At 61.7% G+C, this 111,318-nt stretch carries 119 protein-coding genes, 1 tRNA gene and 1 pseudogene (1 of these 121 only partly in view); 72 read left to right on the forward strand and 49 right to left on the reverse strand.

All coding sequences use genetic code 11. The features are described 5' to 3' along the window. The 5 genes and pseudogenes from EOA13_RS13720 to EOA13_RS13740 form a co-directional block, all read right to left on the reverse strand. Positions 1-1,250 (reverse strand): annotated as a pseudogene (locus tag EOA13_RS13720) (hypothetical protein); the annotation flags it as partial. Between the two features lie 294 nt (positions 1,251-1,544). Then, entirely contained in the window at positions 1,545-1,904 is a 360-nt protein-coding gene (locus tag EOA13_RS13725) for a DUF6074 family protein (RefSeq protein WP_245490371.1), read from the reverse strand. A 124-nt stretch (positions 1,905-2,028) separates the two neighbouring features. Further along, positions 2,029-2,325 (reverse strand): DUF982 domain-containing protein, encoded by a 297-nt coding sequence (locus EOA13_RS13730; protein WP_127293264.1) that lies wholly within the window; start codon positions 2,323-2,325, stop codon positions 2,029-2,031. 145 nt (positions 2,326-2,470) lie between these two features. Beyond that, positions 2,471-2,710: a hypothetical protein gene (locus EOA13_RS13735; RefSeq protein WP_127293266.1), complete on the reverse strand. Its 240-nt coding sequence runs from the start codon at positions 2,708-2,710 to the stop codon at positions 2,471-2,473. Between the two features lie 113 nt (positions 2,711-2,823). Beyond that, positions 2,824-3,246 carry a hypothetical protein gene (locus EOA13_RS13740; RefSeq protein WP_127293268.1) on the reverse strand — a complete coding sequence of 141 codons (423 nt, stop codon included), beginning with the start codon at positions 3,244-3,246 and terminating at the stop codon, positions 2,824-2,826. Between the two features lie 201 nt (positions 3,247-3,447). Here EOA13_RS13740 and map point away from each other — a divergent pair, with 201 nt between their 5' ends. Continuing rightward, complete coding sequence (gene map / locus EOA13_RS13745; RefSeq protein ID WP_013532002.1) at positions 3,448-4,275, forward strand: type I methionyl aminopeptidase; 828 nt, start codon at positions 3,448-3,450, stop codon at positions 4,273-4,275. 26 nt (positions 4,276-4,301) lie between these two features. On the opposite strand, the gene EOA13_RS13750 is transcribed toward map, so the two are convergent. From EOA13_RS13750 to EOA13_RS13760, 3 genes are read right to left on the reverse strand one after another with little or no spacing between them, the layout of a single operon-like run. Continuing rightward, the gene (locus tag EOA13_RS13750; RefSeq protein ID WP_127293269.1) at positions 4,302-5,627 is read right to left on the reverse strand and encodes a HAMP domain-containing sensor histidine kinase; all 1,326 of its coding nucleotides are present in this window, start codon (positions 5,625-5,627) and stop codon (positions 4,302-4,304) included. Then, positions 5,624-6,385 (reverse strand): response regulator transcription factor, encoded by a 762-nt coding sequence (locus EOA13_RS13755; RefSeq protein WP_032900681.1) that lies wholly within the window; start codon positions 6,383-6,385, stop codon positions 5,624-5,626. Before EOA13_RS13755 ends, EOA13_RS13750 begins: the two co-directional genes overlap by 4 nt. Positions 6,386-6,425: 40 nt before the next feature. Then, positions 6,426-7,283, reverse strand: coding sequence for a MipA/OmpV family protein (locus EOA13_RS13760; RefSeq protein WP_127293271.1), 858 nt, complete (start codon positions 7,281-7,283; stop codon positions 6,426-6,428). 251 nt (positions 7,284-7,534) lie between these two features. On the opposite strand from EOA13_RS13760, the gene radC reads away from it, so the two are divergent. The 8 genes from radC (at position 7,535) to EOA13_RS13800 (ending at position 15,668) form a co-directional block, all read left to right on the forward strand. Further along, complete coding sequence (gene radC / locus EOA13_RS13765; protein WP_127293273.1) at positions 7,535-8,296, forward strand: DNA repair protein RadC; 762 nt, start codon at positions 7,535-7,537, stop codon at positions 8,294-8,296. 255 nt (positions 8,297-8,551) lie between these two features. Further along, positions 8,552-9,733 (forward strand): PfkB family carbohydrate kinase, encoded by a 1,182-nt coding sequence (locus tag EOA13_RS13770; RefSeq protein WP_127293275.1) that lies wholly within the window; start codon positions 8,552-8,554, stop codon positions 9,731-9,733. 72 nt (positions 9,734-9,805) lie between these two features. Further along, positions 9,806-10,582, forward strand: a complete 777-nt coding sequence (locus EOA13_RS13775) for a glutamine amidotransferase (RefSeq protein ID WP_127259659.1) — start codon at positions 9,806-9,808, stop codon at positions 10,580-10,582. A 28-nt stretch (positions 10,583-10,610) separates the two neighbouring features. Then, entirely contained in the window at positions 10,611-11,381 is a 771-nt protein-coding gene (locus EOA13_RS13780) for an ATP-binding cassette domain-containing protein (protein WP_127293277.1), read from the forward strand. Positions 11,382-11,414: 33 nt separating this feature from the next. Then, the gene (locus EOA13_RS13785) at positions 11,415-12,401 is read left to right on the forward strand and encodes an autoinducer 2 ABC transporter substrate-binding protein (RefSeq protein WP_127293279.1); all 987 of its coding nucleotides are present in this window, start codon (positions 11,415-11,417) and stop codon (positions 12,399-12,401) included. Positions 12,402-12,448: 47 nt separating this feature from the next. After that, positions 12,449-13,396, forward strand: a complete 948-nt coding sequence (locus EOA13_RS13790) for an ABC transporter permease (RefSeq protein WP_127293281.1) — start codon at positions 12,449-12,451, stop codon at positions 13,394-13,396. Beyond that, the gene (locus EOA13_RS13795) at positions 13,393-14,352 is read left to right on the forward strand and encodes an ABC transporter permease (RefSeq protein ID WP_127293283.1); all 960 of its coding nucleotides are present in this window, start codon (positions 13,393-13,395) and stop codon (positions 14,350-14,352) included. The genes EOA13_RS13790 and EOA13_RS13795 overlap by 4 nt, the downstream gene beginning before the upstream one ends. After that, positions 14,352-15,668, forward strand: coding sequence for an ArgE/DapE family deacylase (locus tag EOA13_RS13800; RefSeq protein WP_127293285.1), 1,317 nt, complete (start codon positions 14,352-14,354; stop codon positions 15,666-15,668). The genes EOA13_RS13795 and EOA13_RS13800 overlap by 1 nt, the downstream gene beginning before the upstream one ends. A gap of 116 nt (positions 15,669-15,784) precedes the next feature. Here the strand turns inward: EOA13_RS13800 and EOA13_RS13805 are convergent, their stop codons facing one another. Together EOA13_RS13805 and tig are read right to left on the reverse strand one after the other, a co-directional pair. Beyond that, positions 15,785-16,309, reverse strand: a complete 525-nt coding sequence (locus tag EOA13_RS13805) for a hypothetical protein (protein WP_127293287.1) — start codon at positions 16,307-16,309, stop codon at positions 15,785-15,787. A 160-nt stretch (positions 16,310-16,469) separates the two neighbouring features. Further along, positions 16,470-17,936: a trigger factor gene (tig, locus tag EOA13_RS13810; protein ID WP_127293289.1), complete on the reverse strand. Its 1,467-nt coding sequence runs from the start codon at positions 17,934-17,936 to the stop codon at positions 16,470-16,472. A gap of 375 nt (positions 17,937-18,311) precedes the next feature. On the opposite strand from tig, the gene EOA13_RS13815 reads away from it, so the two are divergent. Further along, a tRNA-Leu gene (locus EOA13_RS13815) sits at positions 18,312-18,396 on the forward strand. A 44-nt stretch (positions 18,397-18,440) separates the two neighbouring features. On the opposite strand, the gene EOA13_RS13820 is transcribed toward EOA13_RS13815, so the two are convergent. Beyond that, positions 18,441-19,019 (reverse strand): NUDIX domain-containing protein, encoded by a 579-nt coding sequence (locus EOA13_RS13820; protein WP_127293291.1) that lies wholly within the window; start codon positions 19,017-19,019, stop codon positions 18,441-18,443. Between the two features lie 226 nt (positions 19,020-19,245). On the opposite strand from EOA13_RS13820, the gene EOA13_RS13825 reads away from it, so the two are divergent. The 3 genes from EOA13_RS13825 to EOA13_RS13835 all read left to right on the forward strand — a co-directional run bounded on the left by EOA13_RS13825 (position 19,246) and on the right by EOA13_RS13835 (position 21,145). Continuing rightward, positions 19,246-20,349 (forward strand): NADH:flavin oxidoreductase/NADH oxidase, encoded by a 1,104-nt coding sequence (locus tag EOA13_RS13825; RefSeq protein WP_127293293.1) that lies wholly within the window; start codon positions 19,246-19,248, stop codon positions 20,347-20,349. 247 nt (positions 20,350-20,596) lie between these two features. Beyond that, positions 20,597-20,875: a DUF982 domain-containing protein gene (locus EOA13_RS13830; protein ID WP_013532012.1), complete on the forward strand. Its 279-nt coding sequence runs from the start codon at positions 20,597-20,599 to the stop codon at positions 20,873-20,875. A 30-nt stretch (positions 20,876-20,905) separates the two neighbouring features. Continuing rightward, positions 20,906-21,145 (forward strand): DUF2188 domain-containing protein, encoded by a 240-nt coding sequence (locus tag EOA13_RS13835; protein ID WP_013532013.1) that lies wholly within the window; start codon positions 20,906-20,908, stop codon positions 21,143-21,145. Positions 21,146-21,304: 159 nt separating this feature from the next. Here EOA13_RS13835 and EOA13_RS13840 read toward each other — a convergent pair whose 3' ends face one another. Then, positions 21,305-21,586 (reverse strand): hypothetical protein, encoded by a 282-nt coding sequence (locus EOA13_RS13840; protein ID WP_084016230.1) that lies wholly within the window; start codon positions 21,584-21,586, stop codon positions 21,305-21,307. Positions 21,587-21,907: 321 nt separating this feature from the next. Here EOA13_RS13840 and EOA13_RS13845 point away from each other — a divergent pair, with 321 nt between their 5' ends. From EOA13_RS13845 to EOA13_RS13880, 8 genes are all read left to right on the forward strand, one after another. Next, positions 21,908-22,651 (forward strand): competence/damage-inducible protein A, encoded by a 744-nt coding sequence (locus EOA13_RS13845; RefSeq protein ID WP_127293295.1) that lies wholly within the window; start codon positions 21,908-21,910, stop codon positions 22,649-22,651. 81 nt (positions 22,652-22,732) lie between these two features. Next, positions 22,733-23,566, forward strand: a complete 834-nt coding sequence (locus tag EOA13_RS13850; RefSeq protein ID WP_127293297.1) for a universal stress protein — start codon at positions 22,733-22,735, stop codon at positions 23,564-23,566. Between the two features lie 133 nt (positions 23,567-23,699). Further along, positions 23,700-24,200 (forward strand): xanthine phosphoribosyltransferase, encoded by a 501-nt coding sequence (gene gpt / locus EOA13_RS13855; RefSeq protein ID WP_127293299.1) that lies wholly within the window; start codon positions 23,700-23,702, stop codon positions 24,198-24,200. Between the two features lie 212 nt (positions 24,201-24,412). Next, complete coding sequence (locus EOA13_RS13860; RefSeq protein WP_023810435.1) at positions 24,413-24,901, forward strand: NUDIX hydrolase; 489 nt, start codon at positions 24,413-24,415, stop codon at positions 24,899-24,901. Positions 24,902-25,033: 132 nt separating this feature from the next. Beyond that, positions 25,034-25,345: a PilZ domain-containing protein gene (locus EOA13_RS13865; protein WP_127293301.1), complete on the forward strand. Its 312-nt coding sequence runs from the start codon at positions 25,034-25,036 to the stop codon at positions 25,343-25,345. A gap of 595 nt (positions 25,346-25,940) precedes the next feature. Beyond that, positions 25,941-29,717 (forward strand): vitamin B12-dependent ribonucleotide reductase, encoded by a 3,777-nt coding sequence (locus EOA13_RS13870; protein WP_127293303.1) that lies wholly within the window; start codon positions 25,941-25,943, stop codon positions 29,715-29,717. A gap of 696 nt (positions 29,718-30,413) precedes the next feature. After that, complete coding sequence (locus EOA13_RS13875) at positions 30,414-31,034, forward strand: ImmA/IrrE family metallo-endopeptidase (RefSeq protein ID WP_127293305.1); 621 nt, start codon at positions 30,414-30,416, stop codon at positions 31,032-31,034. 31 nt (positions 31,035-31,065) lie between these two features. Then, positions 31,066-31,272: a type II toxin-antitoxin system HicB family antitoxin gene (locus tag EOA13_RS13880; RefSeq protein ID WP_127293307.1), complete on the forward strand. Its 207-nt coding sequence runs from the start codon at positions 31,066-31,068 to the stop codon at positions 31,270-31,272. Positions 31,273-31,316: 44 nt separating this feature from the next. Here the strand turns inward: EOA13_RS13880 and EOA13_RS13885 are convergent, their stop codons facing one another. The 7 genes from EOA13_RS13885 to EOA13_RS13915 form a co-directional block, all read right to left on the reverse strand. Further along, complete coding sequence (locus tag EOA13_RS13885) at positions 31,317-31,601, reverse strand: hypothetical protein (protein WP_245490372.1); 285 nt, start codon at positions 31,599-31,601, stop codon at positions 31,317-31,319. Continuing rightward, the gene (fghA, locus tag EOA13_RS13890) at positions 31,598-32,428 is read right to left on the reverse strand and encodes an S-formylglutathione hydrolase (RefSeq protein WP_127293497.1); all 831 of its coding nucleotides are present in this window, start codon (positions 32,426-32,428) and stop codon (positions 31,598-31,600) included. The genes EOA13_RS13885 and fghA overlap by 4 nt, the downstream gene beginning before the upstream one ends. Before the next feature lie 99 nt (positions 32,429-32,527). Continuing rightward, positions 32,528-33,337 (reverse strand): formylmethanofuran dehydrogenase subunit C, encoded by an 810-nt coding sequence (locus tag EOA13_RS13895; RefSeq protein WP_127293309.1) that lies wholly within the window; start codon positions 33,335-33,337, stop codon positions 32,528-32,530. Further along, positions 33,334-34,242 carry a formylmethanofuran--tetrahydromethanopterin N-formyltransferase gene (gene fhcD / locus EOA13_RS13900; RefSeq protein WP_127293311.1) on the reverse strand — a complete coding sequence of 303 codons (909 nt, stop codon included), beginning with the start codon at positions 34,240-34,242 and terminating at the stop codon, positions 33,334-33,336. The genes EOA13_RS13895 and fhcD overlap by 4 nt, the downstream gene beginning before the upstream one ends. After that, on the reverse strand, positions 34,230-35,861 hold the full coding sequence (locus tag EOA13_RS13905) for a formylmethanofuran dehydrogenase subunit A (RefSeq protein WP_127293313.1): 1,632 nt from the start codon (positions 35,859-35,861) through the stop codon (positions 34,230-34,232). The genes fhcD and EOA13_RS13905 overlap by 13 nt, the downstream gene beginning before the upstream one ends. Further along, positions 35,855-36,943 (reverse strand): tungsten formylmethanofuran dehydrogenase, encoded by a 1,089-nt coding sequence (locus tag EOA13_RS13910; RefSeq protein WP_127293315.1) that lies wholly within the window; start codon positions 36,941-36,943, stop codon positions 35,855-35,857. Before EOA13_RS13910 ends, EOA13_RS13905 begins: the two co-directional genes overlap by 7 nt. A gap of 117 nt (positions 36,944-37,060) precedes the next feature. Continuing rightward, the gene (locus EOA13_RS13915; RefSeq protein WP_013532029.1) at positions 37,061-37,441 is read right to left on the reverse strand and encodes a 4a-hydroxytetrahydrobiopterin dehydratase; all 381 of its coding nucleotides are present in this window, start codon (positions 37,439-37,441) and stop codon (positions 37,061-37,063) included. 155 nt (positions 37,442-37,596) lie between these two features. Between EOA13_RS13915 and EOA13_RS13920 the strand changes: the two genes are divergently transcribed. The 7 genes from EOA13_RS13920 (at position 37,597) to fae (ending at position 44,162) form a co-directional block, all read left to right on the forward strand. Next, positions 37,597-38,568, forward strand: a complete 972-nt coding sequence (locus EOA13_RS13920) for a beta-ribofuranosylaminobenzene 5'-phosphate synthase family protein (RefSeq protein WP_127293317.1) — start codon at positions 37,597-37,599, stop codon at positions 38,566-38,568. A 29-nt stretch (positions 38,569-38,597) separates the two neighbouring features. Next, positions 38,598-39,491, forward strand: a complete 894-nt coding sequence (locus tag EOA13_RS13925; RefSeq protein WP_023810423.1) for an NAD(P)-dependent methylenetetrahydromethanopterin dehydrogenase — start codon at positions 38,598-38,600, stop codon at positions 39,489-39,491. 13 nt (positions 39,492-39,504) lie between these two features. Then, positions 39,505-40,599 (forward strand): ATP-grasp domain-containing protein, encoded by a 1,095-nt coding sequence (locus EOA13_RS13930; protein WP_127293319.1) that lies wholly within the window; start codon positions 39,505-39,507, stop codon positions 40,597-40,599. Then, positions 40,596-41,552, forward strand: a complete 957-nt coding sequence (gene mch, locus EOA13_RS13935) for a methenyltetrahydromethanopterin cyclohydrolase (protein ID WP_127293321.1) — start codon at positions 40,596-40,598, stop codon at positions 41,550-41,552. Before EOA13_RS13930 ends, mch begins: the two co-directional genes overlap by 4 nt. A 134-nt stretch (positions 41,553-41,686) precedes the next feature. Continuing rightward, the gene (locus EOA13_RS13940) at positions 41,687-42,634 is read left to right on the forward strand and encodes a RimK family alpha-L-glutamate ligase (protein ID WP_127293323.1); all 948 of its coding nucleotides are present in this window, start codon (positions 41,687-41,689) and stop codon (positions 42,632-42,634) included. An 11-nt stretch (positions 42,635-42,645) separates the two neighbouring features. Continuing rightward, a complete protein-coding gene (locus EOA13_RS13945) occupies positions 42,646-43,506 on the forward strand; it encodes a triphosphoribosyl-dephospho-CoA synthase (protein ID WP_127293325.1) in 861 nt (286 codons plus the stop codon). A gap of 149 nt (positions 43,507-43,655) precedes the next feature. Then, positions 43,656-44,162, forward strand: a complete 507-nt coding sequence (fae, locus tag EOA13_RS13950; RefSeq protein ID WP_013532036.1) for a formaldehyde-activating enzyme — start codon at positions 43,656-43,658, stop codon at positions 44,160-44,162. Between the two features lie 137 nt (positions 44,163-44,299). On the opposite strand, the gene EOA13_RS13955 is transcribed toward fae, so the two are convergent. Continuing rightward, positions 44,300-45,010, reverse strand: coding sequence for a HisA/HisF-related TIM barrel protein (locus tag EOA13_RS13955; protein ID WP_127293327.1), 711 nt, complete (start codon positions 45,008-45,010; stop codon positions 44,300-44,302). A gap of 33 nt (positions 45,011-45,043) precedes the next feature. Here EOA13_RS13955 and EOA13_RS13960 point away from each other — a divergent pair, with 33 nt between their 5' ends. After that, positions 45,044-46,081 (forward strand): hydantoinase/oxoprolinase family protein, encoded by a 1,038-nt coding sequence (locus EOA13_RS13960; protein ID WP_127293329.1) that lies wholly within the window; start codon positions 45,044-45,046, stop codon positions 46,079-46,081. 20 nt (positions 46,082-46,101) lie between these two features. Here EOA13_RS13960 and EOA13_RS13965 read toward each other — a convergent pair whose 3' ends face one another. The 4 genes from EOA13_RS13965 to EOA13_RS38715 are packed head-to-tail and all read right to left on the reverse strand — an operon-like array spanning position 46,102 to position 50,468. Beyond that, positions 46,102-46,692: a DUF447 domain-containing protein gene (locus EOA13_RS13965; RefSeq protein WP_127293331.1), complete on the reverse strand. Its 591-nt coding sequence runs from the start codon at positions 46,690-46,692 to the stop codon at positions 46,102-46,104. A 4-nt stretch (positions 46,693-46,696) separates the two neighbouring features. Continuing rightward, on the reverse strand, positions 46,697-48,091 hold the full coding sequence (locus tag EOA13_RS13970; protein ID WP_127293333.1) for a DUF6513 domain-containing protein: 1,395 nt from the start codon (positions 48,089-48,091) through the stop codon (positions 46,697-46,699). Next, complete coding sequence (locus EOA13_RS13975; protein ID WP_023810415.1) at positions 48,084-48,635, reverse strand: flavoprotein; 552 nt, start codon at positions 48,633-48,635, stop codon at positions 48,084-48,086. The genes EOA13_RS13970 and EOA13_RS13975 overlap by 8 nt, the downstream gene beginning before the upstream one ends. Positions 48,636-48,638: 3 nt before the next feature. Beyond that, complete coding sequence (locus EOA13_RS38715; protein ID WP_127293335.1) at positions 48,639-50,468, reverse strand: (5-formylfuran-3-yl)methyl phosphate synthase; 1,830 nt, start codon at positions 50,466-50,468, stop codon at positions 48,639-48,641. Positions 50,469-50,718: 250 nt separating this feature from the next. Here EOA13_RS38715 and EOA13_RS13990 point away from each other — a divergent pair, with 250 nt between their 5' ends. From EOA13_RS13990 to EOA13_RS14015, 6 genes are read left to right on the forward strand one after another with little or no spacing between them, the layout of a single operon-like run. Beyond that, positions 50,719-51,948, forward strand: a complete 1,230-nt coding sequence (locus EOA13_RS13990) for an ABC transporter substrate-binding protein (RefSeq protein ID WP_127293337.1) — start codon at positions 50,719-50,721, stop codon at positions 51,946-51,948. 21 nt (positions 51,949-51,969) lie between these two features. After that, positions 51,970-52,941 carry a YVTN family beta-propeller repeat protein gene (locus EOA13_RS13995; protein ID WP_023810412.1) on the forward strand — a complete coding sequence of 324 codons (972 nt, stop codon included), beginning with the start codon at positions 51,970-51,972 and terminating at the stop codon, positions 52,939-52,941. A gap of 29 nt (positions 52,942-52,970) precedes the next feature. Next, a complete protein-coding gene (locus EOA13_RS14000; protein ID WP_127259695.1) occupies positions 52,971-53,414 on the forward strand; it encodes a hypothetical protein in 444 nt (147 codons plus the stop codon). A gap of 56 nt (positions 53,415-53,470) precedes the next feature. After that, complete coding sequence (locus EOA13_RS14005; RefSeq protein WP_127293339.1) at positions 53,471-54,259, forward strand: ATP-binding cassette domain-containing protein; 789 nt, start codon at positions 53,471-53,473, stop codon at positions 54,257-54,259. A 35-nt stretch (positions 54,260-54,294) separates the two neighbouring features. Then, positions 54,295-55,131: an ABC transporter permease gene (locus EOA13_RS14010; RefSeq protein ID WP_164780069.1), complete on the forward strand. Its 837-nt coding sequence runs from the start codon at positions 54,295-54,297 to the stop codon at positions 55,129-55,131. Next, the gene (locus EOA13_RS14015; RefSeq protein ID WP_127293343.1) at positions 55,131-55,760 is read left to right on the forward strand and encodes a hypothetical protein; all 630 of its coding nucleotides are present in this window, start codon (positions 55,131-55,133) and stop codon (positions 55,758-55,760) included. The genes EOA13_RS14010 and EOA13_RS14015 overlap by 1 nt, the downstream gene beginning before the upstream one ends. A 401-nt stretch (positions 55,761-56,161) precedes the next feature. On the opposite strand, the gene EOA13_RS14025 is transcribed toward EOA13_RS14015, so the two are convergent. Beyond that, a complete protein-coding gene (locus tag EOA13_RS14025) occupies positions 56,162-57,100 on the reverse strand; it encodes a LysR family transcriptional regulator (RefSeq protein ID WP_127293347.1) in 939 nt (312 codons plus the stop codon). Between the two features lie 124 nt (positions 57,101-57,224). On the opposite strand from EOA13_RS14025, the gene EOA13_RS14030 reads away from it, so the two are divergent. Genes EOA13_RS14030 through gph form a run of 10 tightly spaced genes read left to right on the forward strand, consistent with a single transcriptional unit; the run spans position 57,225 to position 67,204 of the window. Beyond that, positions 57,225-58,271 carry a class 1 fructose-bisphosphatase gene (locus EOA13_RS14030; protein WP_127293349.1) on the forward strand — a complete coding sequence of 349 codons (1,047 nt, stop codon included), beginning with the start codon at positions 57,225-57,227 and terminating at the stop codon, positions 58,269-58,271. Between the two features lie 8 nt (positions 58,272-58,279). Beyond that, a complete protein-coding gene (locus tag EOA13_RS14035) occupies positions 58,280-59,152 on the forward strand; it encodes a phosphoribulokinase (protein ID WP_127293351.1) in 873 nt (290 codons plus the stop codon). 10 nt (positions 59,153-59,162) lie between these two features. Beyond that, positions 59,163-61,175, forward strand: coding sequence for a transketolase (gene tkt, locus EOA13_RS14040; RefSeq protein WP_127293352.1), 2,013 nt, complete (start codon positions 59,163-59,165; stop codon positions 61,173-61,175). A gap of 11 nt (positions 61,176-61,186) precedes the next feature. Then, positions 61,187-62,266, forward strand: a complete 1,080-nt coding sequence (fba, locus tag EOA13_RS14045) for a class II fructose-bisphosphate aldolase (RefSeq protein WP_127259704.1) — start codon at positions 61,187-61,189, stop codon at positions 62,264-62,266. Between the two features lie 21 nt (positions 62,267-62,287). Then, positions 62,288-63,781: a ribulose-bisphosphate carboxylase large subunit gene (locus EOA13_RS14050; protein ID WP_013532056.1), complete on the forward strand. Its 1,494-nt coding sequence runs from the start codon at positions 62,288-62,290 to the stop codon at positions 63,779-63,781. An 18-nt stretch (positions 63,782-63,799) separates the two neighbouring features. Continuing rightward, the gene (locus EOA13_RS14055; protein ID WP_013532057.1) at positions 63,800-64,234 is read left to right on the forward strand and encodes a ribulose bisphosphate carboxylase small subunit; all 435 of its coding nucleotides are present in this window, start codon (positions 63,800-63,802) and stop codon (positions 64,232-64,234) included. Positions 64,235-64,241: 7 nt separating this feature from the next. After that, complete coding sequence (gene cbbX, locus EOA13_RS14060; protein WP_127293354.1) at positions 64,242-65,180, forward strand: CbbX protein; 939 nt, start codon at positions 64,242-64,244, stop codon at positions 65,178-65,180. Positions 65,181-65,240: 60 nt separating this feature from the next. After that, the gene (rpe, locus tag EOA13_RS14065) at positions 65,241-65,927 is read left to right on the forward strand and encodes a ribulose-phosphate 3-epimerase (protein WP_127293356.1); all 687 of its coding nucleotides are present in this window, start codon (positions 65,241-65,243) and stop codon (positions 65,925-65,927) included. Positions 65,928-65,948: 21 nt separating this feature from the next. Further along, positions 65,949-66,506 carry a thioredoxin family protein gene (locus EOA13_RS14070; protein ID WP_127293358.1) on the forward strand — a complete coding sequence of 186 codons (558 nt, stop codon included), beginning with the start codon at positions 65,949-65,951 and terminating at the stop codon, positions 66,504-66,506. After that, positions 66,503-67,204, forward strand: coding sequence for a phosphoglycolate phosphatase (gene gph, locus EOA13_RS14075; RefSeq protein ID WP_127293360.1), 702 nt, complete (start codon positions 66,503-66,505; stop codon positions 67,202-67,204). The genes EOA13_RS14070 and gph overlap by 4 nt, the downstream gene beginning before the upstream one ends. A gap of 47 nt (positions 67,205-67,251) precedes the next feature. Here the strand turns inward: gph and EOA13_RS14080 are convergent, their stop codons facing one another. Beyond that, the gene (locus EOA13_RS14080) at positions 67,252-67,632 is read right to left on the reverse strand and encodes a cytochrome c family protein (protein WP_024504374.1); all 381 of its coding nucleotides are present in this window, start codon (positions 67,630-67,632) and stop codon (positions 67,252-67,254) included. 358 nt (positions 67,633-67,990) lie between these two features. Here EOA13_RS14080 and EOA13_RS14085 point away from each other — a divergent pair, with 358 nt between their 5' ends. The 6 genes from EOA13_RS14085 to EOA13_RS14110 all read left to right on the forward strand — a co-directional run bounded on the left by EOA13_RS14085 (position 67,991) and on the right by EOA13_RS14110 (position 72,737). Continuing rightward, the gene (locus EOA13_RS14085; protein WP_127293363.1) at positions 67,991-68,200 is read left to right on the forward strand and encodes a hypothetical protein; all 210 of its coding nucleotides are present in this window, start codon (positions 67,991-67,993) and stop codon (positions 68,198-68,200) included. A gap of 33 nt (positions 68,201-68,233) precedes the next feature. Then, positions 68,234-69,220, forward strand: coding sequence for an ABC transporter substrate-binding protein (locus EOA13_RS14090; RefSeq protein ID WP_127293365.1), 987 nt, complete (start codon positions 68,234-68,236; stop codon positions 69,218-69,220). Further along, the gene (locus EOA13_RS14095) at positions 69,217-70,041 is read left to right on the forward strand and encodes an ABC transporter permease (protein WP_127293367.1); all 825 of its coding nucleotides are present in this window, start codon (positions 69,217-69,219) and stop codon (positions 70,039-70,041) included. The genes EOA13_RS14090 and EOA13_RS14095 overlap by 4 nt, the downstream gene beginning before the upstream one ends. Continuing rightward, on the forward strand, positions 70,010-70,750 hold the full coding sequence (locus tag EOA13_RS14100; RefSeq protein WP_127293499.1) for an ATP-binding cassette domain-containing protein: 741 nt from the start codon (positions 70,010-70,012) through the stop codon (positions 70,748-70,750). The genes EOA13_RS14095 and EOA13_RS14100 overlap by 32 nt, the downstream gene beginning before the upstream one ends. Positions 70,751-70,784: 34 nt before the next feature. Next, positions 70,785-71,756 (forward strand): quinoprotein relay system zinc metallohydrolase 2, encoded by a 972-nt coding sequence (locus EOA13_RS14105; RefSeq protein WP_127293369.1) that lies wholly within the window; start codon positions 70,785-70,787, stop codon positions 71,754-71,756. Positions 71,757-71,873: 117 nt separating this feature from the next. After that, positions 71,874-72,737: a quinoprotein dehydrogenase-associated SoxYZ-like carrier gene (locus EOA13_RS14110; RefSeq protein WP_127293371.1), complete on the forward strand. Its 864-nt coding sequence runs from the start codon at positions 71,874-71,876 to the stop codon at positions 72,735-72,737. Between the two features lie 127 nt (positions 72,738-72,864). Here the strand turns inward: EOA13_RS14110 and EOA13_RS14115 are convergent, their stop codons facing one another. After that, positions 72,865-73,218: a hypothetical protein gene (locus tag EOA13_RS14115; RefSeq protein WP_023810388.1), complete on the reverse strand. Its 354-nt coding sequence runs from the start codon at positions 73,216-73,218 to the stop codon at positions 72,865-72,867. Positions 73,219-73,904: 686 nt separating this feature from the next. Between EOA13_RS14115 and EOA13_RS14120 the strand changes: the two genes are divergently transcribed. The 8 genes from EOA13_RS14120 to pqqE all read left to right on the forward strand — a co-directional run bounded on the left by EOA13_RS14120 (position 73,905) and on the right by pqqE (position 81,452). Beyond that, positions 73,905-75,806 (forward strand): methanol/ethanol family PQQ-dependent dehydrogenase, encoded by a 1,902-nt coding sequence (locus tag EOA13_RS14120; RefSeq protein WP_127293373.1) that lies wholly within the window; start codon positions 73,905-73,907, stop codon positions 75,804-75,806. Positions 75,807-75,985: 179 nt separating this feature from the next. Continuing rightward, entirely contained in the window at positions 75,986-76,510 is a 525-nt protein-coding gene (locus tag EOA13_RS14125; RefSeq protein WP_127293375.1) for a c-type cytochrome, methanol metabolism-related, read from the forward strand. After that, entirely contained in the window at positions 76,482-77,375 is an 894-nt protein-coding gene (locus tag EOA13_RS14130; protein WP_127293377.1) for a quinoprotein dehydrogenase-associated putative ABC transporter substrate-binding protein, read from the forward strand. The genes EOA13_RS14125 and EOA13_RS14130 overlap by 29 nt, the downstream gene beginning before the upstream one ends. Next, the gene (locus EOA13_RS14135) at positions 77,372-77,932 is read left to right on the forward strand and encodes a PQQ-dependent catabolism-associated CXXCW motif protein (protein WP_127293379.1); all 561 of its coding nucleotides are present in this window, start codon (positions 77,372-77,374) and stop codon (positions 77,930-77,932) included. Before EOA13_RS14130 ends, EOA13_RS14135 begins: the two co-directional genes overlap by 4 nt. Positions 77,933-78,347: 415 nt before the next feature. Then, positions 78,348-79,286 (forward strand): pyrroloquinoline quinone biosynthesis protein PqqB, encoded by a 939-nt coding sequence (gene pqqB / locus EOA13_RS14145; RefSeq protein ID WP_127293381.1) that lies wholly within the window; start codon positions 78,348-78,350, stop codon positions 79,284-79,286. Further along, a complete protein-coding gene (gene pqqC / locus EOA13_RS14150; protein WP_013532076.1) occupies positions 79,283-80,041 on the forward strand; it encodes a pyrroloquinoline-quinone synthase PqqC in 759 nt (252 codons plus the stop codon). Before pqqB ends, pqqC begins: the two co-directional genes overlap by 4 nt. Further along, entirely contained in the window at positions 80,038-80,334 is a 297-nt protein-coding gene (gene pqqD, locus EOA13_RS14155; RefSeq protein ID WP_127293383.1) for a pyrroloquinoline quinone biosynthesis peptide chaperone PqqD, read from the forward strand. The genes pqqC and pqqD overlap by 4 nt, the downstream gene beginning before the upstream one ends. Next, a complete protein-coding gene (gene pqqE / locus EOA13_RS14160; protein ID WP_127293385.1) occupies positions 80,331-81,452 on the forward strand; it encodes a pyrroloquinoline quinone biosynthesis protein PqqE in 1,122 nt (373 codons plus the stop codon). The genes pqqD and pqqE overlap by 4 nt, the downstream gene beginning before the upstream one ends. Positions 81,453-81,458: 6 nt before the next feature. Here the strand turns inward: pqqE and EOA13_RS14165 are convergent, their stop codons facing one another. The 3 genes from EOA13_RS14165 to EOA13_RS14175 all read right to left on the reverse strand — a co-directional run bounded on the left by EOA13_RS14165 (position 81,459) and on the right by EOA13_RS14175 (position 84,196). Beyond that, the gene (locus EOA13_RS14165) at positions 81,459-82,424 is read right to left on the reverse strand and encodes a DUF3592 domain-containing protein (RefSeq protein ID WP_245490374.1); all 966 of its coding nucleotides are present in this window, start codon (positions 82,422-82,424) and stop codon (positions 81,459-81,461) included. Positions 82,425-82,543: 119 nt separating this feature from the next. Then, positions 82,544-83,152: a class I SAM-dependent methyltransferase gene (locus EOA13_RS14170; protein ID WP_127293387.1), complete on the reverse strand. Its 609-nt coding sequence runs from the start codon at positions 83,150-83,152 to the stop codon at positions 82,544-82,546. A gap of 153 nt (positions 83,153-83,305) precedes the next feature. Continuing rightward, positions 83,306-84,196: a glycoside hydrolase family 25 protein gene (locus EOA13_RS14175; protein WP_245490375.1), complete on the reverse strand. Its 891-nt coding sequence runs from the start codon at positions 84,194-84,196 to the stop codon at positions 83,306-83,308. On the opposite strand from EOA13_RS14175, the gene EOA13_RS38720 reads away from it, so the two are divergent. Beyond that, positions 84,195-84,470 (forward strand): hypothetical protein, encoded by a 276-nt coding sequence (locus EOA13_RS38720; protein WP_245490376.1) that lies wholly within the window; start codon positions 84,195-84,197, stop codon positions 84,468-84,470. The genes EOA13_RS14175 and EOA13_RS38720 overlap by 2 nt on opposite strands. A gap of 72 nt (positions 84,471-84,542) precedes the next feature. Here EOA13_RS38720 and EOA13_RS14180 read toward each other — a convergent pair whose 3' ends face one another. The 7 genes from EOA13_RS14180 to EOA13_RS14210 all read right to left on the reverse strand — a co-directional run bounded on the left by EOA13_RS14180 (position 84,543) and on the right by EOA13_RS14210 (position 89,306). Beyond that, positions 84,543-85,331: a phosphodiester glycosidase family protein gene (locus EOA13_RS14180; RefSeq protein ID WP_127293391.1), complete on the reverse strand. Its 789-nt coding sequence runs from the start codon at positions 85,329-85,331 to the stop codon at positions 84,543-84,545. A 71-nt stretch (positions 85,332-85,402) separates the two neighbouring features. Next, complete coding sequence (locus EOA13_RS14185) at positions 85,403-86,275, reverse strand: undecaprenyl-diphosphate phosphatase (protein ID WP_023810374.1); 873 nt, start codon at positions 86,273-86,275, stop codon at positions 85,403-85,405. A 189-nt stretch (positions 86,276-86,464) separates the two neighbouring features. After that, on the reverse strand, positions 86,465-86,662 hold the full coding sequence (locus tag EOA13_RS14190) for a hypothetical protein (protein WP_013532087.1): 198 nt from the start codon (positions 86,660-86,662) through the stop codon (positions 86,465-86,467). 185 nt (positions 86,663-86,847) lie between these two features. Then, positions 86,848-87,246 carry a GFA family protein gene (locus tag EOA13_RS14195; protein WP_127293393.1) on the reverse strand — a complete coding sequence of 133 codons (399 nt, stop codon included), beginning with the start codon at positions 87,244-87,246 and terminating at the stop codon, positions 86,848-86,850. A 197-nt stretch (positions 87,247-87,443) separates the two neighbouring features. Continuing rightward, on the reverse strand, positions 87,444-88,400 hold the full coding sequence (locus EOA13_RS14200; protein ID WP_127293395.1) for an alpha/beta hydrolase: 957 nt from the start codon (positions 88,398-88,400) through the stop codon (positions 87,444-87,446). A 43-nt stretch (positions 88,401-88,443) separates the two neighbouring features. Further along, positions 88,444-88,929, reverse strand: coding sequence for an SRPBCC family protein (locus EOA13_RS14205; RefSeq protein ID WP_127293397.1), 486 nt, complete (start codon positions 88,927-88,929; stop codon positions 88,444-88,446). 128 nt (positions 88,930-89,057) lie between these two features. Continuing rightward, positions 89,058-89,306, reverse strand: a complete 249-nt coding sequence (locus EOA13_RS14210; RefSeq protein ID WP_013532091.1) for a ParB N-terminal domain-containing protein — start codon at positions 89,304-89,306, stop codon at positions 89,058-89,060. A 197-nt stretch (positions 89,307-89,503) separates the two neighbouring features. Between EOA13_RS14210 and EOA13_RS14215 the strand changes: the two genes are divergently transcribed. Beyond that, complete coding sequence (locus EOA13_RS14215) at positions 89,504-89,941, forward strand: acyl-CoA thioesterase (protein WP_127293399.1); 438 nt, start codon at positions 89,504-89,506, stop codon at positions 89,939-89,941. Here the strand turns inward: EOA13_RS14215 and EOA13_RS14220 are convergent. Next, the gene (locus EOA13_RS14220; protein ID WP_127293401.1) at positions 89,929-90,888 is read right to left on the reverse strand and encodes a LysR family transcriptional regulator; all 960 of its coding nucleotides are present in this window, start codon (positions 90,886-90,888) and stop codon (positions 89,929-89,931) included. The two genes, EOA13_RS14215 and EOA13_RS14220, sit on opposite strands and share 13 nt — an antisense overlap. Before the next feature lie 136 nt (positions 90,889-91,024). On the opposite strand from EOA13_RS14220, the gene EOA13_RS14225 reads away from it, so the two are divergent. The 9 genes from EOA13_RS14225 to EOA13_RS14270 all read left to right on the forward strand — a co-directional run bounded on the left by EOA13_RS14225 (position 91,025) and on the right by EOA13_RS14270 (position 99,687). After that, positions 91,025-91,807 carry an ABC transporter substrate-binding protein gene (locus EOA13_RS14225; RefSeq protein WP_127293403.1) on the forward strand — a complete coding sequence of 261 codons (783 nt, stop codon included), beginning with the start codon at positions 91,025-91,027 and terminating at the stop codon, positions 91,805-91,807. 62 nt (positions 91,808-91,869) lie between these two features. Beyond that, positions 91,870-92,517, forward strand: a complete 648-nt coding sequence (locus EOA13_RS14230) for an amino acid ABC transporter permease (protein WP_127293405.1) — start codon at positions 91,870-91,872, stop codon at positions 92,515-92,517. A gap of 12 nt (positions 92,518-92,529) precedes the next feature. Beyond that, positions 92,530-93,189 carry an amino acid ABC transporter permease gene (locus EOA13_RS14235; protein WP_127293407.1) on the forward strand — a complete coding sequence of 220 codons (660 nt, stop codon included), beginning with the start codon at positions 92,530-92,532 and terminating at the stop codon, positions 93,187-93,189. Continuing rightward, positions 93,186-93,950, forward strand: a complete 765-nt coding sequence (locus EOA13_RS14240; RefSeq protein ID WP_127293409.1) for an amino acid ABC transporter ATP-binding protein — start codon at positions 93,186-93,188, stop codon at positions 93,948-93,950. The genes EOA13_RS14235 and EOA13_RS14240 overlap by 4 nt, the downstream gene beginning before the upstream one ends. An 8-nt stretch (positions 93,951-93,958) precedes the next feature. After that, the gene (locus EOA13_RS14245; RefSeq protein WP_127293411.1) at positions 93,959-95,602 is read left to right on the forward strand and encodes a N,N-dimethylformamidase beta subunit family domain-containing protein; all 1,644 of its coding nucleotides are present in this window, start codon (positions 93,959-93,961) and stop codon (positions 95,600-95,602) included. Position 95,603: 1 nt separating this feature from the next. Continuing rightward, positions 95,604-96,983: an aspartate aminotransferase family protein gene (locus EOA13_RS14250; protein ID WP_127293413.1), complete on the forward strand. Its 1,380-nt coding sequence runs from the start codon at positions 95,604-95,606 to the stop codon at positions 96,981-96,983. Positions 96,984-96,993: 10 nt separating this feature from the next. Further along, a complete protein-coding gene (locus EOA13_RS14255; protein WP_127293415.1) occupies positions 96,994-97,923 on the forward strand; it encodes a 3-keto-5-aminohexanoate cleavage protein in 930 nt (309 codons plus the stop codon). Between the two features lie 226 nt (positions 97,924-98,149). Then, on the forward strand, positions 98,150-98,662 hold the full coding sequence (locus EOA13_RS14265) for a GNAT family N-acetyltransferase (RefSeq protein WP_127293419.1): 513 nt from the start codon (positions 98,150-98,152) through the stop codon (positions 98,660-98,662). Beyond that, positions 98,659-99,687: a histone deacetylase family protein gene (locus EOA13_RS14270; RefSeq protein WP_127293421.1), complete on the forward strand. Its 1,029-nt coding sequence runs from the start codon at positions 98,659-98,661 to the stop codon at positions 99,685-99,687. The genes EOA13_RS14265 and EOA13_RS14270 overlap by 4 nt, the downstream gene beginning before the upstream one ends. A gap of 15 nt (positions 99,688-99,702) precedes the next feature. On the opposite strand, the gene EOA13_RS14275 is transcribed toward EOA13_RS14270, so the two are convergent. From EOA13_RS14275 to EOA13_RS14285, 3 genes are all read right to left on the reverse strand, one after another. Continuing rightward, complete coding sequence (locus tag EOA13_RS14275; protein ID WP_127293423.1) at positions 99,703-100,968, reverse strand: cysteine desulfurase-like protein; 1,266 nt, start codon at positions 100,966-100,968, stop codon at positions 99,703-99,705. Positions 100,969-101,021: 53 nt separating this feature from the next. Then, positions 101,022-102,089 (reverse strand): aldo/keto reductase, encoded by a 1,068-nt coding sequence (locus EOA13_RS14280; RefSeq protein ID WP_127293425.1) that lies wholly within the window; start codon positions 102,087-102,089, stop codon positions 101,022-101,024. A 115-nt stretch (positions 102,090-102,204) separates the two neighbouring features. Next, entirely contained in the window at positions 102,205-102,660 is a 456-nt protein-coding gene (locus tag EOA13_RS14285; protein WP_127293427.1) for a hypothetical protein, read from the reverse strand. A 398-nt stretch (positions 102,661-103,058) separates the two neighbouring features. On the opposite strand from EOA13_RS14285, the gene EOA13_RS14290 reads away from it, so the two are divergent. Then, positions 103,059-103,223 (forward strand): hypothetical protein, encoded by a 165-nt coding sequence (locus tag EOA13_RS14290; protein WP_023706483.1) that lies wholly within the window; start codon positions 103,059-103,061, stop codon positions 103,221-103,223. A 61-nt stretch (positions 103,224-103,284) separates the two neighbouring features. Here EOA13_RS14290 and EOA13_RS14295 read toward each other — a convergent pair whose 3' ends face one another. After that, positions 103,285-103,791: a DUF1993 family protein gene (locus EOA13_RS14295; protein WP_127293429.1), complete on the reverse strand. Its 507-nt coding sequence runs from the start codon at positions 103,789-103,791 to the stop codon at positions 103,285-103,287. 138 nt (positions 103,792-103,929) lie between these two features. Here EOA13_RS14295 and EOA13_RS14300 point away from each other — a divergent pair, with 138 nt between their 5' ends. Then, positions 103,930-104,982, forward strand: coding sequence for a DUF1176 domain-containing protein (locus EOA13_RS14300; RefSeq protein WP_127293431.1), 1,053 nt, complete (start codon positions 103,930-103,932; stop codon positions 104,980-104,982). 29 nt (positions 104,983-105,011) lie between these two features. Here EOA13_RS14300 and EOA13_RS14305 read toward each other — a convergent pair whose 3' ends face one another. From EOA13_RS14305 to EOA13_RS14340, 7 genes are all read right to left on the reverse strand, one after another. Further along, positions 105,012-105,863, reverse strand: coding sequence for an alpha/beta hydrolase (locus EOA13_RS14305; protein ID WP_127293433.1), 852 nt, complete (start codon positions 105,861-105,863; stop codon positions 105,012-105,014). Positions 105,864-106,102: 239 nt separating this feature from the next. After that, complete coding sequence (locus tag EOA13_RS14315) at positions 106,103-107,713, reverse strand: molybdopterin-binding/glycosyltransferase family 2 protein (protein WP_127293435.1); 1,611 nt, start codon at positions 107,711-107,713, stop codon at positions 106,103-106,105. A 66-nt stretch (positions 107,714-107,779) separates the two neighbouring features. Beyond that, positions 107,780-108,517: an XdhC family protein gene (locus tag EOA13_RS14320; RefSeq protein ID WP_127293437.1), complete on the reverse strand. Its 738-nt coding sequence runs from the start codon at positions 108,515-108,517 to the stop codon at positions 107,780-107,782. 65 nt (positions 108,518-108,582) lie between these two features. Further along, on the reverse strand, positions 108,583-108,921 hold the full coding sequence (locus tag EOA13_RS14325) for an XdhC family protein (protein ID WP_127293439.1): 339 nt from the start codon (positions 108,919-108,921) through the stop codon (positions 108,583-108,585). A gap of 61 nt (positions 108,922-108,982) precedes the next feature. Continuing rightward, positions 108,983-110,227 carry a VWA domain-containing protein gene (locus tag EOA13_RS14330; protein ID WP_127293441.1) on the reverse strand — a complete coding sequence of 415 codons (1,245 nt, stop codon included), beginning with the start codon at positions 110,225-110,227 and terminating at the stop codon, positions 108,983-108,985. 3 nt (positions 110,228-110,230) lie between these two features. Further along, positions 110,231-111,160, reverse strand: coding sequence for a MoxR family ATPase (locus tag EOA13_RS14335; RefSeq protein ID WP_023810354.1), 930 nt, complete (start codon positions 111,158-111,160; stop codon positions 110,231-110,233). Then, positions 111,157-111,318, reverse strand: the 3' portion of a protein-coding gene (locus EOA13_RS14340) for a flavin reductase (RefSeq protein ID WP_127293443.1). It continues 366 nt past the right edge of the window; only the last 162 of its 528 coding nucleotides appear in the window; the start codon falls outside the window, past its right edge; the stop codon is at positions 111,157-111,159. The genes EOA13_RS14335 and EOA13_RS14340 overlap by 4 nt, the downstream gene beginning before the upstream one ends.

A 111,318-nucleotide genomic window follows, 5' to 3' on the forward strand; every position in this document is an offset into this window, starting at 1 on the left:
GTCACAACTTGGGCGGGACCGCCATTGCCGCCGAGACTACCGCTGCCGCCCGAGGCGAACAGGCCGAAGTTCGAACCGCCGTCACCACCGCCGCCACCGATGGTCTGTGCCAGGATGCCTTGCGAATTGTTGCCCCAGGTGGTGATCGCGGCATTGTTGGTGACCTGGACGATGCCGCCATTGCCACCATTGCCGCCGCTGCCGCCGGAGGAGGAGAACAAGCCGAAACCACCGGCGCTGCCGCCGCCGCCGCCGCCGATCGACTGGGCGGCGATGCCATGCGAATAGATGCCATACGTGGTGATCGTGGTGCCGGCGCCTGTGAAGACATTGGCGTTGCCGCCGCTGCCGGCCGGGCTGCCGCCGCCCGGGTTGAAGACCAAGCCGCCGCCGCCGCCGCCATTGCCGCCATGGCCGCCCTGGCTGATGGCAGCGATGCCTGCTGAGTAATTACCCAGCGTCTCCACGCTTCCGCTGTTGAAATTGACAGTGGCGCTGCCGCCGACACCGCCCAGCCCGCCATTGCCGGCATTGCCGGAGATGCCCTTGGCGTCGCCGCCATCGCCGCCATCGCCGCCGACGCTGCTCGCGACGATGCCAGCGTTCGGGCAACCCGTCGGCAGCACGCAGTTGTTGCTTGTCTTGACGGCCCCATCCACATCGACCGTGACGGCGCCACCATCAGCGCCGTTATGACCGTCGCCACCGTTGGAAAAGACATAGCCGTTGCTGCCATTGCCGCCGCGGCTGCCATTCGAGGCACCCAGCACGCCGATGGTGCCGGTCGCGATCACCGCGCCGCTGCCGGACACATTGGTGTCGGCTCCCGGCTGGTTGTAGTTGACCGTCAGTGTCGGGCCCGAATTGCCTGAGGGTCCACCGGCTGCCTTGGCCGGCGGTGCGATACAAGCCGTTCCAGTACACGATTCGGGCACGGCCGGATTTCCCCCGCTGGCAGGTACCGCCGGGTGGATCGTGCACAGCGCGGGGTCATTGCTGCTGCAGGTATAGTGCTGCACTCCATCCGCTGGCAAAGCAGGCGCCGAGCCGGTGCCGGTCAAGGATATCCGGCTGGGATCGATCGTCAGCGTGTTGACGTTGAGCGTCGTGACTCCAGGCGCTGTGAAACTGATGTCGGATTGCGTTCCGGCGCCCGTGCAGTTCTCGACATTTCCACTGGGGCCGACGCAAGTCGCTTTGGCAGGACCGGTCGAGCCGACGAACAGCATCGCCGCCATGACCATGGTCACGGCAGCCCCTGAAATGCCGAAAAATCTCTGTCTCAACCACCTTGAAACAACGCGAGACTCGACTGCTCTCGATCGAACACGAGTCATCATCACCCCCCAGACCCGCGCCGCATCGGCGCGAATCACCCCTTGCTAATGCAACCTATCAGATTGCAGCAGCAACGGGGGCTCCCAAGAATTGAGGCGATGTAATTTAGGTGCGCTGTTGCCGCTTTGGCACAGAAATCACAGAAATGACCGGTATTTTCACACTATTGGAGAAAATATTCGAGGCCGGATGCGCGAACATTTGCTTTAAGCGGAGAGAATTGGCATCGACTCCGCGGCCGTACCAGCCAACATCTCTCGCTGCACGGCCAGGAAAAACCTGCGCACTTCATCGCTGGCTGCTGTTCTGTCCCTGCCGGATCCGACCACAAGATCGAGCAACTCCGACGCCTTGGCTCTCCAGAACGAGGTGGCGGTCTCGCCATGCAGGTTGCCGAGCTTGGCAGCAACCTCCCTGACCAAGAATACCTGACGGTCGATCGGGAATGCACGGACTTTTTCTGGGGACATCTTCCAAACCATGAGACTGACGCAACGAATCAACCATTGCCAACAAGCAAAGGCGTAGCCGGGAAGGTGGAAACGGAAGCTTAACGGCGCTGACATGGGTGCAGCGTGCTGCGGTCGTCGGGGACGAAAAGGGCGCAGCCCTACGCTCACGACATCGCCGCGTGCGTTCAAACGCGATCGTTGACGTAGGAATCGGGGCAGGCGAAACGGGCGACGGCCCTCAGGCCTGGAGCGCCCTCGCCTCACCGCCGCGCTTGCGCGGCGTCATCATGTCCCTGGCCATCAGTCCACTGGCGCGGCAAAACGCCATGAACGCCCGGCAGGCATCCTCGGTCTTGACCACGTCCACCGTGGCGCCAAAGCAGGCGTTGAACGCTTTCTGATAGATCGGGCCCTGACGGCGCGCAGGCCAGTCCTGGAGAAAATCGAGCGCCTGTTCGACGCCATAGATTTCCTCGACTGGCAGACCGGGTCCAGGCGATATGCGCACCGGCACCTCGAATTGCAGTCTATCCATGTCCTGTCTCCCGAACGGGGTCGCCGAGGCAACGCCGTTCGTCGTCAAAAGTTGCTTTCACCGGCTTTTGGCTCAGAAATGTGTCGTCACTTGGGTCGCGGGCCGCCACATCGCGCCAAAGAAATCTGTCCTGGGTGCCATATGCTCACTGGTTCGCCGAATCCGTCTCCGCGTCGAAGGCCATGCGAATGGCGGTGATCAGTACAAATACCGTCGGCACGGCGAAGATGCCGCCGAGAACAAGGGCCGCCATCGCCGACAGGCCGAGCGTCTCGGCAACCGCCCAATAGACGGTTCCGATGCAGATGAGCGCCTGGACGCAGAGGAACGCGGCAGCCGAAGCCGCACGCGACAGGGTTTTGAATGTCTTGATGCGTTGTTGCATTGAAATGATCCGGAAAATGACGCGCCGCGCGACCGCTGCGCGGCCGACAGCCGCCGCACGATCACGACGCAAACAGGAATAACGATGAGGTAAAGGGTACGGTTCTGGACCGCTCAGGCCGTGATGGTCGGCGGTGCGCGCGGCTGGTTGGTGCTCGCCCCGGGAACCGGAGCGGCCCCATATCCCGAAACCATCGCTCTTTGCGATGTCCGTTCGGCCCAAAGAAAAACAGCGTCGGGGACCGGAAGCGCGGGATGGCCGCCGGCGAACTTGACCAGAAGCGGACGGCCGGCACGAACTTCCAGCGCTTGCGCCTTGCCGGTGACACGCAGCAGCGCCGCCACTTCGCCCGACCGCTCGACACCGACGCTGGCACCACTCGGCGCAGAGCCCGCAAAGCCTGGCGCCGCCGGCAGGCCGAAGCACAGCATCGCCAGCAGCACCATGCCCATCAGGCATGAGCACGCTGCCGTCAGCGGCGCTTCAGGCCATCCGGTTTGCCTGGCCGCCGGGAAGGGACGCGATTTCGAAAACATCACCCGCCCTAACGCACCATGGCCAGAAAGGGAAGCAAACCGGGCAAAAACCGGCAAGACATCGCCCATGCGAGGCAAATATCCGGAAGCGCGCGGCTACATCAGACAGTTCTTCCTTGAACCTTTTGCCCTCAAGTGCCAAATCTGGGGAGATTTTTCACGTCGGCTCTCCTGCAGGGCCCTACCCGCTACACGGACAACATGGTCACCTATCTCGACGCCGCCACGGCCCCGCTCAGAAATACCGGCCAGATCCGCCTCTATGGCGAGGACGGCTTTGCCGGCATGCGCAAGGCATGCGATCTCACCGCGCGCTGCCTCGACGAGTTGGTGCCGATGGTCCAGCCCGGCGTCACCACCGAAGCAATAGACCGCTTCGTCTTCGAATTCGGCATGGACCACGGCGCGCTGCCGGCGACGCTCAACTATCGCGGCTACACGAAATCGTCCTGCACCTCGATCAACCATGTCGTCTGCCATGGCATTCCCGACAACAAGCCGCTGAAGGATGGCGACATCGTCAACATCGACGTCACCTATATCCTCGACGGCTGGCACGGCGATTCCTCGCGCATGTATCCGGTCGGCACGATCAAGCGCGCCGCCGAGCGCCTGCTCGAAGTCACGCATGAATGCCTGATGCGCGGCATTGCGGCGGTCAGGCCGGGCGCCCGCACCGGCGCCATCGGCGCCGCCATCCAGACCTTTGCCGAAGGCGAGCGCTGCTCGGTGGTGCGCGACTTCTGCGGCCACGGCGTCGGCCAGCTGTTCCATGACGCGCCGAACATCCTGCATTACGGCAGCGCCAATGAAGGCGTCGAGATGCGGCCAGGCATGATCTTCACCATCGAGCCGATGATCAATCTGGGCAGGCCGCATGTGAAGGTTCTGTCGGACGGCTGGACCGCGGTGACGCGCGACCGCTCGCTGTCGGCGCAGTACGAGCACACGATCGGCGTGACCGACACAGGGTGCGAGATTTTCACGCTGTCGCCCAAAAAGCTCGATCGCCCCGGCCTGCCGGCTTAGAGCGCATCTACCCGGCAGGAGGCCGTCTATGCCGACTGCAAATCCGCGGCATTCGGCAGGTCGATGGTAACGACCAGTCCGCTGGGCTGGTTGTCCTCCAATTCGATCCTACCGCCGTGACCCTGGACGATGTCGGCAACGATCGACAGGCCCAGACCGAAGCCATGCTTCGATGCAATACCGCGCGACGCATCTTCCTTGAAGAATGGTTCGAAAACACGGGCGCGTGCCGTCATCGGAATACCCGGCCCGTCATCCCCAACCGTGATGCGCGCCGCCGTGCCGGTCGCCGTCAATGCGACCGTGACGTTGCCGGCGAATTTGACCCCGTTGTCGCAGAGATTGGCGATCGCACGCGCCAATGCATTGGGCTTGCACCAGCCCAGGAGCCGGTCCGGCCCGGAATATGAGACAGGAAATCCGACATCGGAGAATTCGGCGCAGACGGTTTGCAGAACGCTGGCAATGTCGGCGCGCTGCAGCTTCTCCGTCGAAACATCGTTGCGCAGATAGGTCAGGGTCTCGTCGATCAAGATTTCGATGTGCTGGACATCGGACAGGATTGCGGTTCGGATTGGGCCATCATCCATACGCTCGGCGCGAAGCCGCAGCCGCGTCAACGGCGTGCGCAGATCATGACTGACGCTGCGCAACATGCGCGTGCGATTTTCGATCATCGTGCGGATGCGCGTCCTCATCCTGTTCAGGGCGCGCGCCAAGCCCACCATTTCAATGGAGCCGTGTTCGACGAAGAGCTGTTCGCCATTCTCGATCTCGGCCGAACCGACTGCTGCCGAGATGCGCTTCAATGGATCCGTCACGGCCCAAACCGCAAACAGCCAGATCAGCACGGGCAAGGCGACGAAAGCCATGAACCTGTAGAACGAGGCACGGACGAGGCCCGATGTCAGCCAGGAATCGGGCATGCCGAAATGGGCCAGGACGTCCTGCTGGTCCAAATCGATGACAAATGCGTATCGGCCGCCGATCCTTAGCCAGCGTCCATCAACCGTCCCCCTGTCGATACGCAAAAGCCATTCGACACTTCGCCATTGCAGATAGGACTGGGGAATGCCGCGTATCTGGTCCTTGGGCAATATCTCGAAATCAAAGCCGGCCCGCTTTGCTGTCGCCAGAATTGCCCCACGCGCCTCCGCCGGCGTTTCTTGCAACAAGGCAGCCACAACGGCCGCACGCCTTGCGTTATCTTCCGCGGCGGGAAGGTCGACGTTCTCTATGAAAATCTCGACGACCGAACCGACGAACATGATCACGATCACCGCGATGAAAATGATTGCCACAAACTGCCCACGCACGGACTGCGGTAGGAAACGGCGGATGAAACCACTCATGCTTCCTCCACCGTCGCGGTGAAGATGTAGCCACCCAACCGAACGGTCCTCAAAAGCACCGGATCGCGCGCATCCTTTTCGATCTTCCTGCGGATTCGACTGATATGGACATCGACGCTACGCTCGATCGGCCCCGCGAGCCCGGCATGGGTTACGCCCAGAAGTTCCTCGCGCGAGAGAACCCGGCCTGCATTGCGACAAAACGCAAGCAACAGGTCGAATTCATGCGTCGTGGTCGTAACCCGCGCATTGTTGGGGTCATGCAATTGCCGTCGTATGGGATCGAGGCGCCAGCCGTTGAAACGAAGCACCTTCGACCAGTCCCGCTCGTCTGGAGCATAGGCTGTACGGCGCAGCAGCGCCCGTATCCTGGCAGTCAGTTCGCGTGCGCTGAACGGTTTCGTCACATAGTCGTCCGCGCCGATTTCCAGCCCGAAGATGCGGTCGATTTCCTCACCGAGCGCGGTCAGCATCAGGATCGGAATGTTGGTTCCGGCGCGAAGACGGCGGCAGATGTTGAGACCGTTTTCGCCCGGCAGCATGACATCGAGCACGATGAGATCGAATTTCTGGTTGCGAAGCGCGGCATTCATCTGGACGCCGCTCTCGGCAATTTCCACGATCATGCCGTTGTCGGTGAGCGTCTCGCCCAGCATGCGTGCGATCTCAAGATCGTCTTCGACAATGAGGATGCGCGAACCTTGCCTTGCCGACCTGGATTCGGCGCTCAAATCGCTTTGGTGCCGTTGCTGTGCCATTCCGGAGTTTGTCTAGCCTGCATTTGGTGCCTGGTAGGCGTCAGAACCGATATCCGACGAGAAGCATCCCTGAAGGCTGGATCTTTTCGACGACAACAGGGCTGTCGGCAGCGTCACCCAAGAGAACACCGACCCCCGCTTCGCCGCGCACCATCCAGTTCTCGTCGAGCATATATGTGGCGGAAATCGAAAAATCGGCGCGCTTCAAACCGGCGCCGGCATCATAGCTCGCGAGCCCCGAGCGAGCCGATTGTTCGGGCGTGACACCAAAATAGGCCTGCATGTAATTTTCGTCGGCGAAGACGGCGGACGCGCTGGCGCCGATCATCAACGATTGAGACAGAGGCCGGGTCACCTCGATCCCCACCCTGCCCTCCAGGCCATCGCTGCCGCCGATGGTCTTGTCCAGTTGCGCGAATATTTCGGCCGGACCGAACTTCGCCGCCGCCTTCACGCCGACCGTCGCGCCCATGTCGACGTCCCCCAAGCCGCGCAGATGGTCGGAGTCGTCTTCCTTGCGGCCCATCTCATAGCCAAGCCGAGCGCTGAATGCGAACGGTCCTTGTTCATAGACGGCGATGTTGGCACCTGTCGGGTCGATCGTCACCGTGTCGAGGAATGTCGCCGTGACGAAAGGCACCGGCATGATCTTGAACTCATCGCTGCCCTCGTATTTGGGAACGATGATGGCGCCGCCGCCGAGCACGACATGCCAGTCGGACAGTTTCTGTTCGAAGCGCGCGAAGCGGGAAGGCTCGGGCGGCAGGGTAAAATCATCGGAATTCACGGCAATGGCGTCTGCCGCCAGCGCGCCCTCCGAATGCGTCGAAAGCAGGATTGCCATGGCCGCGAGAGATGCCCGGCCGGCAAATAGTCCAGAGTCAATTTTGGCGAACATGCGCGCTCCAGTATAGCGAGGCCACGAGCCTCCGATGGCGCCAACATGTCAGGTGAAAGTGGCCGCATGCGTTAAGTGATGTTAAGTTTTGTTGCGCAATCGTGGTTTCATCTTGCCGTATAGGGAAGCCATAGACTGACAGCGGGAGCTGCCACGATCTGCCGTGGATCGTCTCGCGATCGGGGAACAGAACTGTTTCAATCCCGGCCAGAACAGTTCTAATGTCTGCGCTGGAGCAATGTGGGCGGTGTATGGGGAACACAAACGACGACGACGAGCGGAGTTTCTTCTCCGAAGCGCCGATGCGGCCTGCGGCGAAAGCCAAGGCGACGCTCGACGAAAAGCCGCATTACCTCGGCCATCGCGACCGACTGCGCGAGCGTTTTGCCCTGGCGGGCCCGGACGCCCTGCCCGATTACGAACTTCTGGAACTTCTGCTTTTTCGCCTGATCCCTCGTGCCGACACCAAACCGGCGGCCAAGGCGCTGCTGGCACGCTTCGGCACGCTGGCCGAAGTGCTCGGGGCGCCGGTTGGCCTCCTGCAGGAAGTCAAGGGCATTGGCCCTGCGGTGGCGCTCGATCTCAAGATCGTCGCGGCAACCGCGCAGCGCATGGCGCGCGGAGAGGTGCAGAGTCGCGAAGTCCTCTCGTCCTGGACACAGCTTCTTGCCTATTGCCGGTCGGTCATGGCCTTCGAGGCGCGCGAGCAGTTCCGCATCCTGTTCCTCGACAAGAAGAACGCGCTGATCGCCGACGAGGTTCAGCAGACAGGCACCGTCGACCATACGCCCGTCTACCCGCGCGAGGTGGTCAGGCGCGCCCTCGAACTCTCTGCCACCGCCATCATCCTGGTGCACAATCACCCGTCAGGCGACCCCACACCCTCACGAGCCGATATCGAAATGACGAAGGAGATCATCGAGGCGGGCAAGCGGCTGGGCATCGCGGTGCACGACCACATCATCATCGGGCGGAAGGGATATGCCAGCATGAAGGGCCTGTTGCTGATCTGACGGGCCGGGGGCATGCCACGACCGTCCGATCAAGCCCGGGCGATCGAATGAAGTGCAGGAAATTGGCTTGCACAATCTTTGCCAAAAAATTTGAAAATTGTTCAATCTTGGAAAGAGGAGCCCAGTATCCGCTCTATTTCTGGATTAATCTTCCAATCTAGAAGAATTCTATCTTTGATTTTTAGAAGATAGTTCCGTTGAGGCATCGCATTTTCGCTGCTACCGTTTTGAAACGCTTCAATTGGAACTCCGCCATTGCAACGCAAGCGCCCGACCATAGCGGATGTCGCACGAACCGCCGGTGTCTCCATCGGCACGGTGTCGAACTTCATCAATGGAACGGCCAGCCTGAGGGAAGGCACGCGCGACCGCATCGAGAAGGCGGTTGCCGCGCTGATGTATCGGCCGAGCTCCTTTGCACGGTCACTGCCGGGCCGCGCACCACGCAGGCCAAAGAATCTCGACCATCTGCCAAGACTTCTGGTCGCCGGTAGGGTGAGTGTCGACTTCCTGTGCCGCGTCGACGTGCTGCCGCATCGCGACGACCGGATCACCGCCAGCCACATCGACAAGGCGTTGGGTGGCCCCGCGGCCAATCTCGCGGTTGCCGCCGCCGGCATCGGAGCTCCCTACGCGCTGGACGTTGAGCTGGCGACAGCGGTCGGCCAGGATCCAGAGAGCGATTGGGCGCTCGGCGCGCTTTCGAAATTGGGTGTCCACGCCTTGCCGATCCGCAACACGCCCAACAACCGCCTCTCCCAGGCGATCGTGATCATCGAGCGCAACGGCAGCCGGACGATCATCAGCGAACCGTTCGAGCTTGGCGAGGTCGACCTGACAGCCAATCTGGATATCCAGCCCGAGCAACGTTCGGCCTGCCTTCATATCGAAGGCTTTCACTACGAGACGATGACCGCGTCCATCGCGCGCTTTCATCAGGCGGGCTGGAAGGTGAGCCTGCATTCGGCCGGTCTTCCCAAAAGCGCCCGCACGCCGGAAACCTTCTCGCAGATGGTCAAACAGATCGATCTGACCTTCATCAACGATGTGATGATACGGGAGATCTTCGACTTTCGCAGCCGCATGGCGACGACGATTGAAGAGGTGCGGCTGATGCTGTCACGCATCAAACAACGGGGAACTGTCGTGCTCACCCTCGGCGAGTTCGGCGCCGTCGTTTTTCCGGCGAATGGCGGTCCGCAGATCGAGGTGCCGGCGCTGCCGGTCAATCGCGTCGACGCGACGGGCGCCGGCGACAGCTTTGCCGGCATCTTCCTTGCCCTTTGGCTGCATGGCGCGTCGCTGGGCGACGCCGCGCGCTATGCGGCAATCGGGGCGAGCCTGACAACAACGGTCGAAGGCGCGCAGGGTTACATCGCAGACTTTGCCACGCTGAAGGCTGCGGCCCTGGCGAACAATACCGTGACGGCCAGTTGAAACAATGGCTTATCGATGTTTCGACCTGGCGCGGAAAACCGCATCAACCGACGAAATCAGGAGAGTATGATCATGGCGAAAACAAAAGTCCTTCTTGTCGGCGAAAGCTGGGTGAGTTCGGCGACCCACTACAAGGGGTTCGACCAGTTCGGCAGCGTCACCTTTCACCTGGGCGCAACACCCCTGGTGGACGCCTTGAAGGGCAGCGAATTCGATCTCGACTACATGCCCGCCCACGAGGCCGTCGAGAAGCTGCCTTTCACCATGGAAGGGCTGTCGCAATACAGGGCGATCATCCTGTCCGACATTGGCGCGAATTCGCTCCTGCTCCACCCCGATGTCTGGCTGCACGGCAAAACGGTTCCCAACCGGCTCAAGCTCCTGCGCGACTGGACGCTGGCCGGCGGCGGCCTGATCATGATCGGCGGCTATTTCAGCTTCCAGGGCATTGACGGCAAGGCGCGCTGGCATCGCACGGCGGTCGAGGAGGCGCTGCCGGTGACCTGCCTTCCCAATGATGACCGGCTCGAAATTCCGGAGGGCTTTCGTCCTGAGATCACTGGTTCCAGAGACCACCCGCTTTTTGCCGGCATCGAGGGCGAATGGCCGCTGCTGCTCGGTGCCAACGAGGTCATCGCCCGTGATCGCGACGATGTCGAGGTCCTGGCGCGGCTGCCGCAGGACCAGGGCGGTCATCCCCTGCTGGTCACCGGGCGCCATGGCGAAGGGCGTACGCTGGTCTGGACGTCGGACATCGGTCCTCACTGGCTGCCGAACAGTTTTGTCGAATGGCCCGGCTATGCGCGGCTTTGGACCAACGTGCTGCGCTGGGTCAGCAACGCCGCCTAGCCGATCCGCAATCGTCGGGGAACCCGTCATGACAGAGCCCTTTCTTGTCGCCAGAAACATCGCCAAGCGCTTCGGCGCGCTGACCGCGCTGGCAAATGTCGATCTGGAGATCCGCTCCGGCGAGGTGCTGGCGCTTCTCGGCGACAATGGCGCCGGCAAATCGACCTTCATCAAAATCCTGGCAGGCGCTCATCCGCCCAGTGACGGGGAGCTTGTGATCGAGGGCAATCCGGTCGCCTTTCACTCGCCCAAGGATGCCGCGGCATCGGGGATCGCGACGATCTTTCAGGAACTGGCGCTTTCGGAGAACCTGTCGATCGCAGAAAACGTCTTTCTCGGCCGTGAATTGAAACGCTCCATTTTGGGCATTCCGTTCCTGAAGCGCAAAGAAATGCGCCAGCGCGTCGACGGCCTGCTGAAGGAGCTCGATGCTCATATTTCCGATCCAGAAGCGCCTGTTGGCAGTCTGTCGGGCGGCCAACGTCAGGCCGTCGCAATCTGCCGGGCGCTTAATCTGAATGCCAGGCTGGTCATCATGGATGAGCCGACTGCGGCCCTTGCCGTTGCCGAAACGCGCAAGGTCCTGGCGCTGACACGGCGGCTTGCCGCGCGCGGCTGTGCCGTTGTGCTCATCAGCCACAACATTTCCGAGGTCTTCGAGGTCGCCGACCGCATCGTGGTGTTCCGGCGCGGCCGCAAGGTGGCCGAACGGCTGGCCGCCGATACCGATCACGAGGAAGTCGTTTCGCTCATAACAGGCGCTCATCCCGACGTGCGGGCGCTTGAAAAAACAAACTGAAACGCACGTCATTTCCAGAGAGGTTCAAACACAATGCTTTCACAGCTCAAGAAAGTGCTCGCCGCTTCCGCACTGTCACTCGCCATTGCAACCGCGGCGCATGCCGCGGACAAACACAAGGTCGCCTTCGTTCCGCAATTGATCGGCATCCCCTACTTCAACGCCATGGAAGCCGGCGGCAATCGCGCCGCCAAGGATTTGGGCGTCGATTTCATCTATTCCGGTCCCGTCGACACCAATCCGGTCGACCAGTTGCAGATCGTCCAGAACCTGATCGATCAGGGCGTCGAGGCGATCTCGGTCAGCGTCCTCGATGCCTCCAGCATCGCACCCGTGGTCGAGAGCGCCAAGGCGAAAGGCATCAAGCTGTTCACCAGTGACAGCGACGCGCCCGACAGCGGCCGCGCCGTCTATGTGGCGCAGGCGACCGACGAAGGCCTCGGCACAACCATTGTCGACGAACTCGTCAAGCGCGTCGGCGAGGACGCAACCATCGGCATCGTCTCCGGCGAGGCAACGGCGTCCAATCTCAACGCCTGGATCGGCTTCATGCAGAAGCAAGCCACCGCCAAATATCCGAAGCTGAAGCTGCTCGCGCCGCAATTCGCCGGCGGCACCGCCGAACGCGCCGCGCAAATATCAGGCGATCTGATGGCGGCCAACCCGGACATCAAGGCCATCATCGCCGTCGCCTCCTCGACATGCCCGGGCGTAGCCCAGGCCATCGAAACCGCAGGCAAGATCGGCTCGGTCATCGGTGCCGGCTATTGCAGCCCGAACACGGCACGGTCCTACCTGAAGAGCGGCGCCTTCGGCTTCACGGTGCTCTGGGATCCCGAGCAACTCGGCTATCTCACGGTCTGGGCCGGCAAGCAGTTGATCGACGGCAAGAGCTTCGAGGCGGAAAACAAGGTCGCCGGCCTGGAAAAGCCCGTCACCTATGATGCCGCCAAGGGCATTTTGCTTCTCGGGCCACCGGCTGTCTTCACCAAGGACAATGTCGACAAGTTCAACTTCTGAGCTCCGAAATGAACGTGGTGCGGCAGTTTGGAAACGGTGTCTTCTCCATGAACGGGCGGGAGCGGTCTCTGCTTGTCGCCTGTTTGCTGGCGATCGTCATCTTTTCTGTCGCATCGCCGCACTACGCGACATCAGGCAATGCAGCCACGGTCTTGCGCAACAGCGTCGAACTGCTGCTGATCGGCCTTGGCATGACCCTGCTGCTCGCCATGGGCGGCATCGATGTCTCGATCGGCATCGTCATGGGTCTGGCGGCGATCGCCATCGGGCGCGTGCTCGGCGCCGGCGGCAATCCGCTGCTGGCGCTCATTGCGGGTCCTTTGGTCGGTGCGGTGCTGGGATGCGTGACCGCCGCCGTCGTTGTCCTCGGCCGCGTTCCGGCAATTGTCGGTACACTCGGCCTGCTCGGTGTCTACCGCACCGCCGTCTTCGTACTTCTCGGAGGGCAATGGCTTTCGGGCCTGCCCTCGAGCCTTACAAATCTTCTTGCAACCAGCGTGCTCGGCGTCCCCGTCCCTGCCCTGGTGATTGCCGCTGCCTATCTGGCCGTCTGGCTGGCGCTGCGGCGAACCCCTTATGGGCTGCATCTGCTGGCGATCGGCAATTCGGAGGAAAAAGCGCGGCTTTCTGGCATCCCAGTGATCAAGATCCGCTTCACGACCTTCGTCATCAGCGGTGTGCTGACTGGCATTGCCGCCACGTTCTATGTCGCCACCTACCGCAATGTGGAGATGACGATCGGCAGCACGCTGGCGCTCGATGCCATTGCCGCGGTCATTCTTGGCGGGACCAGCATATTGGGCGGCAGATGCAGCCTGATCGGCACCGTGCTCGGCGTGCTGCTTCTGAGGATCCTGCAGAACGGTCTGCTGCTGATCGGTGTCCCGTCCCTTTGGCAGCCTGTCGTCACCGGCGTTCTCATCATCGGCGTGCTTGGCTTCGAAGCTGTTTGCAACCGATTGCCGCTCGGCAGATTTCAACGAGCCCGCGCATGAAAACGCTCCGCAACCTGCAGGGCCCGGCCCTTACCCTGGCTCTGCTCTGTATGCTTTGGCTGATCGTGATTGTCGGCCTGCTGGCGCTCAAGCCTTCTGTCTTCAATCTCGGCACCGTCACCACCATTCTTCAGTTCTCGACGATCCTTGCCCTGGTCGGCCTTGGACAGGGGTTGGTCATCATGGCCGGTGGCGCCGGCATCGACCTCTCGGTCGGCGGTGCGGTCTCGCTGTCCGCCATCGTCGCGATGCTTTGCCTCAAGCTGGGATTGCCGCCGGTCCTGCTGCCCGCCGTCTGCATCCTGGCCGGCGCGATGCTCGGTGCCTTGAACGGATGGCTGGTGAACGGGCTCGCGCTTCTCCCCTTCATCGCGACGCTCGGCACCTTCTTCGTCTATTCCGGCGCTGCACTTGCCATTACCGGCGGCGCGGCCCAAGCCGGCGTGCCCTCCTGGCTGCTTGTGTGGGGGCGCGGCGTCGTCATGGGCATTCCCCTGCCCTTTCTCACCCTTGCCATCCCCTGCTTTGCGCTAGCCGGTTTGGTGCTGCTCTCCACAGCGTGGGGGCGCTGGATCTACGCCATGGGCTTCAACGAACGCTCGGCCAGGCTGGTCGGTATTCCGGTCGATCGCGTTCGCTTGGTCCTCTACGCCTTGAGTGGCTCGCTCGCCGGCGCCGCGGGACTCGTCTCGATCGCCTGGCTCGGCAGCGGCAGGCCCAATATCGGCCAGAACCTCGCACTTGAATCGCTGACTGCCGCCATGCTCGGCGGCATCGCCATCACCGGAGGGCGCGGCGGCGTCGGCGGCGTGTTCGCGGCCGTCCTGCTGCTGGTCACACTGAAGACCGGCCTTCTGCAATTGAACATCAACACGGTTTGGCAGGTGGGGATTGTCGGCGCCCTTCTGGTTTTTGTCCTTCTCGCCGACCGACTTTCCCAACGTTGGAGATCATGATGCCGTCCATGGAAGAGATCATTGCCGCGCGCGTCGAGGCAAGCGCTGACCGTATCGTCCAAACGCTGAGCGATCTCGTCGCCTTCCCCTCGGTCGTGAAATCCGATCCAAAGGAGGCCGGCCCCGGCGAGCGTGATTGCCAGCTCTATCTGCAAAAGCGGATCGAGGCGCTAGGCTTCTCGACCGATCTCTGGGACCCGGATGGCCCAGCACTCTACGAAAAATACAAGGGGCGGGCCGGCGCCAACAAAGGCAGGACGTTCGAAGGCCGGCCCAATCTCGGCGGCGTCTTGAAGGGCACGGGCGGCGGTCGCTCCATCATGCTGACCGGCCATATCGATGTCGTCCCGCCCGGCGCCGCCGGTCACTGGACGACCGACCCGTTCCAGCCCGTCCTCAAGGACGGATTTCTACACGGCCGTGGTACGGTCGACATGAAAGGCGGCGTCGCCTGCATGCTGATGGCCGTCGAGATCCTGAGGGGACTCGACATTCCCCTGTCCGGAGACGTCGTCTTCACCACCGTGGTCGATGAGGAAATCGGCGGCATGGGGTCGCTGGCCATGGTCGATCGCGGCTTTCACGCCGACGCCGGCATCATGACCGAACCGACGGCGAACAGGATCGCACCGCTCTGTCACGGCATTCTGTGGGGAAAGATCATCATTGACGGCATAGGCGGGCATGCGGAACTGACGCCCAATGCCTGGTATTCGAGCGGCCCGGTCGATGCCGTCCAGCTCTGCCGGCAGATCCTCGACGGCATCGATATCCTCAACCGGCGCTGGATGTTCGATCCCAGAAAGAACCATCCGTTGATGGACCTGCCCAACCAGATCATCGTCACCCAGATGAGCGCCGGCGAACATCCCTCCTCCATGGCAGGGCGCGGCGAGATCATCATCGACGCCCAGTATCTGCCAAGCGAGCATGACGAGTTCAAACTGGGCGGCAACGTCAAACGCGAAATCGAAGAGCACATCGCCAATGTCTGTCAGGCAGACCCTTATCTTCGCCAGCACCCTGCCCGCGTCGAGTGGATCCTCGACGCCGACTGCGCCGAAATCCCGTCGGACAATCCCTTTGTCGGCGTCTTCCAGGAGGCCGTCAAAGAAGCCGATCTCTCGCCGGTCCTGAGTGGTTTTGGCGCACACAGCGACATCGGCCTGCCGACCGGACTCGGCAACACCCCGACCGTCAATTTCGGTCCCGGCGACCCCGCGCAGGCGCATCAGCCGAACGAACGCGTTTCGGTGCGCGATCTCGTCGACTGCACCAAGGCAATTGCAATTGCTGTCGAAAAATGGTGCCGCTAGCCTGGCAGCAGCAACATGAATTTGCCACGCTGCGGGACGTGGCCGAGCTTGCGCAAGGGATTGAGGTGAGCGCTTGAGCAAGCCGTTCCTATTGCCGCCTTGGTCTCACGATCCGGTTACGGCGGATCGGTGTTGCAGCTGCCGGCTACCTGGTTGACCGCTTCGCCGAACCCGGCGAGGTCGAAATCGGCCTCGCCGCGCCCCGCCAGCAGCCCGAACCGCCACGAAAGCTGGAGCCGGTTCGCGGCAACAAGGCGCCTGATGCCATCGGCGCCATCGCGCACAAGCATCCGGCCGCGCGGCCCGACCGCCCAGCTTTCATCGAACTTGCTCTCCTGATCGACCGTGATCGACATGGTGATCTTGCGGCTGGCCGAAACAGCGTCGTTCAATTGCAGCCATTCAGTCCAATGCGGCTCGCCGTTTGCCCGGCAGGCAATCGTCAGGATCGGGCTGTAGCTCAAGGCACCGCCGCCGGTGATCAGCTTGTTGGTGGCATAGAGCGAGGCCGTGACGAGGCCGTCTTCACTCGTGCCGAACCGCCAGTTGTCAGGCACCGTGCCGGCCTGGGCAATGCCGCAGACCGAGACAAGGATCAGCGCGATTACCGAAGCGTGTCCCAATTCGACGAACAGTCTCAACACGCCCTCCAACAACCAAGCGGCTTGCAATAGAAGCGCAGATAATGATCAAAGCTTGGTCGCCACAGGCCATCGCTCGCGAAGCATGGCGGCTGTTGCAGTTTGGCAACGAAAAAGGCCGCCTCGACGGCGGCCTTCCTGTTTCAGCGGAGCGCTGGTGTTATTCGGCGGCCTTCTTCTTCGGCGCGGCCTTCTTCTTGGGCTCTTCCGCGTCGTCGGCCTTCTTGGCGTCGGCCTTCTTGGCGGCGGCTTTCTTCGCCGGCTTCGCCTTGACGGCGGTCTCGTCCTCTTCGTCGTCGGCCATCAGCTCTTCCTTGCTGACCTTGACGTCGGTGACCGAAATCTGACCGAGCAGATGGTCGACCACCTTTTCCTCGAACATCGGTGCCCGCAGCGTGTTCAACGCTTCCGGGTTGTTGCGGTAGAACTCGAAGACTTCCTGCTGCTGATTGCCCGGATAGCGGCGCACCTGCTCGAACAGGCCGCGCTGCAGCTCTTCGTCCGATACGGTGACGCCGGCCTTCTCGCCGATTTCAGCCAGCACCAGGCCAAGGCGCACGCGGCGCTCGGCAAGCCGCAGATACTCGGCACGCGCCTCTTCTTCCGTCGTCTCTTCGTCGGCGAAGGTGCGTCCGGCTGCTTCCAGGTCACGATTGACCTGCGCCCAGATGTTGTTGAACTCGGCGTCGACGAGCTTCGATGGCGCCTCGAACGAGTAGGACGCGTCGAGCTGGTCGAGCAGCTGGCGCTTGACCTTCTGGCGCGTCATGGCGCCGAACTGGTTCTCGATCTGGCCGCGTACGACGTCGCGCAGGCGCTCCAGCGACTCCAGGCCGAGGTTCTTGGCGGTCTCGTCGTTGATTTCCAGCGCGCCGGGCTGGGACACTTCCTTGACGGTGACGTCGAAGGTCGCTTCCTTGCCGGCCAGATGCGCGGCCTGGTAGTTTTCCGGGAAAGTCACGGTGACCTGCTTTTCGTCACCGGCCTTGGCGCCGACCAGTTGATCCTCGAAGCCGGGGATGAATTCCTTCGAACCCAACACCAGCGGCTGATCGGTGCCGGCGCCGCCATTGAAGGCTTCGCCGTCGATCTTGCCGACATAGTCGATGGTGACGCGGTCGCCATTGGCGGCCTTGCCGGTCTTCGGCTCGTAGCTGCGCGCCGATTCGGCAACACGCTGGACCTGCTCGTCGATCTCGGCATCAGGCACGTCGAACACCTGGCGTGTCACCTTGATGTCGGAAAAGTCCTTGATCTCGATCGCCGGGATGATCTCGTAGTTGAGGCGGAATTCGAAGTCAGCGCCGCCGGCCAGGATCTTCTCGGCTTCCTTCTCGTCCTCGGTCATGATGACTTCGGGCTGCATGGCAGCCTTTTCACCACGCCCGGTAATGATCGAACGGGTCGAATCGTTGAGGATTTCGTTGACCACTTCGGCCATGAACGACTTGCCGTAAACCTTGCGCAGGTGCTGCACCGGCACCTTGCCGGGACGGAAGCCGTTGATGCGGACCTTGTTGCGGGCATCCGAAAGCCGCGCCATCAGCTTGGCTTCCATGTCACCGGCCGGCACGGTGATCTTGATCTCTCGCTTGAGACCGGAGTTGAGCGTTTCGGTGACCTGCATCGTAAAACCTTTGTTTTCACCAATGAGACTGCCACGGCCTCTGCCGTTCACAGCCTGCCGGTATATTCTTGCCGGGAATGGCTTTTGGTACGGAACCTGGCGATTTGACCGAAAACCCGGCTCAAACTCTCCCAAACTGCGTTCCAAAATGTGAATAAGTTCTTGTTTTTCCTACTTCTTATCACATTCTGCAGAAGCGGATCGTCGCGTCCCGTCACATTTGACACGCCTTTTGTCACAGGCGAGGCCAATTTTCAACAGTCTTCGCATCCCGGCGAATAACCAGCATTTGGACCTGACCACATCTTGTCCCTGACCTCTACATCTTGTCTCCGACATTGACAGAATGATGGCCACATGGGATTGCCGGTCCATGCGGATGTGGCGGAACTGGTAGACGCCCTGGATTTAGGTTCCAGTGCCGAAAGGCGTGGGGGTTCGAGTCCCTTCATCCGCACCACCCTTCGCTCTTCGAGCTTCGGGTGGCGGCCACCGAAGCTCGGTTCAGGCAGCGATCGGATTGAGCTTCAGATGCTGGATCAGAATAATGGTCTTGGCGTCGAGGATACGGCCATCGGCGATGCCGGCCAGTGCCTCGTCGAGCGGCATTTCCAGGACCTCGATGTCCTCGCCCTCTTCTTGCGCGCCGCCGCCGGCCGAGATGCGGTCGGCGGGTGAATAACGGGCGATGAAAAACCAGAGACGTTCGGTGACGCTGCCGGGGCTCATATAGGGCGAAAACAGCCGCTCGATATCCTTCAAGCGGTAACCCAGCTCTTCCTCGGCTTCCTTGCGGATGGCAGTCTCTGGATCGTTTTGGTCCAACAGGCCGGCACAGGCCTCGATCAACGGTTCGCGATGACCGGTGACATAGGCGGGATAGCGGAACTGGCGCACCAGAAGCACGGTCGAACGCAAGGGGTCGTAAGGCAGGATCACCGCGCCATCGCCGCGATCATAGGTCTGGCGGATTTGCGTCTCCCACTGACCGTCGCGCCGGCGGTAGTCAAGGACGGTCTTCTTCAAGACGGCCCAGTCGTCGGAGAGGATTTCCTCCGAACGGACGCGAATACGATCTTCCATCCAGGTCTCCATACTAAAAGCGCGTCGCGCTTTATGCTCCTGTTTTATGCATGTCGTTCTCCCAGAACCGGAGCCACTTTTGGGCGCCATGCATGCCGAGGCCTATCCGCGAACCGGCATTTCGGCAATCCCGTCAGTGATTGGTCCAGAACCCCTTTCACCGCCTCGTGTCTGGCGCGGGCGCCATCGGTTGCCTAAATAGCTGCGAACCCTCCCGGAGTTTCTCATGACAGCGTCGCTTTTCCAGTCGATCACCCTCGACGGCCTCACCTTCCCCAACCGCATCGCCGTCGCGCCGATGTGCCAGTATTCCGCCGACGACGGCTCGGCCAGTGACTGGCATCTCCATCACTGGATGAATCTCGCAATGTCCGGCGCCGGCATGGTCACAGTCGAGATGACCGATGTCGAGCGGCGCGGGCGTATTACCCATGGCTGCCTCGGCCTTTATTCCGAAGACAATGAAGCCGCCGCCCGCCGCGCACTGGACGCCGCACGACGCGTCGCCGCACCCGGCACGAAATTCGGCTCCCAGCTCGCCCATGCCGGCCGCAAGGCTTCGAACCGCAAGCCGTGGGAAGGCGGCGGGCCACTGCAGCCAAATGAGGATCCCTGGCAGACCGTCTCCGCCTCGGCCATCCCCTACGACACCGGCTGGAACGTGCCGCACGCGTTGGAGGACGAGGAGATCCTGCAGCTGATCGAACGCTTCGCCGAGGCCGCAAGGCGAGCCGAACGCGCCGGCTTCGATTTCATCGAACTGCACGCCGCGCATGGCTATTTGATCTTCCAGTTCCTGTCTCCCTTGTCCAACCAGCGCTCGGACCGCTGGGGTGGCTCGCTGGAAAACCGCATGCGTCTTGCCGTCGAAATCGCCAAGGCGGTGCGCAAGGCGGTGCCAAAGCTGATGCTCGGCGCAAGGCTGTCGGTGAAGGATTGGGTCGACGGCGGCTTCGATGTGGCGGACGCGATCGAAGTGGCCAAAGCGCTCAAGGACGAAGGCGTTGCCTATCTCTGCTGCTCGAGCGGCGGCAATTCGCCGTTGCAGAAATTGCCCGCCGGCCCCGGCTATCAGGTGCATCTGGCGGAGGCGGTGCGCAAGGGCGCTGATATTCCGACCCGCGCTGTCGGCCTGATCGACGACCCCAAGCAGGCCGAAGCGATCCTCACCGAGGGCCGCGCCGACATGGTGGCGCTGGCGCGGGCCTTCCTGGCTGATCCGCGCTGGGGATGGCGTGCGGCGGCGACATTCAGCGAAACGATCCACCCGGCGCCGCAGCTTGCCCGTTCGGTGACCACGATGCAGCATTGGATGAAGGCGGTGGGCTGAACGGTCGGCGCTCCCGACACGCGCGCCCCTCCTGCCTCCAGACAGCTTGACGGTGCTTCGCTGCTATTCCGTCCGCAAGCTGTTGGCGTGGAGTGGGCGTCGCTGGGTTGGGAGGAAACCTGTTCAGGGCATTCTTGCCGGTTGCGGCGCTGACCGCAGGTGTAGAGCCTTCAAACAGCCTCTGAGACGTTTGGGCGCAGGCTGACGGCCATGGTTGCAACCAAATTGGCTGCTTTGCGTTGCGGCCATGATGGACAACAAACCTTTTGAAGTGCCGGTCGTCGTCGAACTTGGCCACGTCGGCAAATATCGCCACATCCGCAGCGCCCAGGAGGCCGCGGAGTGCCTGATGACGGTGTGGCCGCTCAATCGCGGCCCGCGCCATCGTGATGCCCTCGACACTTGCCTCAAAGTGCTGGAAGGTTATCGTTCGACAGCAGATGCGCGCCGGGCGCTGATTGAAGCCGCCAAGGAATCGGAAGTGCTGGTGCCCGACGACAGACTGCCCGACGACCGGCTGCATTGAGCAGACGGACCTTTCAACCGGAGGTTTTCCATGGCGAAGCTGACTTACAAGATCGTCGAGCATGACGGCGGCTGGGCCTACAAGGTCGGAGCGACCTTTTCCGAGACGTTTCCCACGCATCAGGACGCATTGCGCGCAGCCGAAATCGCCTCGGCCGAGCAGCAGGTCGCCGGAGCGACCGACGGCATCCAGTACGAGGACGCCGAAGGCAAATGGCACGAAGAATTGGCCGACGGCCGCGACCGGCCGCAGACAGAAGTCTCAGATTAATTCGGTATAGCGCTTGATGTTGAGCGGTCCGACAGGGCGCCGACCGCAGCGCCGTCCGGAGAAAGGACGCGCCAGCGGCCAGCGGCTGTCCTTGCCGACTAGCCCTCGAACATTGCTTTCCAGAAAATCAGTGTGCGCTTTTCGGAAATCGCGTTCTGGCTATTTGCCGCAATACTGATCGTTGACGTTTTGCCCTGCGTTGGCGTCCGGGCCTGGCGTGTTGTGGGCACATGGGCCTATTGCGCCGGTATTGCCTTGGGTGTTCAACCCGGAGCCGTCACTGATGCTTCCCGTGGTATAGGGATCGACAGTTGTCTGATCGTTGTTGCCGAATAGCCACCAGTCACGGTTGTTGGAATACCTGTCGTCCAGTGACTGCGCCATCGCCGATGTTGCGAGGCCGATCGTCAGAACAGATGCTGCGAGAATTTTTGTAACCATTGAATCACTCCGTATCTTAGCCGCCTTGGGTGCGACACTCATAAAACCCGGTAGTCAGCCGAATGGTTCCTTGAAATTGTCGTGAAGCTCAGTTGAGGCCCTGACCAGCAAAGCCGGCCGGCGATGCGCTCGACGAATGCGGCGGTTCGCTCCGGGATCACGAATTGCGGCATGTGCCCTATTCCCTCGACCAGTTCGAACCTAGATCCTTGACCTCATCGGCTCGCCTTGGCGGCGCGAAGATGACATTGCGGCCACCGTCGCGCCGCGCTATCTCAGACCACTCGCCTTCCCAGGCCACTCGCCTTGCCGGAGCCTTCCATGCCTGAAATCGTGACCGCCGCCATGCTCGTTATCGGCGATGAGATTCTGTCCGGCCGCACCAAGGACAAGAACATCGGCCATCTCGCCGACATCATGACGGCGATCGGCATCGACCTGAAGGAAGTGCGCATCGTCCCTGACGAGGAAGACGAGATCATCGCCGCGGTGAATGCCGTGCGCAGTCGTTACACCTATGTGTTCACCACCGGCGGCATCGGTCCGACGCATGACGACATCACGGCCGATTCCATATCCAAGGCTTTTGGCGTGCCTTGCGAATACGATGCCCAGGCCTATGCGATGCTGGAAGCAAGCTATGCCGCCCGCGGCATCGAATACACGCAGGCCCGCAAGCGCATGGCACGGATGCCGCGCGGCGCCGATCTCATCGACAATCCGGTGTCGGTCGCGCCTGGCTTCCGCATCGGCAACGTCCACGTCATGGCTGGCGTGCCGTCGATTTTCCAAGCCATGCTCGACAATGTCGTGCCGACGCTGAAGGCCGGCACGAAGATGCTTTCGGCGACCGTGCCCTGCCCGTTCGGCGAAGGCCTCATCGGCGGGCCGCTGGGTGATATCCAGAAAGCGCATCCCGATACGATCATCGGCTCCTACCCGAAATATGGCGACGGCAAGTTCTGGACCGAACTGGTCGTGCGTGCCCGCAGCCAGGAGGCGCTGGACGCCGCCCGCGCCGATGTCGAGGCGATGGTCGCCGGCTTCGCCAGCAATCCCGGCTGATCTGGTCCAGGCCGGAACAAAGCACGACTCTGCAACGTTTCCCCGGCACGAGTTCGCCAGCTCGTAAACCGAGGGATTGTCATGCGATTCAAAACCATCGTCGCCATTCTGCAGAACGAGCAGGACGCCGAGCGCGTGCTCGACTGCGCCATTCCGCTCGCCACCCGGTTTCAGAGCCATCTGGTCGGCATCCACGCCGAAACGCTTCCCGTGCCCTACACCTCCGCCACAGGCTTTCCGGACACCGAATTCCTGCAGGTTTCGGCAGATATGAACCGGGAACGGGCCGAGAAGTTGAGGACGCTGTTTCTCAGGCATATCGAGGATTCCGGTCTTTCCTTCGAGTGGCGAAGCCTGGAAAGCTTTTCGGGTGACAGCGCGCTGACCGGGATTTCGAGCGTGCGGGCCGCCGACCTGATCATAGCGGCGCAGCGCGAAACGGGCGGCGATTCCGGCGCGGACGTAGACACGCTGGTCTACGACGCCGGTCGGCCGGTGCTGGTGGTGCCTCACGAGGGTCCGCTGATCACCACCTTCAAACGCGTCTTGCTCGCCTGGAACGGCAGCAAGGAAGCGGCGCGCGCCGCCTTCGACGCGCTGCCCTTCATCATCGAAGCCGAGAAGACCGACATATTGGTTATCGACCCTCCTGAAACGCTCGACGACAGCCCGGAGGCCGCCGGCGCCGAAATCGCGTCGGCGCTATCGCGCCACGGCGCCACCGTCAGCGTCTCGGTGCAGCAGTCGGGCGGCAATTCGGTCGATGACATCATCCAGACCAGGATCGCGGAAACCGGCGCCGATCTGCTGGTGCTCGGCGCCTACAGCCACTCATGGCTGCGTCAGCTTCTGTTCGGCGGCGTGACGCGCAGCGTGCTGCGCACCGCGCCGGTGGCAGCCTTCCTGTCGCGGTAGGTCCACAGCGATCGCTGGCCCTTGCCTTTGCCAAGGCCCTTGCTCTTGCCAAGATGGGGGCTTTCCAGCTAATTCCGCGCGCATTCCCCTGTTTTTCCTGCGCGCGATCCCCGCGTGCTGTGGAGTGCGCGACATGTCCCTTCCCGAAAAAGCCTTTCCGGTCTCCTGGGACCAGTTCCATCGCGACGCCCGGGCGCTCGCCTGGCGGCTTGCCGGCGCCAACAAGGGGCAATGGAAAGCGATCGTCTGCATCACGCGAGGCGGGCTGGTGCCCGCGGCGATCATCTCGCGTGAACTCGGCATCCGCGTCATCGAGACGGTCTGCGTCGCCTCCTATCACGACTATGCCAGCCAGGGGCAGCTGCAGGTCCTCAAGGAGATCACCCCTGCCCTGCTCGCCGAAGACGGCGCCGGCGTGCTGATCATCGACGACCTGACCGACACCGGCAAGACGGCGGGCATCGTGCGCGCGATGATGCCCAAGGCGCATTTCGCCACCGTTTATGCCAAGCCGAAAGGTAGGCCTCTGGTCGATACTTTCGTCACCGAAGTCAGCCAGGACACCTGGATCTATTTCCCGTGGGACATGGGCTTCACCTACCAGAAGCCGATCGCCGACGACCACGCCGGCTGATTCGGAACTACCTGCCTGTTACAGACCGGCAGCTTGCACCGGGCATGATTTGCTTTCGCAAACAGGTCCGGGCAGGGCCGGATATTTGTGAAATCGACGTCTATCGGCGGAAATCGGCCAGGCGAATGAAATTTTTTACTTTTATTGCCGACAATTAGCCGTAAGATTCGTGAGACGGCAAACGATTCCGGAGGCTGGGGCTAGCTTCTTCGATGTTGACGAGGCCAACGACACACAATCATCTGGCCGAAAGGGTCCGACGGCTCTTCGGCACGGCGCCGTGCCGCCTGCAGGTTGCCGCCCTGCCTTGGCGCGACACGGGAGACGGCGTCGAAATCATGCTGATCACCAGCCGCGATACCGGCCGTTGGGTTTTGCCCAAGGGCTGGCCGGAGGCCAGGGAGCCGCTCTGCGAGGCCGCGGCGCGCGAAGCCGGCGAGGAGGCCGGGCTGCGCGGCCGTGTCTCTCATCTTGAAGCCGGCCGTTACTTCTACGCCAAGGTACTGGCTTCCGGCGAAGAAGTGCCGTGCGAGGTCCTGGTGTTTCCGCTGCATGTCGACAAAGTCGCGGACCGCTGGAAGGAAAAACACTCACGCACCCGCAAATGGGTTCGTGCAAGCGAAGCGGTGCGCATGGTCAACGAACCCGACCTTTGCCAGATCATCGCCTATTTCTGCGCCGACCCGCACAGCTTCTCCTGACGCGCGGCTACACCGCGCTCTTTGCAAAACGGGACTGGCTAGCAAAGGCTAGACACGCGTTGCCGCGTATCGACATGAATGCTTTGCTAAGGAATCAAGGATAGGATTCGGCAGCTCTGGTATTTTTGATCGATGGCGAATCCCGCAAATCCAATTCCAAACGAGTCCGACGAGCCCCAGCGTGAGCGTCGTCCGCGCGTGCTCAAGGGCGGGTCGATCATCACCGGAATTTCGAATTCGGAAGTCGGCTGCACGCTGCGCAATCAGCACGACGGCGGCGCCGAACTGAAGATACCGCTCGAAGCCCGGGTCCCAGATCGATTCCTTCTCTATGTGCCGCTCGACGGCGTTGCCTATCGGTGCGAGGTCCGCTGGCGTCGCAACGACCGTATCGGGGTGCAGTTCACCGGCACCGAGCCAAAGCCCCGGCTGCATTACGGCTGACGCCCGGGCAAGCTTGCGCGCAGAAAATCGTGATCCGCGCCTGCATTCTATCCCCGTTATCCACATATGTGACACACAAGATGTTGGGGTCACAAAAGCTACGCAAACGAATCCTTGACGGCGCAAAACGAGTCGCCTTTTATAGGCCATGTGCTCCTGTTGAGAGTGCGACCGGAAAGTTCTGAGCCCGGTCTTTTTTCCCGGATTATGTGCGTTTTTGCTCGCATTTCCGCCTGTTTACGAGGCCGGCGGAAGCGTTGGGATTGTGGGCGGTTGGGGACGATAGGGACAATTGTCGGGCTTGAATAAATTGTCTGTTAATACTATATTTAGTGTTTGCAGGTAGGTTCGACGCTAGATAGTGTGAATTTCCCTGGATCGAGGGAATCGGAAAAATCAGTTTTGAGGGACCCGTGGGTTCGTCGGCGCGTTGGACATTCACTTCGCAAGGAGTTTGACCAGCAGGGCCGGCGGAGGCTGCGAAATGGAGAGCCGGCCGTTTTCGAACGCCGGCAGACGGCGGACATGCGCGTTTCGCATCGGGGCAGAAATCCCTGGGGAAAAGCGCTATATATAGACAAAAGGGACCGGACCAATGCGCATCGAGCGTCGTTTCACCAAGCCAGGACAATCTGCCTACGCGGAGATCGAATTCCGCAAGGCGCTTTCGGAGATCAAGAATCCGGATGGTTCGGTGGTGTTCCGCTTGGACAATATCGACGTGCCGGCGCAGTTCTCCCAAGTTGCAGCCGATATCCTGGCGCAGAAATATTTCCGCAAGGCCGGTGTCCCCGCACGCCTTAAGAAGATCGAGGAGAACGACGTCCCCTCCTTCCTGTGGCGCTCCGTCGCCGATGAGGCGGAACTGGCGAAGCTGCCGGAAGCCGAGCGCTACGGCTCCGAGATCGACGCCCGCCAGGTCTTCGACCGGCTTGCCGGCACCTGGACTTACTGGGGTTGGAAGGGCGGCTACTTCAAGGCGTCGGAGGAAGACGCGCGCGCCTTCCGCGACGAGCTTGCCTACATGCTGGCCACCCAGCGCGTCGCGCCGAACTCGCCGCAATGGTTCAACACCGGCCTGCACTGGGCCTATGGCATTGATGGCCCTAGCCAGGGCCACTTCTATGTCGACCCGTTCACCGGCAAGCTGACCAAGTCGAAATCCTCCTACGAGCATCCGCAGCCGCATGCCTGCTTCATCCAGGGCGTGCAGGACGACCTCGTAAACGAGGGCGGCATCATGGACCTTTGGGTGCGTGAAGCGCGCCTGTTCAAATACGGCTCCGGCACCGGTTCCAACTTCTCGCTGCTGCGCGGCGAAGGCGAAAAGCTGTCCGGCGGCGGCCGCTCATCGGGCCTGATGAGCTTCCTCAAGATCGGCGACCGCGCGGCGGGCGCCATCAAGTCGGGCGGCACCACGCGCCGCGCCGCCAAAATGGTCATTGTCGACGCCGACCACCCCGATATCGAGGAATTCATCGACTGGAAGGTCAATGAAGAGCAGAAGGTCGCCTCGCTGGTGACCGGCTCGAAGATCGTCAAGAAGCATCTCGAAGCGATCATGAAGGCCTGCGTCAACTGCGAAGGCAATGGCGACGACTGCTTCGACCCGTCGATCAACTCCGCGCTGAAGCGCGAGATCAAGGCGGCCAAGAAGTCGGCCGTGCCGGAGAACTACATCTACCGCGTCATCCAGTTCGCCAAGCAGGGCTATAGCTCGATGTCGTTCAAGACCTACGACACCGACTGGGATTCGGATGCCTACCTCACGGTTTCGGGCCAGAACTCCAACAATTCGGTGTCGCTGAAGGACAATTTCCTGCGCGCCGTCGAGGACGATGCCGACTGGCACCTGACCGCCCGCAAGGACGGCAAGGTGATGAAAACGCTGAAGGCCAGGGATCTCTGGGAAAAGATCGGTTACGCCGCCTGGGCGTCGGCCGATCCGGGCCTGCATTTCAACACGACGATGAACGACTGGCACACCTGCGCATCGGCCGGTGCGATCCGGGCGTCGAACCCGTGCTCGGAGTACATGTTCCTCGACGACACGGCCTGCAACCTCGCCTCGATCAATCTGCTGCCCTACCGCAACGCTGACGGCACGATCGACATCGCAGCCTACGAGCACACGGTGCGGCTGTGGACCATCGTTCTCGAAATCTCGGTCATGATGGCGCAGTTCCCGTCGAAGGAGATCGCCAAGCAGTCCTACGAATACCGCACGCTCGGCCTCGGCTATGCCAATATCGGCGGCCTGCTGATGACGTCGGGCATTCCCTACGACTCCGATGAAGGCCGCGCGATCTGCGCCGCACTCACCGCGATCATGACCGGCATGGCCTATGCCACCTCGGCCGAGATGGCCGGCGAGCTCGGCGCCTTCGCCGATTACGACCGCAATGCGCAGAACATGCTGCGCGTCATGCGCAACCATCGCCGTGCCGCCTATGGCGAGAAGCAGGGCTACGAGAAGCTTGCCGTCAATCCGGTGCCGCTGGTCGCTTCCGACCTCAAGCAGCAGGACCTTGCAACCCACGCCAAGGCCGCCTGGGACCGCGCCATCGAACTCGGCGAGGAGCATGGCTACCGCAATGCGCAGGCGACCGTGATCGCGCCGACCGGCACGATCGGCCTGGTCATGGATTGCGACACCACCGGCATCGAGCCCGACTTCGCGCTGGTGAAGTTCAAGAAGCTGGCCGGCGGCGGCTATTTCAAAATCATCAACCGCGCCGTGCCGGAAGCGCTGCGCACGCTCGGCTACTCCGAAGCCCAGATCGCCGAGATGGAGGCCTATGCGGTTGGCCACGGCAACTTCAACCAGGCGCCCGCCATCAACCCCGGCGCGCTCAAGGCCAAGGGCTTCACCGACGACAAGATCGCGGCGCTCAACGCAGCCTTGAAATCGGCCTTCGACATCAAGTTCGTCTTCAACCAGTGGACGCTCGGCGCCGACTGGGTGAAGGAGACGTTCGGGTTCACCGACGAGCAGCTCAACGACTTCTCGTTCGAGATCCTGCCGGCGCTCGGCTTCTCCCGCAAAGACATCGAGGCCGCCAACATCCATGTCTGTGGTGCGATGACGCTGGAAGGCGCACCGTTCCTCAAGGCCGAACACCTGGCGGTGTTCGATTGCGCCAGCCCGTGCGGCAAGATCGGCAAGCGCTCGCTGTCCATCAACAGCCACATCCAGATGATGGCGGCGGCACAGCCCTTCATTTCCGGCGCCATCTCGAAGACCATCAACATGCCCAACGATGCGACGGTGGAAGACGCCAAGGGCGCCTACATGCTGTCGTGGAAGCTGGCACTAAAGGCCAACGCGCTCTACCGCGACGGCTCGAAGCTGTCGCAGCCGCTCAATTCCTCGCTGCTCGCCGATGGCGAGGATGACGAGGATGATGCCGTCGAGCAGCTGCTCGCCGCACCTGCGGCAGCACGTGCCGCACAGATCACCGAGCGGATCGTCGAGCGCATCATCGAGCGCGTGTCGCGCGAGCAGGAAAAGCTGCCCGGCCGCCGCAAGGGCTACACGCAGAAGGCCAAGATCGGTGGCAACACCATCTTCCTGCGTACCGGCGAATATGACGATGGCCGTCTCGGCGAGATCTTCATCGACATGAACAAGGAAGGCGCGACCTTGCGTGGCCTTCTCAACAACTTCGCCATCGCCATTTCGCTGGGCCTGCAATATGGCGTGCCGCTCGACGAATATGTGCACGCCTTCACCTTCACCAAGTTCGAGCCGGCCGGCATGGTGCAAGGCAACGACGCCATCAAGAGCGCGACGTCGATCCTCGACTACGTGTTCCGCGAGCTGGCGATTTCCTATCTCGGCCGCAACGACCTCGCCCATGTCGACCAGTCGGACTTTTCCAACACCGCGCTTGGCCGTGGCATCAGCGAAGGCAAGACGGACGCGGTCTCCAAGGGCCTGACCCGTGGCGCCTCGCCGGTGAAGCTGGTGTCGCGCGTCAGCGGCAACGATCCGAAAGGCTTTGCGGCTCCCTCGGGCGCCCCTGCCCGCTCAGTGCCGACCGCCTTCTCCGGCTCCAACGTGCTGGCGCTGAAACCTGCTAGCGACGAAGCGGTCGCCTACAAGCGCGACTATGAGGAGCGGGCAAAGGAACTGGCCGAGGACATCGCCTTCGAGGAAGCCGCTGCTTCCGATGCCACGGCAGGCTTGTTCACCGACGCCGCGGCCGTTGAGGCGGCCGAAGCCAAGAAACTCGCCAACGACCGCCGCGCCAAGTCCCTGCTCCAGGGCTACACCGGCAATTCCTGCTCCGAGTGCCAGAATTTTACGATGGTAAGGAACGGGACCTGCGAGAAGTGCGATACGTGCGGCTCGACGAGCGGGTGCAGCTGAGAAAATTCTGAGGCGCTGCTAAAACGTAGCATCATCGGCCCGGTCGTAAGATCGGGCCGGAATGGCAAAGGGAACAAAAGGGGAAACTCCTCTAAAAAATTTAGATCGCACTTGAGCCAGAAACACCAAAGCCGACCCAAACTGGGCCGGCTTTGATACCGCGAATAAGCCGGAGCCCACGCGGGGCGACGAGATCGAAATCCCATCTCCTCTAGCAAGGTGATCATATGGGGAGTCGGTTCTCGGAGTCGAGGTAGCCGAGGCGTATATGGCCAATGATCGGAGATCAAAATGGCTAGCAATGAACGTACCTCGCAGTCGGTTGCCTCAAAGGCCTCCAAGCTCTTGAGCAATCCGAATACCTCGAAAGCGGTCAAATCCGTCGCCGCGTCGGCGCTTACCCAAGCGCCGAACAAGGGCGGGAAAAGAAAATAGTAGCTCATCTGGTTTCGGCCCGGTCGCACGATCGGGCCGAACTAACAAGCGGACAAACGTGGTGCAGATGCCTCTTCCACGTCCCGCAGGCGCGGCCAAGACCGTCATACGCTATATCTAGTTATTTTTTGAGATTTATAGCTACATATTGATTTTTCTTGTAGACGCTGGGGATCATTTCGTTTAGTTTTGCCAAGCTGACTTGGAGTCATCCGCAACAGACGATGCGCTGAGCGATAGCTTAGACCAACGGTGGCAAATATGTCTAATTTGACGGCAGAGGTTATCGAAGAACAAGCTAGTTTGGTTCGCCGGAAGCTAAATATCGAGAACGTTCCTGCATTCGACATGTATTGTGTTCTTGAAAAACTCCAACAAATGGCGAAGAAATTTTCGTTCCGATGCGCTCTTGAGGATGAATTAGGCGACAACGAAGCAACGATGAACGACGAGACTGGTACGTTGGTCGTTCAGGAGAACGTCCTGGATGATGTCAAAGCCGGACGAACTCGAGCGAGGTTCACAATTGCCCACGAACTCGGCCACTACTTTCTCGGCCACGAAGGTCATCGCCGTCGAAACCCCAAAGGCGTATATGCAGGCTCGACCGAATGGGCTGAAGAAAGTGAGGCGAACATTTTCGCATCCTACCTTCTCGTACCGACAAAATTGGCTTGGGATGAGAAAAGTCCGGAAGAGATTTCTGATCGCTTTCAAGTAAGTTTGCGGGCAGCAGAGATTGCATTCGAGAGAGTCCAGGCAGCGAGGCGAAAGGCCATGGGACAGAAGCGCCGTCTCCCAGACTCGGTGATAGATTTTTTGAAAGAGGCCCGGGAGAAAGGATATCGCGTCAAGTCTGATATTTCGGACCTCGACCAATAGCCTTCAATCAATTCTCGGTCGGAGCCATGACATGCGTTACGCGGTGGTGATTGAAAAAGCAGGAAGTAATTTCTCTGCCTATGTGCCGGACCTACCCGGCTGCATCGCGACAGGTGCCACTGTGCCTGAAGTGGAAACCGAGATTCGCGATGCAATACGCTTTCACATCGAAGGTTTGCGAGCCGATGGGCTGGATGTGCCCAAGGGTGTCAGCCTCGCGGAATACGTAGAGGCGTAGAAGGCAATTCACTCAATCGGATCAGGCTCTGATTCCGCCTGCTATCACGGCAACACCTCCAGCGTCTGCTCGTCCTGCCCTATCCGCACGAACAGCACCTTGCGCCCCTCACCCGTGGGCACCTCGAAATACTGGATGCCGTCAGGCATTTCGCCGCAGGGCGGCTCGGGGATTTCATTGAGGTCGGCTACTGCTTTCAGTTCTTTCGCGTGGGCGGCGTCGGGGCTGAATGTGTAGCGTTTGACGGCGGCAGACGCGGCGCCCTCGGTGTAAGGCGTCGGATTCGATAAGTTGTTTGCATCTGGCCATGCCTCGGCTTGCCCGCTCAAAGTCTCTCGCCATGCCATCTCAGATGGTCGTCCATGAAGCTGGAGATGAAAAGATACGAGTGATCATATCCATCCTGCATCCGCAATTTTAGCGGAATACCCGCTTTGGCGCAGGCCGTCTCAAGCAGCCAGGGCCTCAGCCCATCGTCAAGAAATCCGTCCGACGTTCCCTGATCCACCAAAAATTCGGGGAAACGGTATCCGTCCTCGATGAGCGACGTCGCGTCGCAGGTTCGCCACGAGGCCTCATCGTCGCCGAGATACTTCTCAAAAGCCGGTCTCGACCAGCCGGCGGTGCTTGGCTGGGCGATCGGGGCAAACGCCGAGCAGCTCTTGAAACGCTGCGGATTCTTCAAGGCAATCGTCAGCGCGCCATGCCCGCCCATCGAATGTCCGGAGATAGCCTGGCGCGCCATATCGGCTGGAAATTCAGCCGCGATGAGAGCTGGCAACTCCTCGGTGACATAGGAATACATACGATAGTTCTTCGCATAAGGCTCTTGCGTCGCATCGAGATAGAAGCCAGCGCCGAAGCCGAACTGCCAGTTGTCTTTTTCATCCGGAATGTCGGCCCCGCGCGGGCTGGTGTCGGGACAGACGACGATCAGGCCAAGCTCGGCGGCCATGCGCCTGTACTCGCCCTTGTCCATTACATTGGCGTGGGTGCACGTCAGGCCTGAGAGATACCACACAACGGGACAAGGCGCCTCCCGCGCCTGCGGAGGTATGAAAACGGCAAAAGTCATGTCGCAACGGCAACTCGTCGACAAATGGGAATAGACGCCCTGCACGCCGCCATGGGCTTTCGTTTGAGAGATGATTTTCATGTGTTCTCCACGTTGCGGGTCGGATGACGGTCGCCACCTACTGCCATCCAGCGGCAGCACTTGCGTCCTGCCATCCTATGGCTCTTGTGTCGACGGATCTCAGCGCGGAAAAAGAACCTCGCCCATTCCGAGCACTGCGTTATCCCCGCCATATTTGCGCGGTGCGCTCCCCAGAAGCGGCCGCTTCAAAATGCCCTGGGCGATCAGATGACGATCGATGATGGCGGCGAAAACGCTCTCGGGCGCGCCGCATTCGACGAAGCTCGGCGACATGCGTGCCGGCGCGCGATCGAGAAGGATCGAACCGCGACGCATCAAATAGCCGGGCATCTCGCCGGTGCCACCGGCCACCACCAGCGTGCCGGCGATCATGCGGCTGCCGGCAAGGTCGCCGGAGCCTTTCAGCACCGCGATCAGGCCGCGCCGCATGCGGTCCGCCGCGAAGACGCCCGCCTTGCCCCTGACGATCAACACACCGCCGTTCATGCCGGCCAGTTCCCCCACGAGCGGCGCACCGAGGTGGTCGCCGGCATTGCCCGTTATTTCAAGCCTGCCGCCGCGCATGCCGGAGCCGGCGTATGGACCCGAATTGCCTTCGATCGTCAGCTTGCCACCGCGCATGGCGCGCCCGGCCTGGGCGCCGGCATTGCCAACGAGGCGAACCGACCCACCCCGCATGCCTTGCGCCACAAGGTCAAGGCGCGTGCTTCCGCCCTCAAACACGATGACTGTCGGATCGCTGCCTGCGACGCGAAAAATGTCGCCCACCTTCGATCCGTGCTTCGACATGCCGATCTGGATTCTTTCGACGTCGCGCCTTTCGATCCCGGCCAGCCGCTCCGGCGTCAGCGGCGACAGGTCAAGGCGCTCCGGCGGCTCGGCAACCAGGGTGAAGGTCAGCCCCTTCATGGCAGCATATCCTTCAGCGAGTAGATGAATTTTCCGAGCTTGCCGCCGTAATTGCCGGCGCTGATGCGAACCGCGCCTCTTTTCGGTCCGAGCTGTATGACAGCCTTGATGCCGGCCTTCATCGCGGCGGCAACTGCATCATTGGTTTCACCATCGATGACGATTTCCAGGACGGCGTTGATGTCGGGACCGAGTTCACTCGCGACGACGCCGCGCAGCGTCGGCGCGTAGGCTTCGTTGGCCGAGGCGATCATGCCTTTGTATTTGCCACCTATCTTGGAACCCGAACGGGCAATGCCGCCCGGAAACGGCACGATGGCGCCAGGCACCATGCCGATCGCAGCGACCGCGGCCTCGGCAGCGGCCAAAGCGTTGGGGCTGCTTTGCGCCATGACAAAGAAATTGCCGCCACCGACAGCTTCCTTCGTCAGTCCGGTCGTTGCTTCGCACAGGAACTCGCCATCCATCACGGGAATACGCCAAAAATGCCTGTCGCCGATCTTCTTGGAGATTTGCCAGCCGTCGCCGAAATAACGCAGCGCCGAACCGAGCTTGAGCTCGGCGCTGCCCTGCAGTCCGGCAAAGCAGGCGGAACCCGGCGAGGTCAAAACGCACTGGCCGACACGATTGAGCAGTTGTTTCTGCAATTCGTCCGTTCCCATCGCGAAAATCATGACGCGGCAGCCCGACCGGCCATCCGGTGTGGCCGATGGCGGCAGGTCGAGATCGATTGCCGCTTCGCAGCCGCAACCGATCACCGAGGTGGCGAAGCCGGTCATCGTGATCGCCGCCTGGCGAGCCCATTTCCGGCTCGGCGCGGTGATGACGATGGCGGTTGCGCGCATGCCGAAGGCTTCGGCGAAGGTATCGTCGATCGTTACCCCATTGACGCTCATGTTCGGCATGGCACCTCGCCGAATGGCTGTTCGCGCGCAATCGCGGAATCCGGAAAATTGAACCAGTCCAGCGACAGGCCGTAGCGCTGCTGGTGATAGTCCTCGAGCCGTCGCACCATTGCCTTGTCGACAGGCGGCTTGAGCCTCAATGCCTTGCCCCAGCGGTAATAGATGATTTCCCCGTCTTGCACGACGAGATCGCCATCCTTGAAAACATACGCCGCCCGCCCGAGCATTTTCGCGATACTGCGGTCCCTGCGATAGATAGCGATGTCTGCTGTTGCGCCGGCGCCGAGATGGCCTCGATCCGTCAAGCCGAGCAGCTTGGCCGGCGCCGCGCGCGTCATGATGGCGATTTCCTCGAACGTGTATTCGCGGTCGATTGCGGCCAGGGTAGAGAGCGCCAGGGCGGATCGTGAAAGTCCGGCGGTCATTTCGGCGCGCGCTTCCCGGCTCATCAGCAGTTCGAACAGCGCCGGATAAGCGGTAAAAGGTGCACCGTTGGGATGATCGGTGGTGAAGAACACACGCCAGGGATCGTCGATCAGGAGAAAAAGCTCGAGCCCGATCGCCCACTGCATCGTGCCGTAGAAGTCCTTGCCATAGCTGTAGGGCACGATGCCGCCGCCATTGCCGTCACCATCATGAATGACGGTCTTTTTCGGGTGCGCGCTGCCACGCGCCGAAAACTGCCGCATGACGTCGGAGGAGACCGTGACCGTCTGGCCGAACATGACCTGGCCGATATCGATGGTGACTTCCGGCGTCGCGTTGACCAGTTCGGCAAGCCGTGCGGCGGCGGAAGAAAACCCGCGTTTTCCTTCCGTGCCATAGCCATAGAACTGGAGGTGGGCCAGGTGCAGCGGCAGCCCATCCGCCGCTGCAATCGTCGCAGCCGCCGTATCCGCCGATCCGGGGCTGCCCAGATTGTTGCAATGGACATGCAAAGGATGCGGCAGGCCAAGACTGTCGACGGCGGCCTGCAGCGTCTTGACGATCTTGCGCGAACTGACGCCATAGGAAGGCACGACATCGTCCAGCGAGAAGGTGCGGACGTTCTCCTTGAAGGCGGCGGCCGCACCGGCGTTGATCACCTTGACCCCAAGCGCTCGCGTCGAAGCGACCGTCCAGGCGACATAGTCTTCGATCATCGTTCGGGGGGCGTCGTCGCGGATCATCGACAACAGGAAATCGTCATTGCCGAGAATGGCAAGGGTCGCTTTGTCGATGATCGGGATGTCAGCCAGTTCGAGATGCGTGTGAAGCGCCGCTCCCGGCGACATCGCCGGCTCGACCACGGTCGTAAAGCCCATCTTTGCGTAGAGGCAGCCCGTCTGGAACGTCGACCAGCCGGCATTGGAGAGCGGCGTCATTGCCGGCCTCACCTGATGGGCGGCGTGCTGTTCGGGCAAGAGCAGCCGCGCGGTGTTCACATTGCCGCCGCCAATGTGGGAGTGGATGTCGATGGCGCCAGCCATCACGATGCAGCCGCTGGCTTCGATGATCCGGTCGGCCGCCCCTCCCGCCGGCGCCGCAACGATCTTGTCGTCCTTGATCCAGAGGTCGCCCTTGCCGAGACGGCCGTTGACGGGATCGATGATGTCGCCGCCGGCGATTTTCGTCAGCATGGCAGTGGCTCGGCGAAAGCATGGGTAGCGATCTGGCGGATGATCGTCGCGGCGGAGGGCAATTGCGAGGCCGCTTGCGCATCGATCGACCTGAGCGAGCCCGTGCGGCTGGAGTAGACAACCGCATCGTGATCGACCCCAGCCTCGCCGATGGCGATGGTGACCGCGGCGCCGGCAACCGGCTCTTGCGTTTTCGTCAGCACAATCAGCGCCATGCGTGCCCTTTTTTTCTGTGGTTGGGCCGTTGCGGCGGAGATCCGCAGGTGCAGGTCGGCTTCGCCGGCAGCGATCATGCGCGCCACATCGCAGCGCCAGGGATCGAACTCCGGGAAGCCGCGCGCAAAGCCGGTGCGCAGCGGAAAACCTGTCATCCAGGCCGAGGCGAGTGTGCTTCCCCAGCCGTTTTCGTTCGCCGGCAGATGAAGGCCGGATGCGCGCGATTTGCGATTGAGATCGGCGATCAGTCCTTGCAGCATCTCCAATGCCAAGCCTTCGGCGGCGTGGCCTGAAAACAGGAACACGGGGAAATGCGCGGCCGCCAGAGCTTTGGCGAAATCATTGAAATTCGACACCGGTTGCAATGTACGCTGCCCTTTGTACTGTGCCCTCAGTGCCGCCAGCGTGGCGGCGAGGCTGGATTGGCCACAGGAAAGTTGCGTTGCCTTGCGGCCGCCGTTCAGCGGCGGCACGGACATCCCGTTTGGGCCTACCACGAAGAACGCGCGCTGGTTCCCGGTCGAGAGGTCGGGAACCGTCCCAGCGAGTTCGCCAACAAGACCATGATGGATCCGCGGGAGCTCGCCCACGATCACCACGACATCGGCACGCCGGCGCGTCTCACCGGGGGCGACGGTCATTGCCCCCTTGTCCGTAAAAAGCGCGGTCTCTCGGGCAAGTGCCGCGCCATCGGCATGGTCGTATGCCGCGCCAGCCCGCTCGGCCAGCGCGATCGCCGCCCTCGTGCCGTCTATATCCGTATCAAAGCTGAAAACCGGGCACCGACTTGACGACAATAGCGACGCGGCATGCGCAGCCGCGTGCTCAATCAGCGCTTCCCGGTTGCCGATCCAAGCAACCGCCATTCGCTAAACTACTTTCTGGTGCCGGCCCGATCCTAGACGAAACTGGATTGGCCGTGAACCCCACCTTGCAGCGGTTCAGCGAATGTTTTCATGCGCGTCAACAAATTCCGACCCTGCTTAGTCATATTTGACGTAAGCGAAGCGTTGATCGGTCAGCGGAGTGCCTTCCAGTGCCCCGCCTTCCTTGGCCGGCTGCCACTGAACAACATCCTCGATCTTTTTCGCCAACTCGAAATCCTTGTCGGTAATGCCTTTCGCCGCGTGGTTCGTCAGGCGCACCTCGACCCAGGCATAGGAGGCGGTGATATCGGGATGGTGCCACGCCGCCTCGGCGAGATGGCCAACCGTGTTGATGACCATGAGCGTCGATTTCCAGCTGTGGGTCTTGTATTTGCGCCGGATCCAGCCGTTTTCATAACGCCATTTCGGCAGCTCCTTCTCAAGCCGGTCAGCGATCTCGGCTTCCGAATAGACCTTTTCCTTGACTGTCTCGTTCATGTCGACCTCCGCGAATTGCTCGGTCTGTCTACGCGCCGGAGCCGGCAAACACGTGATGCATTCTCTTTGGCTTGCCCCATCGACGAAAACAGTTATCATGGTACCGGGCACCTAAACTTCCATGATGCATCCATGATGCACCCATCGGGGGGCAGATGTCGAATTCTGTTACCATACGAGTGCCCGCTCGCCTGCACCTTGGCTTCCTTGATCTCAATGGCGATGCCGGACGGCGGTTCGGCAGCGTCGGGCTTCCATTGAGCGAACCCGAAACCGTCGTCACCCTGTCGCGGTCCGGCGAGACCATCGTTGAAGGCTCCGAGAGCACCCGTGCCGGCGAGCATCTGTCGACGCTCTGCAAGCATCTCGGCATTCGCGCCCAGCACCATCTGGTGGTCGAGCAGTCGATCCCCAGTCATGCGGGTCTGGGCTCCGGCACGCAGATCGCCCTTGCCGTCGCCTCGGCGTTGCGCACTCTCCATAATTTGCCTCTGGATATCGCCGGCGACGCGAACCTGCTCGAGCGGGGCGGCCGATCCGGCATCGGCATCGCAAGTTTCGAAGATGGCGGCGTCATAGTCGACGCCGGCAAGAACGACCGCGGCGGAACGCCTCCGGTCGTCGCGCGGCTGCCGTTTCCGGAAGAGTGGCGCGTCATCCTCATCCTCGACCATTCCGGGCATGGACTGCATGGCGCTGCCGAGGTCGCGGCGTTTCGTTCGCTGCCGCCATTCCCAACGGCAGGCAGCGGGGAGATCTGCCGGAGGGTGCTGATGGGCATTATGCCGGCTCTGGTCGAGCGGGACCTTCCGGCATTCGGCGCCGCCGTCACCGCGATACAGATGCTGATCGGCAGCCATTTCGCCCCGGCGCAGGGCGGCGTGTTCACCTCGAAGGGGGTCGAGATGGCGGCCCACCGTCTCAATGAAGCAGGCGCCGTCGGCATCGGCCAGAGTTCCTGGGGGCCGACAGGCTTTGCCTTCGCGCCATCGCATGACGCCGCACTCAAGTTCGTCGACGCGGTTCGGAAGACGAAAGTTGGAGACGGCCTTGAGATCAAGATCGTCAAGGGCAGGAACTCCGGCGCGAAGATCAGCTCAACCAGGCTGAATCTCGTCGGCAGCTGACGCTCCCGTTTCAGGCAGAAAGGCAAGAAATGGCCCGCAAACACATCCTGCACATGCTGACACCGTTGAAGCAGATGAGCCCCTTCGACGTGAATATGGCGCTCGACGCAGGTTTCGACGCCGTCGTCCCCTATGTCGATGTAAGCCTCGCCGAAGTGACAGGCCTGGTCCAGGACGCGATCTTTTCGCGCCCGCCGGATGCGGGTGTCGATACCGGCATCTTCATCGCCGGGAAGGATGCCTCGTTGGCGCTCGACATGTTCGACGCCGCGAAGAAGGCGATGGTGCCGCCTTTCCAGGTTTCGGTATTTGCCGATCCGGCCGGCTCGTTCACCACGGCCGCGGCGATGGTGGCCAAGGTCGAAAAGGCGCTGGAGAAGAAATTCCAGCGTGGGCTCAGGGATACGAGGGTGGCTGTTTTCGGCGCCACCGGCGTCGTCGGCTTCTGCACCGCCGTCATCGCGGCAGAGGAAGGTGCACGGGTCACACTTGTCGGCCATGACGGCATCGAAAGGGTCAAGCAGATCGCGGCCGAGATCGAAAGCAGATTCAACATCATCGTCGATGCCGCTGACGGATCGAGCGACGCCCGCAAGACAAAGCTGGTCGAGGCAAACGAAATTATCCTGGCTTGCGCTAAAGCCGGCGTCCAAGTGGTCTCCAAAGCCCAATTGAAAGGCAATGACCTGCTTATTGCGGCCGACGTCAATGCTGTTCCCCCGGCCGGCATCGAAGGATTGGCCGTCAATGCCAATGGTGATCCACTCGAAACGGCAAAAGCTGTCGGCATTGGTCCGCTTGCCATTGGCAATGTCAAATATAAGGTCGAATTCGGTCTCTTCAAAAGAATGATCGAATCCGAAAAGACGATCACGCTCGATTTTCAGGAAGCGTTTTCCCTTGCACGCGAGATTGCCAAGTAACGCCGGATCTCTTTTGATCGCGGCAATTTCAGGCCGGGCGCTGGCCGCCGCCGCGCGTCGCGCCGGTTATCGTCCGCTGGTCGCCGATTTCTTTTGCGATACGGACACCGTCGCGCTCGTAGAACGCGCGACGATATTGCCGGGCGACCTGCAGGGGGGCGTCGATGGCGAGCGCATCATCGACACGCTTCGGCGATTGGCTGGCGACGACCTCCCGGTCGCCATTATCCTGGGCTCTGGGTTTGAGCGGATGCCTGAGACCGTGGACAAGATCGCGCGACACTTTCCGCTCGCAGGCAATGGCGGCGGCGCGATCCGCAGGATCAAGGATCCGCAGTTGCTGGCTGATGATTGCGCCGAACTCGGCATCCCGCATCCGCAATTGCGATGGGACCAGCCGCCTGATCCGGAGAACTGGGTGGTCAAGACCGCGGGCGGCGCCGGCGGCGGGCACGTCAGACGAGCAGCCGGAGAAAGCCCGACCGCCGGCCGCTATTTCCAGCGCTTCGTTGCCGGACGCAGCATCTCGGCCCTGTTCGTCGGCAACGGGCAAACCGCGCACATCGTGGGCTTCAGCCAACAGTGGACGTCCCCCTCCCCGACAGCGCCCTATCGCTACGGCGGCGCCGTGCGGTTGAGACGCTTCGATCGCAGACAGGCGGCGCTCATCGGCGGTTGGCTCTCAAGTCTGACGCGGCGCGCCGGCCTGGTTGGATTGTGCAGCGCCGATCTCATCCGCGGGCCGGATGGCTACAAGTTCATCGAGATCAATCCGAGGCCAGGCGCCACCCTCGACATTTTCGACGATATCGAAGCGCCATTGATCGAAGCGCATCTGCGCGCCGCGACGGGTCAGGTCTTCCGCTTGCCGCGCTTCGTCGATTCGATGGCGTCGATGGTGACTTACGCCGCGACGCCAATCACTCACTTTCCGTCGATCGCCTGGCCTGAATGGACAGCGGACCAGCAGTCGGCTGGCACCCGTCTGATTGCCGGCGACCCTGTCTGCACGGTCTTCGCTCGCGGTCCGAGCGTCCAATCGACCAAGCGGCTCATCAAGGGACAAGCCAGTCAATTGCAACTCCAATGGGAAGGAGACCGGACATGAAAGACGGTTCGGCATTCCTGAACGACAATGCACAGCGCATCGTTGACGGCATGATTGGCGACGCCGAACGCCTGCGTATCGTCGTCTCCACGGGGCCATTGGGCGAGCGCCTGATCGATGCCGGCGCCAAGACCGTCGGCAGCGTCGAAGCCGGGCTGCGCATGGCTGAGGCCGCGATGGGCGGTCTCGGCAGCGTTTCGGTGTTCATGGATCGTGCGTCACAGCAATGGCCGTTCACCGTCGAAGCGCGATCTTCGCAGCCGGTGCTAGCCTGCCTGGGCAGCCAATATGCGGGCTGGAACCTGTCTGGCCAGGACTATTTCGCCATGGGATCTGGGCCGGCGCGGGCGCTCGCCCGGGTCGAACCGCTGTTCGAAACACTTTCCTATCGCGACATCGCATCGTCCGCGGTGCTTATCCTGGAGACGGCCGAACCGCCTCCCCGCGCGATCGTTGAGAAAGTGGGCAAGGCAACTGGACTGGCGACGGAAAAGCTCACCTTCCTCTATGCGCCGACACAAAGTCTTGCCGGCGGCGTGCAGATCGTTGCGCGCGCGCTCGAGGTTGCCCTGCACAAGATCAACGATCTCAAATTCCCGCTGGAGAACGTTGTCGATGGCATCGGAACGGCTCCGATCCCCGCCCCCCATCCGGATTTCCTGACCGCCATGGGCCGAACCAACGATGCCATCATCTATGGCGGCAGCGTCCAGCTCTTCGTGAAAGGATCGGCGAAAGAAGCTGGCAAACTCGCGGAAAAACTTCCCAGCAGCGCCTCACGGGACTACGGCCAACCCTTCGCCGAGATCTTCACGCGGTTCAAGGGCGATTTCTATGCCATCGACCCGCTGCTGTTCAGCCCGGCCGAAGTAATCGTGACCGCGATCGAAACCGGCGATACGTTTCGCGCCGGTCGGCGTGATCTGAAGATGCTCGAACGAAGTCTCGGCTAGAGCATGGCGGTGCAAAGAGATTCGTCTGTCATTCGCCTGCCCGACGCCTGCATTTCGTGCAGCCCTGCCGCGGACGCGGCAATGAGGGCGCGGGATTGCTCGCGCCGCCGACATTCCCGTACCCGAGAGGCCACATGATCCCTCGCATCCTGATCGTCAGCGACAAAGTGGACACCGGCTCCAACGGCCTGGCGGCAGGGCTTGGTCGGCGAGGCGCCGCCGTTGCAGCCGTGCCGCTGGCGGCGATCGCATTCGACACCAGCAGCCCGAGCGGGCTTTCGATCCCTGGCTTCGGCGGCACGCTGCCCGACGCCGTGCTCGTCCGTTCGATCGCCGCCGGATCGTTCGAAGCGATTACCCGGCGCCTCGGCGTGCTGCATGCGTTAAGCAGACTGTCGGTTCCCGTGTGGAATTCCGCGCTGGCGATCGAGCGCTGCGTCGACAAGTCGATGACGACATTCCTCTTGAAAAATGCCGGCCTGCCTACGCCACGCACCTTTGCCGTAGAAGGACTTGCCGTCGCCGAGGAGATCGCGGCGCAAGAGCTTCCGCGGGGACCGCTGGTGCTGAAACCATTGTTCGGCGCGCAAGGCCGCGGGATAAAGCTGATCCGCACGCTCTCGGACCTGCCGGCTGCAGAAGAGGTGAACAGCGTCTACTACCTTCAGCAATATGTGTCGCGTGCCGGTCCGCCTTTCCGGGATTTTCGCGTCTTTGTCTGCGCCGGCGAGACCGTGGCGATGATGAGCCGCATCAGCGACGACTGGATCACGAACGTCAACAGGGGCGGCGTGCCGGAACAGGTTTTCGAACATGGCAAGGCGGAACTGGCATCGCTGGCCGTCGCTGCGTCAGCCGCAGTCGGCGCGGATTTTGCCGGCGTGGACATCGTGCGGGCTGACGACGGCAATCTGTTCATACTCGAAGTGAACAGCATGCCCGCCTGGTCGGGATTGCAATCGGTGGTCGCCGTGAACATCGCCGAAGCAATCGCCGATGCCTTGCTGAAACTCCTGGCCGACCGCGCCGAAGCGGCCGCCGCGCCGCGGCCCTACCGTTTTGCCGCGCCTGCGAATTCGTGAGGGCCGCTAGGATGGCGCTATCGCGTGAACGCCTCCGGGCCAGCTACAAGGATGCCTGCAGGATGGAGATCGAAGCCCTCAAACCGGGCAACGTCCATCTGTTCGCCGACGGACACGGCATGTCGGCCGCCCAATTCATGATGAGTGCGGAGGTTTCCTCCGGGCCGCTGACCGATCCTCGTCTGCCGGTCGGACAGCGCATGCTGGAGGCGGTGCGCGCGACACGACTGGCGGTCGCAACCAATACCAATCTCGGAATCATCCTTCTGACAGGGCCACTGATATGCGCCGCCGAAATGAGCGGTGACAGACTGCAGGACAATCTCGACTCGCTGCTTCGGGCTTTGAGCGTGCAGGATACCAAGGCGGTGTTCGAGGCGATCGTCACGGCCGCGCCAGGCGGTCTCGGAGAAGCCGCCAACGATGTGCGGCAGGAGCCGAAGATCCATTTGCTGGACGCGATGCGGGAGGCCGCCGACCGCGACATGATCGCCCGCCAGTACGGCAGCTGTTTCGGCGACGTGTTCGGGGTCGGGCTCGCGGCGCTGGATGGAGCGTTGGCACGTGGAGAAACCGGCATGTGGCCGACGGTATTCGTCTACATGGCGTTTTTCGCCGACTTCCCCGACAGCCATGTGATGCGCAAGCACGGCGTTGACGTCGCAAATCAGGCGCGGCAGGAAGCCGTTGCCGTCCAGGCGGCGCTCCATGCCGAGGGCGACGAGCCGTCGCGCATTCGCCTGCTCATGGAGTTCGACCGTCGGTTAAAGGCCGACAACATCAATCCCGGCACTTCGGCCGACCTCACCGTGGCTACTCTTTTAGTCCACACCCTCGCCCTCACCTTGCATAATCGCGGCGTTGGTGCTTGACTTCCAAAAGTGGAAGCTGTGCTTCCGCGGCTATCTAGCCAACCGGTCCGGGCAAATCCGGACGCTGCCAACAAGGATAGCTGTCCATCGAGCGCCTGCTCGGTTGCAGCGTCCGTGGACACCATAATTGTGTCTTGGAGGAAATTGGCATGGCAAAAATCTCAAAGGTTATGGTCGGTGAATCGCTGGTGGGAGACGGCAACGAAGTCGCGCATGTCGACCTGCTCATCGGCCCGCGGGGGAGCGCGGTCGAAACGGCATTCTGCAACGCGCTTACCAACAACAAGGACGGCTTTACTTCGCTTTTGGCGGTGATCGCGCCCAATCTTCAATGCAAACCCAACACCGTGATGTTCAACAAGGTCACGATCAAGGGCGCCAAGCAGGCGGTCCAGATGTTCGGCCCGGCGCAGCACGCCGTGGCAAAGGCCGTGCAGGACAGCGTTGCGGACGGGACCATTCCGGCCAACGAAGCAGACGACGTGTTCATCTGCGTCGGGGTATTCATCCATTGGGACGCGGCGGACGACGCCAAGATTCAGAAATACAATTACGAGGCGACGAAGGAAGCTATCCAGCGTGCCGTTGCAGGAACCCCGACCGCCGCCGAAGCAACGGCCCAGCGCGACAAGGTCAAGCATCCGTTCGCAGCCTAGACAAGAGACAGCCCCGCACAGGAAAAACCCTCTTCTGAGACGGATGGTCTGTTGCGCCGGCTGAAAAAGGTTCTGGGCTTTTGAAACGTCAGTTCCCGAAGGGCGCTCGCCCTTCGGGAACTGACGAGCGACGATTGTCAGGCGCCGAGTGACGCGAGGCGGCCGGGTGTGAGCGTAGCGTTGTGCAATGAGGTTGCGACCAGCGCCGCGGCGACACCCATCGCCGACAAGGCGCTGATGTCGGTCTCATCTCGGACGCCGCCGGCCGCGATGACGGCGCGATTTCCGGCCTTGGCCTTGACCTCCTGCAACCGCCCGAAGTCGGGACCGGCGGCCGCACCGACCTTGGCCAGCGTCATGACAATCACCTTTTGCGGCCAAAGCTCGGGCTCATCGAGAAGAGAACGTGGTCCGCAAAAACTATCGCCGACGAAATCAAGGGACAGGATGAGATCGGGATGATCGCGAAAACGCCGCAGCAACATGTCGTCCCGCTGCGATTCAGAGCCCAGAACAGGAGAAAGCGAGCGTTCGGCAAGCGCCGCCAAAAGTGTCTTTTCGTCGGCCACACCGGCATCGATCCAAAGTTCCGGCGGCTCCGCCATCGTCCTCAGCCGGGCGAGTGCGTCGCTGTTTGGCACACCGCCTTCGATAGCGTCCAGATCTGCGATGTAGAAGGTCGAAAAAGGATAAAGCCCACGCAGTCCTTCAGCGACCGCGACGACATCAGGGCTTCGGCTGAGCGGCGTAACGATCGGCCTGTAGCGATCGCGTTTTCCCTGCTGGGCGCGAACCACCACACCGTCTTTCAGGTCGAGAACCGGAATGATACGCAACGCTTTTTTCACCGACCAATTGCCCCCGTCATGAAAGCTTGAAGCGTGGAAAAAAGAAAGGGCATCATTGCCGGTTTCGACATTGGCGGCGCACATCTGAAGGTGACCCGCGCACAAGACGGTCGCATCGTCGAGGCGGTAACGATCGCAACGCCGCTCTGGCAAGGGCTGCACAAGCTGGCTTCAGCCCTCGACGAAACGGCTCCGATCTACGCGGGTGCGGATCTCAACGCGTTCACCATGACAGGCGAACTGTCGGACATCTTTCCGTCCCGCGATGTCGGCGTAGGGGCTCTGCTGGGTCAGATTTCCACCCATTTCCCCACAGACAAAAAGCTGGTCTATGCCGGACCATACGGTTTCGTCGGGGTCGAGCGGGCAGCGCAGTTAGCCGCCGATGTGGCTTCCGCCAATTGGCACGCGACAGCCTTGTTGGTGGCAAAACTCGCCGGCGATGCCCTGTTCGTCGACATGGGCTCCACCACCACCGATATCATTGCCATCAAGAACGGCGCCGTGGCCAATGACGGCTACACCGACGCCGGACGGCTTCTAACCGGCGAATTGGTCTATACCGGCTTCACCAGGACATTCCTGTTCGGCGTAGCCTCCTCGGCTCCCGTCCATGGCAGGCTAACGCCGCTGATGAACGAGTATTTCGCCTCGATCGCCGACGCTCACCGCATCCTGGGCGTGCTCGACGAGGACGACGACAGGCACCCTCCCGCCGACGGCAAGGAAAAGACCGTGGATGGCTCGATCGCGCGGCTGGCGCGCATGGTCGGGCGCGACGCCACTGACCTGGCCCCGCCGGAATGGGGTGAAGTCGCGCGCTGGTTCAGCGAGCAGCAACTGCGCAAAGTGCACGATGCAGCGTCGCTGGTTGCCGGAACCCTGCCTCGGGATGTCCCGATCGTCGGCGCCGGAAGCGGCCGCTGGCAGATCAGGCGACTGGCCGAACGCATGGAACGCAGCTATGTCGATTTCGCCGACATCATCCCCGCGGATGACACCGTTCGCGGACAAGCGAGCAGCGCGGCACCCGCGTCCGCGGTGGCGCTTTTGGCGGGATATCCTTCGTAAGCAGGTTGCGGCGCTCGCGCCTATGCTCGCGCGTCCTCGCTACCGGAACCTTTGGCGGTCAAATGATCGCTGACACGCTGCATCAGCCAGCCCCAGGCTTCCTTTTCACCGTCGCCTGCTGTCTTTTCGATGGCGATCGAAAGGTAGGCGATTTCCGCCTCGATCTTATCGCGCGGCAGCATGCCGAGCCGGCTGACCAGGATGGCTAGCTCAAGCACCGCCGCCTTGGCTCGGTTGAGGCCGGTGAACGGCGCAAGCGCTTCCTCCCGCACCACGCGGCAGAGATGGCGGGGGCGCACGCCATTGTCATCGACCGCCTGGACTTCGAGGCACGAATACGCCAGCGCCGCCTCGAGCCTCGGCACCGGAAACCCATCAACCGGAACGATTGGCCAATGCTTGCGGCCTGTCAGGCAGCCGGCAAAGACACGCACGTCGTCGGTATAATTGGCGATGGCGAACGGCACTTCGGCGAGATTGTCGAGCGTGACCGACGGCCGGAAGGGCGCAATCACCCAGCCGTCATTCTCGGCGATGATACCGATTGGCGCGATGTGGACGTTGCCTGCCTTGTTGACCGTCGTGATGATCGATTCGCGAATGTAGGGCATGGTCCTAGCGCTCCTTCCTTGCGCGGAGCGTCTTGCCCGGCTCGGCAAGACGGGTACGGTCGGTTTCGGGAGCCGGCGCGGCAACGCCCCATGCGAGCGGCTCGTCCTGCACATAACGCTTGCCGAGGCGCCACGCGATCTCGGCCTTCATCAGTTCCGCGCCGAGGTAAAAAGCGTGTGCGCCATCGGCGTTGACGTCCAGCCCGGCAAAAAGTTCGAACGCATCCGTGGCAACTGCATGCCCTCTGCTATTGAAAACGTGGATGCCGTCCTCCGCTACCGCGATCCGGAAGTTGGCATCGCGCACCTGGGCCGCCAATGCCTCGATATCGTCGGTTGAGGCTGTGAAAGGCTTGCGATCGTGGACCTGCAACAGGCCTGGGTGATAGCCGCGCGGCAAGGCGCCGTCCGTGCAAGCAGCCAACATGACGCGGCGGGCGATATCGTGCTCCTCGATCGTCCGCACCGTGTGTGGACTGACATGCACCGCCAGCACGTTTCGGATCCGGAGTTCCGAGCAGAGTCCCGCTAGAACGGCCGTAACACCAGAACTGTCCGCGTCGGTCAATTCGGTGAGATTGCCGGTGCCCATCAGCAATTCGACGTCCGGCCAGCGGCGCCGCGCCTCGATGAAGCGCCCGAGTGAAACGGCGAAGCCGAAATGGATCGGGTCGAGCACGGGATCGGCAATGAAGGCGATACCGGCCTTTTGCGCGGCTTCGATGGCCCGGCCGAGCGAATCCAGATCGCCAGGCGTGGAAGGTATCAACACTGCCGTAGCCCTATGATCGAAGATCAACGGCAGCGTGTTCTCATCGAGGCTGAGAAGATAGTCCGCGCCGGCGCGTGCCCCGATCGTCAGTTCGTCCACGCTGGCCGAATCGACGCTGACCATAAATCCCCGTGCCTTGAGCGCTCGCACAGCCTCCGCCAGCAACGGAAACGGCGTCTCCGGCAGGCAGCCCAGATCGATGACATCGGCGCCGGCCGCAGCTAGCATCGAGGCCCTCGCCATCAGTGCCTCGACCGACAGCATCGGCGCATCGACGATCTCGGCGAAGATGCGCATATCGTGACGCGTCAGATCCGGCAGTTTGCCCGCCCGGCCAAGGAAGGCCGGAAGGTCGGCGATCTCGTCGGGGCCGCGCACAAAAGGCACGCCGAAATGCTCCGACAGGTGCTCGATGTTTCCCCGATAGCGTCCGGGCAGGATGACGCGGTCGACGTCTCTCGTCAGAGTGAGCCGACGCTTCACAATGTCCTCGCTCATCAGCGCGGCGACCTTGACGCCGACGTTGACGATTTCCCACGCGAATTCGGTTTTGCCCAGCCCGGCCAGCAGCTGTTCCAGCCGCGCCTTGGCCAGATGGCCGGTAAGAAAAACCAGCCGCTCAGCCATCGCTTGCGAGTTCGGCCTGTCGCCGTGTGAGCGAGGCTTCGAGATCAGCGAGCGACTCGACCACCTGGGTCCGCTCGAAACTCTTCAACTGCTCGGTATTTTCCAGATCGATCCTGCGCGGATAGACCTTGACCAGCCCGTGCGGTGCCTGGGTTTCGAGTTCCGGTGCGGTGTCGCAAGCAAAGACGATGGCTGGCACACGGCACTTTCCCGCTTGGGCAAAGACATTGGTGGCGAGCGTGTCGGAAATGCCATGCACGCATTTGGCGACCGTGTTGGACGTGGCCGGCGCCACCACGACCGTGTGATAGACGCCGTGGTAGAATTCGCCGACAGGGATCGCACTCGCGGTCTTGTCGTGCAGCACGCGCGTCGTCTCCGGGAAATCAAGTTTAAGCTTGTACATGCGCAGCACTTCGTTGGCGGCCTTCGACACGAAGACATCGCAATGTTCGAGTTGGCGAACAAGTGCGAAGCTCTCCGTAAAGAAATGCCCGGAACCCGTCAAAACCCATGCCCAGCGCGGCACATGCAGCTTCACCATCGGCTATCCCGCCTTCTTTGCCGACGACCCTGTTGAAGCCACGATCCTGATGCCGGGCAGCTTGCCCAACGCGAGCATCGCGCCGGCCTCGGCAGCATCCTTCGGACCAGCGAGATGGAAATCGACGCCGTCGGGCAGCATGGCGGCAAAACCCGGGTCGACAATGCCTCGGGTCCTCAGGCTGTCAGCTGTATCGCTGTCGAAGAATGCACCGGTCTGCTTGATAAGCAACAGCGCGTTTGCGCCAAGCTTGCCGGCAAGCCAGGCGGCCAGAGAATCGGAGGTAATGTCCCAGGAAGCCGGAACATCCAGCGCCGGCAGTGCCAGTGACGACGGCAGCCATACCGGAACCTTCCCCGCCTCCAAGACTCGCCCGATCTCATCCAGCGACCGTGCCGGCGTCAGCCTTTCGTCCCGGTCGAGGATGACATGGCCGAACTGTTCCATGGCCAGGATCGCCATGGCATGTGCGGCGGTGTCGGAAAAATCCATGCGTGTCTGCGTCTCACGCACATGATCGGCAAAGAGCCCGCCGCCGGGCACGATGACGATCGGCAGCCTGGAACCCGCCAGCGCTGCGATCCAGCTCTTCATCTCCGCCGCGTGGGCCGTGCTGCCGCCAAGCTTGACGATGGCCCGTCGGAGCATTTCGGGGCGTTCCTGGCGCGGCCGGAAAACAACGCTTCGGTCTTTTCGGCCAGCAGTGCCGGAGGCAGCGCCGCGTCCCGCCGATTGGCGCTTGCGTTCGATCTCGACGCCGACACCGCCAGGACCGAGCTCGAGCTTTTCCACCCTTACCGTGACGCGCACGACACGCTGGTTCTCCAGGACGTGCGCTGCCACCTGCTCGGCCAAAGCTTCGCTGAGCTGGATATGGCCCCGCGCGACGATGGTGCGAATGCCGTCCATGATGATGTCGTAGGAGAACACATGGCGCATGTCCTCGGGATGGTCGGTGATTTGCAGCACGTCGGCGGTCACATCAAAGCGCACTTTTTGAGTATGGCCATGCTCGAAGCTGTAGGCACCGATCTGGACCGGCAGTACAAAATCCCGCACAAAAATCCTGTCCGTGCCCAGTGTCGGATCGGTGTCCGGCGAATAGCCTCTCGCCGCCAACAGGCGATAGTCGATACTCGATTGACCGCCGGTCCCGGATTCCGCCGGGACCAACTCGCGAATCTGCGAGACCGCCTCGGCGCTGATCGAACTCGTGCGACCGGAATGGCCACACAGCGCCCCCCGAAAGCCGAGAAAATCCGGAGCGAAAGGCAATAGGCGCGGAATATCCGGAGCTTCCAGCGATCCACTCAGGCCGACCATCAGACCGAGCGATTTCGTGCGATCGACGAATCCCGGAATACGCTCCGGCGGCAGATGATCGAGCAGCCGGCCCTTCCCCTTTTGCGCGGTATCGACCATCACGCCATGGAAGCGATGCCTGGCGAATATCGGCAGAAGTTCGAAGTCCGGCGCCAGATCGGCAAACAGCACGGCAATCAGCTTCGTTCGTGCGGCGAGCGGTTCGAGCGCCTGTGCGCAGGCAGAGATATTTGCCGAAGGAAAAAATCCGATCTTCACATAGTCGACGCCGGTCGCCGCGATCTCTTCGGCCTTGATGCGGATCGTTTCGGGTTCCATCGGCAGGTCGCCGCAGACCGCGCTGACCGGAGCCCGACCAGCGATGAACGAAATGGTTCGGCGCATGGTTTCCGTGGACACCGCGCCCAGGGCTCCCGCCTTCGGGTCCTTCAGGTCGACGATATCGACACCTCCAGAAAGAGCGATCTCCGCCTCTTCGATGCCGGTGACGCTTGCCAGCATTCTGGTCATTTGAACAGTTTCTCCAGTTTGGAGGACAAGACGTTTTTATAAAGGCGGTCGATGCCCCTGCGCCACGTCTCGTCGGTGTTGCCACGCGAATCGACGCTGGCGACTTTCCGCACCGTTCTGGCAGGCGCGAAAAGTCGTCCGATAGGGTTTGATAAATTTTGCGGGTCGGCTAAGTTGATCATGGGCACCTTGACTTGGCGCGGGTCCGGCAACCGTCGAACCTTTGCGCAAGAATGGGTAATTACTATCGATGACGAGCGCGGTGCCAGGCACTCTCGCTGCCTTTTTGTGCTTTTTTTCCCTGACCGTCAACGTTTCCGACGCGACAGGCCAGGAAACGGTGGCGAAGCCGGAAAAAAAGACAACTGAAATCAAGATAGGCTATTTGCGGGCCTACGCACCGCAATTGACGCTTTCCATGCTCGACCTGCCGCCACGTGACGAAGGTGTCGCCGGCGCCGAGGTGGCGATCGGCGACAACAATACGACGGGAAAGTTCACCAACCAGAAATTCAGCCTCGACGTGACCGAGATCAAGCCCGAAGGCGACGCGGTTCGAGCATTCGAGAACCTGATCGCCAAGGACGACCGCTATGTGGTCGCCGATCTTTCAGCCAAACAATTGCTGTCGATCGCCGACATCGCCCGCGACAAAGGCGTGCTGATCTTCAACGTCGGCGCCACCGACGACAGCCTTCGCGAGGAGGACTGCCGCATCAACGTTTTCCATATCGCGCCGACGCGCAGCATGCTGGCCGATGCGCTGGCGCAGTATCTCATGGTGAAGAAGTGGCCGAATTGGGTGCTGCTCTATGGATCGCATGAGCAGGATCATCTCTACGCCGATGCGTTGCGCCGCGCGGCAACCCGCTTCGGCGGCCAGATCGTCGCCGAGAAGGAATTCAAGGATACCGGCACAGCCAGGCGCACCGACACCGGCGCCACGCAGATACAGCAGCAGATTTCCGTGTTCACGCAAGATCTGCCGGAGCATGACGTGGTGCTTGTCGCCGACGAAAGCGAGGTTTTCGGGACATACGTGCCCTATCGCACCTGGACGCCGCGGCTGGTCGCCGGCACGGCCGGTCTGGTTGCATCGTCGTGGCATCCCGCCAGCGAACAATGGGGCGGCATCCAGATGCAGAGCCGCTTCCTGAAGACGACGGGACGGCGGATGCTCTCCAAGGACATGTCGGCCTGGACGGCGGTGCGTGCGGTCGGCGAAGCCACCACGCGCACCAAGGGCGACGATGCGAAAAAGATTAGCGACTACATGCGCTCTGATGATTTTTCGGTTGCTGCTTTCAAGGGGCAGAAGCTGACCTTCCGCAAATGGAACCTCCAGCTTCGCCAGCCGATCCTGCTTGGCGACACCAAGTCCGTCGTCTCGACATCGCCACAAGAGGGCTATCTTCACCAGGTCTCCGAACTCGACACGCTCGGTGTCGATCAGCCGGAAACGAAATGCGCTCTCAAGTAGAGTCAATCGGGAGGAATTTGCGTGCAGAAACGAGCTTGCGCATTCGCCATTCTCGCGGCCGGCCTGACGGCCAGTCCGGCATCGGCCTATACGGCCTACGTTTCCAATGAGAAGGACAACACGATGACCGTCGTCGACACGGCGACGATGCAGGTGGTGAAGACAGTTGAAGTCGGCCAGAGACCGCGCGGCATCACCATCTCGCATGACGGCAAATTCGTCTACCTATGCGCCAGCGATGACGATACGGTCCAGATCATCGATACCGCGACGCTTGAAATCGTCGGTACGCTGCCATCCGGCCCCGATCCCGAATTGTTCGTGCTCTCGCCGGACGGCAAGACGCTTTATGTCGCCAATGAGGACGATAATCTCGTCACCGCCATCGACGTCGAAAGCAAGCAAGTCCTGGCCGAGATTCCGGTCGGCGTGGAACCGGAAGGCATGGGTGTCAGCCCCGATGGCAAGACCATGGTCAACACCTCGGAAACCACCAGCATGGCGCATTTCATCGACACCGGCACGCATGAGGTGACCGACAACGTGCTGGTCGACACGCGCCCGCGCTTCGCCGACTTCAAGCCCGACGGCACGCAGGTCTGGGTCAGCGCCGAGGTTGGCGGCACCGTCAGCGTCATCGACAACGCCAAACGCGAAGTGGTGAAGAAGATCCAGTTCGCGATTCAGGGACTGCGGGCCGAAACCATCCAGCCGGTAGGCATCGCCATCAGCGCCGATGGCAAGAAAGCCTATGTCGCGCTTGGCCCGGCGAACCATGTCGCGGTGATCAATACCGACACCTACGAGGTGGAGAAATACATCCTCGTCGGCCAGCGCGTCTGGCATCTGGCCTTCACGCCCGACCAGAAAACGCTGATCACCACGAATGGCAATTCCAACGATATCACCTTCATCGACACGGCCACCGACGAGCCGGTCCAATCGCTCACCGTGGGCCAGCAGCCCTGGGGTGTGGTCATTTCGCCCAAATAGCAGACATTGATCATCGGGAGGCTCAAGACATGAAACTTTGCCGCAGGTTTTTCTTCGCCGCACTCGCCGGATTTGTCCTTGCTCCGATCGGAGCAAATGCCGACGATGCAACGCCAAAACCGTCGCGTGCCAGCAAGAACCTGCCGGAATTGATTATCGGTTCGGCCGATTCCACTTACGCCGTCAATCAGAAGGATTTCGAGCTGATCGCCGGCCAGGGCTATCGCTGGAAGATCACCTCCAAAGGCGGTTTCGAATACAAGTTCGTGACCGACCTCTTCCGCAATGTCTGGATGGACCAGATCGTCATCAACGATTTGGAAGTGCATATGGACGGCGGACCAGCCTGGCTGGAATTCGACGACGCGGGAACGATCCAGGTGCAGTTCCATACCGTTCGCCCGGGCGAATATACCTGGTCGGTTCCCGACCTTGCCGACAAGGGACTGAAGGGCAAGATTACGATCAAGTGAGACAAAGGCGACCAGGGGCGCCAGATAGCCAACGCGTCCTGAAGGAGCGACCCGGCATGCAGCATATGAGGACAAACGGACCGGGAGAAGAGGTGGCGGCGCTCGATGTCGGCGCCGTCAGCCATTCCTATGGCCAGAAGCGGGCGCTCAACGACGTCTCCTTTTCGATCGCGCCGGCGACTTTCACCGTTCTGCTCGGCCTCAACGGGGCCGGCAAGACAACGCTGTTCTCACTGATAAGCCACCTCTACGACACGCGTCACGGATCGATCCGCATCTTCGGCCATGATATTCGCCGCGCGTCCGGCGAAGCACTCAGACGCGTCGGCATCGTGTTCCAGGCACGCACGCTCGACCTCGACCTCAGCGTCTACCAGAATCTCTCCTACCACGCCTCGCTGCATGGCATTGGCGGACGCGAAGCTCGCCAGCGCATTGCTGCGCTGCTTGAAACGGTCGACATGCAGGGCCGCCAGCACGACAAGGCACGCAGCCTATCCGGCGGTCAGATGCGGCGCATCGAAATCGCCAGGGCGCTGCTTCACCGACCTTCCCTGCTCCTGCTTGACGAGGCGACCGTCGGCCTCGACATCGAGTCTCGCGCGGGCATCCTCGACACCATCCGCAAGCTCGTCCAGGCAGAGGGCATCGGCGTGCTCTGGGCCACGCATCTGATCGACGAAGTCGAAGACACCGACCATGTCGTCATACTGCGGCGGGGTGACCTGGTCGCGAGCGGCAAGGTGTCGGATGTGATCCGCGCGAACGGCGGAAATTCGATTCGTGAAGCCTTTTCGAAGCTCAGCCGCGTCGATGCGGCGGGCCTGGCGGAGACGTCACCATGAGCGCTCCTGCGATGCCCGGAAAGGTCGTCGGCATCATGCCGGTGCAGTCTGAGCCATTCGGCCTGCGCCACTATCTCATTTGCCTGAAAGGTGTCGTCCTGCGCGAGTGCCTGCGCTTCCTGCACCAGCGCGAACGCTTCATTTCCTCGCTGGTCCGGCCACTCGTCTGGCTGTTCATCTTCGCCGCCGGCTTTCGCCAGGTGCTCGGCGTGTCGATCATCCCGCCCTACAAGACCTATGTGCTCTACGAGGTCTATATCACACCGGGCCTTTGCGGCATGATCCTGCTGTTTTCCGGCATGCAGTCTTCGCTGTCGATGGTCTACGACCGCGAGATGGGCAACATGCGCATCCTGCTGGTCAGCCCGTTTCCGCGCTGGTTCCTGCTGGTGTCGAAGATGCTCGCCGGGGTGGCCGTATCGATCGTGCAGGTCTACGCGTTCCTGATCGTTGCCTGGTTGTGGGGCGTCAAGGCGCCGCCACTCGGCTACCTCTATGTGCTGCCGGCACTGTTCCTGTCGGGCATGATGCTCTGCGCGCTCGGCATGCTCTTGTCTTCGCTGATCAAGCAGCTTGAAAACTTCGCCGGCATCATGAACTTCGTCATCTTTCCCGGCTATTTCGCGTCTCCGGCGCTGTATCCCTTGTGGCGCATCCAGGAGGCGAGCCCGCTGCTCTACAAGATCTGCCTCTGCAACCCGTTCACCTATGCCGTCGAACTGATCCGCTTTGCCTTCTACGGGCAGATCGAATGGCTGTCGCTGGGCGTCGTCGCCGGCTGCACGCTGCTGTTTCTGGGCGGCGCCATCATCGCATACGACCCTTCGCGCGGTTTGGTGATCCGCAAGCAGGACATGGGAGGAAACGCCTGATGGCGCGAATGAGACTTGTTCACACTCTCGTTGTGGTCGCCACGCTTGCCTCGATGGGAGGCGCCGGCGCGGCAAACACCGATCCCGACTGGCCTTGCATGCAGCGTAAGGTGCCACAGCTCTCGCTTGGCCAGATCTGGAATGGGCCGGAGCTTCCCGCGACCGCGAAGGATTGGGCGAAGGATGCCCGTGTGTCGGCGCTTGTCGAGGCGGTGGCGGCCCGGCGGACGCCGATTGCCGAAGCCCAGAAAGAGATCAAGGATTTCGCGACTTCCCTGCCGCCCGAGCAGGTTGCGCCAAAAATGGCGATGCTGGTGCAGGGACTGTTCGACCATATGGACGCCGAGCGTTCGCACGTGATCTCCGGCATCTCCCGCTATGCCCACAAACAGCTCGAAATGGCGGCGCAGTTGCGCAAGGAAGCATCCGAAGTCGACGCGCTGCGCGCCAAGGCCGATGCGGATCCGGACGAAGTCGAACGGCGAACCGACCAGCTGAATTTCGCGACGCGAATTTTCACCGAACGCGTCCAGTCGCTGACTTATGTCTGCGATGTGCCCACGATAATCGAGCAGCGGCTTTACCAGTTGTCGAAGACCGTCTCGGAAACGCTCGTCGTGAAGAAATAGACATTGACCGCCTGTCTCACGACTCTCTGCCAGGCAGCACACGCCAACGCTGCACGAAATAACCGGGATGGGTCTCGATCCACCTCGCCACCAGCGGCTGCGCCTGCATGAAGGCAGTCCCGGGATTCATCGCCAGACCGTCTACTATCTGTTCGCGTTGTTCGCAGGTCCGCGGTACATCCGTCAGGCAGACCATCATAACGAGTGTGTAAAGCATTGCCCCCCATCGAATTCCCGAACCCTACCCAGGAGGTTTCTGCAGGGGGTGCACATACGGATCGCTTACGGGTGTGAAAGGACGTGGCCCCCGCTCTTTCGCACTGCAACATAACATATTGCTTATAACACCAACGATCGCGAGCGTTCTCCACCGGGCTTTCATCCGTTGCGTTCGTGCAATGTCATCCCGCCTTGTCTGGATACAGCTTTCCGAAAAGGGGCAGATACGTCGCGCCCTTGCGCATCAGGAAATCGTTGAACGTGGCCATGGCCGGCGAGATCGCGTGATCGGTTCGCATCACCGAAAACCATTGCCGGCGGATCGGCATGCCGACAACGTCGAGGATGACAAGCCGGCCTGCTTCGGTTTCCGCAGCGATGGTGTGGGCAGAGATGAAGGCGATGCCGAGACCAGCCATCACCGCCTGCTTGATCGTTTCGTTTGAGGCCATCTCGACACCGAGGTCGTCGATGCGCCCAGGCACGTCGCTCAGGAATATTTCCAACGAGATGCGGGTTCCAGAGCCGGGCTCACGAATAAGGAAATGCTCCTCCGCGATCCGTTCCTTGGAGATATCGCGCGCCGCCACCAACGGATGGTCGGGCGGCGCGATGATGACCAGCGGATGATCGCCGAAGACCGAAGCGCGCACCGGAACCTCTTTCGCCGGACGCCCCATCAGCGCGATATCGATGTCGTGGTTCCTGAGGTTGTCGATCGTCTGGGCACGATTGCCGATGGCAAGCCGCATGTCGATGTCGGGATGATCCTTCATGAATGCAGCCATCAGCCGCGGCGCGAAATATTTTGCGGTGGAAACGACGCCGAGCCTCAGGCTGCCGGTGCGCACGCCCTTGATGGCGTCCATCTTGTCTTCGAGCAAACCGAGATGCTCATCGATAGCCTGCGCCGTCTCGACGAAAGCCAGACCTGCGGCAGTGGGACGCATGCCGTCCGATGTTCGGTCGAACAGAGCCAGCTGGAATTCTTCCTCCACTTGCCGCAACTGGATTGTCAGCGCTGGAGGAGACAGGCCTAACATCTTGGCCGCGCTGACAATTTTGCCGCACATGATGATTGCCTGGACGGTCTTGAAATGCTTGAGCGTGAGGTTCCTCATGCCGCATACTAAATTATTTTTAGTGGCTAAGTAAAGTTATTGAATTTTACTTATCTCGCGACGTTTGTTTCCATTCCTCCAGTCCAGCCGCTCCGAGGAGATGCGGCCGGACCGGGAGGTTACGATGCCAGCGGCAACGCTCGACGCTTTTCTGAACTCCTATCTCGGCCAGCCTGACGAATTCCGCTCGGCAGTTGTGACGACCGTCCGTCAGTTGACACAGGCCGCCATCAAGGTCCGCAACACCATCAATCAAGGGGTGCTCGGCGCCGCCTTTGCCGAAACCCGTGGCGCCAATGCCGATGGCGACGTCCAGAAGGATCTCGACGTCTTCTCCGACGACATCTTCCTCGACGCCATGCGCCGCGCACCGGTCGCGCTTTACGCCTCCGAGGAGCTGGAGCAGCCAGTCCTGCTCGACAGGCAAGCGCCACTCGCTATTGCGATCGACCCGCTCGACGGCTCTTCCAACATCGACACCAACGTGTCGATCGGAACGATCTTCTCGCTCCTGACCGCAACTGGCGCGCCGGACGCTGATCCGGCCGCCTCTTTCCTGCAGGCGGGCGTGAACCAGCTAGGCGCCGGTTTCTTCATCTATGGGCCGCAGCTGGCACTCGTCCTGTCGCTCGGCAGCGGCACGCATGTCTTCGTCTTCTCGACAAGGCTCGGAACCTTCGTCCAGGCCTATGAAAGCCGGATCATTCCGCAACGCACTCAGGAGTTCGCCATCAACGCCGCCAACTACCGGCACTGGGACGAGGCCGTGCGGCTCTATGTAGACGACTGCCTGGAGGGCACCGAAGGACCGCGCGAGAAGGATTTCAACATGCGCTGGATCGCCTCTCTGGTTGCCGACTGTTACCGCATATTGATGCGCGGCGGCGTTTTTCTCTACCCCGGCGATCGGCGCAAGGGCTATGGTCAGGGACGGCTGCGCCTCGTCTACGAGGCCAACCCGATCGCCTATCTCATAGAACAGGCTGGCGGTGCCGCCACCGATGCGATCAACCGCATCCTGGAAATCGAACCCGAGAGCCTGCATCAGCGCGTGCCGATGATCTTCGGGTCGGCGCGGGAAGTCGCGCGCATCGCCCGCTACCACACAGAGCCGAGCAACATCGGTGAGCGTGCGCCGCTGTTCAGCCGCCGCGGCCTGTTCAGAGCCTGAGCAGCGCCATGTCAGCCAAGCACCCCATCATCACCATTACCGGGTCATCGGGCGCCGGCACGACCTCGGTCAAGCGCATCTTCGAGCTGATTTTCCGGCGCGAGAACATCGAGGCCGCTTTCATCGAAGGCGACGCCTTCCACCGCTACGACCGCGCGGCGATGAAGGCAAAGGTGGCCGAGGAGGAAAAGGCCGGCAACCCGAACTTCACCCATTTCAATGCCGCGGCCAACGAACTCGGAATTCTCGAAGAGGTGTTCGCGGAATATGGCCGCCGCGGAACCGGCAAGACCCGCACCTACATTCATGATGAGGAAGAGGAAAAGCAGCACGGCACGCCACCGGGAACCTTTACCGAATGGCGCGAATTCGCTCCCAGCGACCTGCTCTTCTACGAGGGGCTGCACGGCTGTGTCGTCACCGACACGATCAATTTGGCCAAGCATGCGGATCTCAAGATCGGCGTCGTGCCGGTCATCAATCTCGAATGGATCCAGAAGATCCATCGCGACCGTTCGACCCGCGGCTATTCCACCGAGGCGGTGATGGACGTGATCCTGCGCCGGATGCCCGACTATGTCCGCTACATCGTCCCGCAATTCTCGCAGACCGCCATCAACTTCCAGCGCGTGCCGATCGTCGACACGTCCAACCCGTTCATCGCGCGCTGGATTCCCACGCCCGACGAATCGATGCTGGTTATCCGCTTCGCCAATCCGCGCGGCATCGATTTTCCGTATCTGCTGTCGATGATCCACGACTCGTTCATGTCGCGGCCAAATTCCATCGTGGTGCCAGGCAACAAGCTCGATCTTGCCATGCAGCTGATCCTGACGCCGCTCATCCTGCAATTGATTGAACGCAAGAGCCGTGTGTCGTGAGGAGGATGCAATGACCAGCCAAACAGCACTGAAGCCCGTCACCACAACCGCTCCTGTATCGGAGCGTGACATGGCGAACGCCATTCGTGCACTGGCGATGGACAGTGTCCAAAAGGCGAATTCGGGACACCCTGGCATGCCGATGGGCATGGCCGATGTCGCAACGGTGCTGTTCAACCGCTTCATCAATATCGACCCGTCGAGGCCGGACTGGCCCGACCGTGACCGTTTCGTGCTTTCAGCCGGCCATGGCTCGATGCTGCAATACGCGCTGCATCATTTGCTCGGCTATGAGGACATGCAGGTCGAGGAATTGCAGCGATTTCGGCAGTTGGGCAGCCGCACCGCCGGGCATCCGGAATACGGCCATGCGCTTGGCGTGGAGACCACCACCGGACCGCTCGGACAGGGCATTTCCACGGCGGTCGGCATGGCGCTGGCGGAACGCATGCTTGCCGCCCGCCACGGTGCCGATCTGGTCGATCATTATACCTATGTGATTGCGGGCGATGGCTGCCTTCAGGAGGGAATCAGTCACGAGGCGATAGACCTCGCTGGTCACCTGAGGCTTTCCCGCCTGATCGTCTTCTGGGACGACAATGCGATTTCCATTGACGGGCCGACCTCCCTCTCCACGTCGATGGACCAGCCGGCGCGCTTCAAGGCCGCCGGCTGGGATGTCCAAAGCGTCGCCGGCCACGACATGGAGGCAGTCGCCGCGGCAATCGAGGCGGCGCGGCGGTCGGATCGACCATCGCTGATTGCCTGCCGCACAGTGATCGGCATGGGTGCCCCCAATCTCGGCGGTTCCGAGAAGACGCACGGCGCACCGCTGGGTGAAGCAGAGATCGCCGCGACACGCGAAAACATCGGCTGGGCCCACGCGCCGTTCGAGGTGCCGGATGATATCCTCTTCGCCTGGCGCGAGATTGCCGGTCGCGGCGAAGCGATGCGGCGCGGCTGGGAGCAGCGGCTTGTGGCCTCGCCGCGGCGCGAGGCTTTCGAGAGCGCCGTCGCCGCCGAACTGCCCGACACGGTCTTCGAAGCGCTCGACGCCTTTCGCCGCGAACATGTCGAGAAGGCAACCAAGGTGGCGACGCGAAAAGCCTCCGAAATGGCGCTGGAGGCCATCAACGGCGTAACGGAATTGACCGTCGGCGGCTCGGCCGATCTGACGCATTCGAATCTGACGATCACCAAGGGCATGAACCGCATTGCGCCGGGTGATTATGCCGGCCGCTACATTCACTACGGCATTCGTGAGCACGGCATGGCGGCCGCCATGAACGGCATCGCGCTGCATGGCGGTTTCGTGCCCTATGGCGGTACGTTCCTGTGCTTCGCCGATTATGCGCGCGGCGCGATGCGGCTCTCGGCGCTCATGGGCCAGCACGTCATCTATGTGATGACACACGATTCCATCGGCCTCGGCGAGGACGGCCCGACGCACCAGCCGGTCGAGCACCTTGCGATGCTGCGTGCCACGCCTAGTCTCAACGTCTTCCGCCCGGCGGATGTCATCGAAACGGCGGAGTGCTGGGAACTCGCGCTAAAGAGCAAGGATCGGCCGAGCGTCCTGGTGCTGTCGCGCCAGAACCTGCCGATGCTGCGTCGGTCGCACAGTGACGAGAACCGCTCCTGCCAGGGCGCTTACGTCCTGCGCGAGCCGGCAAAGCACCGCGCCGTCACCCTGATCGCCACCGGCTCGGAAGTCGAGATCGCGGTTGCTGCCGCCGAAAGGCTGGAGACCGAGCATGGCGTCGCCGCCGCCGTCGTGTCGATGCCGTGCTGGGAGCTTTTCGAGGAGCAGGAAAGCGCCACCCGCAAGGCCGTTCTCGGCTCGGCGCCGCGCGTCGCGGTCGAAGCGGCAGCCCGGCTGGGCTGGGACCGCTGGATCGGCGAGACCGGCGCTTTCGTCGGCATGACCGGCTTCGGCGCCAGCGCCCCTGCCCCCGACCTCTACCGGCATTTCAACATAACGTCCGAAGCGGTTGCTGCAGCGGCGCTGAAGCTCATCATCTAGGAGGATTCACAATGGCTCGCATCACCCTTCGCCAGCTTCTCGACCATGCCGCCGAGCACGGCTACGGCGTTCCGGCATTCAACATCAACAACATGGAACAGGGCCTCGCCATCATGGAGGCGGCCAAGGCCTGCGACGCGCCAGTCATCATCCAGGCTTCACGTGGCGCCCGGTCCTATGCCAACGACATCATGCTGGCCAAGATGATGGAGGCGCTGACCGAAATCCACCCGGCCATCCCGCTATGCATCCATCAAGACCACGGCAACAGCGAGGCCACCTGCCTTTCCGCGATCCGCCACGGCTTCACCTCAGTGATGATGGACGGATCCCTGATGGCGGACGCCAAGACGCCGGCAAGCTACGACTACAACGTCGCCATAACCGAACGCGTCGCACGCATGGCGCATTGGGTCGGCGCTTCCGTCGAAGGCGAACTGGGCGTGCTCGGCTCGCTGGAAACCGGCCAAAGCGAGGCGGAGGATGGCCACGGCGCCGAGGGCGCGCTCTCTCACGACCAACTCTTGACCGATCCAGATCAGGCGGTCGATTTTGTGACCGCAACCCAGGTCGACGCGCTGGCGATTGCCTGCGGCACCTCGCACGGCGCCTACAAATTCACCCGCAAGCCGGACGGCGACATCCTGGCCATGCAGGTGATCGAGGCGATCCACGAGAAGCTGCCCAACACGCATCTGGTCATGCACGGCTCTTCCTCGGTGCCGCAGGAGCTGCAGGACATCATCAACAGATATGGCGGCGAGATGCCCCAGACCTTTGGCGTTCCGGTCGAGGAGATCGAGCGCGGCATCCGCTACGGCGTGCGCAAGGTCAACATCGACACCGATTGCCGCATGGCCATGGCCGGGCAGTTCCGCCGCGTCGCGACGGAAAACCCGCGCGAGTTCGATCCCCGCAAATTCCTGAAACCCGCCATGGATGCCTTGCGCGATCTCTGCCGGGACCGCTTCGAGCGTTTCGGTACGGCGTCCAACGCCTCGAAGATCAAGGTCATCGCCATGGACGAGATGGCGAAACGTTATGCCGCGGGAAAACTCGACCCCCATATCGCAACCGCGAAAGCCGCCTGAGCAACAAACAGGAGACCTGTCATGAACAAGATCGACATACTGCCAGCGGGGACGCTCAAGGAAGGCAAGGAACGCTACAAGTCAGGGGTCATCCCCTACAAGAAGATGGGCTATTGGGAGCCTGACTACAGGCCCAAGGAAACCGATCTGATCGCCATGTTCCGGATCACGCCGCAACCCGGTGTCGACCACGAGGAGGCGGCGGCCGCCATCGCCGGCGAATCTTCCACCGCGACGTGGACCGTGGTGTGGACCGACCGGCTGACCGCTTGCGAGCTCTATCGCGCCAAGGCGTTCAGATCCGAGCCGGTGCCGAACACCGGTCCCGGAACCAAAACCGAACAACAGTACTTCGCCTACATCGCCTACGACCTCGACCTGTTCGAGCCGGGCTCGATCGCCAATTTGACCGCCTCGATCATCGGCAATGTGTTCGGCTTCAAGGCAGTCAAGGCTCTGCGGCTGGAAGACATGCGTATCCCGGTCGCGTATCTCAAAACCTTCCAGGGGCCGGCGACCGGTATCGTGGTGGAGCGTGAGCGGCTCGACAAGTTCGGCCGGCCGCTGCTCGGCGCTACGACGAAGCCGAAGCTCGGCCTCTCGGGCCGCAATTACGGGCGCGTCGTTTACGAAGCGCTGAAGGGCGGCCTCGATTTCGTCAAGGACGACGAGAACATCAACTCGCAGCCCTTCATGCACTGGCGCGACCGCTTCCTCTACTGCATGGAGGCCGTGAACAAGGCGTCGGCTGCCACCGGCGAGGTCAAAGGCCATTATCTCAACGTCACCGCCGGCACGATGGAGGAGATGTACGAGCGCGCCGAATTCGCCAAGCAGCTTGGCTCCTGCATCGTCATGATCGACCTCGTCATCGGCTACACGGCGATCCAATCTATGGCCAAGTGGGCACGCCGCAACGACATGATCCTGCACCTGCACCGTGCCGGCAACTCGACCTATTCGCGCCAGAAGAACCACGGCATGAATTTCCGCGTCATCTGCAAATGGATGCGCATGGCCGGCGTCGACCACATCCATGCCGGCACGGTGGTCGGCAAGCTGGAGGGCGATCCGCTCATGATCAAGGGATTTTATGACACGCTGCGTGAGGAGCGCACGCCGCAGAACCTCGAAACCGGGCTGTTCTTCGATCAGGAATGGGCCTCGCTCAACAAGGTGATGCCCGTCGCCTCGGGCGGCATCCATGCCGGCCAGATGCATCAGTTGATCCACTATCTCGGCGAGGACGTCATCCTGCAGTTCGGCGGCGGCACAATCGGCCATCCGGACGGCATCCAGGCAGGCGCGACGGCCAATCGCGTCGCCTTGGAAGCGATGATCCTGGCCCGCAACGAGGGGCGCGATTATTTGCGCGAAGGAACCAAGATCCTCGAACAGGCGGCCAGATGGTGCACGCCGCTGAAGGCTGCCCTGGAGACTTGGAAGGACGTCACCTTCAACTACGAATCGACCGACACGGCCGACTTCGTGCCAACCGCAACGCCCAGCTTCTAGACGAAAGGAACCGTCGTCATGATGACCAATCCGGGAAACAAGGTCACGCAGGGACAGTTCTCGTTCCTGCCCGACCTGACCGACGAGCAGATTTCAGCGCAGATCAAATACGCGCTGAAGAACCATTGGGCGGTCAGCGTCGAGTACACGGACGATCCGCATCCGCGAAACACCTACTGGGAAATGTACGGCAACCCGATGTTCGACTTGAAAGACCCGGCGGGCATACTGCTCGAGGTCAACGCTTGCCGGAAAGCCTGTCCGAACATGTATGTGCGGGTGACCGCCTTCGATTCGACCAAGGGCTGGGAAGCGCCGCGCATGTCGTTCATTGTCAACCGGCCGCCCAGCGAACCCGGGTTCCGGCTGCTGCGCCAGGAGCGCGACGGCCGCAGCCAGGGTTATTCGATCGTGCCTTATGCGACCGACAGGCCCGAGGGCGAGCGGAGCTAGCCGAACCATGCTGAACGCGATGACCAAGGACGCTGCCGCACAGGACGCGACGGTTGATCTGCAGGCCGAGTTCGAGGCGTCCAACATCGACGAGGTGATGGACAAGCTCGACCGAGAACTCGTTGGCCTGAAGCCGGTCAAGACCCGCATCCGCGAGATCGCCGCTCTCCTCCTGGTCGACCGGCTTCGCCGCAAGTTCGGGCTGACCTCGGGCGCCCCGACGCTGCACATGAATTTCACGGGAAATCCCGGCACCGGAAAGACCTCCGTGGCGCTGAGGATGGCCGAAATCCTGCATCGTCTCGGCTATGTCCGCGAAGGCCACATGGTCGCCGTGACACGCGACGATCTCGTTGGCCAGTATGTGGGCCACACCGCGCCCAAGACCCGCGAGGTGATCAAGCGTGCCATGGGCGGCGTGCTTTTCATCGACGAGGCCTACTATCTCTACAAGCCCGAGAACGAACGCGACTACGGCCAGGAATCGATCGAAATCCTGCTGCAGTGCATGGAGAACAACCGTGACGATCTGGTTGTGATCCTTGCCGGCTACAAGAACAAGATGGACCGCTTCTTCGACAGCAATCCCGGTATGCGTTCGCGCATCGCCCACCATCTCGATTTCCCCGACTACGGTGTCAGCGAACTGAAATCGATCGCCGAGATTATGCTCGCGGAGCAGAATTATCGCCTCAGCGAGGCGGCATCCCGTGCGCTCGAAGAGTATCTTCCGATCCGCATGAGGCTGCCGCATTTCTCCAACGCGCGTTCGGTCCGCAATGGGCTCGATCGGGCACGGCTGCGCCAGGCCAACCGGCTTTTCGCATCGCGCAGCCGGGTGTTGACCAAGGCCGATCTTATCACCATCGAGGAATCCGACATTCGCGGCAGCCGCGTGTTCGCCGAAGGGAAACTCGAAGGCGAACCGGAGACGAAGATGCGCTGACAGGATGGAGCCGGCTGGCGCAGCGACCAACACCCGCAGACAGAATTGGAGACGACGACCATGGTCACCAGGACAATCATCGCACCCTCCGTGCTTTCCGCGGATTTCTCGCGGCTCGGCGACGAGGTCGAAGCTGTCGTGCGGGCGGGTGCCGACTGGATCCATCTCGACGTGATGGACGGCCACTTCGTGCCCAACATCACCTTCGGTCCGCCGGTGATCAAGGCGATCCGCGACCGAACGGACAAAGTCTTCGACTGCCATCTGATGATCGCGCCGGCCGACCCCTATCTGGCCGCCTTCGCCGACGCCGGCTGCGACATCATCACGGTGCACGCCGAGGCCGGGCCGCATCTCGATCGTTCCCTGCAGGCGATCAAAAATCTCGGCAAGAAGGCCGGCGTATCACTGAATCCTTCGACGCCGGAGAGCGCCATCGAATATGTGCTCGACAGGCTCGACCTGGTGCTTCTGATGACGGTCAATCCAGGCTTTGGCGGCCAGGCCTTCATTTCCGCGGTCATCGAGAAGATCAGGCGAATCAAGGCACTGGTTGGCCACCGCCCGATTGACATCGAAATCGATGGCGGCGTCACGGCCGAAACCGCCCCGCTGGTCGCCGCGGCCGGCGCCAATGTGCTGGTCGCCGGATCGGCCGTGTTCAAGGGCGGCACCGAGGCGGCCTATCGCGCCAACATTGGAGCCATCCGACAGACGGCCGACGGTGCGATCCGGAAAGCCGCATAAACCATTCCATCGGAGGCAAGCATGGCGGCCGTCCCCCCTGTCTGCGATTTCGGCTGGCGCGCCATCGATGCCGTTTTGCCTGGCGTCGACGGCAGGTCGCAATCGATCTTCAGCCAGGCCGGCCCGAACGGCCTGGTCGTGGCCTTCATCTGCAATCACTGCCCTTATGTGAAGGCGGTGATTTCACGTATCGTGCGCGATGCCAACGACCTCAAAGCCGAAGGTATCGGCTTTGTCGCGATCAACTCAAACGATGCCGATGCCTACCCGGAGGATTCCTTCGACCAAATGAAGCTATTCGCCACGACGAGCGGCTTCAGCTTCCCTTACCTGCACGACCAGCACCAAACTGTGGCGCGCGATTACGCAGCCGTGTGCACTCCCGATTTCTTCGGGTTCAACAGCGAGTTGGGACTGCAATATCGCGGTCGGCTGGACGCCTCGCGACGAGAAGCCGGAGCGCCCGGGCTGAGACGCGATCTGTTCGAGGCGATGAAGCAGGTTGCCCGAACCGGCGACGGGCCGCTGGACCAGATCGCCTCGATCGGCTGCTCGATCAAGTGGAAGGATGCCGCATGAACGTCGGCGCAGGTAGGCCGCTTCGATCGCCGAAGGCGATCCTGTTCGACCTCGACGGCACGCTGGTCGACTCGGCGCCAGACATAGCGGCCGCAGTCAACGAATTGCTGGCCAGCCGCGATCTGCCGCCGCTGCGCCTGGATCAGGTCACGGCCATGATCGGCGGCGGCGTCAGGAAATTGATCGAGCGAGCCTTCGCGGCGTCGGGAGCGCCACTGCTCGGCAACGCTCTCGATGAGGCCAACCGCGTCATGGCGCCTATCTACCGCCGGCATCTGACCGGCCTGACAAGGCTGATGCCTGGCGTCAGGGAGGCTCTCACCCACTTTCATTTGGGCGGAGTAAGCATGGGGGTGGCAACCAACAAGCCGCAGTTGGCGACCCGCGAAATCCTGCTTCATTTCGGATTGACGGAATATTTCGGTGCCATCGTTGGCGGAGACGCGGTGACATACCTGAAACCGGCGCCCGATGCCCTGCTGCTGGCGTTGGCACAGCTTGGGGTCGACCCGGGTGACGCGCTGCTGGTCGGAGACAGTGGTGCTGACCTGGGCGCCGCACGCGCCGCCGGCATGCCCGTCATTCTATTGCGCGGCGGCTACAGCCACATTCCGGTGGAAGAGCTTGGCGCCGACCTTGTTTGCAACAGCCTTTTCGATCTGCCTTCAGCAATGCAGAGGCTGCAAGCCGATGCGTGATCGAGGCGAACGCCGGCCGAACGCAAGTTCGAACGGCCGGCGGCGCGCTATTTCGAGAATTGCTTCAGATAGGCGATGACATTGGCGATGTCTTCGTCCTGTTTGAGGCCGACAAACGCCATCTTCGTTCCTTTGACCATGGCCTTGGGATCGTGAAGGTAAGTCTTCAGCGTGGGTTCATCCCATTTGACGCCGGACTTGCCTGCCGCGACCATCGCCTGAGAATAGCTGAACCCCGGGTGCGTGCCGGCCGTTCGGCCTATGACGCCGTTCAACGACGGGCCGACCTTGTTCTTGTCCTGGTCGGCGACGTGGCAGACCTTGCATTTGGCGAAGACCTTCTCACCCGCCGCCGCATCCTGTGCCTGGGATTGGCTCGCGATGAAGGGCACAACGGACATGACTGCGAAAAATGCGATTGCGCGCATGGCATTTCCTCATTGATCGTCTGGGTGCCCTGGACGATTTGCGCATGCCGATCCTTTGATCCGTCGGTATGCGCCTTACGCGGTGGAGTGGAAATTCCGCTTCTCCCGTGGAGCCGCGCCGCGTGATTCAGAAGCTAATTGGCATGTTGTGAAAGTCAATCGTACAAAGGTTTAGAGGCCTGGGTGCTCAACAGACCCGTCCATTCGTCTTTGTTGACGGTGATCCGGCGAGCGCGTAGCTTGACCTCATTCCGGTTTCTCCATTGGCACCTCGGGAAATCCGGCAAACGGTGATTTTGCCCTCGCTTCTGGTTGGGCTCGCCGGAATGGGCGTTTGGGAACGCGCAAGAGGTGCTGAATGGATATGGTCGATCTTATATTGACGGTTTGCCTCAGCGCCAATCCGAACAATTGCCGAGACGAGCATCTCTATTTCGAGAGCCGCGGCACTCTGTTCCAATGCATGATCCTTGCCCCCAGCGAAATCGCCAAATGGTCTCAAGAACACCCGGCCCTCAAGGTCATGCGCTGGAAATGCGCGTTTCCGAGCAAGGAACGAGCCATCTGATTTGGCAGCGCGGAACCCTGGGGAGGAGGTGTCATGATGGTTTCACGGCGCATGACGCTGCGTCTAGGGGTTCTCGGGACAGCCGCTGTTCTTGCTACCAAGCCGGGCGTTGCGGCAGCCAGGATTCGCCTCGGTGTGCTGAAGTTTGGAACCGTGAGTTGGGAGCTCGATACGCTAAGGCAGCACAAATTCGATGCCGCCAACGGGATCGGTCTGGAGATCATCGACTTCGCCGGCGAAGATGCGACCAACGTCGCGATGCTGGCTGGCGCGATCGACATGATCGTCTCCGACTGGCTGTGGGTCTCGCGCCAGCGCTCCGAAGGCGGCGACCTCACATTGACCCCCTATTCGACCGCGGTGGGTGCGATCATGGTGAAGGAGGGTTCGCCGATCCAGACGGTCGCCGATCTCAAGGACAAGAAGATCGGCGTCGCCGGCGGCCCGCTCGACAAGAGTTGGCTGCTGATACAAGCGCTGACCAGACGCGATCTCGGCGTCGACCTGTCGGCAACCAGCGACATCGTCTTTGGCGCGCCGCCGCTGATTTCGGAAAAGGCGATACAGGGCGAACTCGATGCAGTGCTGAATTTCTGGCATTTTTGCGCGCGTCTCGAGGCCAATGGCTTCCGTCGATTGATCGGCGTGAATGACGCGGCAAAGGCGCTCGGGGCTCTGGGACCCGTGTCGGCGCTCGGTTACGTCTTCCATGACCAATGGGCCAACGAGAACCCCGATGCCGTCAGGGGTTTCGTGAGGGCCTCCGCGCAAGCCAAGGACTTGCTGGCCAGATCCGATGACGAATGGCTGCGCCTGGCGCCGATCATTCGCGCGGAAGGCAAGGAACTGGAAAAGCTGCGCGATCGCTACCGCCAGGGCATTCCCAGACGGTCTATCGCCGACGAAGCGGCCGACGCCACCAGGCTATACCATGTGCTTGCGGCGATCGGCGGCGCGAAGCTTGTCGGCAGCGCGCCGGAAATGGCGCCCGGCACGTTCTGGCAGGAACCCGAGAAATGACCGCATTGGGAACCGACGGCACGCGTGATGCCCCGCCGACCATGTCCGGCCGACGCAATCTGGCGACGGCACTCATGCCCGCGCTGACCGTAGCGGTCTCCCTGCTCGGGCTTTGCCTGCTGTGGAACCTTGCGGCAAGTGTCTGGCCAAGCCGTGCCTTTCCAGGACCTGGGCAGGTCTGGCAGGTGCTTCTCAGGGAGGCTGCGAGCGGCGACCTTTTTTACCATCTCGGCGTGACCCTCGGCCGGGTCGCCGCGGCATATATCGTCGCTATGATCATCGGATCCGTCATCGGCGTTTTGCTCGGCAGCCATCGTCGCGTCGACCGTTTTTTCAACCCGTGGGTGATCCTGTTCCTCAACATCCCGGCGCTGGTGGTCATCGTCCTCGGCTACATCTGGTTCGGCCTCAACGAGGTGGCGGCGATCGGCGCGGTGGCGGTGAACAAGATCCCGAATGTCGTGGTGACGATGCGCGAAGGCGCAAGGGCGCTTGATCCAAATTACGCCGAAATGGCCACCGTCTATCGCTTCGGCCGCCTTGAACGCATCCGCCATATCCTGCTGCCGCAATTGCAGCCCTATCTTGCCGCCGCATCGCGATCCGGCATCGCCCTCATCTGGAAGATCGTCCTGGTCGTCGAGCTGCTCGGCCGCTCGAACGGTGTCGGCTTCCAGATCCATCTCTATTTCCAGCTCTTCGATGTCGCCGCCATTCTTGCCTACACGCTGGCTTTCGTGGCGGTGATGCTTGTCATTGAACTTCTCCTGGTGCAGCCCGTTGAACGACATGCAACCCGTTGGCGCCGTCGTCCCGCTTAAGGTCGACATCGCCGAAAAGACCTTCAGGTCCGCGCGAGGCGTCTCGATCACGGCGCTTCAGGACCTTTCCTTCGAGGTCAGGCAAGGCGAATTCGCCTGCTTGCTGGGACCGTCGGGCTGCGGCAAAACCACGACGCTGCGTATCCTGCTTGGCTTGGACAAAGACTTTTCCGGCTCCTTCCAGTTGCCGCAAGGAGGTTCGAACCGCATCGCCGCCGTATTCCAGGAACCGACCCTGCTGCCGTGGCGAACGGTGGAGCAGAATGTCAGGCTGGCGTTGCCGAAAAGCTTGAGAGCGAAAAATCTCGACAGGCTGTTCGACACGCTCGGCCTCGCCGGCATGCGCTCGCTCTATCCTGCCGAACTGTCGCTCGGCCTTGCGCGCAGGGCAGCACTTGCCAGGGCTTTCGCCACCGAGCCGGCGATGCTTTTCCTGGACGAACCCTTTGTCTCGCTCGACGAACATACCGCCGAGCGGCTTCGGCATCTGCTTTTGACCGTGTGGTCGGCACGGCCAACGACCGCCTTGATGGTGACGCACAATCTACGCGAGGCACTGATGCTGTCGGACCGCATCATCGTGCTCGCGCCGCGGCCAACCCATGTGCTCGGCGTGTTCGACGTACGGCTGCCACGGCAACATCGCAATTCGCAGGTGATGAGCGACCTTCTGCGGTCGTTCCATCATAGATTTCCGGACGTCACCTGATCGCCAGCAGGCGAAATGCATATCGGAGGCCTTCATGTCGGTTGATCTGCTAAGACGCAGGCTTGTGAGTGGCTTCGCCTGCACCGCCGCCAGCGCCGCCTTGCTGCCGTGCTGCCTCGGACGAGCAGTTCTGGCGGCAGGCGGCAGTTCTCGGTTCTCGGTCAGGCAAATCGCCGACGGCGTCTTCGCCTTCCAGGGCGCGGATGAGTTGATGACCGCCGCCAACGACGGTGCGATCTGCAATCTGGGCGCCGTCATCGGCACCGATGCGGTTGCCGTCATCGACAGCGGTGGCAGCCTGATCGAGGCGCACGCCTTTCTCGCCGCGATCGGAGAGCTGACAGCAAAGCCGGTTCGCTTCCTGGTCAACACCCACATGCATCCCGACCATATCTTCGGCAATGCGGCATTCCGGAAGATCGGCGCGACCATCGTCGGTCACCGCAATCTGCCGCGTGCTCTCGAGGCGCGTGGCGCGTTCTATCTGCACAACTATCGCGAACAGCTTGGCGAGGCGCTGATGGAGGGGATCGAGATCGTGTCGCCGACCATGCTGGTCGACCATCGCCTGCAACTCGACCTCGGCGGGCGCATGATCGAACTGCGGGCATGGAAGGCGGCGCACACCGACAACGACCTGACCGTGTTCGATCCCGCGACCAGAACGCTCTTTGCCGGCGATCTCGTGTTCATGGGCTCCTTGCCGACGCTCGACGGATCACTGCTTGGATGGCTCCGCCAGATGGATGCGCTCACCTCGATCGACGCCGCGCGCGTCGTTCCAGGTCATGGCCCTGTAACGGCCGACTGGCCACAGGCGCTGGCGGGGGAGCGACGCTATTTCGAGATTCTGGCGCGCGATATCCGAAAGGCGATCGCCGACGGAACGCCGCTGCGCGAAGCAGTTAAAACCGCGGGCGAAACCGAACGGGATAAGTGGCACCTGTTCGACGATTACAACGAGCGCAACGCAACGGCCGCATTTGCCGAACTCGAATGGGAATAGACGACACCGACATGCGTCAGGCACCTGTAACGCACGGCGATTTGCCAAGGCGTCGCCAAAGGCTTATTCTCAACGCCAGCCTGGGCACCACCTCTCTGCATTGGTGGAGGCATCGAAATGCAAAATCACGCTTATTCGAGCCGGCAGCTCGCTTTGCCGCTCGCATCCGTTTTCGTCGCGATCATCTTGGCCATCGGCACGCTGCTCGGCTCCCCGGGAGCCGCCAGCGCACAGCAAACAACCGCGTCCTCGGACAGGATCTGGCAGGATTTGAAGGGCGACGTGTTCGGCGATCGGGCAATTCTGGTCGATACCGGCGTCGTCAGGATCGAAGCGCCGAAGCGGGCGCAGGATGCCGCCATCGTGCCCGTCGACATCTATCTCGATCCAGCCAAGGCGCCGGACGGCATCAAATCCGTTACCTTGATCATCGATGCCAACCCTGCACCGGTGGCGGCAACGTTCCAGCTCGGCAAGGATGCCGGCGTGACGCATCTGTCGACGCGCGTGCGCGTCAACGACTATTCCTATCTGCGTGCGATCGCTGAGACGCAGGGCGGCCAACTCCATATGGCGCAGACCTTCGTCAAGGCGTCAGGCGGATGCTCCGCCCCTGCGGTCAAGAACCAGGACGAGGCCAACGCGACGATGGGCCAGATGAAGCTGCGCCAGTTCCCACCCAAAGAGACGATGACCAAGACCGAGGAACTGCAGTTGATGATCCGGCACCCTAACAATTCGGGGCTGCAGCGGGATCCGCTGACCCAGTATTTCATACCGGCGCATTTTGTCCAGAAACTGTCGATCTCCCAAGCCGGCCAGCCGATCCTCTCCATGGAAGGTGGAATATCGATTTCGGAAGACCCCAATTTCCGATTTGATTTCACCGTGCACGGCAACGGCGAAATCCAGGTCGAAGCGATCGATACGGATGGCAAGACATTTCGCAATCAGTGGCCGCTGGAGACAACGGGACTCTGAAGTCTCGATATCCTGTGCCGGACTGCCGGGTGCTTGCCAGCTTGACCCCGAAAGTGGAGCTTGTTTCGGGAAGATACTGTCCAGACAAAGGATGGAACTCCATCCGGCTTGCGGATTTGAGCAGGTTCTAAAAGCAGCGCACGTCGGCTTCCGACTGCGCGCGCTTCAATTCGGTACGGGCTGCCTTCGCCGGTGCACTTTCGCGAAACAGCCCCGCGTTTTCCCCTGTGGTCAAAGACATGCTCTTGAAAGTCTCGGCTCTCTCATAGTGGTCGTAGGGAAGGATCGAGGCGATGACGTCGATCGAGCAGGAACAGCTTTCCAGCGCCTGACGTGTCTGGCCGTTCGTCTGCATGCAGCCGAGCACGTAATCGGCAATCGTTGCTGTCGGGTAATCTCCCGCGGCGCCCGCCGGGTTTGCGAAGGCCAGCGGCGCGGCAAGGAGCAGCGGCAAAGTCGAAAATCCAACATATCTGATCACGGGAAAACCTCCGGTTGGCCTGGGCGCGATGCGCCCAGTCGGGATCACCGTGGCAGTTGGCAACGTGCCGCAGAGTCAGTCAAGCGCCCATGGCTTCCGTATACGACCAAAGGAGGAATGCAGTGCTGGTCGACGATGGTTCCGCATGGGGGCCCCATGGCCCGCTCCACGCTCCAACTCCAACGATCATCTCATGCTTGGCTCACTATCGTTTCCCAACGGGGCACGTACATGGCCAGGCCGAGACATCGAAGTGAATACCTCCAAATAAAATCCACACTTAGGTGAAATGTAAAACTCAAAAAATAATCAAATTTTATCCGGCCTACCGTTATTTCTCAATCAGAAATACTTCATCTAACAAATACTACCCCACTTATTTCCTTATATTGCGCCGCATCATTTACGATATTGCGGTGCAAAAAAACACCCAGGCTTTTTTGCTTGCCTAGCGTTTTGCGATGACATAGCCTCACCCTGTTTCCGGCTTCAAGGGCGTCACCGTCATTAGGGAGCGGCGACAGTCTTTCGTAGGCCAAGGTGAGGTGGGCAGTAACGGTGCCCTCTGCACATCTGGCTTAGGTCGTGACACGCTGCCGGAAATATTTCCCCCCCGTGAATCGCTTGGGCAAGCCCTTGTGGGCTCAGCAAATGATTCATCACTATGAACCTCGGGAGGAATTCGGATGCGTGTACTTACGAAAGCTACCTATATTCTAACCACTGCGGCGTTTCTGTCGCTCGGCGCGGCCTTTACGGCGTCGGCTAACGAGGACCTTGCAAAGCTGGCTTCGGATTCGAAGAACTGGGCAATGCAGACGGGTGACTACGCCAACACCCGCTATTCCAAACTCAACCAGATTACTGCGGACAATGTGAAGAACCTGCAGGTCAAGTGGACCTTTTCCACCGGCGTGCTACGAGGCCACGAGGGTGGACCGCTTATCATCGGCGATGTGATGTATGTTCACACGCCTTTCCCGAACAATGTCTTTGCGCTCGATCTCAAGAACGACGGAAAGATCCTCTGGAAATACGAACCCAAGCAGGATCCCAACGTCATTCCGATCATGTGTTGCGATACGGTCAATCGCGGCGTTGCCTATGGTGACGGCAAGATCATTCTCAATCAGGCCGACACCACGGTCGTCGCCCTCGACGCGAAGACCGGCAAGGTCGTCTGGTCGGTCAAGAACGGCGACCAGACCGATGGCGGCAAAGGCGAATCCGGTACGGCTGCCCCCGTCGTCGTCAAGGACAAGGTGCTCATCGGCGTATCCGGCGCCGAATTCGGCGTTCGCGGCTGGCTGGCCGCCTACAATCTGAAAGATGGCAAACTCGCCTGGAAAGCCTATTCGGAAGGTCCGGACGCAGACACCCTGCTCGATCCCGAAAAGACCACGCATCTCGGCAAGCCGGTGGGCAAGGATTCCGGCACGAACACCTGGGAAGGCGAGCAGTGGAAGACAGGCGGCGGCACGACATGGGGATGGTATTCCTATGATCCCAAGCTGAACCTGGTCTACTATGGCACCGGCAATCCCTCGACGTGGAACCCGGTACAACGCCCCGGCGACAATCGCTGGTCGATGACGATCATGGCCCGCGATGCGGATACCGGTGTTGCCAAATGGCTCTACCAGATGACCCCGCATGACGAATGGGACTATGACGGCATCAACGAGATGATCCTCGTCGATGGCATGGAGGTCAACGGCGCCAAGCACGACGTGCTGGTGCATTTCGATCGCAATGGTTTCGCCTACACCATGGATCGCGCCACCGGCGACCTTCTCGTCGCCAAGAAATACGATCCGGCCGTGAACTGGGCGACGGAAGTCGTCATGGACCCCAAGAGCGAACAATATGGTCGCCCGCAGGTCGTGGCGAAATATTCGACCCAGCAGAACGGCGAAGACACCAACTCGACGGGCATCTGCCCGGCGGCGCTTGGAACGAAGGACCAGCAGCCGGCGGCCTATTCGCCGAAGACCGGGCTGTTCTATGTCCCGACCAACCATGTCTGCATGGACTATGAGCCTTACAAGGTGAGCTACACCGCCGGTCAGCCTTATGTCGGCGCCACCGTGTCGATGTATCCCGCACCTGGCGGCGACGGCAACATGGGCAACTTCATTGCCTGGGATGCGGCCAAGGGTGAGATCGTCTGGTCGAAGCCCGAGCAGTTCTCGGTGTGGTCGGGCGCGCTGGCGACAGATGGCGACGTCGTCTTCTACGGTACACTCGAAGGCTACATCAAGGCGGTCGATAAGGACGGCAAGGAACTCTACAAGTTCAAGACCCCGTCCGGCATCATCGGCAACATCACGACCTACGAGCAGGGCGGCAAGCAATACATCGCCGTTCTGTCCGGCGTCGGTGGCTGGGCAGGTATCGGCCTGGCAGGCGGCCTGCTTTCGCCTGATAACGCCGCTGCCTGGCATGGCGCCGTCGATCAGGGCCGTGCCCAAGGCGACGAGGCCGCGGTCGTTGGCACCGCTGGTCTTGGTGCCGTCGGCGGCTACGCGGCACTTGCCGACTACACGACGCTGGGCGGTCAGCTCACCGTCTTCGGTCTCCCGGATTGATGCGCCGGGAACCTTGAGCACGCCTCGGGTCTTGTGAGACCAAAGGCTTGAAGAACGAGAGCCCGGATCATCCGGAAGCCATGTCCGGGCTCTCGATTCGGTTACGCACCCAAAAACACCGATCAATGCCGGTCGCGACAGCAAAACCGTGTCCATTGGCAAATGAAGGAAGCGTTTGAATGCCCGTTCGCATTGTAATTTCGGCTTTGGTCCTCGCTCTGCTGCCTCTGGCAAGCTCAGGCGTCGCCCAGGCCGACGACAGCATGGAAAAAGCCAAGGCGGTAAAGGAAGAAGGCGGCAAGTATTTGGATGCGGATGGAAATCCGACCTACAAGATCGAAAACGGAACCGTCGATTGGTACACGTTCAGCGGCTACCGCCGGTATCACTCCGATTGCCATGTCTGCCACGGACAGGACGCGACAGGTTCGAGCTATGCGCCGGCTTTGGTCAACAGCCTGAAAACCATGGATTACGCCACATTCCTCTCGATTGTCGCCGAAGGCCGCAAGAATGTTGGCGGCGGCAAGGAAAACGTCATGCCCGCCTTTGGCGACAACAAGAACGTCTATTGCTACCTGGACGATCTCTACGTCTATCTGCGCGCGCGCGCGGATGGCGCGGCGCCCCGCGGAAGGCCGCCCAAGCACGAAGACAAGGCTCAGGCGGCGAAGGATGCCGAAGCATCCTGCATGGGTGGATGACATGATTGGCCGCGATGCATTGAAGCTGCGCGTCGTTCTGCCGATCCTCGGCACACTCGCCTTGCTGCCGTCGAACGCGCAGGCGCAAAGCGCCGGCCTTGGCGCGGCGGGAGAACTGGTCGATCCCGACATTCTGCGCGTCTGCGCCGATCCCTCGAATATGCCCTTCACCGACAAGAGCGGCGAAGGATTCGAAAACAAGCTGGCCGAGCTGGTTGCCGCGAAAACCGGGCGCAAGTCCGTCTCCTACACCTGGTTTCCCACGATCACCGGCTTCGTGCGCAATACGTTGGGGGCCAACCGATGCGACATCATCATGGGCTATGCACAAGGCGATGAGCTGGTGCAGAACACCAACGCCTACTATCGCTCCGCCTATGTGCTGGTGCATCCAAAAAGCCACGATATGGAAGGTGTGGAAACGATCGAGGATCCCAGACTCACGGGCAAGACGATCGGCGTCGTTGAAAGCACGCCGCCAACCGCCAACATGGCCGCCAACAAGCTTCTGCGGACCGCCAAGATCTATCCGCTTGCGGTGGATACGCGCGTCACCCCATCCATGGGAGAGGTCATGATCAAGGACATGCTGGCACACAAGATCGATGCGGCGGTGCTGTGGGGACCGATGGCAGGTTACTATGCCAAGGAGCTCGGAGCTGATGTGACGATCGTTCCACTGGTGAAGGAAAAAACCGGCTCGCGCATGTCTTACCGCATCACCATGGGCGTACGTCCGTCCGACCAGGAATGGAAGCGGACGCTCAACCGGGTGATCAGGGAAAACCAGGCGGAGATCACCAGGATCCTGCTGAGCTATAACGTGCCGCTGATCGACGAACACGACAACCTGATTACCCAATGAATGGAAGGGAGACTATTTTCTTGCTGGTCGCCGCGAGCCTTCTGGGTCTGACCGAGCCGACATGGGCTGGCGATGTCGTCGAACCCAGCGGTTTCCGGATGGACGACTATCGGGCGCCGGTGCCGCGGACGCTGCAAGGCGCGAGGGTGGTGACGACGGTGGAAGCGGAAGCGCTGTGGCGAGCGAAAAAGGCGATCTTCTTCGACGTGATGCCAGACACGCCCAAGCCGGCCAATTTGCCGCCAGGAACCATATGGAGGGACAAGGTCAGAAAGGACATTCCAGGCAGCACATGGCTGGCCAATGTGGGATACGGCGCTATTTCGCAGGAGACCGCCAGCTATTTTCGCCGAGGCCTCACGGCCAAGGCCGGGACGAACAAGTCGCGCGCGATTCTGTTCTACTGCATGACGAATTGCTGGATGTCGTGGAATGCGGCGAAACGGGCCGTCGAGTGGGGCTACAGTTCAGTAATCTGGTATCCGCTTGGCGCTGATGGGTGGGAAGATGCAAACCTGCCACTGGAGGAGAAAAAACCCTACGCCACGAACGATTGAAGTAAGGACTGCAATTATTCTCGATAGTTTGTTTTCAATTTTTCAAAACCTATTGTTTCATTTGTCCATTTTGAGACTTGATGGACGAGCCATTGCGTCGGTGCCCTGCAATGGTTGGCTAACGACAGGATCGGTCCCTTCGGGCTGGTATAAGAGGAGAAATGTCATGAAGAAGAACTGGAAAAAACCGACCATGTGTCAGGTTGCCGCTGGCTTCGAAATTTCACGGTATCTGCCTGCTGAAATTACTCCCAAGAAGTAGGCCGCAGAGGTGCGCGTCCCTGGCGACAGGGGCGCGCATCCCCTCGCCGCATGGGATTTTCGTGAAAGATTTTGACGCACGCAAAGCGTGCGAAGCGTTTTTTGTGACTGCAAATTGCCTGCAGGTCAGAGAAGCCGCCGCGCGGGCATTTTCATGCATTTGAAGATCATCGGATCGGCGGCGGGCGGCGGCTTTCCGCAATGGAACTGCAACTACCGTCTCAGTCGTGCGGCTCGCACCGGCATGGCCGGCGTACATTCACGAACCCAGTCAAGTGTCGCCGCCTCTGCGGACGGGTTCGGCTGGGTTCTTTTCAATGCCTCGCCCGACATTCGCCAGCAAATCGCTGCAACACCTGAACTGCAGCCTGCGGGCGATGCGCCGCTGCGCTCGACGCCTATTCGCGCGGTGGTGCTGACCAATGCCGATGTCGATCATATCGCCGGACTGCTCAGCCTGCGCGAACGGCAGCCTTTCGCCATCTATGCAACGGCGCAGGTTCTGGCGACGCTGGAGGCGAATTCGATTTTCAACGTTCTCGATCCAGCGCTTGTGCCGCGGCGCATCCTGCCGCCGACGAAAGAATTGGCCATCTGCGATGCAGAAAGCCGCGAGACCGGCGTAATGATCGAGCCCTTTCCGGTGCCCGGGAAGATAGCACTCTATCTGGAGGATAGAGACCATCCGGATGCCAATTTCAGCTCCGACGCAGGTGATACGATCGGAGTCCGAATCGCCGGCATCGGCAGCCGCGGCTCCGTCTTCTATATTCCGGGCTGCGCGCGCATCGATGCGCGCTTACGCGCGCGTCTCGCCGATGCCGCCTGTCTTCTGTTCGACGGCACGGTCTATACCGACGACGAGATGATCGTCGCCGACGTCGGTCAGAAAACCGGCGCGCGCATGGGGCATCTGGCGATCTCGGGAGAATTGGGTTCGATCGCCGGCTTGGCCGATGTGAAGGTTAGCCGCCGTGTCTTCGTCCACATCAACAACACCAACCCCATCCTAGACGAGAACTCCGCCGAACACGCGGCGGTCAAGGCGGCAGGCTGGGAAATCGCAAGCGACGGTATGGAGATGGAATTTTGAGCGACTTCCGCGATGCAGCAAAAGGCGGACTCTCCACGAGCGCTCTCGAAGCCGTATTGAGGCAGGTTGGCGCCGAGCGCTATCACAATCGCCATCCCTTTCACCACAGGATGACCAGCGGCGCGTTGTCGAAAGCCGAGATGAAGGCCTGGGCGCTGAACCGCTATTGCTATCAGGCGGTCATCCCGCGCAAGGATGCCATGATACTCGTACATGCCGAGGATCCAGCGTTTCGCGCCGCGTGGCGCAAGCGGATCGAGGATCATGACGGCGAGGACGGCTGGAGCGGCGGTATCGCGCGCTGGCTGCATCTGGCAACTTCGCTCGGCCTGGACGCCGAGGCCGTGAAGAGCGAAAGGCTGGCGCTGCCGGCGACGCGCTTCGCGGTGGGCGCTTACCTTTCCTTTTGTACAAACCGGACGCTGTTCGAGGCGGTCGCGTCGTCGCTGACCGAGATGTTCTCGCCACTCATCATCGGCGAGCGGGTGCCGGCAATGCTGGCCAAATACGACTACATCACCGAGGATACGCTGGCCTATTTCAAGCAACGGCCCGAACAGGCCTCGCGTGACGCCGACTTCGCCCTCGCCTACGTGCTCAGCCATGCCGATACGGCGGAGCGCCAGCAGCAGGCAATCGATGCACTGGTGTTCAAATGCGATATACTCTGGGCCATGCTTGATGCGCTTCAACACGCCTATGGCGAGCAGGGAAACATACCGCCCGGCGCCTTCCAGCCTGAGGCAGCCCTATGATGGCGCTGCGCGAAAGAGCCGTGGTGTCGCTGCGGTCGGTACCTTCGCTGCCGAAGCACGTGCGCATACAATACGACTCCGTGCGGCAGGCATTCGCCGTGCTTTCACCGGAAAAGATATTCTGGCCGAACGATGTCAGTCTCGACATATTGCGCCGCTGCGATGGACGGGCAACGGCACGTGACATCATTGCCGGCCTTGCCGCGGATTATGAGGCTGAACAGGAGGCCGTGGCGACCGACGTCATCGCCTTCCTGCAGGAATGGTCGGACAAGCTGCTGGTGAGGCTATGAGCACGCCCCTCCTCCCTCCAATCGGCATGCTGGCGGAACTGACGCATCGCTGCCCGCTGCAATGCCCTTATTGCTCCAATCCGCTCGAACTGCTGAAGGCCAATCGCGAACTCGACACAGAGACCTGGCTCGCCCTGTTCTCGGAGGCCGCCGATCTCGGAGTGCTCCAGGTGCATCTGTCCGGTGGCGAGCCGACACTGCGCCGCGACCTCGAGCAATTGATCGCCGGGCTTGCGGGGCGCGGCGTCTACACCAATCTGATTACCGCGGGCGTTGGCATCGTCGAGGGCCGTATCGAGGCATTTGCCGAAGCCGGTCTCGACCATCTGCAACTGAGCTTTCAGGGCGCGCGGCCGGCGACCACCGATCGCATCGGCAACCACAAGGGCGCTCACGAAAAGAAGCTGGAAACGGCACGCCGCGCGCGCGCTGCCGGTCTGCCTCTTACTATCAACGCGCCGATCCATCGCCATAACATCGAGGAAGTGCCGGAATTCATCGATCTCGCCCTTTCGCTGGGCGCGGAGAGGCTCGAGATCGCCAATGTGCAGTATGCCGGCTGGGCGTTGACCAATCGCGATCAACTGATGCCCGAGCGTGAAGCGGTCGACAGACAGGCGGAGATCGTCGCGGAGGCACAGGACCGGTTGGCCGGCATCATCAACATCGATTTTGTGACGCCGGACTATTTCGCGATCTATCCCAAACCGTGCATGGGCGGCTGGGCGCGTGACGCCTTCATGGTGACGCCTGACGGCACCGTATTGCCCTGCCATGCCGCACAGACGATCCCGTCGCTCAGCTTCGAGCGTTTCGAACCACGCAGACTGTCCTCGATCTGGGCCGATTCGCCGGCGTTCAATGCCTTTCGCGGCACGGACTGGATGCAGGAGCCGTGCCGTGGCTGTGACCGGCGCGAGATCGACTGGGGCGGTTGCCGCTGTCAGGCGATGGCGATCGCCGGCGATGCCGCTGCAACGGACCCGGCCTGCGCGAAATCACCGATCCATGCTCGCATGGCGATGCTGATCGACGAAGCCAAGCGCATTGCCACAGCTCCTTCCAGAGAAGAATCATTCGTCTACCGGCGGATCGGTGCCGTGACCGAATCCGCCTGACCAGTGTCATACCAGCCCGACCAGAAAGGCGGCGCCGCCGAGAAAGCCTGCCGAGCAGATCCATAGCAGCCCAAGCCCCCGGACCCGGCATTCGAGCACCGCCGAGCCGGGGTTGACGGGGTCATAGTGAACGTCGACCTTGCTACCTTCGACATATTGCCGTGCCTGGCCGCCGACGAGGCCGGGCAGCGAGGCGGTCACGGTGGCGCCGAAGGTCACACGATCGGCGCTGTAGCGCTGGCCGGCGACGCCATAGGAGTAGACGATGCGGGATTTGAAGACGGTGCGCCAGCGGCCATAGCCTGAATGGTTTCGGAGCGCCTGCAGACCTGAAGTGTCGATGCGGCCAGCGACGATCGGCCATTTTGCCGCCTGCTCGGCTAACGCTTTCTGGGCGAAACCCATGCTCAGGATGAACAAGCCCATAAAAAGCAGCAACGCCGCGGCACCGAGATTCTGCGGCTTGGGCAAATGCGGCCCGATCGCTTCCAGAACACCGCCGACGGAAAACACCAGCACAACCGCGCCGATCACCAATCCTGCCGAAAGTTGGACCATGAACTTGAAGGCGCCGTCCGGCAGTGTGCGCTCGATCACGGCTTTGCTCGGATCGGCCGGATTGTAGAAGACAGTCACCTCCGCGCCGCGGGGAAACTGGGCAAGGGTCTCAGTGACTTCGAAATTTCCCAAATTCTCCTTCACGCTGTAGCGCGAGCTTTGAAATTTCTTGTTGCCCACCTTGTATTCGAAGATGATCGCCGGAAAATTGCGCATTTCGGTGGTATCGGTGCTGTCCGAACCAACGCCCGAGTTTCTGACCTCACGTGCCTCGACGCGCGAGGAAATGATCTTTCCCGGCGTCGGCAGCCAGCGGCTGAGCGCTTTCACCTCTCGCCATTTCATGAAGGTGATGAACGACAGCGCGCCCGCGACCACGCAGGCAAAGCCGACAAGCATGATCTTGAGTTCCAACTCGTCTCCCCCCAGGAGTGCAGGAACCCGCACATAGACAGCATGGCGGCGGCAATGTCTTGCTTATTCGCGAAATCTGAAAAGGCTGAGCAGCGCAAACGGCAACAGCCCACGCCGCGTCATGCAGGCTTCACGGCCAGGAACGTGTTCCATTCTTCGCTATTGCGGCCGACGTTGAAATCGGCCCTGATGAGGACCAGCCCGGCGCCTTCGAGACGGGCCGCGAAGTCGTCCCTGCGCCAGTAGACCATGTGATATTCGCCTGAGGTCTCGCCGTCGCCATTGCGCATCGAGACGAGGAAGGCGCCGCCCGGGCGCAGCGACCCAGCTATCTTGGCAAGCACCTGGTCGGTCTCGTCGCGAGGCACATGGATGAGGACGCATAGGGCCAGGACCGCGTCGTAGGGGCCGCCGAGATCATCGGTGATGAGATCGAGCAACTCGCCATGCCTGCCACGCGCGGCCTGCAGTTCCAGAAACCGTTTGGTCGCGTCGGTGCGCCGCACCGTGACGCCCAAAGTCTCCAGAAAATCCGCGTCGTATCCAGCTCCGGATCCGACTTCCAAAATCCGGCCGCCTGCACCGGCGATTGCCACCAGGCGCTTCAGCGATGCCTGCTCTCTCTCATTGGGAACATGGCGCACGATGGCATCATATTGTTCCGCATAATCCTCGTAAGCGCTGATCGTTTGACGGCTCTGCGCCAGAGCCTCCGATGACACACCCATCTTTCCTCCCATGCGTCCATGTCGGTCAAAGAGCCGGACACTTTCCTCAGCCAATGCTGCCGGCGGAAGCGTGTCCATCGAGCAGTCCGATGTCGCGCTTGCCCAGACCGCGGGCATCAGGCAGAGCGAAGCGCGCCGGGACTGACGACTGTCTCAGTTGGCGTCGGCTACCGTCTGCCGGCCGCCGGCCCAGGCGCGCCATTGCCGTTCGTCGCCATGGAAGACGTTGAGGTCTATACGGCCGGTGACGCCGTGCGACAGGCCGGAGCCGGAATACTGCCAGAAGAGCCATTTGCGGCCGGGATAGACCTTTGACGGATGCTGGGCCACGGCACGCAGCCAGAACGGATAGTCGAGGAATTCGCCCCTGAGATTGTCGCGGTAGAAATCGGGCGCGGTGTAGATGATGGGACGCTGGCCGTAATGGCGCTCCAGTCTGTCCATGAACACCTGCATCTTTTCCAGCACCTTTTCGCGCGACGGCCGGCGCTTGCAGCTGGACTCGCCGTTCCACTCGACGTCTATCACCGGCGGCAGCGCGCCTTCGACCCTGGGCACGTTGCGGATGAACCAGTCCGCCTGCTCGCCGGCCGTGCGGCACCAGTAGAAGAAATGATAGGCGCCGCGCTTCAAGCCGGCGGCGTCGGCGTTGCGCCAGTTTTTCATGAACATCGGATCGAGGTGGTCGCCACCGTCGGTCGCCTTGATGTAGGCGAAGTTGGCGCCCTGGGCGCGCAATTTGTCCCAGTTCACGTTGCCTTGCCAACGCGAGACGTCGACGCCGTGCACGGCAAGATGGCGGGGCGAAGCCTTGCCGAAATTGATCGGCTTGGCGTCGCGAAAGCCGTAACGGGTGAGTGGCCCGGCAAGCATGGCCGGTGCCGCGCGGGTCAACAGCTTGGGCGGCGACACCAAGGCTGCCGGCTCGACCGGCAACCCGCCGACATCAGGCACTTGGGGATCAGGCACATCAGGTGCGGCAAACACCCCCGTCTCTTCCTCCTCCGCCAAACCAAACGGGCGCCTCGGACCGTTGTCAGACATGGGGGCCAATTCGGCCCTTGCCGCCCTGTTGCCCCTTGCCGCCGGAGCAGCGGCGATCGGTGCCGGCGGCCGGATCACGGAACTGGTGGTCTCGTTGGACGGTTTCTGCAAATCCAGCGCGTCGACGCCGGCCGTTGAAGAGCAGCCGGCAAGGCATAGCGATGCGATCAAAAAACTGACGACGCCCGGAATCCGCATCTGGACCTGTACTCAAAACACAACAGACCGAGGGCAAAACGACAGCCGACGGACAAACCGGATCAGTTATGAATGAGAAATTACCAATAAAGTTTGAATCAAATTTTTTCGCCCATACCGCGTGTGGGTAAGCGCGGTGGAAAACCGGCTAGGATTTCCTGAAAACGCCGATCATCGGCCCGAGATTCCAGTAGTCGTCTTTGCGGCCGATGGCAGGCGCAAACAGGCTGGATATCGTACCGTCGAGGAAGAGCGCGTTGTCGCAGCCGAGCGCGTCGCGGAAAAGACGGGCAAAGGCATGGAAGGTCACCGTGCCGTTCGAAATCGCAAAGACCGCGACGCCATCCTTTCGCACCCCGACACCGTCGCGGGTTTTCCGCGAAGTCCCGTCGGCCTGGAATTTCGGATGCAGCTTGCCGTCGATCACCAGCATCGGCCCCGATTGCGTCGCATAGTCGACGGTCGGGCGCCTTTTCACGAAATCCCTGGTGGCACGGACCGCGGCCTTGCCGTCGCGCATGTAGAAAATGCCGTTCGGCTGCAGGGAAAAATTGCCGCTTCCCGATCCCGTTTTCACCGAAGCCATCTCCTGGCCACGCTCGACATAGAGGCCGACCGGCGCGAGGTTCGGGTGATACATGCCGGCATTGATGCCGAACAGCATGGTGCGACCTGCTGCCTGTTGCGCGGCATGCAGATTGTGCAGCGACTGAAACGGCTTGCCCGCCGCATCCTTCCAGAACAGCTCGAGCTGATATCGTTTCGGATCGACCTCGCAAACGAGATAGCTGGTCGCCTCGAAGGTGAAGTCCCGGCATGGCGGCAGTGAGGCGACCCACTGGCCAAATCCCATGCCAAATGCCGCCACCGACGGCAGTGCGCCCTTGGCCAACGCCAGCAGCAACGGCACCGATTGCAGGAGGGTCAAAAAATCCATGTGCGTACCGGAATCGAAGTTCGAGGTTCGGTACGGATATAGCCCGTTTCAAGCGATACTGTGGAACTGCCTTAGACGAGCCATCCCATCGCCACGCCCAGCAGCAGGACGACACCGAGCAGGCCGCGATAGATGACGAACGGCCAGGCCGAGAAACGCTCCAGCACGTGCATCAGCCCCCATATGGCGAAGAAGGCGGAAATCGAGGCGACGACCAGCCCGACGGCAAGGACCGACCAGCCATGGGCGTCGAGATGGACCTTGTGCAGTTCCCAGAGTTCCTTAAGGCCGGCGAGTGCAATCGCCGGCAACCCGAGCAGGAACGAGAAGCGCGCCGCCTCGGCCCGCTTGAAGCCGAGCCCCAATGCCGCCGTCAGGGTCGAGCCCGAGCGCGACACGCCGGGGACAAGCGCGCCGATCTGGGCGACACCGACGAGCAGCGCATCGGTCAGCGACGCACCGCCCATGCTGCGCCGGTGACGGGCAAAGATCTCGGCCAGCGCCAGCAGGATCGCCATTGCGATGCAGGCCCAGCCGATCACCGTCAGGCTGCGTAGCGGCGAATTGCAGGCGTTGAGCACGCCCGACAGCGCCACGCCGGCGATGACGATCGGGATCGTCGCCAGCACGATCCAGAGCGCCAGCTTGAAATGCCGGTCGGCGAAATCGCGTCGCGCCAGAGCGTCGAACGAACCAAACAGGATATTCCTGACATCACTCCAGAAATAGCTGACCACCGCGGCAAGGGCCGCGAGCTGCATGGCGGCGGAGAAGGCCGAGCCAGGATCCTGCCAGCCGAGCACGGCCGGGACGATGCGCATATGTGCAGTCGAGGAAATCGGCAGCAGTTCGGTGATGCCTTGCACCACGCCGAGGAACGCCACCTTGGCGAACCCCAGGCCGACGAAGCCCGTGTCCAGGCCCTGTGTGCAGATATCGGCCAAAATCGAATTCCGTGCATGAGAGATCGGAGTTGCGTGGGCCGACCATCGGCCAATCCCGGGCAAGCCTTACCGTCATGGGCCGGATAATCAATTTACGGATTTGTAAGCTGGCGTGCCGAAGTGCACGCCGTTCGAAAACCGGCCCACCTTGGAGCCGGCTTGAGATACACAGGGAAAATCGCAAAGCGACTACGGGCAGAGCCAGAGTTTCTGGCATGTCCTGGCGATCACATGCGCCGGCGGCACTTCGGGCTCATCGGTCGAAGGCCGGCGAGCCCGTTCGAGCAGCATGCGCACCTGTTCGGGGCGCACACGATCGCGCTCCATCACAAGCAGGACCATCGGATCGCTCAAAAGCTCGTCCAGGGTGCTGATGCTGTCGTTCATCCGTCGTCTCCTCGAATGCCGTACCCGCGACCCTTAAATAGGACGACAAAGATGGCTCGCCAATGACGCTTTGCCGGCTATCTCGTGTCGATTTGGATTAAATTTTTGGTCAGGGTTGCGTTCTTCCTTCTCGCTGGCGTAGCGCGTCGATCCACCTTCTTCCACAACAAGGGGAAAGGGGAAAATTAGCCTGGCGGAGGGGCGCCTTCGTATTTCGGCAGGCTGTCATCGAGCACCACCCAGGGCTGCTTCGAGGCGGTGAAAATATGCATTTGCGGCTTGAAAACCGTGGGATCGTCGAGCGAACCGGTGGTGATGCCGATGATATCAGCGGAATCACGCCGGGAGAACATCGTCGTGCCGCAGTTCGGGCAAAAGCCGCGCTTGAGATCCGGCGAAGAGTTTATGGTCGCCAGCGGCCCGTCGATCGTCACGTCGTCGATGCGAAACAGGACGCGTGCGTTGAAGGCGGCGCCGATCGCCTTCTGGCAAACCCGGCAGTGGCAGACGCGTTCGTTGATGGGGGCCGCGTCCGCGCGGTAGCGCACCGCCTTGCACAGGCATCCTCCGTCATATCTTGCCATTGTCCGGATCGATCCACTGGTGGGGGAGAATAGGCGCGCAAGGTATCGGCGGGGCCGATTGGGTCAATTGAAAAGCTTTGATGCAACGTCATCGCTTATGCTGATGCGAGTGGGGCTGAAGTCATGACGCCGAAAGCCGTCGTGGCGGCCGCATAACGATCCGCCGGCTGCCCGCCAACAACCGGCGGCCTTGGCGTTCACTCCGTTTCGCCGACGACCTCGTCCCAGGTTTTGACCTTGGTCTGGCCGTTGAGGAACGGCAGCGCGGCGGCCGTCAGTTCGGGGGCGAAGAAAGTGTCGTAGTGGGTGCGGTTGGGCAGGATCGCCAGGCGGTTCTGCGACAGGTTCTCGCGCATCCAGCCGGCGTCCTTCAGCCCGCCGCCGAGCATCTGATAGAACTTGATCTCGTGTTCGGGCTTGTACATATCGCTGTCGCCATAGACCAGCATGACAGGCATCTTCAGCTTGGCGACGTCGGCCGAGTAATCGCGGTTCTGACGCATGAAGCCGCCCAGCGCATCGAGGAGCTTCGGGAACTCCTCCGGATGCGGCGCCACCGCGACGTAGGATTTGTACATCGGCGTGTCCTTCATGAACTCAGCCGCAGCCGCGCTCACCTGTGCCTGCTGGGGACGCATCTCGTCATAGAAGCCGTCCGTGGCGTAGCCGGTCGATACCAGGACGAGGCGGCGCACCGCTTCGGGATGCTGGACGGCCATGCGGAAGGCGACGCCGCCGCCCAGCGAATAGCCCATGACATCGACCTGGTCGTAACCGAGCGCCTTGACGATGGCGGCCATGTCGTCGCCCATCGCTTCCACGGTGAATGGTCGGTCACCCAGCGCGGTGCGACCGTGACCCTGCAGGTCGACGCCGATGACGGTGCGGTTTTCGGCAAGTTTCGGCAGGATCGGCGCGAACATATCCGTGGTGCCGAGGCCGCCATGCAGCAGAAGCAGCGGCTCGCCCTTGCCATAGATTGCATAATAATAATTCAGGCCGTTGATCGGCAGCAGGCCGGACTTTGCCGGCTTCGGCAGTGCGTTCGTTTCAGTCGTCATGGCAGGTTTTGTCTCCTCTGCATTGGTGGTGCCCGGGCAGGCAAGCAGTGCTGCAACCGAAGCAAAAATGGCGAAAAACAGGGTTTTGGACATATCGATCTCCTCTCGTCCTGCCGGTATCAGAGCGTCATGCGGATCAAAGCGTTTTGGCGAGTTCTTCGAGCTGGTCGGCGCACTGTCCCCAACCCTCGTGGAAACCCATCTTCTCATGCTCTTCGCGGTCGGCGACGCTCCAGTGCCTGACCCGAGCGATGTAGCGCGTCTTGCCGTTGCCCTCGTCCTCGAAGGTCAGCACGACGGTCATGAACGGCTTCTCCGAAGGCTGCCAAGCCTCTGTGTAGGCATCGGTGAAGACGATCTTCCTGCCGGGAACGACTTCGAGGAAGACTCCCGGGTTGGGGAATTCGTTGCCGTCCGGGCTAGCCATAACGACAAGGCTCGAGCCGCCGGTGCGCACATCCATCTCGGCGCGCGGCGTCGTCCACGGCTTTGGCGAGAACCAGCGCGTGATCAGTTTCGGATCGGTCCAGCAGCGATAGACGTTCTCACGCGGCGCATCGATGATGCGGGCAAGAACCAGTTCACGGTCGTTGGTGGGGGCGATGTCGAGCTTGATGGTCATGATGGCGTCCTGCGTTTGATCTGCTTCCGTCCCAAGGACGAGCCGATGAACCGCAAACCGACATCGTCCGCGAAAATTTTGCGATGACGTCCCTGCTCCGCGTCGGTCCGTGGGGAACGAAGGAAGTGTCAGTGGCGCTTGGCTTGCACCAGATAAGCCTCGATTTCGGTCTCGCCGAGCCACTTTGCCGCTTCCAGCCGGTGCAGGCCTTCGACGAGGATGTGGCGTTTGCCGTCATGGCGGACCTGGATCGGCGTCTTCATGCCGTTTTCCAGAATGTCCTCGGCCAGATGGCGGACGGTCTCGGGATGCAGCGTCTTCTTGCGCGCTGTCGGCACGTAGATCTCGTCGACTTTGACCTTTTGCACTCTGAGCATTCCGACCCCCGTGGCGGAAACGCCGCCTGCCCTGAGATAGTCCGTTTGATGGAGGCGGCCAAGGGTGCGGCTAACGAATACGAAGCGCGAAGGGCATTGTCGGTTCGAAGATGCCAACAGCAGACCGTTTGCCTGTCGGCTTGCGTTTCGATATTGCGTCTGCGCGATCGTCAACGGCCACGGAGGCAAAAATCCCCATGAGCAAACCTCTCGTCACCTTTGTCGGCGTCGCCCATCCCTGGATGTGCGATGTGATGGGGCACATGAATGTGCGTCACTACGCAGCCATGTTCGACGATGCCAGTTTTCAGCTTCTCGGCCACATCGCCGGACAGGACGACAACCAGGCGTCCCAAATCGGATGGGCCGACGTGCGCACCGAAATCGACTATCGGCATGAAACGAAAGCCGGCGCGCTCGTCACCATCCGCTCGGATGTCGTGAAGATCGGCCGCACCTCCATCACCTTCGAACAAGTGATGTCGGGCTCGCTCGACGGCATCGTCCACGCGTCGAGCCGGACGACCAGCGTGCGCTTCGACCTTGCAGCGCGCACCTCGGTCACTCTGGACGAGCCTATGCGCACCCGCGCGGCGGCCTTCCTGATTGAAGCGAAGACCAGTCAGCCTTTGTAGATGCGGTCCTCGACCGGCGTCTCGGCAATCAGCGTCTGCAGCCCTGACAGCAGCGCCTTCTCGGCGCGGTTCATCACCTTGTCGGGATTGACCAGCAGGAAGATGTCGATCGCCGGCGGCGCATCGTAGGGCGGCAGCCGCCAAAGCGTGCCGTCCGCCACATCGCGCCGCGCGACGTGCAGCGGCAGCGGGCCGATACCGAGGCCGGCAACGATCATGCGCCGCACTTCTTCCAGGCTGGAGGACACGCCGACGACATCGGCGTTCAGCCTGGCTTCGCTGCGTAGCAGCGCGACCGGCCGCAACGCGTCCGAAATATGGTCAGTCTGGAACGACACGGAGGGTTCATCCCTGAGATCGGCCAGCGTCAATCCGGTTTGCCCATAGAGCCTGTGTTGCGGCCCACAGAAGAAGCCGAAGAATTCGCGATAGACCATTGCGTATTCCAACGCCGGATCGCGCTGACTGACAAGGCAGATGCCGAAGGAGGCGCGGCGCTCCCTGACCTGCTTGGCGACTTCGGTGCTTGCGGCGACCGAAATGGTGATGCTGGCGCGCGGGTAGTTGCGATGGAATTCCGCCAGCGCCTGATCGAACAGTGGCGAGACGACGTGGCTGGCCGTCGCGATCATCACATGGCCGGTGACATCGTCGCTGATGCCGCGCATCAGCAGCGGCAGCTGCGATATGGTGCCGAACACCTCGACGCTCTGCTCGTAGAGAAGCCGTCCGACCTCGGTCAGCTCGAAGCGGGTTGCATCGCGCTCGACCAGCCGCCGGCCGACCCGGTCTTCCAGCCGCCGCAGCGCGTTGCTAACGCTTGGCTGCTTGAGATTCAGCCGCTCGGCGGCGCGCGTGATGCTCTTCACTTCCGCGATGACGACGAATGTCCGCAGAAGGTTCCAGTCCAGATCCCAGACCAGCCGTTCGGGGCGCGGCAAAGCCATTCCTGATATCTATGCTCCCTATTTCCATTATCTATTTGCGCAATGATACCGCAAAGGCAATCATTGAACACAGGAAAGCGTCTGCACGCCTCCCAAGAACAAGACCGTGCGCTCAATCCAGAGGACAGGAACTCAAATGAACAGAGTATTTTCCGGCATCGCCGTTGCGGCCCTGCTGCTTGCGTCGACGCTCACGACCGTTTCGGCCAGGGCCGACGATCTCGAGAAGATCAAGGCGGCGGGCGAGCTGAAGATTTCCATGAGCGGGCAGTATCCGCCCTTCAACTTCGTCAACGACCAGAATGAAGTCGTCGGCTTCGACGCCGATATCGGCAAGGCCATCGCCGAGCGCATCGGCGTCAAGGGCACTATCATCACCACGGCCTGGGACGGCATCATCGCCGGCCTGCTCGCCAACAAATACGACACCGTCGTCGGCTCGATGACGATCACGCCCGAGCGTGAGAAGGTGGTCGATTTCGTTGGACCGTACTACCACGCCGGCCGCGCCGTTTTCGTCAACGAGGAGTCCAAGGTGCAAAGCCTCGACGACCTCAAGGGCAAGACCCTTGGCGTGACGCTGGGCGAAACGCATGAGAAATGGGCGCGCGAAAAGGGCGGCTGGGATATCCGCACCTACAAGGGGCTGCCGGAACTGCTGCTGGAACTGAGGGCTGGCCGCGTCGATGCGATCGTCGTCGACAATATTCCGGTCATGGTTGCCGTCAAGGAGACGGGCGAGAAGGTCCGCAAGCTCAACACGCCCGATATCGAAGGCGGCGCCGTCGCCATCGGTATCGCCATCCGCAAGGACAATCCGGAGCTCAAGGCCGCCATGCAGAAGGCGCTGGACGACATGCTGGCGGACGGCAGCTACGAAAAAATCTCGACGAAGTGGGTCGGCAGCGACATTCGCTGATCCTCCTAGCTCAGGCGGCCAAAACCGTCTGAAGCCTGGTGTCACTCCTGCTGGACCATCTCATGGATTTCTCCTTGATGCAGCGTGTCTTCCCGTTCTTCGTGGAAGCCGCTTTGGTGACGATCGAGATCACAGTGCTGGCCCTGATCCTGGGCCTTGCGGCTGCGGCACTGGCCGCGGCCGCCAAGATGTCAAAATCGGCAATCCTGCGGACCATCGGCACGCTCTATGTCAGCCTGTTTCGTGGTACGCCGTGCCTGATCCAGCTCTTCGTGCTCTATTTCGGCGGCCCGCAGATCGGCATCAATCTGGAGCCGTTCGCCGCCGGCGTCATCGGCCTCGGCCTCAACATCGGCGCCTATATGGCGGAATCGATCCGTGGCGCGCTGGTTGCCGTCGACCGGGGCCAGACGGAGGCCGCCCGCACAATAGGCTTCAGCCGTTTCCAGACCTTGCGCAAGGTCGTGCTGCCGCAAGCGGCGCGGCTGATGATCCGGCCGCTCGGGGTCAATACGGTTGCTTTGCTGAAGGGATCAGCACTTGTGTCGACCATATCGGTCGTCGAACTGACCTACACCGCCCAGCGCTTCATCGGCTCCACCTACAAGCCGTTCGAGATTTTTGGCGTTGCAGCCCTGCTCTACATGATCATGGTCTACGCGGTCGCACGGGTCGTCGACCTGCTCGACAAACGCTTTGCCATCGTCTGACCGGAGAGCACGATGCAAGGCTTGGATTTCACCGTCGTCGCGCCCTACTGGGATCTTCTGCTGATTGGCGCCTGGTGGACCGCAGTGCTGACCGTTTCGGCGGGCGCGCTCAGCTTCATCGGCGGCATCCTGTTCGCGGTCATCGTGCTCTACGCTCCGAAGATCGTCGCCTATCCCGTGCGCGCGCTCATGTGGGTATTCATGGGTACGCCGCTGCTGCTGCAGCTGTTCCTGATCTATTTTGGCCTGGTGCAGATCGGCATCGACATTCCTGCCCTGGCCGCCGGGATTGTCGGGCTTGGCCTGCATTTTGCCGTCTACAATGCCGACATCATCCGCGCCGGCATCGTGGCCGTCGATGTCGGCCAGACGGAGGGTGCGCGCAGCATCGGCTTCGGCAAGTGGCAGACGCTGCGCCATGTCGTGATACCGCAAGCCATCCGCAACACCGCGCCGCCGATCGGCGGCAATCTGATCGCGTTGCTGAAGGAATCCTCAATCGTCTCGGTCATCGGCATCGCCGAGCTGGTCCATTCGGCCCAACTGGCGATCAGCGAAACGTTCCGCCCGTTCGAGTTCTACATCATCGCAGCGGCGCTTTACTATATTCTCAACCTTGTGCTCGAGGCGGCTTTGCGTCGGTTTGAAAGACATGTGGAGGTTTCCCGATGAGCACGCAGCGGCCAATGGTCGAGGTTCGCGGCGCGCGCAAATCGTTTGGCGCGGTCGAGGTCCTGAGAGGTATCGACCTGTCGGTCGACCGCGGGCAGATCGTGGCGATCATCGGGCCGAGCGGCTCCGGCAAGAGCACGCTGCTGCGCTCCATCAACCATCTGGAATCCCTGAACAGCGGCGAAGTCTGGCTCGACGGTGTGCAGGTCAACCAGCCCCTGCATGGCCAGGCTTTCGAGCGGCACATCAACAAGGTGCGCCAGCAGATGGGCATGGTGTTTCAGCACTTCAATCTGTTCCCGCATCTGACCGTGATCGAGAACATTTCCATGGGACCGATCATTCTCAAAGGCATGACCAAAAGCGACGCGCATGCGCTTGCGCATAGCCTATTGTCCAAGGTCGGGCTTGCCGACAAGATCGATGCCTATCCCTCGCGGCTTTCGGGCGGCCAGAAGCAGCGTGTGGCGATCGCCCGTGCGCTGGCGATGCAGCCCAAGGTGATGCTGTTCGACGAGGCAACTTCGGCGCTCGACCCGGAACTGGTCGATGAGGTCAACGCGGTGATGAAACAGCTTGCCGCCGAACACATGACCATGCTCATCGTAACGCATGAGATGCGCTTTGCCGGCGAAGTGGCCGACAGGGTGCTGTTCATGGATGGCGGCGTGATCGTCGAGGAAGGCGCGCCGGGCGACATGTTCCGCGCGCCGCGGAAGGAACGCACGCGCAGCTTCCTCAAGAAATACCTCTCCGCCTGAGTATGACCATGACCAGACCAAACACGGAATTCCCTGATTTCGGACTGACGCCGGAGCAGCGCCGGCACGCGGTGCGCGGCCATTATTATGAATGGCCTGGCATGGACGGCGAGCGCGGCGAGATCTGGTGCTACAGCGACCGCTTTTCCTATCGCGCCGGCGAAACGGTGGCGTTGCATGTCAGTTCGACAGCTCCGAACTTCGGCATGACAATCACCCGGGATGGCGGCAGCGAGACCAAAGCGTTCGAAAAATCGGGCATCGCGGCACGCCGGCAGGACACACCTGACCAGTGTTCGGTTGAAGGCTGCGGCTGGGACGTATCCTTCGAATTTCGCGTCGGGGCGGACTGGCCGTCCGGCGCCTATCGGGTCACGCTGACCGCCGACGGGCGCGACGGCAAGCCGATCCAATGCCACCATGTTTTTATCGTCAGCCCACAGCCGGGCCGTAAACCCGGCCGTGTGCTGCAGGTGGCTGCGACAGGCACATGGCTGGCCTACAACACCTGGGGCGGCTCCAACCACTACCAGGGCATCACCGGGCCGGATCGCAACCAGTATTCGCCCATCGTGTCGACGCAACGCCCCTGGTGCCGCGGCTTCGTCGTGCTGCCGAAAGACGCGCCGCGCGTGCCGCTGGAAGTCGCCGTGCCACCCAAGACGATCCCCCGCTATCCGCATATGGAATGGGCGCTCGCCACAGGCCATTCGAAGAAATACGCCTCTTCGGGCTGGGCCAGCTATGACAGCCATTTCTTCCGCTTCGCCGAACAGGCCGGCTATGGCGTCGATCTCATCAGCCAGCACGATCTGCATTTTTCGCCCGAAATTCTCGACGGCTACGACTGTGCCGTCTTCGTCGGCCATGATGAATACTGGACCTGGGAAATGCGCGATGCCGTCGACGCTTATGTCGAGCGCGGCGGTCATGCGGCGCGCTTTGCCGGCAATTTCATGTGGCAGACGCGGCTGGAAGACGAGGCCCGCCGGCAGGTCTGCTACAAATATCGCGCGCGTGCCGAAGACCCCGCCTATCTCCCAGGCGGCGACATCACCCGCGCCACCAACTCCTGGGAAGCGCCGGAAATCGGCCGGCCGGGTTCGGCGACCTTCGGGCTCAACGCCACGCGCGGGGTTTATACCGGTTGGGGCGGTTGCGCGCCGCGCGGCGTGCGTGGCTTTCCGGTCTACCGGCCGGAGCACTGGGCCTTTGCCGGCACCGGCATCTATTATGGTGACCTGCTGGGCTCCGACAGCCATGTCTATGGCTATGAAGTCGATGGGCTCGACTTCGAGATACGCGGCGGCCTGCCCTACCCGACCGCCACCAGCGGTGCACCAGACGGCTTGCAGGTTCTCGCCGTCGGCATGGCGAGCCAGGTCGAGGAAAGCGCCGACATCCCGATCGAGGACCAGTTCCTCACCGACGAGGACGGCCGCTTCACCGCAGAAACGCTATTTGGCGACAGGAGCGACGCCAATCTGGAAAAGGTCAAACGCGGCAATGGCATGATCGTCAACTTCCCGCGTGGCAAGGGCGAGGTGTTCCACGCCGGAAGCTGCGAATGGGTCGCAGGCCTGCTAAGACAGGACCCGATGGTCGAACGCGTCACAAAAAATGTCCTCGATCGTTACCTCGGAAAGCCCTGACATGTCGAAAGTCCAGACCGCCACGCAAGACACCGACGCCCGGCGCCAATCGCATCTGTTCTATCTGTCCAGCCTGCGCCGGCCGCTGATCGACCGCGCCGAAGGCATCTACATGTGGACACAGGATGGTCGCCGCTTCATCGACGGCTCGAGCGGGCCGATGGTCGCCAATATCGGCCATTCCAACCGCAATGTGCTGGATGCCATGAAGCGGCAGATGGACCGCGCCACCTTCGCCTATCGGCTGCATTTCGAGAACGAGCCGGCGGAGGAGCTGGCGCGGGAACTCGCCGGCAAGCTGCCGGAAGGCATGGACCGTATCTTCTTCGTCTCGGGCGGCTCGGAGGCGACGGAATCCTGCATCAAGCTGGCGCGGCAATGGGCTGTCGCCACCGGCCAGGCCAGCCGCTGGAAGGTGATCACGCGCTTCCCCTCCTATCATGGCGGCACGCTGGGTTCGCTGTCGATTACCGGCGACGATGCGCTGGCCGAAACTTTCGAGCCGATGATGCGGGTGATGCCGACCGTGCCGGCGCCGAACGCCTGGCGCGACCGCGACAATCTTTCGATGGAACAGCGCGGCATCCGCTATGCCGACATGCTGGAGGAGAGGATTCTTGCGGAAGATCCAGACAGCGTGGTCGCTTTCATCATGGAGCCGATCGGCGGTGCGGCGACCGCGGCACTGGTCGCGCCGGACAGCTATTATCCGCGCATCCGCGAGATCTGCGACCGCTACGGCATCCTGCTCATCCACGACGAGGTGATGAGCGGCGCCGGCCGCACCGGCAAATTCCTCGGCGGCGACCATTGGAACTGCAAGCCCGACATCGTCGCGCTGTCGAAGGGGCTGGGTTCGGGCTATGCGCCGCTTGGCGCGCTCGCCGCCCCGATGCGGCTGGTGCAGCCGCTGCTTGACTCCGGCGGCTTCCAGCACGGCCACACCTATGCCGGCAATCCGCTGGCCTGCGCCGCGGGGCTTGCCGTGCTCGGTGAGATGGACCGGCTCGATCTGATCGCCAATGCGGCCGCCATGGGCGACGTGCTGATGGATGGGCTGAAGGGGCTGGCGAAGCGGTTTCCGTTCATCGCCGACGTGCGTGGCAAGGGCCTGCTCACCGGCGCCCAGATGGTTGCCGATCCCGAGACGCTCCGACCGATCGACCAGACCAAGAAAGCCACGCAACGGCTGCTCGACCTCGCCTATGAGCGCGGGCTGATCATCTATGGCCGCAGGGTCAAGGGCGGCGTCGACGGCGACAATTTCATGGTCGCGCCGCCGATGATCGTCACCAGGGAGCAGGTCGGCGAGATCGTCTCCATCATCGGCGACTCGCTGGACGTTCTGGCCTCCGAACTCGACCTACCGGTCGAAGGCTGAGGCGACAAAGATGGCGCCTAGAAAAGTCATCATCACCTGCGCTGTCACCGGCTCGGTGCACACGCCGTCGATGTCGCCCTATCTGCCGGTGACGCCGGACCAGATCGCAGCGGAGGCGATCGCGGCGGCCGAAGCCGGTGCCTCGATTCTGCATCTGCACGCCCGCGATCCGAGTGACGGCCGCCCGACCGCTGATCCGGACGTCTACATGCAGTTCCTGCCGCGCATCAAACAGGCGACCGATGCAGTGATCAACATCACCACCGGCGGCTCGTCGCTGATGACCCTGGACCAGCGGCTGGCGGCACCGCTCAGAGCCGAACCCGAAATGTGCTCGCTCAACATGGGTTCGATGAATTTCGCGCTGTTCCCGATGCTCGACAGGCCGAGGGATTGGCAGCACGAGTGGGAGCCTAAGCTGCTGGAAGCGACCCGCGACACCATCTTCAAGAACACCTTCGCCGACATGGAGGGCGTGCTGGAGAGGCTGGGCAAGGGCTGCGGCACGCGCTTCGAGTTCGAATGCTACGATGTCGGCCATCTCTATTCGCTGGCGCATTTCCGCGACCGGGGACTGGTGTCGGGACCGCTGTTCATCCAGTTCGTGCTGGGCATTCTGGGCGGCATTGGCGCCGACCCGGACAATCTCGTCCACATGAAGCGGATCGCCGACAAATTGTTCGGCGACAGCTACCAGTTCTCGGTGCTGGCCGCCGGCCGCCAGCAGATGCCGCTGATTTCGATCGCCGCGGCAATGGGCGGCAATGTCCGTGTCGGGCTGGAAGACAGTCTCTATGACGGCCGCCAGCTGGCGAAATCCAACGCCGATCAGGTGCGCCGCATCCGTAGCATTCTCGATGGGCTGTCGCTGGAGGTTGCAACCCCCACCGAAGCGCGCGACATGCTGGCGCTCAAGGGCGGCGACCGGGTGGCGTTTTGAGATGCTGGCGTTTGAAAGGGAGACAATCTGAAATGATTGCGTTCCTTCGCACCCCCCTCTGTCCTGCCGGACATCTCCCCCGCAAGGGGGGAGATCGGATGTCATTTCGGCTTTCGCTAACTTCCAACGTTGCAGGATGGGCGGCAATATCAAAACTGCCAATCTCCCCCCTTGCGGGGGAAATGTCCGGCAGGACAGAGGGGGGTGCCTGGGCGCCCTGCCTGCCGTGAACAAACCGCCCGAAATTGTCCTCCGCCCCGGCCGGATCGACGACGTCGAAACGATCCACGCGGCGATCCTGAAACTCGGCACCCATATCGGCGCGCCGGAGGAGATCATCTCGACGCCGGACGATCTCAGAACTTACGGCTTTGGTGAAAAGCCATCCTTCTCCACCCTGATCGCCGAAGTCGGCGGCGAATTTGCCGGGCTTTGCCTGCATTTTCCGATCTTTTCAACCTGGATGGGGCGGCCTGGCGTCTATGTGCAGGACCTCTATGTCGAGGATCGTTTTCGCGGCCGCAAGATCGGCGAGCGGCTGCTGCGGCATGTTGCGGCGCAGTGCCGGAAAGAAGGCGGCGTCTATCTCCGACTGTCGGTCGACACCGACAATGAAGGCGCCAAGACCTTCTACGAAAGGCTGGGCATTGCCTGGTCGAGCTATGAGCAGACCCAGAAAATCATTGGCGAGGCGTTCTTTGCCTTCGCCGATGCGCCGCAGAACGAGGACCCGGAATGAAAGCCTTCTATGCCGAGGAACAGAAGCGTCACGACCCCAAGGCCTTTCTGTCAAGCGGTGCGGCGCAGCCCAATCCGGAAAAGCCGGAGCGCGTCGAAAGATTGTTAGCCGGTGCATTATCTGCGGGTTGCACTATCGAACGACCTCGGGATCACGGGCTCGGTCCGGTCGCGGCGGTGCACACGCCCGAATATCTGGATTTCCTCGAGCATATCTACGCGCGCTGGCAGCGCATCGAGGGCGCTTCGGCCGAAGTGATCCCCAACGTCCATCCGATCGCGCGCAACGGCTCCTACCCTGCCTCGGCAGTCGGCCAGGCCGGCTACCACATGGCCGATACTGCTTGCCCGATCTCGGGCGAGACTTGGCAAAGCGCGCTGTGGAGCGCCTGGAGCGCGGTCGATGCGGCCGAGACGGTGATGTCAGGCGTACCGGCCGCCTACGCGCTGTGCCGCCCGCCCGGTCACCACGCCTTTGCCGATGTCGCCGGCGGCTTCTGTTTCATCAACAATTCGGCCGTCGCCGCACAGGCTCTGCGTAAACAGGCCGCACGGGTGGCGATCCTCGATGTCGACCTGCATCACGGCAACGGCACACAAGGCATCTTCTACGCACGGCCGGATGTGCTGACCGTCTCGCTGCATGCCGATCCCGTGCGCTTCTATCCGTTCTTCTGGGGTCATGCCGACGAGCGCGGCGAAGGGCCTGGCCTCGGCTACAATTTCAACCTGCCGCTGCCACGCAAATCCGCCGACTCGGCGTTTCTGGAAGCGCTCGAGGTAGCGTTCCAGCGCATCCGTGTCTTTTCGCCCGACGCGCTGGTCGTGGCGCTCGGGCTCGACGCGTTCGGGGGCGATCCGTTCGGCGGACTTTCGGTGACGACGCCGGGTTTCTCGCGCATCGGCGAGGCTATCGCAAAGCTCGACCTGCCGACGGTCATCGTCCAGGAGGGCGGCTACCTCTGCGACGAACTCGGCGACAATCTCACCGCGTTCCTCACCGGCTTCGGCGGCAAGATGCGGTGAGTACTCAAGCCAGTGTCAGGAGCGCTGCTGCCTGAGCATGGCGATGACCCGGTGCACGCTCTCCAGCGTCTCGTCGATTTCGGCAGATGTGTTGTAGTGAGCGATGCCGATGCGCACGACGCCATACTCGGCCGGGATGCCGAGTTGATGGACGATCTCCCAGGCATAGTTGTGCCCCGACCACAGGAAGATGTTTTCGGCGTTCATCTGCCGCACGATGGTTTCGGGCACGATGCCGTCGACCGTGAAGGAAACCGTCGGCACGCGATCGCCAAGCCGCTTCGGATCGATGATGCCGTGGATGGTCAGACCCTCGATATCGGACAGACCGTCGATCAGCTGTTGCGCCAGCGGGTTTTCATAGGCGATCGACACCGCGAACGCCTTGGCGATCTTCTGCCTTCGCGATCCACCCTCGCCCGCTGCCGCGCCAAGGTCGGCGAAGTAATCGACCGCGGCCGTGAGGCCGGCCATCAGTTCGATCTGCGGCGTGCCCAGCTCGAACCGCTCCGGCAGGCCGTTGGATGAACAGCGGCACTTGTAGGGTTTCAGATCATCGATGACATCATGCCGGCCCCACAAAATGCCCATATGCGGGCCGAAGAATTTGTAGGCCGAACAGATCAGGAAATCGCAGCCAAGCTCCTGAACGTCGATCAGGCCGTGCGGGGCGAACTGCACGGCATCGACATAGACAAGCGCGCCGGCGTTCCTGGCGATGGCGCTCAGCGCCTTCACCCGGTTGATGGAACCAGTCAGGTTGCTGGCATAGTTCAACGCGACCAGCCGGGTCCTGTCGGATAGCAACCCGGCGAGCGTCGCCTCTTCGACCTGCCAGCTCTTTTCGTCGAACGGCAGCCAGCGCACGACGAGGCCGAGATCCTCGGCCAGCTGCAGCCAGGGCGACACATTGCCCTCATGGTCCATGCGGGTGAGGATGATCTCGTCGCCGGGCTTCATCGTGCGGCCGAGCGTGCGCGACATGTGATAGGTCAGCGTCGTCATGTTGGCGCCGATGATGATTTCTTCCGGGCTCGCCGCACCAAGGAAATCGGCCATTGCCCGATGCGCCTCATCGACGACGGCCTGCGCGGCAATCGTCGTTTCGAAATAGCCGCCAAGGTTGGCGTTGGTGGTCAAAAGACAGCGCGACACGGCGTCTGCGACGACTTGCGGCACCTGCGTGCCGGCCGGATTGTCGAGATAGATGCGGCGACGGCCCTTGTCGGTCAGGGAGAGAGCGGGAAATCTTTCGCGGACCAGCTCGATCGGAAAATTCATTGTTGCCCTTCTCCCATTGTAATCATTGGATTCGGCCAGCGGCCAATCCCCGTTCAAGGACAGGGATTACCGACCCGCTGGTGGATAGCGTCCACCGCCTTCTGCATTTCTTCGGTCCAGGTGACGTCGACGGAAGACAGCGCCATGTCGAGCTGCGAAAGCGTCGTTGCGCCGACGATGTTGGAGGTTACGAACGGCCGGCTCGAGACATAGGCATTGGCAAACAGTGCCGGCTCCAGGCCAAAGGAGCGCGCCAGTTCGTTGTATTCAAGTTGTACTTCGGCGGCACCTGGCGTCTCGTAGCGCTGGCCGCGATTGAACAACTGCGAGCGCGAGCCCTGAGGCCGCGCGCCATGGTCGTATTTGCCAGTCAGGTATCCCTGCGCCAGCGGCGAATAGGGCAGCAACGACACCTGCTCGCGCTCGCAGACCTCGGCGAGGTTCACCTCGAAGGTGCGGTTGACGAGATTGTAGGCGTTCTGGATCGACGCGACGCGCGGGCCGATGTCCTTGTCGGCTTCGGCAAGGAACCGCATCACGCCCCAGGAACTCTCGTTCGACAGGCCGAAATGCCGGATCTTTCCTGCCTTCACCAGTTCGTCGAACACGGCAAGCGTCTCGGCGACCGGCGTTTCGTCGGCCGGTGCGCCGATGGAATCGGCGCGCGGCGACACGGCGCCGACGCGCGTCGGGTTGGCGCCCCAGGGGATATCCCGCTCCGGCCAGTGGATCTGATAGAGGTCGATATAGTCGGTGCCGAGCTTGGCCAGCGACTTGTCGATGGCGTCAAAGATATCGGCGCGCACCAGTTGCGACGGCCTGTCGCCGCGAAACCAGCTGTTGGCCGTGCGGCCGACGACCTTCGAGGCCAAGATTACCTTGTCACGGTTGCCCTTGGCTTTCATCCAGCTGCCGATGATCTTTTCGGTCCGCCCTTGCGTCTCCGCCTTGGGCGGGATCGGGTAGAGCTCAGCCGTGTCGATGAAATTGACGCCGCGCGAAAAGGCCAGGTCCATCTGGGCGTGGCCTTCGGCCTCGGTGTTCTGCTGGCCCCAGGTCATGGAGCCCAGGCAGATCTGGGTAACAAGAAGATCGGTCCGACCGAGACGGCGTTTGTGCATGGAATTCGGCTCCGGAGAAGGCTGGCGCGACTGCGCGGGAGGAAGCCGCATCTATAGGGAAAGCAGAGGCGCTCTCCAAGCCTCGGCAGATCGACTTTTGCGTGAACCAGTGACGTTAGCGGCGAGCACCGGCCAGCGCACGGCGCTTGGCCTCGTCGATCAGCATGTTGGCCACTTGCATGCGGATCATGGCGCGCTGGCGTAGATGCGGGGCGACACGGTCGGGGTGGTTGGCAAAGGCAAAGCTGCGGCGCATGCGGCCGAAATCGGCGACCTGCTTGGGCTGATTGAGGCCGAGTTCCACGGCGATGGCTTCGGGATCGATCGGCGGCAATTTCTCCTCGGGCTTCGGCTCTTCGCCGGCGAGAGCCAGCTTGGCATGATCGAGCAAGGCGGCGAATTCGGTCGCCAGATCCGCGCCCGCCTCGCGATATTCGGCAGCGGAAACCTTGATGCGGCCGGAATGGAGTTCATCGGCCACCGAGAGATAGTCGAACGGGATGGATGGACGAGCGCCGGCCCCTTCGCCCTCGCCATTCTTGTCGGGGGCGATAAAGAGGTCGTCGAGCAACGAAGCGAAATCCCGCTTGGCGCCAGTAGCGATGTCAGCCTCCCCCTCGCCCGACCATTCGGGTATAGAAGCATAGAACCGGCTCGTTAAAAATGCATGGCACCGATCTTAACGAATTTAGCGGTCGCCTCATCTACCGCTTGACTGACCGCAATCCCAGAAACAAAAGCCGGACTGCATTTTCATGCAGTCCGGAATTCGCCAGGAGTGGCGAGGAAAAACCGGCCATGTAGCCAGCATTCGAGGCTACGATGCGCCTCAGCCAAAAGTTTCATCCCGTTGCAGAAAATGGCGAAAAAAATCGACAAGACATGGCAGGCATGCAAATGCTGCACTGCACAATCGTCACGATTCAGCTATATTGGCGGCCGTGGAGGACCAACCAAGGGGCTTGAATCATGGGTTTCTTCACTGAAATGTTCGCCCGGCCGCGGCCGCAGGAGCATCTGAGATACCGCTCGGCGCTCGCACTGCTTCATTCGATGAGCAACGCCGACCGCGCCGACATCGGGATCAAGCCGGCCGACTTCCCTCGCATCGCCCGCGAAATGTCCGTTCGCTAGCTGCATCCGGTGTTCAGGATGTCCCGGATCGATCCGGGACACCTCCAAAAGACTCAATTCCTTAGCGCGATCCCAGGAACGTCGCCTTGCCCAACGGCACGCCGTTGTGGCGAAGGATGTCGTAAGCCGTGGTGAGATGGAAATAGAAGTTGGGCATGGCCACATGCAGCAGATACTGCATACCGGGCATAGAACTTTCGCGCCCGCCGAGCTTCAATTCGATGATCTTGTCGTCGGAGCCGTCGAACTCGGCAGCCGAAAATGTCGCGAGCAGGTCGAGCGTCTTCGTGATGCGAGCCTGGATATCGGCAAAACTCGCCTCATTATCTTCGTATTTCGGCACTTCGCGGCCGGCGAGCCGTGACGGCGCGCCCTTGGCATGATCGGTGGCGATCTGCACCTGCCTGGTCAAGGCGAACATGTCTGGCGCCAGCCGCGCCGTCAGAAAAACCTGCGGGTCTATCTTGCGGTCCAGCGCATTCTGTTCGGCGGTTGCAAGCACATTGGAAAGCGCTTTCAGCCTGGCTGAAAACACAGGCACGGATGCCTCATACATCGATATCGTCACGTCAAATCTCCTGCCCGGCCGAACGCCGGCGGACGCGACGTAGCGCCTTCGCGCAGGATTTTTCAAGACCGCCGACGCTGCGTCACCACGTTGCCGCAATCGCCGTCGTAGAATCCTCTTATCGAGCGGAGGTTCCCGATGAGACGCGCCCTTTTCGCAGCGACTGCCTTTCTCTCCCTTGCACCGATCGGCCAAACGACATTGGCAGCCGAAGATGCCCCCGAAGCGCCCTATATCGACGATCGGTCGAGCGCCGATGCGGTTGTCCGTTCGCTGTACAGCGCCATCAGCCGGCATGAATTCGCCCGCGCCTGGGGCTACTTCGGCGATGCGAAGCCGGCAAAGGATTTCGACAGTTTCGTCAAAGGCTATGACGGCACCGACAAGGTCGAGGTCGAGACCGGGGCTGTCTCAGACGAAGGCGCGGCCGGCAGCATATTCTACAACGTCCCCGTCGCCATCCGCGCGACAGACAAGGCTGGCGGCGAAAAGGTCTTTGCCGGGTGCTATACGCTGCGCCAGGTGAATGCCCAGATCCAGGCGGAGCCACCCTTCGATCCGATCCACATCGAGAAAGGGGCACTGAAGCCCTCCACTCCCGATTTCGAGAAGGCGCTGCCGCCAAGCTGCGGCGATGGCCCGCCACCGCCAAAGAAAGACACCGCACTGGAACAGGCCAAGAAGGCCTTTCTGGCAACCTATGGCGACCAGTGCGACAAGCAGTTCCTCGCCAATGAGCCGACCGTTTTTTCGATCAAATACAAGGACAAGGATGCGCAGCCCGGCGATCCCGACAAGGAGACGCGACTGTTCCATTTTTCCTGCTCGGCCGCCGCCTACAATGAAAGCTCGATCTACTACATGACCGACGAGGTATCGGGCGTGCAGCAATTGCAATTCGCCGAACCCAAGATGGACATCCGCTACGAGAACAATGACAGCAACGGCAATTTGCTGGGCATGACCATCGTCGGTTTCCAGACGTCGGGCTGGGCAGTCAATTCCGACTATGACGAGGCCACCCAGATGATCACCACGTTCAACAAGTGGCGCGGCATCGGCGACGCGTCCGACGCGGGGACGTATCTGTTCCGCAACGGCAATTTCTCGCTGGTCCAGTACGACATCGATGCGTCCTATGACGGCGAGCAGAACCCCCAGACTGTCGTCGACTACAACACTGCGCCTTGAGCGTCACACGGGCTTGCAGGCAGCGCCTGTCAGGGCGACTTCGATAGCATCCAGTTGAGCGTGCCGCGCCAGTCGGTCATGCGAATCGGCGTGCCATGGGTGCCTGTCTCGAAACGAACGAAATGGGTCGGGTAAGTCTTCGATTTGGCCAGGATCGAGCGAAAGAATGCTTCCTGATTTGCCACGGGGAAGACCACGTCGTGACTGCCCTGGCCGAAAAAGACCGGCACACGGCGCTTGAAAGCAGGGCTGGCGAAGAAGCTCTCATCCCACAGCGAGCCGAGCAGCAGCAGGCCGCTGATGCGGCCGCCCATGTCCTTGCGCGCGGCAAGCTTCCAGCACAGCGCGCCGCCCATCGATCCGCAGGCGACGAAGATCTTCGCGCTTGGCGACCGTTCGGCATAATGACCGATCAGCGCCGTCACCTGCGCCGCTCCCTTGTCGCCGAAATCGGTAAAATCCGGGCTGAGGTAGAGGCCGCCATTGCCGGCCATCAGGTTCTTGAGCCGGTTGAAATTGCCGCCGAAGGTGAAGTCGTCGACACCCTGCTTGCGGCTGCCGCCCTGCCCGTGCAGATAAAGCACGATGATGCCGGCGCCCTCGGTCTTGCCGACGGCGACATGCCTGACATCGCCAGCATCGGTTTTCAGCAACAGATCCTGCTGCATCTTGCGGACGCCGGTGTCGGTGTATTGGGCGTTCACCCGGCGCTCAGGCACCTGGTCACGCTGGTTGATATCGCGCATCTCGCGGTAGTCGATGACGGTGTAGGCGCCGTTGGTGTCGGACGACAGCGTGGCCGGATAGGCGAAGAGATCGTCCTTGAAGGGTTTTAGTTCGAGAGCGGCAGCGTGGGCAGCTGAAGAAAACAAGAAAAGCATTGCCGTGAGGAAAGCGCGGCACGCCCCCCTCTGGCCTGCCGGCCATCTCCCCCTCAAGGGGGGAGATTGGATGCGCCTTCTGCTTTCACCAATCTCCAAGGTTTCAGGACGTGAGCTGCCGTCAAAGCTGCCAATCTCCCTCCTTGAGGGGGAGATGGCCGGCAGGCCAGAGGGGGGTAAAAGCGCCAACATGGAAGATGAAGTCATCCCTCTGGCATGCGTTTTTAGGCTTGGGTTTGTCAATCCTGCAGCACGCCGCCGGCGCCTTCGAGTGCCTCGCGTGTGTCGACATCGACTGACGCCGCCGCGCCGATCTCGACATCGATGACATCGAGCCCTTCGGTCTCGACCAGATGGCGCGCGCCGGTGTCGCCTTCGAGATGGGCAATCGCCGGAAACAGCGAGCGCGGCAAAAGCACCGGGTTGCCGCGCTTGCCGTCATGCGAAGCGCGGACCACCGCGTTGCCGCCGGCCTTGCGGAACGCATCGATCAACCCGTCGAAATCATCGGACGTGATATCAGGCATGTCGCCGAGCACGATCATCACGCCGGCGGCGTCTTCCGGCAGATAGGCAATGCCGGCCTTCAGCGAAGTGGACAGGCCCTCGGTAAAATCGGGATTGTCGGCGAAGGCCACGTCGAGGCCCGCCAGTGCCGAGCGCACCCGATCGCGCTGGTGGCCGGTGACGACGACAGTGCCGGACGCCTTCGAGCCAAGCGCCCGCTCAGCGGTGCGGCGCACCAGCGGCTTGCCGTCGAACAGCGCCAGCAGCTTGTTCGGCCCGCCCATGCGGCTTGAGCGGCCAGCCGCCAGCAGCACGATGCCGACCTTGACCTGGCTTCTCGCCGGCAGCGGTTCGCGCGGCTGCGGCCGTGTCGGGATTTCCATCAGCAGCCCGCCGACCCCCATGCCGGCAATATCCCTGGCGGTCACGTCGATACCGGCGATCAAACGGTCCAGCACCCAGTCGAAACCGTTCTCCTTGGGGCTGCGGGCGCAGCCGGGCGCGCCGATGACGTGCTTGCCGCCGAGCATACCGAGCACCAGCAGATTGCCGGGATCGACCGGCATGCCCGCGCGGATGACTGTACCACCCGCCCTCTCGATCGCCGCGGGAATGACATCGGCAAAATCGCTCATCGCCGAAGCGCCGAAGATCACCACCATGTCGTTGTCGCGCGCCAGGGAGACCGCGGCCTCCGCCACCGGTGCGATCTTATGCGGCGTGCGGCGCTCCGCAGTCAGCCTGCCGCCCGTGCGCGCCAGCCGCGCTTCGGTGACGCGCAGCGTCTTGTCGAGCACACTTGGCTTGATGCCCGGCAGAACCGTCTGGATGACGCCGACACGCACGGGCCGGTAGGCATTGACGGCAAAGATCTCACCACCGGCGCAGATTTTCGTCGCGGCGCCGACCAGCGCTGAACTGACCGCGAAGGGGATGATCTTCACGGTCGCGACCATCTGGCCTTTCTCCACCGGCGCATGCTGCGCCAGCGTGGCGATGGTGATGGCGGGATCGATGGCATTGATGGCGTCGATGGCAGCGGCATCGACCGTGAAGATGCCCGGCACCTTGGCATGGAGGTTGACCCGCCCGGTCGCGGCAGGCCTGGCCTCGATGCCCCGAAAGGCCATGCTCTCGGCAATCGTTTGCGCGGCCGCATCCTCGCCGAGGTCGTCCTCAGCCAGCACAGCCGCAACGACCTCGGAAACGCCGGCGGCCCGCAGCAGCGCCACATCTTCGGCGCTGAGCCTGTGCGCCTTGCGGAAGCGGCGTTCACCAGCGGTGGTGGAGTGCGCCAGCACCGCGCCTTCCGCGGTCTCGATCGGGATCGGGCCGAATTTCACGCCGCAGCGCCCGTAGAGCGCTGCGCGTCCTTTTGGACGCGCAAAGGACGCTCTACTACTTTGAATCTACGCATCGTGCTTTTCCAAAATCGATTTCGATTTTGGAGCCGATGCGGAGGCATCGAAACCGCGCGAGCGGAAGGTGTGGATCGCTTGCGCAAGGACCGCAACGGCGATCTCGGCCGGGCTGGCAGCACCGATATCGAGCCCGATCGGTGCATGGATACGAGCGATCTGGTCGGCGCTCGCGCCCAGCGCCAGCAAGCGTTCGACACGCTTGGCATGCGTCTTCCTGCTGCCGAGCGCGCCGACATAGAAACAGTTGGCGTCGAGCGCGGCCTTCAGGGCGAAATCGTCGACCTTCGGATCATGGGTGACGGCGGCAAGTGCGGTGTAGCTGTCGAGCGGCTGGCGCTTCAGCACATCCTCCGGCCATTCGGCATGAAGCGCCACGTCGGGAAAGCGGTCCGGCGTGGCGAAAGCGGTGCGGGGGTCGATGATCTCCACGGGATAGCCGGCGATCCTGGCCATCGGCGCCAGCGCCTGGCTGATATGGACAGCGCCAATCACGACCAGACGCGGCTGCGGCAGATGCGCGTTGAGAAAGAAATTCCGCCCCTCGGCTTCGACCGAACCGGAGTTGCCTGTGCGGAACGCCCTGGCGATCGCGGCGCCAAGATCGCCGGCGACCTGATCGCCCTCGCGCACGATCCGGTCGCGGCCGTCACCGAGATCGGTGACAAGAATCGCCGCACGGCGAGCGCGTCGTTCGGCGTTCAAAGTTTTTAAGGCGTAGGGATCCATCAGGAAATCTCTTGTCCGAGCATGATCTTGTCCAAAAACCGGGTCCCACTTTTTGGGATCATGCTCTAGCCCAGTCTTTCCACGTACACCTTGATGCGACCGCCACAGGACAAGCCCACCTGCCATGCGGTTTCATCGGCAACACCGAACTCCAGCATCCTGGCCCTGCCACTGTCAATGACGTCGATGGCCTCGCTGACCACAGCGCCTTCGACGCAGCCGCCCGAGACGGAGCCGTGGAAATTGCCGTCGGCGTCGATGACCAGATGGCTGCCTACAGGTCGGGGCGCCGATCCCCAGGTCTCGACCACTGTCGCTATGGCCACGTCCTTGCCGTCCTTCATCCAGCCCTCCGCAATGATCAGCGGGTCGCGGGCCTCATCCAGATAAATGCTGTTTTCCATGACCGTTTCTCCAGAAGTCTGTTTTTCTCGGGATCTGTTTTTCCGGATGGGAAAGATATGGTTATGCGGCGTGCCTCGCGCCAGCTTCCAGCCATCGGCGCGGATCGACGGATTGTGCCGACTTCTTGTCCAATGACGCGCAGAGATCGGCGAGCGCATCGAGATTGTGCACCGAGCGGAACTCGTCGACATGCGGCAGCATCGCCTTGACGCCGCGGGCGCGCGCCTGGAAGCCGTCGAAACGCAGCAGCGGGTTCAGCCAGATCAGCCGCCGGCAGGATTTGTGCAGGCGCTCCATTTCTTCCGACAGGCCGGCGACATCATCGCGCTCCAACCCGTCGGTGATCAAAAGCACGACCGCGCCCTGCCCCAGCACGCGGCGCGACCAAATCAGGTTGAACGCGGCCAGCGTGTCGCCGATGCGGGTGCCGCCTGACCAGTCCTTGACCGCCGCCGAACAGTCGGCAAGCGCTGCATCGGGGTCGCGGTGGCGCATCTGCCGGGTCAGGTTGGTGAGCCGGGTGCCGAAGACGAAGGTGTGCACGCGACGCCTTTTTTCCGTCAGTGCATGCAGGAAATGCAGGAAGATGCGCGTGTACTGGCTCATCGAGCCGGAAATGTCGGCCAACACGACCAGCGGCGGGTGAACCTCGCGCGGCGAACGGAACTTCGGCAGAATCAGTTCGCCGCCGGTGCGCGCAGCCGAACGCATCATGGCGCGCGGATCGATGCGGCGGCCATGCGCATCGGCCTTGAAGCGCCGGGTGCGCACCATGTCGAAAGGCAACCGCAACTGCGCGATCGCCTTCTTGGCGTCGGCCATCTCGGCGGCGTTCATCTGGGCAAAATCCTTGGCCCGCAGCACCTCGTTGCCGGAAAAGGTGAAGCGGGCGTCGACCTCGATCTCGGGAATTTCCTGTGGCGGCTGGTTCTTCTGGTGGCCCTCGAACATCGCCTGGCTGACCCGGTTTTCAGCGGCGCGTGGCTTCTGCTTTTCCCTGTTGTCGGGTGCCACCGGCGAAAACATAGCCAGCATCTTTTCGATCAGTTCGCGCGACTTCCAGAACAGCCGGAAGGCTTCGTCGAAAATGGCATGGTCCTCATGCCGCGAGACCAGCACGGCATGCAGCGTCCAGTAGAAGTCGTCGCGCGAACCAATGCCCGCGGCGAGCACCGCCTCGATGGCGTCCTTGACCGAGGCCGGCCCGACCCGCATGCCCGCCTTGCGCAAGGTGCGGGCAAAATAGACGATGTTGTCGGCGATCCGCCCGTGCGGCATGGCCTCTTTTGGCTCGGGGCGCAGCATCGCCTACTCCGCCGCCGAAAGCTCGGCCTTCACCTCGTTGAGGATGCGCCGGCCTTCGCCCTGTTCGATGCGGGCAATGTCGTCTTGGTATTTCAACAGCACGCCGATCGTGTCGGAGACGGTTTCAGGATCGAGCGCCACCTTGTCGAGCTCGGTCAGCGCGCCGGCCCAGTCGATGGTTTCGGCGACGCCCGGCACCTTGAACAGCTCGATCTGGCGCAGCTTCTGGATGAAGGAGACCACTTCGGCCGAAAGGCGCTGGTTGGCCTGCGGCACCTTGCGGCGCACGATCTCCAGCTCGCGCTCGGCATTGGGATAGTCGACCCAGTGATAAAGGCAGCGCCGCTTCAGCGCATCGTGGATTTCGCGGGTGCGATTGGTGGTGATGATGACGATCGGTGGTTCTTCCGCCTTGATGGTGCCGAGTTCGGGCACCGTCACCTGAAAATCGGACAGGATTTCGAGCAGGAAGGCCTCGAAGGCCTCGTCGGTGCGGTCGAGCTCATCGATCAGGAAGACCGGGGCAGCGCCCGTCTTGCCGGTCAGCGCATCGAGCACCGGGCGGCGGATCAGGTATTTTTCGGAGAAGACGTTGCGCTCCATGGCGGAGCGCTCGACCTTGCCGGCCGCCTCCTCCATGCGGATCTCGATCATCTGCGCGGCGTAGTTCCACTCATAGACGGCGGACGAAACGTCGAGGCCTTCATAGCACTGCAGGCGGATCAGCCGGCGACCGAGCGCCTGTGCCAACACCTTGGCGATCTCGGTCTTGCCGACGCCGGCCTCGCCCTCGAGGAACAGCGGCCGCTTCATGCGCAACGACAGGAACAGCACGGTCGCCAGCGACCGGTCCGCCACATAGTCCGCACCGGTCAGGAGATCGAGCGTCTCGTCGATCGTCCGTGGCGCGGCGCGCGGTTTCAGCTCGGTCATTCTTTCTCCGTGAACGCCGCCGCTCCGCTTTCCAGAACGTGGTAGCCGCGGGCGTGATAGATCAGCGGCCGCAAATTATCGCCCATACGCAGTCCTGTCACCTTGCCAAAAAGCACACGATGGGTGGCCAGGTCCTTGGTGTCGATCAATTCGCAGTC

Source organism: Mesorhizobium sp. M7A.F.Ca.US.011.01.1.1 (genome assembly GCF_003998295.1).
Lineage (GTDB): Bacteria > Pseudomonadota > Alphaproteobacteria > Rhizobiales > Rhizobiaceae > Mesorhizobium.

Bases quoted from the DNA above. Each gene is read 5' to 3' on its own strand.
- EOA13_RS13725 (WP_245490371.1), bottom strand. From the start codon at position 1,904: ATGTCAGCGCCGTTAAGCTTCCGTTTCCACCTTCCCGGCTACGCCTTT.
- EOA13_RS13730 (WP_127293264.1), bottom strand. From the start codon at position 2,325: ATGGATAGACTGCAATTCGAGGTGCCGGTGCGCATATCGCCTGGACCC.
- EOA13_RS13735 (WP_127293266.1), bottom strand. From the start codon at position 2,710: ATGCAACAACGCATCAAGACATTCAAAACCCTGTCGCGTGCGGCTTCG.
- EOA13_RS13740 (WP_127293268.1), bottom strand. From the start codon at position 3,246: ATGTTTTCGAAATCGCGTCCCTTCCCGGCGGCCAGGCAAACCGGATGG.
- map (WP_013532002.1), top strand. From the start codon at position 3,448: ATGGTCACCTATCTCGACGCCGCCACGGCCCCGCTCAGAAATACCGGC.
- EOA13_RS13750 (WP_127293269.1), bottom strand. From the start codon at position 5,627: ATGAGTGGTTTCATCCGCCGTTTCCTACCGCAGTCCGTGCGTGGGCAG.
- EOA13_RS13755 (WP_032900681.1), bottom strand. From the start codon at position 6,385: ATGGCACAGCAACGGCACCAAAGCGATTTGAGCGCCGAATCCAGGTCG.
- EOA13_RS13760 (WP_127293271.1), bottom strand. From the start codon at position 7,283: ATGTTCGCCAAAATTGACTCTGGACTATTTGCCGGCCGGGCATCTCTC.
- radC (WP_127293273.1), top strand. From the start codon at position 7,535: ATGGGGAACACAAACGACGACGACGAGCGGAGTTTCTTCTCCGAAGCG.
- EOA13_RS13775 (WP_127259659.1), top strand. From the start codon at position 9,806: ATGGCGAAAACAAAAGTCCTTCTTGTCGGCGAAAGCTGGGTGAGTTCG.
- EOA13_RS13780 (WP_127293277.1), top strand. From the start codon at position 10,611: ATGACAGAGCCCTTTCTTGTCGCCAGAAACATCGCCAAGCGCTTCGGC.
- EOA13_RS13785 (WP_127293279.1), top strand. From the start codon at position 11,415: ATGCTTTCACAGCTCAAGAAAGTGCTCGCCGCTTCCGCACTGTCACTC.
- EOA13_RS13790 (WP_127293281.1), top strand. From the start codon at position 12,449: ATGAACGGGCGGGAGCGGTCTCTGCTTGTCGCCTGTTTGCTGGCGATC.
- EOA13_RS13795 (WP_127293283.1), top strand. From the start codon at position 13,393: ATGAAAACGCTCCGCAACCTGCAGGGCCCGGCCCTTACCCTGGCTCTG.
- EOA13_RS13800 (WP_127293285.1), top strand. From the start codon at position 14,352: ATGCCGTCCATGGAAGAGATCATTGCCGCGCGCGTCGAGGCAAGCGCT.
- tig (WP_127293289.1), bottom strand. From the start codon at position 17,936: ATGCAGGTCACCGAAACGCTCAACTCCGGTCTCAAGCGAGAGATCAAG.
- EOA13_RS13820 (WP_127293291.1), bottom strand. From the start codon at position 19,019: ATGGAAGATCGTATTCGCGTCCGTTCGGAGGAAATCCTCTCCGACGAC.
- EOA13_RS13825 (WP_127293293.1), top strand. From the start codon at position 19,246: ATGACAGCGTCGCTTTTCCAGTCGATCACCCTCGACGGCCTCACCTTC.
- EOA13_RS13830 (WP_013532012.1), top strand. From the start codon at position 20,597: ATGATGGACAACAAACCTTTTGAAGTGCCGGTCGTCGTCGAACTTGGC.
- EOA13_RS13835 (WP_013532013.1), top strand. From the start codon at position 20,906: ATGGCGAAGCTGACTTACAAGATCGTCGAGCATGACGGCGGCTGGGCC.
- EOA13_RS13840 (WP_084016230.1), bottom strand. From the start codon at position 21,586: ATGGTTACAAAAATTCTCGCAGCATCTGTTCTGACGATCGGCCTCGCA.
- EOA13_RS13845 (WP_127293295.1), top strand. From the start codon at position 21,908: ATGCCTGAAATCGTGACCGCCGCCATGCTCGTTATCGGCGATGAGATT.
- EOA13_RS13850 (WP_127293297.1), top strand. From the start codon at position 22,733: ATGCGATTCAAAACCATCGTCGCCATTCTGCAGAACGAGCAGGACGCC.
- gpt (WP_127293299.1), top strand. From the start codon at position 23,700: ATGTCCCTTCCCGAAAAAGCCTTTCCGGTCTCCTGGGACCAGTTCCAT.
- EOA13_RS13860 (WP_023810435.1), top strand. From the start codon at position 24,413: ATGTTGACGAGGCCAACGACACACAATCATCTGGCCGAAAGGGTCCGA.
- EOA13_RS13865 (WP_127293301.1), top strand. From the start codon at position 25,034: ATGGCGAATCCCGCAAATCCAATTCCAAACGAGTCCGACGAGCCCCAG.
- EOA13_RS13870 (WP_127293303.1), top strand. From the start codon at position 25,941: ATGCGCATCGAGCGTCGTTTCACCAAGCCAGGACAATCTGCCTACGCG.
- EOA13_RS13875 (WP_127293305.1), top strand. From the start codon at position 30,414: ATGTCTAATTTGACGGCAGAGGTTATCGAAGAACAAGCTAGTTTGGTT.
- EOA13_RS13880 (WP_127293307.1), top strand. From the start codon at position 31,066: ATGCGTTACGCGGTGGTGATTGAAAAAGCAGGAAGTAATTTCTCTGCC.
- fghA (WP_127293497.1), bottom strand. From the start codon at position 32,428: ATGAAAATCATCTCTCAAACGAAAGCCCATGGCGGCGTGCAGGGCGTC.
- EOA13_RS13895 (WP_127293309.1), bottom strand. From the start codon at position 33,337: ATGAAGGGGCTGACCTTCACCCTGGTTGCCGAGCCGCCGGAGCGCCTT.
- fhcD (WP_127293311.1), bottom strand. From the start codon at position 34,242: ATGCCGAACATGAGCGTCAATGGGGTAACGATCGACGATACCTTCGCC.
- EOA13_RS13905 (WP_127293313.1), bottom strand. From the start codon at position 35,861: ATGCTGACGAAAATCGCCGGCGGCGACATCATCGATCCCGTCAACGGC.
- EOA13_RS13910 (WP_127293315.1), bottom strand. From the start codon at position 36,943: ATGGCGGTTGCTTGGATCGGCAACCGGGAAGCGCTGATTGAGCACGCG.
- EOA13_RS13915 (WP_013532029.1), bottom strand. From the start codon at position 37,441: ATGAACGAGACAGTCAAGGAAAAGGTCTATTCGGAAGCCGAGATCGCT.
- EOA13_RS13920 (WP_127293317.1), top strand. From the start codon at position 37,597: ATGTCGAATTCTGTTACCATACGAGTGCCCGCTCGCCTGCACCTTGGC.
- EOA13_RS13925 (WP_023810423.1), top strand. From the start codon at position 38,598: ATGGCCCGCAAACACATCCTGCACATGCTGACACCGTTGAAGCAGATG.
- mch (WP_127293321.1), top strand. From the start codon at position 40,596: ATGAAAGACGGTTCGGCATTCCTGAACGACAATGCACAGCGCATCGTT.
- EOA13_RS13940 (WP_127293323.1), top strand. From the start codon at position 41,687: ATGATCCCTCGCATCCTGATCGTCAGCGACAAAGTGGACACCGGCTCC.
- EOA13_RS13945 (WP_127293325.1), top strand. From the start codon at position 42,646: ATGGCGCTATCGCGTGAACGCCTCCGGGCCAGCTACAAGGATGCCTGC.
- fae (WP_013532036.1), top strand. From the start codon at position 43,656: ATGGCAAAAATCTCAAAGGTTATGGTCGGTGAATCGCTGGTGGGAGAC.
- EOA13_RS13965 (WP_127293331.1), bottom strand. From the start codon at position 46,692: ATGCCCTACATTCGCGAATCGATCATCACGACGGTCAACAAGGCAGGC.
- EOA13_RS13970 (WP_127293333.1), bottom strand. From the start codon at position 48,091: ATGGCTGAGCGGCTGGTTTTTCTTACCGGCCATCTGGCCAAGGCGCGG.
- EOA13_RS13975 (WP_023810415.1), bottom strand. From the start codon at position 48,635: ATGGTGAAGCTGCATGTGCCGCGCTGGGCATGGGTTTTGACGGGTTCC.
- EOA13_RS38715 (WP_127293335.1), bottom strand. From the start codon at position 50,468: ATGACCAGAATGCTGGCAAGCGTCACCGGCATCGAAGAGGCGGAGATC.
- EOA13_RS13990 (WP_127293337.1), top strand. From the start codon at position 50,719: ATGACGAGCGCGGTGCCAGGCACTCTCGCTGCCTTTTTGTGCTTTTTT.
- EOA13_RS14000 (WP_127259695.1), top strand. From the start codon at position 52,971: ATGAAACTTTGCCGCAGGTTTTTCTTCGCCGCACTCGCCGGATTTGTC.
- EOA13_RS14005 (WP_127293339.1), top strand. From the start codon at position 53,471: ATGCAGCATATGAGGACAAACGGACCGGGAGAAGAGGTGGCGGCGCTC.
- EOA13_RS14010 (WP_164780069.1), top strand. From the start codon at position 54,295: ATGCCGGTGCAGTCTGAGCCATTCGGCCTGCGCCACTATCTCATTTGC.
- EOA13_RS14015 (WP_127293343.1), top strand. From the start codon at position 55,131: ATGGCGCGAATGAGACTTGTTCACACTCTCGTTGTGGTCGCCACGCTT.
- EOA13_RS14025 (WP_127293347.1), bottom strand. From the start codon at position 57,100: ATGAGGAACCTCACGCTCAAGCATTTCAAGACCGTCCAGGCAATCATC.
- EOA13_RS14030 (WP_127293349.1), top strand. From the start codon at position 57,225: ATGCCAGCGGCAACGCTCGACGCTTTTCTGAACTCCTATCTCGGCCAG.
- EOA13_RS14035 (WP_127293351.1), top strand. From the start codon at position 58,280: ATGTCAGCCAAGCACCCCATCATCACCATTACCGGGTCATCGGGCGCC.
- tkt (WP_127293352.1), top strand. From the start codon at position 59,163: ATGACCAGCCAAACAGCACTGAAGCCCGTCACCACAACCGCTCCTGTA.
- fba (WP_127259704.1), top strand. From the start codon at position 61,187: ATGGCTCGCATCACCCTTCGCCAGCTTCTCGACCATGCCGCCGAGCAC.
- EOA13_RS14050 (WP_013532056.1), top strand. From the start codon at position 62,288: ATGAACAAGATCGACATACTGCCAGCGGGGACGCTCAAGGAAGGCAAG.
- EOA13_RS14055 (WP_013532057.1), top strand. From the start codon at position 63,800: ATGATGACCAATCCGGGAAACAAGGTCACGCAGGGACAGTTCTCGTTC.
- cbbX (WP_127293354.1), top strand. From the start codon at position 64,242: ATGCTGAACGCGATGACCAAGGACGCTGCCGCACAGGACGCGACGGTT.
- rpe (WP_127293356.1), top strand. From the start codon at position 65,241: ATGGTCACCAGGACAATCATCGCACCCTCCGTGCTTTCCGCGGATTTC.
- EOA13_RS14070 (WP_127293358.1), top strand. From the start codon at position 65,949: ATGGCGGCCGTCCCCCCTGTCTGCGATTTCGGCTGGCGCGCCATCGAT.
- gph (WP_127293360.1), top strand. From the start codon at position 66,503: ATGAACGTCGGCGCAGGTAGGCCGCTTCGATCGCCGAAGGCGATCCTG.
- EOA13_RS14080 (WP_024504374.1), bottom strand. From the start codon at position 67,632: ATGCGCGCAATCGCATTTTTCGCAGTCATGTCCGTTGTGCCCTTCATC.
- EOA13_RS14085 (WP_127293363.1), top strand. From the start codon at position 67,991: ATGGATATGGTCGATCTTATATTGACGGTTTGCCTCAGCGCCAATCCG.
- EOA13_RS14090 (WP_127293365.1), top strand. From the start codon at position 68,234: ATGATGGTTTCACGGCGCATGACGCTGCGTCTAGGGGTTCTCGGGACA.
- EOA13_RS14095 (WP_127293367.1), top strand. From the start codon at position 69,217: ATGACCGCATTGGGAACCGACGGCACGCGTGATGCCCCGCCGACCATG.
- EOA13_RS14100 (WP_127293499.1), top strand. From the start codon at position 70,010: ATGCAACCCGTTGGCGCCGTCGTCCCGCTTAAGGTCGACATCGCCGAA.
- EOA13_RS14105 (WP_127293369.1), top strand. From the start codon at position 70,785: ATGTCGGTTGATCTGCTAAGACGCAGGCTTGTGAGTGGCTTCGCCTGC.
- EOA13_RS14110 (WP_127293371.1), top strand. From the start codon at position 71,874: ATGCAAAATCACGCTTATTCGAGCCGGCAGCTCGCTTTGCCGCTCGCA.
- EOA13_RS14120 (WP_127293373.1), top strand. From the start codon at position 73,905: ATGCGTGTACTTACGAAAGCTACCTATATTCTAACCACTGCGGCGTTT.
- EOA13_RS14125 (WP_127293375.1), top strand. From the start codon at position 75,986: ATGCCCGTTCGCATTGTAATTTCGGCTTTGGTCCTCGCTCTGCTGCCT.
- EOA13_RS14130 (WP_127293377.1), top strand. From the start codon at position 76,482: ATGCCGAAGCATCCTGCATGGGTGGATGACATGATTGGCCGCGATGCA.
- EOA13_RS14135 (WP_127293379.1), top strand. From the start codon at position 77,372: ATGAATGGAAGGGAGACTATTTTCTTGCTGGTCGCCGCGAGCCTTCTG.
- pqqB (WP_127293381.1), top strand. From the start codon at position 78,348: ATGCATTTGAAGATCATCGGATCGGCGGCGGGCGGCGGCTTTCCGCAA.
- pqqD (WP_127293383.1), top strand. From the start codon at position 80,038: ATGATGGCGCTGCGCGAAAGAGCCGTGGTGTCGCTGCGGTCGGTACCT.
- pqqE (WP_127293385.1), top strand. From the start codon at position 80,331: ATGAGCACGCCCCTCCTCCCTCCAATCGGCATGCTGGCGGAACTGACG.
- EOA13_RS14170 (WP_127293387.1), bottom strand. From the start codon at position 83,152: ATGGGTGTGTCATCGGAGGCTCTGGCGCAGAGCCGTCAAACGATCAGC.
- EOA13_RS38720 (WP_245490376.1), top strand. From the start codon at position 84,195: ATGGGGGCCAATTCGGCCCTTGCCGCCCTGTTGCCCCTTGCCGCCGGA.
- EOA13_RS14175 (WP_245490375.1), bottom strand. From the start codon at position 84,196: ATGTCTGACAACGGTCCGAGGCGCCCGTTTGGTTTGGCGGAGGAGGAA.
- EOA13_RS14180 (WP_127293391.1), bottom strand. From the start codon at position 85,331: ATGGATTTTTTGACCCTCCTGCAATCGGTGCCGTTGCTGCTGGCGTTG.
- EOA13_RS14190 (WP_013532087.1), bottom strand. From the start codon at position 86,662: ATGAACGACAGCATCAGCACCCTGGACGAGCTTTTGAGCGATCCGATG.
- EOA13_RS14195 (WP_127293393.1), bottom strand. From the start codon at position 87,246: ATGGCAAGATATGACGGAGGATGCCTGTGCAAGGCGGTGCGCTACCGC.
- EOA13_RS14200 (WP_127293395.1), bottom strand. From the start codon at position 88,400: ATGTCCAAAACCCTGTTTTTCGCCATTTTTGCTTCGGTTGCAGCACTG.
- EOA13_RS14205 (WP_127293397.1), bottom strand. From the start codon at position 88,929: ATGACCATCAAGCTCGACATCGCCCCCACCAACGACCGTGAACTGGTT.
- EOA13_RS14210 (WP_013532091.1), bottom strand. From the start codon at position 89,306: ATGCTCAGAGTGCAAAAGGTCAAAGTCGACGAGATCTACGTGCCGACA.
- EOA13_RS14215 (WP_127293399.1), top strand. From the start codon at position 89,504: ATGAGCAAACCTCTCGTCACCTTTGTCGGCGTCGCCCATCCCTGGATG.
- EOA13_RS14220 (WP_127293401.1), bottom strand. From the start codon at position 90,888: ATGGCTTTGCCGCGCCCCGAACGGCTGGTCTGGGATCTGGACTGGAAC.
- EOA13_RS14225 (WP_127293403.1), top strand. From the start codon at position 91,025: ATGAACAGAGTATTTTCCGGCATCGCCGTTGCGGCCCTGCTGCTTGCG.
- EOA13_RS14230 (WP_127293405.1), top strand. From the start codon at position 91,870: ATGGATTTCTCCTTGATGCAGCGTGTCTTCCCGTTCTTCGTGGAAGCC.
- EOA13_RS14235 (WP_127293407.1), top strand. From the start codon at position 92,530: ATGCAAGGCTTGGATTTCACCGTCGTCGCGCCCTACTGGGATCTTCTG.
- EOA13_RS14240 (WP_127293409.1), top strand. From the start codon at position 93,186: ATGAGCACGCAGCGGCCAATGGTCGAGGTTCGCGGCGCGCGCAAATCG.
- EOA13_RS14245 (WP_127293411.1), top strand. From the start codon at position 93,959: ATGACCAGACCAAACACGGAATTCCCTGATTTCGGACTGACGCCGGAG.
- EOA13_RS14250 (WP_127293413.1), top strand. From the start codon at position 95,604: ATGTCGAAAGTCCAGACCGCCACGCAAGACACCGACGCCCGGCGCCAA.
- EOA13_RS14255 (WP_127293415.1), top strand. From the start codon at position 96,994: ATGGCGCCTAGAAAAGTCATCATCACCTGCGCTGTCACCGGCTCGGTG.
- EOA13_RS14270 (WP_127293421.1), top strand. From the start codon at position 98,659: ATGAAAGCCTTCTATGCCGAGGAACAGAAGCGTCACGACCCCAAGGCC.
- EOA13_RS14275 (WP_127293423.1), bottom strand. From the start codon at position 100,968: ATGAATTTTCCGATCGAGCTGGTCCGCGAAAGATTTCCCGCTCTCTCC.
- EOA13_RS14280 (WP_127293425.1), bottom strand. From the start codon at position 102,089: ATGCACAAACGCCGTCTCGGTCGGACCGATCTTCTTGTTACCCAGATC.
- EOA13_RS14290 (WP_023706483.1), top strand. From the start codon at position 103,059: ATGGGTTTCTTCACTGAAATGTTCGCCCGGCCGCGGCCGCAGGAGCAT.
- EOA13_RS14300 (WP_127293431.1), top strand. From the start codon at position 103,930: ATGAGACGCGCCCTTTTCGCAGCGACTGCCTTTCTCTCCCTTGCACCG.
- EOA13_RS14305 (WP_127293433.1), bottom strand. From the start codon at position 105,863: ATGCTTTTCTTGTTTTCTTCAGCTGCCCACGCTGCCGCTCTCGAACTA.
- EOA13_RS14320 (WP_127293437.1), bottom strand. From the start codon at position 108,517: ATGGATCCCTACGCCTTAAAAACTTTGAACGCCGAACGACGCGCTCGC.
- EOA13_RS14325 (WP_127293439.1), bottom strand. From the start codon at position 108,921: ATGGAAAACAGCATTTATCTGGATGAGGCCCGCGACCCGCTGATCATT.
- EOA13_RS14330 (WP_127293441.1), bottom strand. From the start codon at position 110,227: ATGCTGCGCCCCGAGCCAAAAGAGGCCATGCCGCACGGGCGGATCGCC.
- EOA13_RS14335 (WP_023810354.1), bottom strand. From the start codon at position 111,160: ATGACCGAGCTGAAACCGCGCGCCGCGCCACGGACGATCGACGAGACG.